The sequence below is a fragment of the Velocimicrobium porci genome (assembly GCF_009696045.1).
Lineage (GTDB): Bacteria > Bacillota > Clostridia > Lachnospirales > Lachnospiraceae > Velocimicrobium > Velocimicrobium porci.
The window spans coordinates 1-115343 of sequence record NZ_VUMT01000006.1 but is presented as its reverse complement, the minus strand read 5'-3'; the positions used below and the strand labels follow the sequence as shown (position 1 = coordinate 115343).

Annotated in this window: 97 protein-coding genes, 1 tRNA gene, 1 rRNA gene and 1 pseudogene (1 of these 100 running past the window's edge); 11 read left to right on the top strand and 89 right to left on the bottom strand. The window is 34.4% G+C overall.

Annotated features, from left to right (window positions below):
• The 25 genes and pseudogenes from FYJ58_RS05735 to rimO all read right to left on the bottom strand — a co-directional run.
• On the bottom strand, positions 1-464 hold the 5' portion of the coding sequence (locus tag FYJ58_RS05735; protein WP_154518582.1) for an MBL fold metallo-hydrolase. It extends 334 nt beyond the left edge of the window; the window shows 464 of its 798 coding nt (coding positions 1-464); its start codon is at positions 462-464; its stop codon lies beyond the left edge, outside the window.
• A 20-nt stretch (positions 465-484) separates the two neighbouring features.
• Positions 485-2518 carry a cell division FtsA domain-containing protein gene (locus FYJ58_RS05730; RefSeq protein ID WP_154518579.1) on the bottom strand — a complete coding sequence of 678 codons (2034 nt, stop codon included), beginning with the start codon at positions 2516-2518 and terminating at the stop codon, positions 485-487.
• Positions 2519-2580: 62 nt separating this feature from the next.
• Positions 2581-3183, bottom strand: coding sequence for a dephospho-CoA kinase (gene coaE / locus FYJ58_RS05725; protein ID WP_205839168.1), 603 nt, complete (start codon positions 3181-3183; stop codon positions 2581-2583).
• Positions 3170-5908, bottom strand: coding sequence for a DNA polymerase I (polA, locus tag FYJ58_RS05720; protein WP_154518574.1), 2739 nt, complete (start codon positions 5906-5908; stop codon positions 3170-3172). The genes coaE and polA overlap by 14 nt, the downstream gene beginning before the upstream one ends.
• A 42-nt stretch (positions 5909-5950) precedes the next feature.
• Positions 5951-6262: a hypothetical protein gene (locus tag FYJ58_RS05715; protein WP_154518571.1), complete on the bottom strand. Its 312-nt coding sequence runs from the start codon at positions 6260-6262 to the stop codon at positions 5951-5953.
• Between the two features lie 416 nt (positions 6263-6678).
• Positions 6679-8232: a ribonuclease Y gene (rny, locus tag FYJ58_RS05710; protein WP_328597806.1), complete on the bottom strand. Its 1554-nt coding sequence runs from the start codon at positions 8230-8232 to the stop codon at positions 6679-6681.
• Positions 8233-8351: 119 nt separating this feature from the next.
• Positions 8352-8951, bottom strand: coding sequence for a regulatory protein RecX (locus tag FYJ58_RS05705; RefSeq protein ID WP_154518568.1), 600 nt, complete (start codon positions 8949-8951; stop codon positions 8352-8354).
• A gap of 202 nt (positions 8952-9153) precedes the next feature.
• Positions 9154-9430, bottom strand: a pseudogene (locus FYJ58_RS15300) (zinc ribbon domain-containing protein); the annotation flags it as partial.
• A gap of 156 nt (positions 9431-9586) precedes the next feature.
• The gene (gene recA, locus FYJ58_RS05695) at positions 9587-10642 is read right to left on the bottom strand and encodes a recombinase RecA (protein ID WP_154518565.1); all 1056 of its coding nucleotides are present in this window, start codon (positions 10640-10642) and stop codon (positions 9587-9589) included.
• Between the two features lie 364 nt (positions 10643-11006).
• Positions 11007-12698, bottom strand: a complete 1692-nt coding sequence (locus tag FYJ58_RS05690; protein WP_154518562.1) for a methyl-accepting chemotaxis protein — start codon at positions 12696-12698, stop codon at positions 11007-11009.
• 195 nt (positions 12699-12893) lie between these two features.
• The gene (gene ilvA / locus FYJ58_RS05685; protein ID WP_154518559.1) at positions 12894-14105 is read right to left on the bottom strand and encodes a threonine ammonia-lyase; all 1212 of its coding nucleotides are present in this window, start codon (positions 14103-14105) and stop codon (positions 12894-12896) included.
• A gap of 5 nt (positions 14106-14110) precedes the next feature.
• Positions 14111-15040 (bottom strand): signal recognition particle-docking protein FtsY, encoded by a 930-nt coding sequence (gene ftsY, locus FYJ58_RS05680; protein ID WP_154518556.1) that lies wholly within the window; start codon positions 15038-15040, stop codon positions 14111-14113.
• An 11-nt stretch (positions 15041-15051) separates the two neighbouring features.
• Positions 15052-18612, bottom strand: coding sequence for a chromosome segregation protein SMC (smc, locus tag FYJ58_RS05675; protein WP_154518554.1), 3561 nt, complete (start codon positions 18610-18612; stop codon positions 15052-15054).
• Between the two features lie 40 nt (positions 18613-18652).
• On the bottom strand, positions 18653-19354 hold the full coding sequence (gene rnc / locus FYJ58_RS05670; protein ID WP_154518551.1) for a ribonuclease III: 702 nt from the start codon (positions 19352-19354) through the stop codon (positions 18653-18655).
• A 100-nt stretch (positions 19355-19454) separates the two neighbouring features.
• Complete coding sequence (acpP, locus tag FYJ58_RS05665; protein ID WP_154518548.1) at positions 19455-19685, bottom strand: acyl carrier protein; 231 nt, start codon at positions 19683-19685, stop codon at positions 19455-19457.
• Positions 19686-19700: 15 nt separating this feature from the next.
• Positions 19701-20711, bottom strand: coding sequence for a phosphate acyltransferase PlsX (gene plsX, locus FYJ58_RS05660; protein ID WP_154518545.1), 1011 nt, complete (start codon positions 20709-20711; stop codon positions 19701-19703).
• Between the two features lie 133 nt (positions 20712-20844).
• Complete coding sequence (locus tag FYJ58_RS05655) at positions 20845-21624, bottom strand: CheR family methyltransferase (protein WP_154518542.1); 780 nt, start codon at positions 21622-21624, stop codon at positions 20845-20847.
• A 30-nt stretch (positions 21625-21654) separates the two neighbouring features.
• Positions 21655-22737, bottom strand: coding sequence for a 30S ribosomal protein S1 (rpsA, locus tag FYJ58_RS05650; protein ID WP_154518539.1), 1083 nt, complete (start codon positions 22735-22737; stop codon positions 21655-21657).
• Entirely contained in the window at positions 22725-23567 is an 843-nt protein-coding gene (ispH, locus tag FYJ58_RS05645) for a 4-hydroxy-3-methylbut-2-enyl diphosphate reductase (RefSeq protein WP_154518536.1), read from the bottom strand. The genes rpsA and ispH overlap by 13 nt, the downstream gene beginning before the upstream one ends.
• Positions 23568-23614: 47 nt before the next feature.
• Entirely contained in the window at positions 23615-24283 is a 669-nt protein-coding gene (cmk, locus tag FYJ58_RS05640) for a (d)CMP kinase (RefSeq protein WP_154518534.1), read from the bottom strand.
• 40 nt (positions 24284-24323) lie between these two features.
• Positions 24324-25553: a BaiN/RdsA family NAD(P)/FAD-dependent oxidoreductase gene (locus FYJ58_RS05635; protein ID WP_154518531.1), complete on the bottom strand. Its 1230-nt coding sequence runs from the start codon at positions 25551-25553 to the stop codon at positions 24324-24326.
• 126 nt (positions 25554-25679) lie between these two features.
• Positions 25680-26276 (bottom strand): hypothetical protein, encoded by a 597-nt coding sequence (locus FYJ58_RS05630; protein ID WP_154518528.1) that lies wholly within the window; start codon positions 26274-26276, stop codon positions 25680-25682.
• 108 nt (positions 26277-26384) lie between these two features.
• Complete coding sequence (locus FYJ58_RS05625; RefSeq protein ID WP_154518525.1) at positions 26385-27626, bottom strand: competence/damage-inducible protein A; 1242 nt, start codon at positions 27624-27626, stop codon at positions 26385-26387.
• A gap of 109 nt (positions 27627-27735) precedes the next feature.
• The gene (gene pgsA, locus FYJ58_RS05620) at positions 27736-28281 is read right to left on the bottom strand and encodes a CDP-diacylglycerol--glycerol-3-phosphate 3-phosphatidyltransferase (protein WP_154518522.1); all 546 of its coding nucleotides are present in this window, start codon (positions 28279-28281) and stop codon (positions 27736-27738) included.
• A 12-nt stretch (positions 28282-28293) separates the two neighbouring features.
• Positions 28294-29622 (bottom strand): 30S ribosomal protein S12 methylthiotransferase RimO, encoded by a 1329-nt coding sequence (gene rimO, locus FYJ58_RS05615; RefSeq protein ID WP_154518519.1) that lies wholly within the window; start codon positions 29620-29622, stop codon positions 28294-28296.
• A 170-nt stretch (positions 29623-29792) separates the two neighbouring features.
• Here rimO and FYJ58_RS05610 point away from each other — a divergent pair, with 170 nt between their 5' ends.
• Positions 29793-31433, top strand: coding sequence for a CvpA family protein (locus FYJ58_RS05610; protein ID WP_154518516.1), 1641 nt, complete (start codon positions 29793-29795; stop codon positions 31431-31433).
• Between the two features lie 56 nt (positions 31434-31489).
• Here FYJ58_RS05610 and FYJ58_RS05605 read toward each other — a convergent pair whose 3' ends face one another.
• Both FYJ58_RS05605 and FYJ58_RS05600 read right to left on the bottom strand, forming a co-directional pair.
• The gene (locus tag FYJ58_RS05605; protein WP_154518513.1) at positions 31490-32050 is read right to left on the bottom strand and encodes a tRNA (mnm(5)s(2)U34)-methyltransferase; all 561 of its coding nucleotides are present in this window, start codon (positions 32048-32050) and stop codon (positions 31490-31492) included.
• A gap of 91 nt (positions 32051-32141) precedes the next feature.
• Positions 32142-32684, bottom strand: coding sequence for an N-acetylmuramoyl-L-alanine amidase family protein (locus FYJ58_RS05600; protein ID WP_154518510.1), 543 nt, complete (start codon positions 32682-32684; stop codon positions 32142-32144).
• Between the two features lie 157 nt (positions 32685-32841).
• Between FYJ58_RS05600 and FYJ58_RS05595 the strand changes: the two genes are divergently transcribed.
• Positions 32842-34170: an AI-2E family transporter gene (locus FYJ58_RS05595; protein ID WP_205839167.1), complete on the top strand. Its 1329-nt coding sequence runs from the start codon at positions 32842-32844 to the stop codon at positions 34168-34170.
• A gap of 70 nt (positions 34171-34240) precedes the next feature.
• Here the strand turns inward: FYJ58_RS05595 and FYJ58_RS05590 are convergent, their stop codons facing one another.
• Positions 34241-36514 carry a hydratase gene (locus FYJ58_RS05590; RefSeq protein WP_154518504.1) on the bottom strand — a complete coding sequence of 758 codons (2274 nt, stop codon included), beginning with the start codon at positions 36512-36514 and terminating at the stop codon, positions 34241-34243.
• A 229-nt stretch (positions 36515-36743) separates the two neighbouring features.
• Between FYJ58_RS05590 and FYJ58_RS05585 the strand changes: the two genes are divergently transcribed.
• Positions 36744-37604, top strand: coding sequence for a DUF6612 family protein (locus FYJ58_RS05585; RefSeq protein ID WP_154518501.1), 861 nt, complete (start codon positions 36744-36746; stop codon positions 37602-37604).
• 93 nt (positions 37605-37697) lie between these two features.
• Here the strand turns inward: FYJ58_RS05585 and FYJ58_RS05580 are convergent, their stop codons facing one another.
• The 7 genes from FYJ58_RS05580 to FYJ58_RS05550 form a co-directional block, all read right to left on the bottom strand.
• Positions 37698-41237: an ATP-binding protein gene (locus FYJ58_RS05580; RefSeq protein WP_154518498.1), complete on the bottom strand. Its 3540-nt coding sequence runs from the start codon at positions 41235-41237 to the stop codon at positions 37698-37700.
• Positions 41238-41260: 23 nt separating this feature from the next.
• Complete coding sequence (locus FYJ58_RS05575; RefSeq protein ID WP_154518495.1) at positions 41261-43660, bottom strand: DNA translocase FtsK; 2400 nt, start codon at positions 43658-43660, stop codon at positions 41261-41263.
• Positions 43661-43682: 22 nt separating this feature from the next.
• On the bottom strand, positions 43683-44576 hold the full coding sequence (locus FYJ58_RS05570; protein ID WP_154518492.1) for an undecaprenyl-diphosphate phosphatase: 894 nt from the start codon (positions 44574-44576) through the stop codon (positions 43683-43685).
• Between the two features lie 73 nt (positions 44577-44649).
• On the bottom strand, positions 44650-45096 hold the full coding sequence (locus FYJ58_RS05565) for a precorrin-2 dehydrogenase/sirohydrochlorin ferrochelatase family protein (RefSeq protein ID WP_154518489.1): 447 nt from the start codon (positions 45094-45096) through the stop codon (positions 44650-44652).
• A gap of 166 nt (positions 45097-45262) precedes the next feature.
• Positions 45263-45979, bottom strand: coding sequence for a ClpP family protease (locus tag FYJ58_RS05560; RefSeq protein WP_154518487.1), 717 nt, complete (start codon positions 45977-45979; stop codon positions 45263-45265).
• Between the two features lie 71 nt (positions 45980-46050).
• The gene (locus FYJ58_RS05555; RefSeq protein WP_154518484.1) at positions 46051-47418 is read right to left on the bottom strand and encodes a sodium-dependent transporter; all 1368 of its coding nucleotides are present in this window, start codon (positions 47416-47418) and stop codon (positions 46051-46053) included.
• Positions 47419-47518: 100 nt separating this feature from the next.
• Positions 47519-49615, bottom strand: coding sequence for a polyribonucleotide nucleotidyltransferase (locus FYJ58_RS05550; RefSeq protein WP_154518480.1), 2097 nt, complete (start codon positions 49613-49615; stop codon positions 47519-47521).
• 368 nt (positions 49616-49983) lie between these two features.
• Between FYJ58_RS05550 and rpsO the strand changes: the two genes are divergently transcribed.
• Positions 49984-50250 (top strand): 30S ribosomal protein S15, encoded by a 267-nt coding sequence (gene rpsO, locus FYJ58_RS05545; RefSeq protein WP_154518477.1) that lies wholly within the window; start codon positions 49984-49986, stop codon positions 50248-50250.
• A gap of 78 nt (positions 50251-50328) precedes the next feature.
• Here rpsO and FYJ58_RS05540 read toward each other — a convergent pair whose 3' ends face one another.
• A complete protein-coding gene (locus FYJ58_RS05540) occupies positions 50329-52026 on the bottom strand; it encodes a Na/Pi cotransporter family protein (RefSeq protein WP_154518474.1) in 1698 nt (565 codons plus the stop codon).
• A 261-nt stretch (positions 52027-52287) separates the two neighbouring features.
• On the opposite strand from FYJ58_RS05540, the gene pdxR reads away from it, so the two are divergent.
• The gene (gene pdxR, locus FYJ58_RS05535; protein ID WP_154518471.1) at positions 52288-53676 is read left to right on the top strand and encodes a MocR-like pyridoxine biosynthesis transcription factor PdxR; all 1389 of its coding nucleotides are present in this window, start codon (positions 52288-52290) and stop codon (positions 53674-53676) included.
• Positions 53677-53778: 102 nt separating this feature from the next.
• Here the strand turns inward: pdxR and FYJ58_RS05530 are convergent, their stop codons facing one another.
• The 14 genes from FYJ58_RS05530 to trxA all read right to left on the bottom strand — a co-directional run bounded on the left by FYJ58_RS05530 (position 53779) and on the right by trxA (position 64363).
• Positions 53779-54693 carry a bifunctional riboflavin kinase/FAD synthetase gene (locus FYJ58_RS05530; protein ID WP_154518468.1) on the bottom strand — a complete coding sequence of 305 codons (915 nt, stop codon included), beginning with the start codon at positions 54691-54693 and terminating at the stop codon, positions 53779-53781.
• A gap of 30 nt (positions 54694-54723) precedes the next feature.
• Entirely contained in the window at positions 54724-55656 is a 933-nt protein-coding gene (truB, locus tag FYJ58_RS05525) for a tRNA pseudouridine(55) synthase TruB (protein WP_154518465.1), read from the bottom strand.
• Entirely contained in the window at positions 55656-56636 is a 981-nt protein-coding gene (locus FYJ58_RS05520) for a DHH family phosphoesterase (protein ID WP_154518463.1), read from the bottom strand. The genes truB and FYJ58_RS05520 overlap by 1 nt, the downstream gene beginning before the upstream one ends.
• Positions 56629-57015, bottom strand: coding sequence for a 30S ribosome-binding factor RbfA (gene rbfA, locus FYJ58_RS05515; protein WP_154518460.1), 387 nt, complete (start codon positions 57013-57015; stop codon positions 56629-56631). The genes FYJ58_RS05520 and rbfA overlap by 8 nt, the downstream gene beginning before the upstream one ends.
• 30 nt (positions 57016-57045) lie before the next feature.
• Positions 57046-59643, bottom strand: coding sequence for a translation initiation factor IF-2 (infB, locus tag FYJ58_RS05510; RefSeq protein WP_154518457.1), 2598 nt, complete (start codon positions 59641-59643; stop codon positions 57046-57048).
• Positions 59644-59655: 12 nt separating this feature from the next.
• Complete coding sequence (locus FYJ58_RS05505; RefSeq protein ID WP_154518454.1) at positions 59656-59958, bottom strand: L7Ae/L30e/S12e/Gadd45 family ribosomal protein; 303 nt, start codon at positions 59956-59958, stop codon at positions 59656-59658.
• Positions 59948-60220, bottom strand: coding sequence for an RNase P modulator RnpM (gene rnpM, locus FYJ58_RS05500; RefSeq protein WP_154518451.1), 273 nt, complete (start codon positions 60218-60220; stop codon positions 59948-59950). Before rnpM ends, FYJ58_RS05505 begins: the two co-directional genes overlap by 11 nt.
• 68 nt (positions 60221-60288) lie before the next feature.
• Complete coding sequence (gene nusA / locus FYJ58_RS05495) at positions 60289-61422, bottom strand: transcription termination factor NusA (RefSeq protein ID WP_154518448.1); 1134 nt, start codon at positions 61420-61422, stop codon at positions 60289-60291.
• A gap of 140 nt (positions 61423-61562) precedes the next feature.
• Complete coding sequence (rimP, locus tag FYJ58_RS05490; protein ID WP_154518445.1) at positions 61563-62057, bottom strand: ribosome maturation factor RimP; 495 nt, start codon at positions 62055-62057, stop codon at positions 61563-61565.
• A 220-nt stretch (positions 62058-62277) separates the two neighbouring features.
• A tRNA-Glu gene (locus FYJ58_RS05485) sits at positions 62278-62349 on the bottom strand.
• 109 nt (positions 62350-62458) lie between these two features.
• Positions 62459-63151 carry a Crp/Fnr family transcriptional regulator gene (locus FYJ58_RS05480; RefSeq protein WP_154518442.1) on the bottom strand — a complete coding sequence of 231 codons (693 nt, stop codon included), beginning with the start codon at positions 63149-63151 and terminating at the stop codon, positions 62459-62461.
• 109 nt (positions 63152-63260) lie between these two features.
• Positions 63261-63848 (bottom strand): 4Fe-4S binding protein, encoded by a 588-nt coding sequence (locus tag FYJ58_RS05475; protein ID WP_154518439.1) that lies wholly within the window; start codon positions 63846-63848, stop codon positions 63261-63263.
• Positions 63845-64045, bottom strand: coding sequence for an ATP-binding protein (locus FYJ58_RS05470; RefSeq protein ID WP_154518436.1), 201 nt, complete (start codon positions 64043-64045; stop codon positions 63845-63847). Before FYJ58_RS05470 ends, FYJ58_RS05475 begins: the two co-directional genes overlap by 4 nt.
• A gap of 3 nt (positions 64046-64048) precedes the next feature.
• A complete protein-coding gene (gene trxA / locus FYJ58_RS05465) occupies positions 64049-64363 on the bottom strand; it encodes a thioredoxin (RefSeq protein ID WP_154518434.1) in 315 nt (104 codons plus the stop codon).
• Between the two features lie 194 nt (positions 64364-64557).
• On the opposite strand from trxA, the gene FYJ58_RS05460 reads away from it, so the two are divergent.
• Entirely contained in the window at positions 64558-65079 is a 522-nt protein-coding gene (locus tag FYJ58_RS05460; RefSeq protein WP_154518431.1) for a peptidylprolyl isomerase, read from the top strand.
• Between the two features lie 81 nt (positions 65080-65160).
• On the opposite strand, the gene FYJ58_RS05455 is transcribed toward FYJ58_RS05460, so the two are convergent.
• The 10 genes from FYJ58_RS05455 to FYJ58_RS05410 form a co-directional block, all read right to left on the bottom strand.
• Positions 65161-66558, bottom strand: a complete 1398-nt coding sequence (locus FYJ58_RS05455) for an NAD(P)/FAD-dependent oxidoreductase (protein ID WP_154518428.1) — start codon at positions 66556-66558, stop codon at positions 65161-65163.
• Between the two features lie 208 nt (positions 66559-66766).
• A complete protein-coding gene (locus FYJ58_RS05450) occupies positions 66767-67219 on the bottom strand; it encodes an NUDIX hydrolase (RefSeq protein ID WP_154518425.1) in 453 nt (150 codons plus the stop codon).
• A gap of 130 nt (positions 67220-67349) precedes the next feature.
• Complete coding sequence (locus FYJ58_RS05445; RefSeq protein ID WP_154518422.1) at positions 67350-68813, bottom strand: peptidoglycan D,D-transpeptidase FtsI family protein; 1464 nt, start codon at positions 68811-68813, stop codon at positions 67350-67352.
• Positions 68755-70143 (bottom strand): FtsW/RodA/SpoVE family cell cycle protein, encoded by a 1389-nt coding sequence (locus FYJ58_RS05440; RefSeq protein ID WP_154518419.1) that lies wholly within the window; start codon positions 70141-70143, stop codon positions 68755-68757. The genes FYJ58_RS05445 and FYJ58_RS05440 overlap by 59 nt, the downstream gene beginning before the upstream one ends.
• Before the next feature lie 8 nt (positions 70144-70151).
• Entirely contained in the window at positions 70152-72584 is a 2433-nt protein-coding gene (locus FYJ58_RS05435) for a U32 family peptidase (RefSeq protein ID WP_154518416.1), read from the bottom strand.
• Between the two features lie 81 nt (positions 72585-72665).
• A complete protein-coding gene (zapA, locus tag FYJ58_RS05430) occupies positions 72666-73079 on the bottom strand; it encodes a cell division protein ZapA (RefSeq protein ID WP_154518413.1) in 414 nt (137 codons plus the stop codon).
• 72 nt (positions 73080-73151) lie between these two features.
• A complete protein-coding gene (ruvB, locus tag FYJ58_RS05425) occupies positions 73152-74147 on the bottom strand; it encodes a Holliday junction branch migration DNA helicase RuvB (protein ID WP_154518410.1) in 996 nt (331 codons plus the stop codon).
• Positions 74148-74181: 34 nt separating this feature from the next.
• Positions 74182-74793 (bottom strand): Holliday junction branch migration protein RuvA, encoded by a 612-nt coding sequence (ruvA, locus tag FYJ58_RS05420; RefSeq protein ID WP_154518407.1) that lies wholly within the window; start codon positions 74791-74793, stop codon positions 74182-74184.
• Positions 74794-74804: 11 nt separating this feature from the next.
• The gene (locus tag FYJ58_RS05415; protein ID WP_154518404.1) at positions 74805-75074 is read right to left on the bottom strand and encodes a hypothetical protein; all 270 of its coding nucleotides are present in this window, start codon (positions 75072-75074) and stop codon (positions 74805-74807) included.
• 13 nt (positions 75075-75087) lie between these two features.
• A complete protein-coding gene (locus tag FYJ58_RS05410) occupies positions 75088-75993 on the bottom strand; it encodes a putative ABC transporter permease (protein WP_154518401.1) in 906 nt (301 codons plus the stop codon).
• 206 nt (positions 75994-76199) lie between these two features.
• Between FYJ58_RS05410 and FYJ58_RS05405 the strand changes: the two genes are divergently transcribed.
• The gene (locus tag FYJ58_RS05405; RefSeq protein ID WP_205839166.1) at positions 76200-77243 is read left to right on the top strand and encodes a ribonuclease H-like domain-containing protein; all 1044 of its coding nucleotides are present in this window, start codon (positions 76200-76202) and stop codon (positions 77241-77243) included.
• 72 nt (positions 77244-77315) lie between these two features.
• Here the strand turns inward: FYJ58_RS05405 and FYJ58_RS05400 are convergent, their stop codons facing one another.
• From FYJ58_RS05400 to FYJ58_RS05360, 9 genes are all read right to left on the bottom strand, one after another.
• The gene (locus tag FYJ58_RS05400) at positions 77316-79331 is read right to left on the bottom strand and encodes an ABC transporter permease (protein ID WP_154518688.1); all 2016 of its coding nucleotides are present in this window, start codon (positions 79329-79331) and stop codon (positions 77316-77318) included.
• Positions 79321-80088, bottom strand: a complete 768-nt coding sequence (locus FYJ58_RS05395) for an ABC transporter ATP-binding protein (protein ID WP_154518395.1) — start codon at positions 80086-80088, stop codon at positions 79321-79323. The genes FYJ58_RS05400 and FYJ58_RS05395 overlap by 11 nt, the downstream gene beginning before the upstream one ends.
• A 535-nt stretch (positions 80089-80623) precedes the next feature.
• Positions 80624-81637, bottom strand: a complete 1014-nt coding sequence (locus tag FYJ58_RS05390; RefSeq protein WP_154518392.1) for a sensor histidine kinase — start codon at positions 81635-81637, stop codon at positions 80624-80626.
• On the bottom strand, positions 81625-82299 hold the full coding sequence (locus FYJ58_RS05385) for a response regulator transcription factor (protein WP_154518389.1): 675 nt from the start codon (positions 82297-82299) through the stop codon (positions 81625-81627). The genes FYJ58_RS05390 and FYJ58_RS05385 overlap by 13 nt, the downstream gene beginning before the upstream one ends.
• A 172-nt stretch (positions 82300-82471) precedes the next feature.
• Positions 82472-82651 carry a 50S ribosomal protein L32 gene (gene rpmF / locus FYJ58_RS05380; protein ID WP_154518386.1) on the bottom strand — a complete coding sequence of 60 codons (180 nt, stop codon included), beginning with the start codon at positions 82649-82651 and terminating at the stop codon, positions 82472-82474.
• Between the two features lie 2 nt (positions 82652-82653).
• Positions 82654-83181, bottom strand: coding sequence for a YceD family protein (locus FYJ58_RS05375; protein ID WP_154518383.1), 528 nt, complete (start codon positions 83179-83181; stop codon positions 82654-82656).
• A gap of 83 nt (positions 83182-83264) precedes the next feature.
• Positions 83265-84458 carry an acetate/propionate family kinase gene (locus tag FYJ58_RS05370; RefSeq protein ID WP_154518380.1) on the bottom strand — a complete coding sequence of 398 codons (1194 nt, stop codon included), beginning with the start codon at positions 84456-84458 and terminating at the stop codon, positions 83265-83267.
• 20 nt (positions 84459-84478) lie between these two features.
• Positions 84479-85474 carry a phosphate acetyltransferase gene (gene pta / locus FYJ58_RS05365; protein ID WP_328597805.1) on the bottom strand — a complete coding sequence of 332 codons (996 nt, stop codon included), beginning with the start codon at positions 85472-85474 and terminating at the stop codon, positions 84479-84481.
• 89 nt (positions 85475-85563) lie between these two features.
• Positions 85564-86433 (bottom strand): DegV family protein, encoded by an 870-nt coding sequence (locus tag FYJ58_RS05360; RefSeq protein ID WP_328597804.1) that lies wholly within the window; start codon positions 86431-86433, stop codon positions 85564-85566.
• 189 nt (positions 86434-86622) lie between these two features.
• Between FYJ58_RS05360 and FYJ58_RS05355 the strand changes: the two genes are divergently transcribed.
• Positions 86623-87837, top strand: coding sequence for a nucleotidyltransferase (locus FYJ58_RS05355; RefSeq protein WP_154518374.1), 1215 nt, complete (start codon positions 86623-86625; stop codon positions 87835-87837).
• Between the two features lie 93 nt (positions 87838-87930).
• Complete coding sequence (locus FYJ58_RS05350) at positions 87931-88884, top strand: transporter (protein WP_154518371.1); 954 nt, start codon at positions 87931-87933, stop codon at positions 88882-88884.
• A 53-nt stretch (positions 88885-88937) separates the two neighbouring features.
• Here the strand turns inward: FYJ58_RS05350 and FYJ58_RS05345 are convergent, their stop codons facing one another.
• From FYJ58_RS05345 to FYJ58_RS14715, 16 genes are all read right to left on the bottom strand, one after another.
• The gene (locus FYJ58_RS05345) at positions 88938-89609 is read right to left on the bottom strand and encodes an ATPase (protein ID WP_154518368.1); all 672 of its coding nucleotides are present in this window, start codon (positions 89607-89609) and stop codon (positions 88938-88940) included.
• 12 nt (positions 89610-89621) lie between these two features.
• Positions 89622-90110: a pantetheine-phosphate adenylyltransferase gene (coaD, locus tag FYJ58_RS05340; RefSeq protein WP_154518365.1), complete on the bottom strand. Its 489-nt coding sequence runs from the start codon at positions 90108-90110 to the stop codon at positions 89622-89624.
• A gap of 13 nt (positions 90111-90123) precedes the next feature.
• A complete protein-coding gene (rsmD, locus tag FYJ58_RS05335) occupies positions 90124-90678 on the bottom strand; it encodes a 16S rRNA (guanine(966)-N(2))-methyltransferase RsmD (RefSeq protein WP_154518362.1) in 555 nt (184 codons plus the stop codon).
• A gap of 194 nt (positions 90679-90872) precedes the next feature.
• Complete coding sequence (locus FYJ58_RS05330; RefSeq protein ID WP_154518359.1) at positions 90873-91073, bottom strand: small, acid-soluble spore protein, alpha/beta type; 201 nt, start codon at positions 91071-91073, stop codon at positions 90873-90875.
• Positions 91074-91199: 126 nt separating this feature from the next.
• The gene (locus FYJ58_RS05325; RefSeq protein WP_235912568.1) at positions 91200-92810 is read right to left on the bottom strand and encodes an AAA family ATPase; all 1611 of its coding nucleotides are present in this window, start codon (positions 92808-92810) and stop codon (positions 91200-91202) included.
• Between the two features lie 97 nt (positions 92811-92907).
• Positions 92908-94959, bottom strand: coding sequence for an ATP-dependent DNA helicase RecG (recG, locus tag FYJ58_RS05320; protein WP_205839165.1), 2052 nt, complete (start codon positions 94957-94959; stop codon positions 92908-92910).
• 104 nt (positions 94960-95063) lie between these two features.
• Positions 95064-96719, bottom strand: coding sequence for a DAK2 domain-containing protein (locus tag FYJ58_RS05315; protein ID WP_328597803.1), 1656 nt, complete (start codon positions 96717-96719; stop codon positions 95064-95066).
• A gap of 41 nt (positions 96720-96760) precedes the next feature.
• Entirely contained in the window at positions 96761-97117 is a 357-nt protein-coding gene (locus FYJ58_RS05310) for an Asp23/Gls24 family envelope stress response protein (protein WP_154518350.1), read from the bottom strand.
• Between the two features lie 342 nt (positions 97118-97459).
• Positions 97460-97645: a 50S ribosomal protein L28 gene (rpmB, locus tag FYJ58_RS05305; protein WP_154518346.1), complete on the bottom strand. Its 186-nt coding sequence runs from the start codon at positions 97643-97645 to the stop codon at positions 97460-97462.
• Positions 97646-97746: 101 nt separating this feature from the next.
• Positions 97747-98163: a GerW family sporulation protein gene (locus FYJ58_RS05300; protein ID WP_154518343.1), complete on the bottom strand. Its 417-nt coding sequence runs from the start codon at positions 98161-98163 to the stop codon at positions 97747-97749.
• Entirely contained in the window at positions 98163-99158 is a 996-nt protein-coding gene (locus FYJ58_RS05295; RefSeq protein ID WP_154518340.1) for a DUF2953 domain-containing protein, read from the bottom strand. The genes FYJ58_RS05300 and FYJ58_RS05295 overlap by 1 nt, the downstream gene beginning before the upstream one ends.
• An 11-nt stretch (positions 99159-99169) precedes the next feature.
• Positions 99170-99499, bottom strand: coding sequence for a hypothetical protein (locus FYJ58_RS05290; protein ID WP_154518337.1), 330 nt, complete (start codon positions 99497-99499; stop codon positions 99170-99172).
• Between the two features lie 37 nt (positions 99500-99536).
• Positions 99537-100922 (bottom strand): hypothetical protein, encoded by a 1386-nt coding sequence (locus FYJ58_RS05285; protein WP_154518334.1) that lies wholly within the window; start codon positions 100920-100922, stop codon positions 99537-99539.
• Between the two features lie 75 nt (positions 100923-100997).
• Positions 100998-104012: a phospholipid carrier-dependent glycosyltransferase gene (locus FYJ58_RS05280; protein ID WP_154518331.1), complete on the bottom strand. Its 3015-nt coding sequence runs from the start codon at positions 104010-104012 to the stop codon at positions 100998-101000.
• 63 nt (positions 104013-104075) lie between these two features.
• Positions 104076-104930, bottom strand: coding sequence for a rhomboid family protein (locus tag FYJ58_RS05275; RefSeq protein ID WP_154518328.1), 855 nt, complete (start codon positions 104928-104930; stop codon positions 104076-104078).
• 99 nt (positions 104931-105029) lie between these two features.
• Complete coding sequence (locus FYJ58_RS14715) at positions 105030-105707, bottom strand: LysM peptidoglycan-binding domain-containing protein (RefSeq protein ID WP_205839164.1); 678 nt, start codon at positions 105705-105707, stop codon at positions 105030-105032.
• A 229-nt stretch (positions 105708-105936) separates the two neighbouring features.
• Here FYJ58_RS14715 and FYJ58_RS05265 point away from each other — a divergent pair, with 229 nt between their 5' ends.
• Both FYJ58_RS05265 and FYJ58_RS05260 read left to right on the top strand, forming a co-directional pair.
• Positions 105937-110166: a 2-hydroxyacyl-CoA dehydratase gene (locus FYJ58_RS05265; RefSeq protein WP_154518325.1), complete on the top strand. Its 4230-nt coding sequence runs from the start codon at positions 105937-105939 to the stop codon at positions 110164-110166.
• Positions 110167-110260: 94 nt separating this feature from the next.
• Positions 110261-111124: a hypothetical protein gene (locus tag FYJ58_RS05260; protein WP_154518322.1), complete on the top strand. Its 864-nt coding sequence runs from the start codon at positions 110261-110263 to the stop codon at positions 111122-111124.
• Between the two features lie 62 nt (positions 111125-111186).
• On the opposite strand, the gene FYJ58_RS05255 is transcribed toward FYJ58_RS05260, so the two are convergent.
• The 4 genes from FYJ58_RS05255 to FYJ58_RS15430 all read right to left on the bottom strand — a co-directional run.
• Positions 111187-111861, bottom strand: a complete 675-nt coding sequence (locus tag FYJ58_RS05255) for a uracil-DNA glycosylase (RefSeq protein WP_154518319.1) — start codon at positions 111859-111861, stop codon at positions 111187-111189.
• A gap of 168 nt (positions 111862-112029) precedes the next feature.
• Entirely contained in the window at positions 112030-114000 is a 1971-nt protein-coding gene (locus tag FYJ58_RS05250) for a hypothetical protein (RefSeq protein ID WP_154518316.1), read from the bottom strand.
• 52 nt (positions 114001-114052) lie between these two features.
• The gene (locus tag FYJ58_RS05245) at positions 114053-114967 is read right to left on the bottom strand and encodes a chemotaxis protein (protein WP_154518313.1); all 915 of its coding nucleotides are present in this window, start codon (positions 114965-114967) and stop codon (positions 114053-114055) included.
• A 268-nt stretch (positions 114968-115235) separates the two neighbouring features.
• A 23S ribosomal RNA gene (locus tag FYJ58_RS15430) occupies positions 115236-115343 on the bottom strand; the annotation flags it as partial.

The window sequence follows — 115343 nt, the reverse complement described above, 5'->3', positions numbered from 1 at the left end:
TTTATAATATAATCATCGTATTTTCCTAAATCCGTTGCCACGCCAATTTTATGACCTTCATAGCAAAAAGTATAGCAAACCGGATTATTCGCATCATGTGAAATAGAAAATGGATTGACTTCAATTTCGTCCATGTAAAATGGTTCATTTGGAGAAATTGGATGAAATAATTCTGTTTTAATTACTCCAACTGAACTGGATTGTAAAATACCATAAATCGTTTCTTTTGTAGCATAAATCGGTAGCTCATACTGTCTTGCCATTACACCAAGACCTTTAATATGATCGGAATGTTCATGCGTCACTACAATTCCTTTTAAATCTGCCGGATTCACATCTATTTTTTTTAATCCCTCAACAATTCGTTTCTTACTGATTCCTGCATCCACTAAAATACCAGTCTGTTCATTTCCGACATAAACGCAATTTCCACTGCTTCCACTGGCTATACTGCATAAATTCATTTACTCATCTTCCTTATCTATTAATCTGCCCAATATATTTCTATTTGATCACCCTCTTGAACCGGATTGGTAAATTCCGCTTTCTCTTTATTAATTTTAGTTATCAGCTTAGACCCCTTTGCTTCTTTTGTATTAAACGGATAAAAATCTAATACATCAACTAAAATATAATTATGCTTATTGGATAATACAACATTTCTTCCATTCACAACTACCGTGATATCAATTGGTGCATGCTCAATCTTTTCTTTTATTGTTTCAACTTCCTGTCTAGTATCTATCATATGCTCATTGCCCATAATCTCACTATTAATCGAAAAATTATCATAAATATGTTCTTCTAAAGAAGCTGGAACATGATTTACTAAGATTGTTCCCTCACAAGGTAAGTCCATAAAATCTAATACTTGCTGAAGTGTATAGTAATTAAGGATATTGATTTCATCCCCCTCTTTGATACTATAATACTCCGAAACCAATTCTCCATTCACAGTGGCAAATTTAGGACAAACAATTTTTTTATCATTAAAATAAAAACTGATTGTTCCATTAAATTCTGGAAGCTGACGAATCTCACAAGACGCATCTTCTCCCACCGTCGAAAATGTAATTTCAATTACATCATTCGATACAATCTCACTGTTAATACCAGCTGGCTTACCATTTAAAGTAACAACTGCTGCTTCTCCTACACTGCCACGGACAAAACGCTGTTTTCCATCTACGGTAAAATTTATTTCTTTGCCTCTTCTAGGGAACAAGTACTCATTTTGAATTCCCATCTGAATTGCAGCATCTACAATTGTCAGTCGATCATTATCATAAAGCTTAATTCGTTCTCCATTTACTGTGACAAAAATAAAGTTATTTTTTTGCTCATAATAATTTAAACATATTCCAATTGGCGTAACAATCAATGGGTCTTTCTTTATCTCTTCATCTACAAATTCGATATCATTTAATACTTCTTCGCCTCGGAGCGCAACACGCTCTTTTACAATACCGAGGTGTTTTGCCAAAGAATCTGTAAATCCCGGGATTTTTCCACCTCCGCCTACAACAAATACAGCACTGACTGACTTTCCACCATTTAATTCAATAATTTTATCTGCTATGCTTTTTGTAATCGTATCTATCGTAGGCATTGCCTTTTCTATAACTTCTTTTGTATCTATATGATAAGTAAGACCCATGATATCCTGGAATTCGACCGAATCCATTTCACTGCAGGCAGTCTTAATTTTTTCTGCCATTGCAAAATCTGTCAGATATTCTCGGGCAAGCAATTCTGTAAGTTCATCACCCGCCAAAGGAATCATTCCATAGGCAATAATACTTCCATCTTTTGTGATACAAATATCCGATGTACCAGCACCAACATCTACCAATGCAATGTTCAACAGCCTAAATTTTTCCGGAATCGCTACATTAATTGCAGCAATTGGCTCCAACGTAAGATTTGCCACATAAAGTCCTGCCCGTTCTACAGAACGATATAAACCATCAATTACTTCATTTGGTAAAAATGTCGCCAAAAGCTCTGTTTTAATCTTGCTTGCTTTATGCCCTTCTAAATTGATGATTAAATTATCATTCATAAAGTATCGTATTACTGTATAACCGACACAATAAAAATTTGTATCTTCTGCTGACTTTTTCGTCTGTTCACGGATAATTTCATAAGCCTTCTCCACTCCAAGCATATTTAAAGAATAAATATGCTCATCTGTCACTACAGTTTCTTCTTGAAACTCATATTCGGCAGTCACTTGAATGGTGCGTAAAACACGACCGGCTGCTGCGATACATACATCATTCAGCCGTTTTCCAATTTTTTGTTCAATTTCCCTTTTTACCCAGCCAATCGTTTCTGACACTTTAGAAATATCATGGATCTGACCATCTAGCATCGCTCTTGTTTCATGTTCTTTTACAACATGCGCAATTACTTTAAATTTTCTCGAGTGTTCTCTATAGCCAACTGTACCTACAATGCTCCTCGTACCTATATCAAGTCCGAAAACTAAATCATCAGGATATTTCATTCCTTCCATTTAACCGTTCCTCCGTCCATTGACAATATTCTAACTTAATTATTATAACATATCTTACTGTGTTACACTAGTAAATTTTCCAGCTGCTCTTTTATCTCCTCAATACTACCATTGTTGATTAGTATTTTATCTGCATAAGAACACAATTCTTTCTCTCCCATTTGCTTTGCCATAATTTCATCTATTTTTTCATCCGAATACCCTCTTGACTGTTTTAATCGTTTTCTCCGAATGAGTTCTTCTGTCTGTACAACCCAAATTTCATCACAAACCGATTGATATCCGGTTTCAATTAAAATAGCAGACTCTATAAAAAAATAGGAGTACTTTCCAGCTTTCCTGATCCGCTCGATTTCATTCTTTATAAATTGCTCGACAAAAGGATGGATAATTTGATTTAATTGCTGAAGCAGAACCGGATTGGAAAATACAAGATCCGATACTTTTTTGCGATCAACTGTTTTATCTTCATTTAAAACTTCTTGTCCAAATAAAACAACTATTTTTTCATACGTATCCGTACCCGGCTCCATTGCCAAATGTCCAATTTTATCTGCCATAATAACAAAAGCTGCGTATTCTTTTTCTAATAGAGTAGCAACAGTTGATTTTCCTGTACCAACACCGCCTGCCAAACCAATTACTTTCATTTTATTTTGCTTCATACCAATTCTTTCCCTCATTTATATCAATTTCCATAGGTACCTCTAAATGAACTGCGTGAAACATTTCTTTTTGTAAAATCTCTTTTACCTCATCTATTTCCTCTTTATGAGTTTCGATTAGCAACTCATCATGCACCTGTAATAACAGTGAAGACTTCATATTTCTTTGCTTTAATTCTCTGTTTACCCGAATCATAGCAATCTTTATAATGTCTGCTGCTGTACCCTGAATTGGAGAATTCATTGCAATCCGCTCTCCAAATGAACGCTGCATATAATTTGCTGATTTTAATTCCGGAATCGGACGTCTGCGGTGGAATAATGACTCAACATAACCATCTTTTTTCCCTTTTTCTACTAATTCATCTAAAAATTCTTTTACTCTTGGATAGGTTTCAAAATATTTTTTAATATATTCTTCTGCCTCTTTCCTTGTAATATTCAAATCCTGACCTAAGCCAAATGAACTAATTCCATAAACAATTCCAAAATTAACCGCCTTTGCATTACTTCTTTGAATACCTGTCACTTCATTTAATGGAGTATGGAATACCTGGGAAGCAGTAATCTTATGAATATCCTGTTCTTCTTTATATGCCTTAATTAACGTTTTATCCCCTGACATATGAGCCAAAACACGCAATTCAATTTGAGAATAATCAGCATCTAAAAATACATAATCTTCCTTTGGAATAAACACCTTACGGATTTGTCTTCCTAATTCCATACGAATTGGAATATTTTGAAGATTTGGTTCGGTACTACTTATCCTTCCTGTTGCTGTAATTGTCTGATTAAATTTTCCGTGGATTCTTTGGTCAGATTCGCTAATAAATGCAGCCAATCCATCTGCATAAGTTGATTTTAATTTTGTAAGCTGACGATACTCTAAAATCATAGACACAATTGGGTCTTCACATTTTAATTTTTCCAGTATATCCGCTGATGTAGAATATCCTGTTTTTGTTTTTTTCGCAAAAGGCAATTTTAGCTTTTCGAATAAAATTACACCTAACTGTTTCGGAGAGTTAATGTTAAACACCTCACCAGCCAAATCATAAATATTTTTTTCCAATTCATGAATTTTTACTTCCAGCTGTTCCCCGTATTCTTTTAACTCCTCTTTGTTTACCATAATTCCTCTGGCTTCCATATCATAAAGAGTAAACACAAGTGGCATTTCAATCTCTTCGTACAACTCTTTCATGTTCTCTTCTTCTAACTTTTCGAATAAAACATGCTTCGCCTTTAAAGCCACATAAGCTTCATAACAAAGATAATTAAATACTTCTTCTTTTTTCGATTCAAATGCTTCTTCTATCTTCCTCTTTCCAAATAGTTCCTGGTAAGATGGTACCGTCATCATAAGGTAATCTCTTGCAATATCATCGTATAAATAAGAATCTTTTAACGGATTTAATAAATAGGCGGCAACTGATAAATCATAAACTTTACTTTCTTCTGTAACGGGAAATATATTCAACTGCTCTTTTAACTGGAATGTACTATATGAAAAACCTGCTTTTGCCATTTTTTCTATTTGCTTCATTAAAAAATCTTCTTTTATTTCTTCATTCGCTAAGACTGAAAACACCTTTTCTCCAAATGCAAGTCCAATTCCTAATATGCTGCTTGCTTCGCTCTTATCTGCAAATAAACTATATTGCCCATCTTTACCAATCGAAAATTTACTATTATTATCTTTTTCCCTTTGTAAAATTTGGATACCAACTGCCATGTCTTTCCCGAACTCAGGAGCTTTTCCCATTTCTTCTAATTCCGAAAATAATCTTTCTGCTTCTTTCTTTGTTTTTATATAAGAAAATGCCTGTTCCAAATTATCATTATGGCTCATATCCTTGCCAAACTTTGAAAGAATACTTTTAAATTCCAAACGTTTTATTAACTCAAATGCTTCCTTTGTATAAAAATCTTCAATTTTTGCCTCTTCAAACGAAAACTCAATTGGTGCATTCGTATCAATCGTTGCCAATTTTTTACTCATCACTGCCATATCATAATGCTCTCTAAGCGATTCTCTTGCTTTTGGCGGTTTTACTTCTTCTATATGCATATATGCCTCTTCTACACTGCCAAAGCTTTCAATAATTGCAGTAGCCCTTTTTTCACCAATTCCCGGCACCCCTGGTATATTATCCGAGGTATCTCCCATTAAACCTTTTAAATCAATAATCTGTAACGGTGTCACATGGTATTTTTCAATTACATCATTTGTATTATAATCTTCGATTTCCGTTTTTCCCCGCTTTGTTTTCGGAATACGAATTTTTATTTTATCAGAAGCTAATTGAAGCAAATCACGGTCACCAGACACCAAAGAAACGGAAATTCCTTCTTGTTCTGCTTTTTTTGCAAGAGTCCCTAATAAATCATCTGCCTCATATCCTTCTTTTTCTACGGTCTTAATCCCCATTGCATTTAATAATTCTTTCATAATAGGAACTTGTTGATGAAGTTCCTCTGGCATCGGTTTTCTTGTACCTTTGTATTCCTTATACATTTTATGACGAAATGTAGGAGCTTTTAAATCAAACGCAACCGTAAGATAATCTGCCTGTTCTTCCTCTAATATTTTAAATAAAATATTCAAAAAACCATAAATCGCATTTGTATGCATTCCATCTGAATTTGTCAAATCCGGCACCCCGTAAAATGCCCGATTTAATATACTATGTCCATCTATTAAAACCAATTTTTTACCCATTTTTTGTTCCGTTCCTTTCCATTTTTTCTAATAATAGCAAGCCTATAAAAAGATTGCAATTAAAAGAATAAATACAATAAAAATTAATATTTTACGAAATTTCTTTAATCGGAAATTGCGAAGCGTTTCTTCCCCTTTTCGCAGTTTCCGTTTTAAGTCTACCCGATAATCAATTCCACTATCCTTATCTTTTTCCAAAATCTGCATGCCGGAATATAATGTAAAATACACTTCCAATTCGTCCATACATTCTTCACATTGTTCTACATGATATAAAAATTCTTTTAGTTTTTTCACATCTAATTTATCTTTTACAAATAACTCAATATTTGCCTGAGTTTCTTTACAATCCATCTTTCTTACTCTCCTAACAAACAACCTAAGTAAATTTGTTACCTATTATAGCATTTTTTCTAAAAAAACAGAACTATAATTGTTAAAAAGTAACGATTGAAATACATAAATTTATATGAAACTATTATATGATACCAGGGTCAAAAGGTCATGCTTTTCATGCCAGCATGAAAAAGCATGACTTTGAGACCCGAAAAAACATGAGAAAGTAGACCGAACAGGGCGGATTTCGAATGTTTTTAGGATGACGGGAGCACAAAGTGCGTAGTCATCCGTAGGTATCAGGGGTCAAAATATGTTTTGACCCCAACATCATTATATTACAGTAAAAAAATAAAACCGCCAAAAGTATTTATATCTGGCGGTTTTATAATGTTTATTTACTTTATTCAATCTAAGTACTAAACTAACCAAGCTTACCTCGCATAGTCAGTAACTCTGGATTCACGAATTACATTTACCTTAATTTGTCCTGGATACTCTAATTCGGATTCAATTTGTTTTGATAAGTCACGTGCAAGCAAAATCATATCGTCATCGCTAACCTGTTCTGGTACAACCATAACGCGAACCTCTCTACCTGCCTGAATTGCAAAGGACTTATCGACTCCTTTAAAGCCATTTGTAATATCTTCTAATTGTTTTAATCTGTTAGTATAAGTTTCAAGTGTTTCACGTCTCGCGCCAGGTCTTGCAGCTGATATCGTATCTGCAGCCTGTACAATACACGCAATTAATGTTTCCGGCTCAACATCACCATGGTGTGCTTCTACCGCATTCACTATGATTGGAGATTCTTTATATTTTCTACATAAATCTACTCCAATCTGGATATGAGAGCCTTCCATATCGTGATCCACTGATTTTCCAATGTCATGTAACAAACCTGCTCTTTTTGCTAAACGAACATCCACACCGATTTCGCCAGCAAGTAAGCCAGATAAATGAGCAACTTCAATAGAATGTTTTAATGCATTCTGTCCGTAACTAGTTCTAAACTTCATTCTTCCTAAAAGCTTAATTAATTCTGGATGAATATTATGAACACCAACTTCTAATGTTGCTGCCTCTCCTTCTTCCCGAATCATTACTTCTACTTCGCGTTGAGCTTTTTCTACCATTTCTTCAATCCTTGCAGGATGAATACGACCATCTACAATCAATTTCTCTAACGCAATTCTTGCAATTTCTCTTCTAATTGGATCAAAACCTGATAAAATTACTGCTTCCGGTGTATCGTCAATAATCAAATCAACACCAGTCAAAGTTTCTAAAGTACGAATATTACGTCCCTCACGACCAATAATTCTACCTTTCATCTCATCATTTGGAAGCTGTACAACAGAAATTGTAGTTTCAGCTACGTGATCCGCTGCACACCTTTGAATTGCAGTTACTACATAGTCTTTTGCTTTCTTATCTGCTACTTCTTTTGCCTTGTTTTCAAGTTCCTTTACTAACATTGCAGTTTCATGCTTTACTTCATCTTCAACAGTTTTTAAAAGATAATCTTTTGCTTGTTCGGAGGTAAGTCCAGAGATTCTTTCTAATTCTGTTACTCGTTGACCTTCTAATGTTTGAACGCGCTCTTTTATCCGTTCAACCTCAGCTTCTTTCACAGATAGCTTGGCCTCTTTCTTTTCAAGTGCTTCAGTTTTTCTATCTAAAGTTTCTTCTTTAGTTAGAACCCGCTTTTCATAACGCTGTAATTCACTTCTGCGTTCTCTAGTTTCCTTCTCTAGCTCATTCTTTGTCTTTAGTGACTCTTCTTTTGCTTCGAGAAGTGCTTCTCTTTTTTTCGTCTCCGCCGTCTTTAATGCCTCATCTATTATCTCTCTGGCTTTTTCTTCCGCACTTCCTATCTTTTGTTCAACAACTTTAATTCGATAAGAAATGGCAGATTTCCATGCAATGAAAGCAGCGATTGCGACTAAAACGAGAGTGATTACTGCCCATTTTACTAGTAGCACAGGAGCACCTCCTTATTTAATTTTCATTGTACAAAAATACAACACTTAAATTTTATACTTTTTTTACTCCCATGTCAAGTAAACTAAATTAAAAAACACGACAAATACCCAAATCTCTTTTAAAATTCTAAATATTTACGAATATCTTCTTCTTTAAATCCTTTTCGATATAAATATGCAAAAACTTTTCTTTTTTCCAGATAAGACATTGTATCCCAATTTTTTGCTTTTTTTCGAATTGCTTTCTTTAATGCCTCATCATCACTGATTGTTTCTTCTTCCAATGCAGAGCGAATGCTTTCTTTATCAATCCCTTTTTGTCTTAATTCCATCTCAATCATTCGAATACTTTTTGTTCCTTTTTTATATCGGATATAGTTTTCAGCATAGCGGAGATCGTCAATATAATGATATGATTTTACATACTCTATTGCCGTTTCTACTGCAGCAGACGGATATTCTGCCTGCCTTAGCTTTGTTCGAAGCTCCTGCTCTGTTCGATCCATTCGTTTTAAAAGATTCATTGCTTTTTGCTTTGCTCTTCGAAAAATTATTTCCTCCATAATTTTATTATATCGTTCCTGTTCAATGAACTGCCCCTCTTCTATACTGTACTTTTTAATCTCACTCTGATACAAAGGAAACGCAAATTCATCATTAATATAGACTCTTACTTTCTTTTTTTCTACATACTCTAAACTTGTTATAACCTGCTCCATAAATTATTATTCTAACCCTTTTGAATCTTGTTCCGTTACTGAAAACTTATAAAAAGTTATAAACTTTTATGTTTCATTCCTACTTCAATGTGTATGCTTTTGTACTGAATAAATCCAGATACTACTCACAAGTTCTTGTACACTCCATAGGCGTAAATTCCGAACTAACGTATCCGTACAGATCTGTAATAATTTGAACGTGTTATGCTACAGATTGTTTCAAACCATTTTCTCCATATCTTTTCAAATTGATAGCGGCTTGAGCATCTCGATCCATTACATTTCCACATTCACATTTGTAAATACGGTCTGATAACTTTAAATCTTTCTTGATATTTCCGCAACAACTACATAGTTTAGAACTTGGAAAGAATCTATCTGCAAGAATTATCGGAATATTCTTCCATACATATAAAACTTGGTTCTCGTTTTATGATTTCAGATGTTGTCTGATGCAAATAGTTTTGACGAAGATTGGTTTGGTAGCAACATGATTCGAATGGTTTTTATCATCTTTTTCACCACCGTCTTCACCCAATCGCAAAATCCTGGCTAAATTAAGTTTTATATTCATAACTTAATTTAAAAGTTATAAAAATTAACACCTGTTCACAACTTTTTATAAGTTTTGTTTATCAGTTTAATTCCTTCTGAGTCTTCTCTTTTGTTTTTTCATCATCTTTTCCCTCATTATCAAGTAAACCATATTTTTCTCTTACTTTTTGTTCTACTTCAGCAAAAACAGTCGGATTTTCTTTTAAGTATGTTTTCGCATTTTCTCTTCCCTGACCAATCTTTGCATCATTATACGCATACCATGAACCACTTTTTATTATAATTCCTTCATTCGCAGCTAAATCAAGAACATCCCCTTCTCTTGAAATACCCTGTCCGAACATAATATCAAACTCGGCTTCCTTAAATGGAGGAGCAATTTTATTCTTTACAACTTTAATTCTTGTCCGGTTACCAATAATTTCTCCTCCCTGCTTTAATGCTTCAATTCTACGTACATCTAAACGAATCGATGAATAAAACTTAAGTGCACGACCACCCGTCGTTGTTTCGGGATTTCCAAACATAACGCCCACTTTTTCACGAAGCTGGTTAATAAAAATTACAACACAATGGGATTTACTAATAACAGAAGTTAATTTTCTAAGTGCCTGAGACATTAAACGTGCCTGTAATCCAACATGGCTATCCCCCATGTCTCCATCAATTTCTGCTTTTGGTACTAAAGCTGCAACAGAGTCTACAATTATAATATCAATTGCACCGGAACGAACCATAGTTTCTGTAATCTCAAGTGCCTGCTCTCCACAATCCGGCTGGGAAATATATAAATTATCAATATCAACGCCAATATTCTTTGCGTAAACCGGATCAAGTGCATGTTCAGCATCAATAAATCCGGCAATTCCTCCTCTTTTCTGTACTTCAGCTATCATATGTAACGCCACTGTTGTCTTACCACTTGATTCCGGACCATACACCTCAATAATTCTTCCTTTTGGTATTCCTCCAAGTCCAAGCGCAATATCTAAACTAATTGAGCCTGTTGGAACCGTTTCTATATTCATATTGCTGCGGTTCTCTCCCAGCTTCATAACAGAACCTTTTCCATATTGTTTTTCAATTTGGGATAAGGCAGATTCAAGTGCCTTCAATTTATTTTCATCTTTTATCATATTACTTCTCCTCTTAATTATATACTGAACAAATGTTCTTTCATCATATTAATACATATTTTATATTTTGTCAACGGTCTTTTCAAAGATAATTCTTCAACACCTATTTTCGTTTTACATTCTACCTAACTAACTGCCTTTCTAGTATAACAGGATTTTTGTCTATGGTAAATTAGCACTTTGTTAAATTATCACTTTTATTTCTAGTAAAAATCACAAATTTTTTCATTTCTAATAAATAATAAAAAAGTATTATAGGCTAAAAAGTTCGGATTAAATTTTTCCTAATTCAAAAATATAGGAATCATCCAATACAATTTTAATATTCTACAATACTTTTTTATTTATTCTCATAAAACTCGTTCTATTTTCTTTCCTTTAACTGAAAACGTCTTAACATTTCATTTAGAGCTTCAACACTTGCTGACTGTTCCTGACTTGATGCAGCTGTTTCTTCAGCTACCGCAGAACCACTCTGAATTAAATCAGCAACCTGATTAATGCTTTCTGTAATCGTTTCAAAAGTACGAACTTGTTTGTCCATGGAAATAGAAACTTCTTCCATTAATTTTACGGTATTTCCTGCTTCCACCATAACTTGGTTAATCGCTTCCATCGTATCATCTGCTAATATCGTTCCATCCCTAACCGTCTGAATCGCTTCATCAATCAACTTATCTGTATCCTGAACCGCTTCCGAAGAATCGGATGCAAGATTTTTAACCTCATCCGCTACTACTGCAAATCCTTTTCCAGCCTCACCTGCTCTGGCAGCCTCGATCGCGGCATTTAAAGAAAGTAAATTGGTCTGAGCTGCAATATCATTTATTGTCTGGGTAATGGTTCCTATTTTCTCGGCTGATACTTGAATTTGATTAATTGCTTCTTTCAATTTTCCCATTTTTTCACTGCTTTGTTGAAGACTTGCACCTGCCTCGTTGGCAATCTTTGCGGATTTTTCTGCCTGTTCTGCATTCCTTTCTACTTGATCTCGAATTTCAAAAACAGCTTTTATAATTGTATCCATTTCATCCGATTGTCTTGTATTATCTTCTGCCAAATTCTGTGCCACCACCGCTAATTGATCCGAACCGGCTGCCACATTTTGAGCAGTTTTTAAAATTGTACTAAAAGCTTCATTCATATTATCTAAAATTGAATGCAGGGACTCCTGAATCGCTATAAACTCACCTACATACCCTTCTGATACTTTAAAATCTAAGTTACCTTTTGCCAATTCATCCAGACACTGGGATAAATCTGAAATCGCAAATTTTAAAAACTGTTTCATTTTATGAATAGAACCAATTAAGCTTCCTATTTCTGTTTCATCCTCCTCCAAAACAAAATCAGCGGACAAATTTCCAGATGCAATCTCTTTCATCTGCTCTTCAATTTTAAACATAGGAGAAAGCAACTCATGTGATACAAACTTTCGATATTTTAGTACGTTCCTTATTATCAGCACCAATGCTATAAACGCCAATGCCTCTGCTATCACACTTTCAACCACTTTAGTCTGTTCTTTTTTAGTCAGGCGTTTGTCTAAATTTGCAATAAAAGCATCCGTTTTATCAGAAATTTCACGAATTCCAGCATTATATTCTTCGCCATAAACATACTCAATTGCTTTTTCTAAATTACCTTCCTTGGCATATGCCATTGCTTCTTCCTCAAGAGGAACCAACTGATTTGACATTGTAAGAATTTCATTTATTTGTTCTTTTTCATCTGAACTAATTCCAATCGCTTCCATTCCTGCAATCGCCTTATCTCTATTTTTCTCGTTATTTATTTCATTATAATAATTATTATAGTGTTCTTCGTCGCCCGTTGAAGCAAAGCCCCTAACTTCAGATGTAAGATATTTTGAAGCATCCCGAAGCTGAATCGCATAATTAACAACATCATACTGGTTCTTAAGAACATTTTTTGTGCTTATATTAATTAAAAATGCTACAATAAGTTCCATAAATGTCAAGGTAAGAAGTATAATGCATGCTCTTCCTAATAATTTGTTTTTTTTCGATTGAGTAAGCTTCTTTTTACTTGCCATATTATATCCTCCATTCTGGACTTTTCATTTTATTTACTAAAATTGTACTACATTTCTTCACAATTTTCAATTGATATATTTTATTTTTGAACTTTTTTATATTTCTTTTCCTTTTTTCAAACATAATATATTTATTAATGTATATTTTTTCGTAAATTGCAAAAGAACAGGCAGATTTGAAATCTGCCTGTTCTTTTATAATACCGGCTGCTGAATTGTCGGATTATAACCTTTTTTTCGAAGAGCCGCAATAATCTCATTTTTATGTTCATGTCCAAATGCTTCCATCGTAATCGTTAATTTTACGGCAGCATTTCGGTTTATACTGACAAATTGGTTATGATCTAAGCGAATCACATTTCCCTTTGCCTTTGCGATGACATTAGCTACATTTACAAGCTCGCCTGGTCGGTCTGGTAACAACACTGACACAGTAAAAATTCTTCCTCTTGCAATTAATCCGTGCTGAACAACAGAAGAAATTGTAATTACATCCATGTTTCCACCACTTAAAACAGATACAACTTTTTTATTTTTGCAATCTAAATGTCTTAACGCTGCAACTGTAAGAAGTCCTGAATTTTCAACTATCATTTTATGATTTTCCATCATATCTAAAAAGGTTACGATTAATTCATCATCTGCAACCGTAATAATATCGTCGATGTTTTTCTGAATATATGGAAAAATATTCGTTCCGGGTGTCTTTACTGCAGTTCCATCTGCAATTGTTTCCACTGTATTAAGAGATACTACTTTTCCGGCTTTTAAAGACTCCTGCATACAATTAGCACTGGCAGGTTCCACACCGATTACTTTAATATTAGGATTTAAAAGTTTCGCCAGTGTAGATACACCAGAAGCAAGACCGCCTCCGCCAATCGGAACTAATATCATGTCTACTGTTGGAAGTTCTTTAAATATTTCCATTGCAATGGTTCCCTGACCAGTTGCAACATCTTCATCATCAAATGGATGGATAAACGTATAACCTTTTTCTTTTGCAAGTTCTAATGCATACTCACATGCTTCGTCATAGACATCACCATGCAATACAACTTCTGCTCCATAACTTTTTGTACGGTTTACTTTAATTAAAGGTGTCGTTGTTGGCATAACAATAACCGCCTTAACACCATAAATCTTAGCTGCATAAGCAACTCCCTGAGCATGATTTCCAGCTGAAGCTGTTATTAATCCTTTTTTTCTGTCTTCCTCGGACAATGTACTTATCTTATAGTAAGCACCCCTTACTTTATATGCACCTGTATACTGCATATTTTCCGGTTTAAAATATACTTTATTTCCACATACAGTAGAAAAATATTCACTATATACCAGACTTGTTTTCAATGTTACTTTTTTTACCTGTTCACAGGCCTCTTCAAATTTTTCTAATGTCATCATAGCATTTACTCCCCTTCATCAAAAAGTGCGTTTACAAAATCATCTGCATTGAATTTTTGTAAATCATCAATGCTCTCTCCTATTCCTATATATTTTACCGGAATTCCAAGCTCTGATTGAATCGCAATCGCAATACCGCCCTTAGCTGTACCGTCCAATTTTGTTAGGACGATACCGGTAATCTCTGCGACTTCATTAAACTGCTTTGCCTGAGCTAAAGCATTTTGACCTGTTGTTCCATCTAAGACAACCAATGTTTCTCTATATGCTTCTGGGTATTCTTTATCTATAATCCGATTAATTTTACGCAGTTCCTCCATCAAATTTTTCTTATTGTGAAGACGCCCTGCTGTATCACAAATTAAAATGTCAGTATTTCTTGATTTGGCTGCCATAACTGCATCATAGACAACAGCTGCCGGGTCAGAACCCTCTTGTTGTGCAATAATGTCTACACCGGCACGATGTGCCCACTCTGTAAGCTGTTCAATTGCGCCGGCACGAAATGTATCTGCAGCTGCAACCATTACTTTTTTTCCTTTATCTTTTAACTGACCTGCTAATTTTCCTACCGAAGTAGTTTTTCCTACACCATTGACACCAATCAATAATACAACCGATTTTTTATCCTCAAATTCATACTGACTTTCTTTTACTTCCATCTGCCCCTTAATGCTGGAAATTAATAAGTCTTTACATTCTTTTGGTTCTTTAATCTTTAATTCTTTTACTTTTTGTTTTAAATCTTCCAAAATTGCTGTTGTTGTATTGATTCCCAAATCTGCCATAATCAATAATTCTTCCAGCTCTTCATAAAAATCTTCATCAATATTAGAAGATCCGGTAAAAATGCTATCAATTCCTGATATAATATTGTCTCTTGTTTTAGACAATCCAGATACTAACTTACGAAAAAATCCTTTCTTTTCGCCCATATAATCGCCTCCTACTTTTCTAGTTCTTCTTCTAATAAACTGACAGATACCAAGGTTGATACGCCTTTCTCCTGCATCGTAATACCATATAAAATATCTGCCGCTGCCATTGTACCTCTTCTATGGGTAATAACAATGAACTGAGTATCTTTTGTAAGTTTATGTAAATACTGCGCATACCTTCCTACATTCGAATCATCAAGTGCTGCTTCAATCTCATCTAACAGACAAAATGGTGATGGCTTTAGATTCTGAATTGCAAATAAAAGTGAAATTGCAGTAAGTGCTTTTTCTCCACCTGATAACTGCATCATGTTCTGGAGTTTTTTCCCCGGTGGCTGAGCAATAATTCGAATTCCGGCTTCCAAAATGTCTTCTTCTTCCATTAACTCTAATGTTCCTTTTCCGCCACCAAACAATTCTTTAAATACCTTATCAAATTGTATTTGGATATCTTTAAATTTAGAAGAAAACTGCTTTCGCATTTCTTCATCTAACTCTTTTATAATCCCTAATAAAGCTTCTTCCGCCTCTATTAAATCATCTCTCTGCGTCCCAAGCAAAGTATAACGCTCAGATAAATTTCGGTAGTCTTCAATTGCATTTACATTTACATCGCCTAAACGTCGAATTTTAACTTTTAACTCACCAATTGACTTTTTAATCGAAGAAAGTGTTTCCTCTGTTTTTACATATAGCTCTCTTGCACTATTATAAGTAAGTTCATATTCCTCCCACATATAATTCATTTGATTCTCTATCTGTTCCGAAATCTTTTCTTTTTGGCTCGTCAAACGAAAACATTCTTTGTCCAAGTCATTCATATGCTCAGACAGTTCTTCTCTTTTCGCAAAAAATCCTTTATGATTTTTTTCAATAAGTTCTTTTTCCTGTCTGATTGAAAGAATTGCCTGTTCCATTTCTTCCAGTTCTTTTTCACATTCTAAAATCCTATTTTTAACAGAAACAATCGCATCCTCTTTCTCCTTAACCTGTTTTTCGCCTTCTGCCATACCAGTCTTTAGTTCTTCTAATTCCTGCTCTTTTTGCCTGATTTCTTCTTGAATACGAATCTGATTTTCCAATAAAAATTGATTTTGTTGTCCGGCTGAAGACTGAGATAAACGAATTTTTTCAACTTCATTTCTTTTATTTATTTCTTCCTGTTTTGCCTGTTCTAACTGATTTCCAAGCTTAGAAGCCTTTTCTTCTAATTCCTTGTCTTTTGATGATTTTTCCTCTAACTCTTTTGATAAAGAAAAAATATGACTTTTAAGTTCTGTTATTTGTTTCTCAATCTGTATAGAATCTGATTGTATTGTATGAAGAATAGATTCATTTTCCTCTTTTTGTTTCTTTGCCTGCTGGTATTTCATTTTAGCAGAATATTGTTCAAGGGAAATTGTTTGAATTGTTTCCTTTAGCTGCTCAATATCCTTTTCCAGTTTTTGTTTTCTTTCACTCTCGTTTTCAATGTTCTTTCGGATTTCTACTAAACTAGTTTCGTGAGAAAGGATTTGCTTTTCCATATCCTCCATTTCCCGCCGTCTTCCAAGCAAATTACTTGAATTTTTAAATGCTCCTCCTGACATTGCCCCTCCAGGGTTAATCTGTTCTCCCTCTAACGTGACAATTCGGATAGACTGCTTATATTTTTTAGCAATCGAAATGGCATGATCAATATGGTCAACAATCAAAACCCGCCCCAAAAGATATTCTAACAGACTTGCAAATCGTTGTTCTGCCTTTACAAGCTCACTTGCAACTCCAACAACACCAGTTTCCTTAAGTGCTTCTCTATGCAAGAATCCCCCACGACCGGAAATTGCCGTCAATGGAAGAAAAGTAGCACGCCCATACTTATTCTGTTTTAAAAATTGAATCAGGCTTTTTGCGGTATTCTCATCTTCTGTAACAATATTTTGAATACTTCCGCCTAAAGCAATTTCAATCGCAACCTCATACTCTTTTGGAACTTTAATAATATCTGCGACAACACCGACAATTCCTGGTTTATGGTCTTTTTGTTCCATTACTCTTCGGATACTCTGACCATAACCATCGTAACGCTCTGTCATATTTTTCAATGATTCCAAACGGGATTTCTCTCGCATATATTCCTGAGAAAACTGGCTTTCTTCTTTTCGTTTTGACAAAATCTGACTTTCCACTTTCGAGACATCTCGAAGTTTTTCTTTTTTTTCTTGTTCAAATAACTGAAGCTTTTCTGAAAGTTCTTCCAATTTCTTTCTTTCATTCAAAATTTCTTCATCAAATCCTGCTTCATCACTTTTATTTTTTAAAATTCTCTTTACAAGTTCTGCCTTTTTAATATTTACCTGTTCCAGCATAGTCTGATATTTTTGAAGATTTGTCTTTACATCAGTATCTTCATGCAAAGCCTGATACCTTGCTTTATTATAGCTTTCAAGTTCTTCTGTATACGCCTCCATCCGGCTTAAAATCTCTTGCAATTCTTTCTCTGCTTTTTTTTGCTCTTTTGTAATCCGATCAGACTCTTCTTGCAAATCAAATTTCTTTTTTTCTAATTCTTTCAGTTCATTTCTTTTGGCTGTCAAAAACTGTTCGGAAGAAGCAACACGCTCCTTATAATGAGTGCGGTTTTGCCTTGTTGCAATAATCTGCTCTCTTAATACTTTTATATCACCTTCTAGTTTTTCTTTTTGAAGACGTGATTCATTTTGCAAAGTTGTATGTTCTTCGAGTCGTACATTTTTTTCTTCTAAAGACTTTTCTAATTTTTCATACTCATCTTTTGTACTTTCGTACGTTGCTTTTTTTTCTCCTAATTGCTGTTCTGCAATTTTTAATTTCTCATTAACCGCTTTTAATTCATCATGATTTTTATCATATTCCATTAAAAACATTGAAACATCCAATGTTTTCAGTTCTTCTTTTAATGCCAAATATTCCTTTGCAACTTTTGATTGCTGTTCCAGCGGACCAACCTGTGTTTCGATTTCTGATAAAATATCATTAATACGACATAAATTCTGCCGCTCTGAATCCAAATTTTTTTCTGCTGTTGCTTTTCTTTTTTTAAATTTCACAATACCAGCAGCTTCATCAAACAATTCCCGGCGATCTTCTGGTTTTCCACTTAGAATTTTATCAATCTGTCCCTGTCCAATAATAGAATATCCCTCTTTACCAATACCTGTGTCTAAAAATAACTCTTGGACATCCTTTAGACGGCAATTGCTTCCATTCATTAAGTATTCACTTTCACCAGAACGGTACACTCGTCTTGCAACGGTTACTTCTTCATATGAAGTTGCTAACTTGTGATCTGAATTATCCAGTGTAATTGCAACATAGGCATAACTCTGTGGTTTTCGTGTTTCTGTTCCTGAAAAAATAACATCCTCCATTTTTGAACCACGAAGCTGTTTTGCACTCTGTTCACCAAGAACCCAGCGAACCGCATCTGCTACGTTACTTTTTCCACTTCCATTTGGTCCCACAATTGCCGTAATCCCATCATGAAATTCAAATGTCAGTTTATTTGCAAAGGACTTAAAGCCCTGTACTTCAATGCTTTTAAGATACATTCTAACTCCTATTCTTTCTCGTTACTTTTTAAAACACTTCTCAATCAGAACTCTGTCCTCTAAGAAAAAGAAGTGTCTTATAAGCTGCCTCTTGTTCCGCAGCTTTTTTTGTCCTTCCTACCCCGACAGAAAACTGTTTTTCTCCAATATAAGCAGCAACTGTAAATTTTTTATTATGGTCAGGACCTTCTTCCTGCAATAACTTATAAGATAACTCTCCTGTTCCCATACTTTGGACTGTTTCCTGCAAGATAGTCTTACTATCATAAAAGAGCTTTTTCTTATCAATGTCCCGCATGATATATTTTAGGACAAACTCTTTTGCACTAGTAAAACCACCATCTAAATAAATTGCACCAATTACGGACTCTAATGCATCAGACAGAATGGAGGCTCTTTCTCTTCCCCCTGTTCCGTCTTCTCCTTTTCCAAGTAAAATAAAATTTCCTAAAGAAAGTGCTTTCGCACATAATGCTAACGTCGGTTCACAAACAATACTTGCCCTTAACTTTGTCAGCTCACCTTCGTGCATATTTGGATAATTTGTATACAAAAATTCACTGGATACAAGTTCCAACACTGCATCTCCTAAAAATTCCAAGCGTTCGTTATTATAAAGCTTATTCATACGTTTTTCATTCGCATAAGAGCTATGGGTAAGTGCCTGACGAATGAAAGATTTATTATTAAATTCATAATTTATAATCTGCTCAAATTCAGCAACTGTTCCTCTTGTTGACATCTCAATTCTCCTAAAAATACAGTCAATTAACATGCTTTAGAAGGCTTGCTAATTGACTGATATTAATCCTTATTTTCTTATTCAAACAACATTCCTTTTCTTAATTTGTAGCGTTCTTAATCTGCTCTACTGCATCACCGACCGTTACAATACTCTCTGCTGCATCATTTGCAATTTCAATATCAAATTCTTCTTCAATTCCCATAATAATCTGGAATACATCCAAAGAATCTGCTCCTAAATCATCTACAAATGTAGTATCCATTGTAATTTCATCTTCTCCTACATTTAATACTTCACTTATGATTTTCTGTAATTTTTCGAATTCCATATTTCTCACCTTTCTTTAATCTTGATTCAATACATTTTCTTTTATTTTTTCGTTTATTTCTTGTTCTTTAAATGCAATACATTGAAGAATCGAATTTTTTACCTCAATACTTTTTGAACTTCCATGCGTCTTTACAACAAGACCATTCAATCCAAGCATTGGTGCTCCTCCATATTCCGATGCATCAAATGATTTCAGTGTCTTCTTTAATGCAGGTTTTACAAGCAAAGCTCCTATTTTACTCCTCAACGAGGACATCATGCCGCCTTTAATCTTAGAAATCAGTGCAGCGCCCAATCCTTCATACAATTTTAAAATTACATTTCCAACAAATGCCTCACAAACAATTACATCTGCCATGCCGGTTGGAATATCCCGTGCTTCAATACTTCCTATAAAGTTAATCTCATTACAATTTTTTAATAATGGATAGGTTTCTTTTACAAGCATATTTCCTTTTTCTTCTTCTGCTCCAATATTGACAATCGCAACTTTAGGATTTTTAACTCCCATTACATGTTCCATATATACCGAACCCATTTTGGCAAATTGTACCAAATGAGAAGAACGGGCATCTACATTCGCACCGCAGTCAACAAGTAAGGATACTCCTTTCAATGTTGGAATTAATGGTGCTAATGGTGGTCTTTCTATACCTTTTATTCTTCCGACAATCAATTGCCCTCCTACTAAAATTGCACCTGTGCTTCCTGCTGAAACAAAAGCATCGGCTTCTCTTTGCTTTACAAGATTCATTGCCACAACAATAGAGGATTCTTTCTTTCTTCGGATTGCCATTACAGGAGCTTCATCATTCGTAATTACATCATCTGCATTTACAACTTCAATTCTTTCCTTGTCAAAAGAATACTTTTCTAATTCTGAGCGGATAGCCGCTTCTTTCCCAACAAGAAATACTTTTATCTGTTTACTTTCGCAAACAGCTTCTACTGCACCTTTAACAATCTCTTCAGGTGCATTATCGCCGCCCATTGCATCAACTGCAACTTTAACTAAACCCTGCATGTTATCTCCCATCTTCTTTTCTATGATAAGTTATATCTACTTACATAATATACTAGATAGCTTTATAAAAATCAACTGAAAATTTTTATAATTTTGTAAGAAGTCAAAAAAGCAGACCCCCGAAGGGATCTGCTTATATTTTTTTATAGAAAAAGGACCGTTTTGACTCATAACCAAGGTTCTGTGGTTGAATAATCTGTTCTGTACTTCCAACAAATAAAATTCCATCTTTTTTGAGTGATGAATTAAACTTTCTGTATATATCATCTTTTGCCTCTTCTGTAAAATAGATTAATACATTACGGCAAATAATCATATCACAGTTTGTCGGATAAGAATCCTTCAACAAATTATGCTGCTTAAATTCAACACATGATTTTATTTTATCTGAAATCTGATATGATTTATCTCCAATCTTTGTAAAATATTCCTTTACAAATTCCTGTGGCAGTGCTTTTAAACTCTTGTCATTATATAAACCCATTCTCGCTTTATCTAATACTTGCTTGTCAATATCTGTTGCAATAACTTTAATATTGCTTAACGGCATAAATTTCGATAATAGCATAACCAATGAATAAGGCTCATCGCCGGTTGAGCAAGCGGCACTCCAGATTTTTAATCGTTTTCCAAATTTATCGAACAGGTATGGAAAAATCTCACGCTCCAATAATGTCCATTGTTCCGGATTTCGATAAAATTCAGAAACATTGATTGTAAGATAATTGACAAATTCCTCAAATGCCACCTTATCCGAGCGAAGAAGCTTTACATAATCATCATAGTTTTTTACACCACGCTTACTGATTAATGCATCAATTCTACGCTTCATCTGGCGTTCTTTGTAAGCATTCAAATCAATTTTTGTCAGTTGAAATACTTGTCCTTTGAAACCTTCATAATCAATTGCCATAGAAACACTCCTTTATTGAATCATTGATTCTTATTCTTCTTCTGTTGCTTCAGCTTCTGTTTCTACAGCCAATGCCTTTACACTAATACTGATTTTCTTTTCATCGTTGTTAAAATCAACAACTTTTGCAGTAATTTCCTGACCTACCTTCAATACATCTGCAGGTTTTTCAACATGTTCTTTGGAAATCTGGGAAACATGTAATAAAGCATCTACACCTGGCTCTAATTCTACAAATGCACCAAAATCTGTCATACGAGCAACTTTACCCGTTACTACAGTATCAACTGCATATTTTTCAGAAGCAGTTAACCAAGGGTTCTGATCTGCAAATTTTAAGCTAAGTGCAATTTTTTCTCCCTGGATATCTTTAATGAGAACTTTTAATTCATCACCAACTTTGAAAATTTTCTTTGGATTATCAACACGACCCCAAGACATTTCAGAAATGTGTAATAAACCATCTACACCGCCTAAATCAATAAACGCACCAAAGTCTGTAACATTTTTAACAGTACCTTCTACAGTATCGCCAACTTTGATTTTTGCAAATAATTCTTTCTGTAATTCTTGTTTTTTAGCAACTAATAATTGCTTACGGTCACCGATAATTCTTCTTCTCTTTGGATTGAATTCACTAATTACAAATTCGATTTCCTGATCTTTATATTTTGATAAATCTTTTTCATATGTGTCGGAAACTAAGCTGGCTGGTATAAATACTCTTGCTTCGTCAACTACAACACTTAAACCACCATCTAATACAGCAGCTACAGAAGCTTTTAATACTTCTTTATTATTAAATGCTTCTTCTAATCTCTTATTTCCTTTTTCAGCAGCTAATCTCTTATAAGTAAGAAGAACTTGTCCTTCTCCATCATTTACTTTAAGTACTTTAGCTTCCATTTCATCTCCAATTTGAACCATAGTTGTTAAATCCACATTAGGTGCATTGGTGTATTCATTTCTAGTAATGATACCATCGGCTTTGTAACCTATATTTAGGATGATTTCGTCTTCTTTAACACCGATTACCGTGCCCTTTACTACCTCTCCATTATGAATTGTTACTAATGATTCTTCCAATAACTGTTCAAAACTCATTTCTGACATGCTATTTGGACCTCCTTGATAATATTATTTGGGGTCGATGCCCCTGCGGTAATACCTACGCTACGAAACGATTTCAACTTTTCTAAATCTAGGTCAACGAGTGTCTGTATATAATAAGTATCGTCACATTCACTTTTACATATCTCTACAAGCTTCTGTGTATTCGAACTCTGTTTACCACCTATCACAATCATTGCATCCGAAACCTTAGCAAGTTCTCTTGCTTCTGTCTGACGCTCTTCTGTAGCGTTACAAATTGTATTTAAAGCAAGTATATCATAACCCTTTTTTGAAATAATTTCAACTAAATCTTTAAATTTCTTGTAATTAAATGTCGTTTGTGCAACAATACAAACTTTCTTGTTATTTGAAATACTATATTTTAAAGCTTCTTCCTCTGTTTCGATTACAGTGCAGTTACTATCGCTCCACCCTTTAATTCCTTGAACTTCCGGATGATTGGCATTACCAATTATGACAATTTCTTTTCCTTCTTTGCTCTCTTTTAAGACGCTATTATGAATTTTTTTAACAAAAGGACATGTTGCATCTACAATTTCAAATCCTTTTGCCAAAATTGTATCATATTCTTTTTTTGATACCCCGTGAGAGCGGATAATAATTGTCCCTTTTGGTATATCGTCTATTTCTTCTAAACTCTTGATAACTTTTACACCTTTTTTTTCTAAATCTTTTACGACTTCATCATTATGAATAATTGGACCATAAGTATAGACTGGTCTATTCTTCCTAATTTCTTTATAAACAGTATCCACTGCACGCTTTACTCCGAAACAAAAACCTGCACTTTTTGCCAAAGTCACTTCCATTCTCTATCGACTTCTCCTGTTCTTTTTCTTTTCCATTTTATTCTTCTTTATTTCATCTTCTTGCGAAAAATATCAATAATCCGTTCAACAACCTCATCAATCGTCATGTTGGAGGAATCTACAAGAATTGCATCTTCCGCTTTTTTTAACGGTGATACTTCTCTATTCATATCTTGCTCATCTCTTGCGATAATATCCTTTTCAATTTCATCTAAATCACAAGTAACACCTTTTTCTACCAGTTCTTTATAACGTCTTAATGCTCGTTCCTTTGAACTTGCCGTAAGATAGATTTTTACATCTGCCTCTGGAAGAACACAGGTTCCAATATCTCTTCCATCCATTATAACATCCGTTGTTTTTGCCATTTTTTGCTGTAAATCAACTAATTTTTTCCGGACATTCTTATTTTTTGCGACAAAAGAAGCCATTTTTCCCGCCTCTTCTGTCCGAAGAAGCTTTGTAACATTAGAGCCATTTAAAATTACTTGTTGTTCTCCATTTTCATATACAATTGTGATATCTGCCTCTTTACAGATTGTTCCAATCAATTCTTCAGCTTCTCTATCTACCTGCTTTTGAATCATAAAAAGTGCCATTGCACGATACATCGCACCCGTATCAACATAAATAAAATTCAATTTTTTTGCAATCTTTTTCGCAATCGTACTTTTTCCTGCTCCCGCAGGTCCATCAATAGCAATACTATAACTCATTCTCTTTTCTCCTTTTTCTTAAATCTGACCCAATCCATGCTTATACCGCATTCCCTGCCAAAAATGCAGTAGACCAGGCAATTTGCAAATTAAATCCTCCTGTCAATGCATCCAAATCTAAAACTTCTCCGACAAAATAAACACCAGAAGCTTTCTTGGATTCCATTGTACCAGGGTCAATTTCTTTTACTTTAATTCCACCTTTTGTGATAATGGCTTCTTTATAATCTCTAATTCCCTTCACATGGAATTCAAAATGTTTCATTTGCGAAACTAACTTCCTTCTTTCCTCTTTCGTAATGAAATTTACCTTTTTTTCAGGATCAATTTCACTAAGTGAAATGATAACAGGAATCATCTTTCTTGGCAATAATTGATCTAAAGAATTTTTATATTGTTTATTTTTCACCTGTTCAAAATCTCTTAAAATTCTTGCATCTAACTGTTCTTCTGTTAATGCTGGTTTCAAATCGACAGCAATTGTCAATTCTTTCTTCCCAATATACGGAACTACATACGGACTTGCACTTAATACAACAGGACCACTCACTCCATAATGAGTAAATAACATCTCACCAAATTCGTGATAAATCTCTTTCACACCGGCTTTTACTGTTAAATTTACATTTCTAAGAGATAACCCCTGAAGTTCCTTTACATAGGGCTCTTTGATTTCAAATGGAACTAAAGAAGGAGAAAGCTCTGTAATTGTATGTCCGATTGCCTCTGCAAAGCGATATCCGTCTCCGGTAGAACCCGTTGTTGGATAGGATAGACCACCTGTTGCAATGATGAGTTTATCACAACAAATTTTTTCTTTTTTTCCTTTTATATAAATTCCTTCTGCTTTTCCATTTTCTACAACAATCCGTTCCACTTGACAATTTAATTGAATAGCAACTCCAAGCCGATTCAATTCCCGCTTCATCGCCCCTATGACATCGGATGATTTATCCGACACCGGAAATACACGATTTCCCCGTTCCACTTTCGTCTTACATCCTAACTGTTCAAAAAATTCAATTACATCCTGGTTCGTAAAGCTATAAAATGCACTATACAAAAATTTTCTATTTGACATAACACTGTCAAATAGAATATCCATATCAGCTGCATTTGTAATATTGCATCGTCCCTTTCCTGTTATAAACAGTTTTTTCCCTAGTTTTTCATTTTTTTCATAAATTGATACATCATTTCCATTTCGAGCAGCAAAAATTGCAGCCATCATTCCTGCTGCCCCACCACCTACTACAATTACTTTACTCATCTTATATCCTCTCTGTTTCTATTCCTTTTTTTATCGCTCTTGTTAAAAATTTGTTTCAAATGATTCTCAGTAATAAAACTAAATTATCTCAAGGTAGCTCTACTTGTACCACCTTGAGATAGTCTGTTATTCTTTCACATATAATTCATCTTTTCCAAATGCAAAATGACCACTTTCATATGCCCCACCTTCTGCCCTGAAAATAACTCCTTTGCAATCCGGAAGATTATCAATTAAGCTGTCGGCAACACTATTTAATATCGTTTCTTCTACAGTTGAACCAACTTGGGATAATGGTGCTTTGCTATACAAAAAGCTTACTACAACATTAGCTCCTTCCTGCTCTACAGAATCAATTCCTATTTCTAGGGAATGTTCTTCAAACGCTTTTACTACAGCATCAACAATTACTTTTGCTGTAATTTCTCCCTTTATCTGAACTTTAGTCTGTTCACTTTCCAAAGACTCGTCATTGATGCTATAAATAGTAATGCTTTTTCCTTCCTCTTCCGGAGTTTTTGTAACCTCTGGCTTTTCTGTAGGATTGGCTTCTTTTTCATCTTCTTTTGTTTTATGATCAGACGAATTTTGAGATTCCTCTGTTTTGGCTGGCTCTATTTTTTCCGTTTCTACATTTGTTTCTTTATTATCACATGCTGTCAGCATAAAACAAAACACCAAAAGAAAAAATACAATGCCTATTTTCTTATTTTTTATTTTCACTTTATCACTCCTTTGCATTCTTTACGCCTACCATAGAACAAACTTATGTCAAATCTATGGTAAAAATTTTCTTTTTTTAACAATGCAAAGAAATTTTTTACCCTCTTTTTATAAAATACAACGTCTTACTAAATCTAATGCCATAATTACTGTATTATCCCTGATTTTTTGTCTGTTTCCTTTAAAATTATACTTTTCTACCGTCACATTTCCATCAACACAGCAGCCAATATATACAAGTCCAATTGGCTTTTCATCTGTTCCCCCATCTGGTCCGGCAAGACCAGTCACAGCAATTGAAACATCTGACTGTGTAACTTCCAATGCTCCTTTTGCCATTTCATAAGCAGTCTGTTCACTAACAGCACCATAAGTTTTGAGTGTTTCTTTCGACACATGAAGCTGTTTTTGTTTTGCACGGTTAGAATAGGTAATCAGTCCTTCATCAAATACGGCAGATGCACCCGGAACATTAACAAGTTTTCCTGCAAGTAATCCTCCAGTCAAAGACTCCGCAGTTGTAATTGTCATATTTCTTTCAAGCAACATACTTACAACCTTTTCCTCTAATGTTTCCTGTTCATTTGTTGTATAAATAGAATCTCCAAATCGTTCTCTTAGCTCTCTTACAACTGGTTTCACTAATTTTTTTGCTTCTTCTAAACTTGTGCCACTTGCTGTGATGCGAAAATGAACTTCTGAAGTTTTTGCATAAGGTGCAATGGTTGGATTACTCTGTTTTTCAATTAAATCCAATATCATCGTTTCTGCCCTGCTCTCGCCAATTCCACATACCTTCACCATCTCAGAATATAACACTTGGCTCGTTAAGTTCAAAAGATATGGAACGACATATTTATCAAACATTGGATTCATTTCATTTGGAGGTCCCGGCATTAATATAACATGTTTATCATCCTCTGTTTCAACAATAAATCCAGGCGCTGTTCCATTGTCATTATCTAAAATTCTGGCACCTTCTATTACATCTGCCTGCTTCCAATTATTTTCTGTTATAACCTGCCTGTCTTCTCTTCCATCAAAATACGAAACGATTCTTTCTTTTGTTCTGGCATCACAAATCAATTGTTTCTCCAAAGTAGAAGCCACAACCTCTTTCGTTAAATCATCTTTTGTAGGACCTAATCCGCCTGTTAAAATAACGATATCTGAACGTTCCAAGGCACATTCTAACGCTGTACGCAAACGCTTTTCATTATCGCCGACAACAGTCTGTGTATAAAGAGAAAGACCAAGTCCTGCACATTTTTGTGATAGATATGCCGCATTTGTATTTATAATATTCCCCATCAAAAGTTCCGTTCCAACACTAATTAATTCTACAATCATATCAACTTTCATGCATATCGTAGTAACTTACGATACTGCCCAAATCATATTATTATAAAGAAAGGGCAGATGCACGTATCTCCTTTCCCTGTATTCTCACAATTAACTGTTATTTCTGATTTTTTGTACTCAGTACCTGTTTATTTTTATATAAATAATCTACAAGTGAAATAACCGTTAATAATAAGGACAAATAAATAAATATTTGTTCTACTATCTGATAAACCGGATGTTCTATATGGATAATCAATAGAATAGACATAATCATCTGTGATACTGTTTTTAATTTTCCCCAATAGCCGGCTGCAATCACAACTCCGTTATCAGAGGCAATCAGACGAAAACCACTGATAATAAATTCTCTGCTGATAATTACGATTATAATCCATGCCGATATCAATTTTAAATCGACAAAACAAATCAGTGCAGAGCAGACTAACAGCTTATCTGCCAAAGGATCCATAAATTTTCCAAAATTAGTAACCAAATTGTAACGTCTGGCAATTTTTCCGTCTAGTAAATCAGTTAAAGAAGCAATAATAAAAATAATCACCGCAAACCATTTAGAGTATGGTACATAATCTGTCAGCATAAAAAACACAAAAATAGGTATCATACAGACTCTTATAAGTGTAAGTCGATTCGGCAAGTTCATATTATACCCTCCTTATTCTATCACTTCTCCAATTAAATCATAGTCTTTTGCTCCCGTTACATAGACATCTACCATATCACCTGATAAAAGTTCTAAACGCGATTCTACAAAAATATATCCGTCAACATTAGGGGCATCTTTATAAGTCCTTCCAATATACACATTATCTTCCGGCAATTTACCTTCAATCATTACCTTTAATTTTGTGCCTGGAACCTCCTTTGCTTTTTCAAAAGCAATCTTTTGCTGAAGTTCCATAATTTCACCTTGTCTTTTTACCTTTACCTCTTCATCAATCTGCTGTTCCATTTTCGCAGCCGGAGTTCCCTCTTCCGGTGAATAAGTGAATACACCCAGTCGATCAAATTTCATATTTTCCACAAACTCTTTCAGTTCCTCATGATCCTCTTCGGTTTCACCCGGGAATCCACTAATTAATGTAGTTCGAAGCGTAATATCAGGGATTTCTTTTCGAAGCATTGTAATCCGTTCTACTAGTTCTTGTTTATTCGTCTTTCTTCCCATTGTCTTTAACATATGATTCGAACAATGCTGGATTGGCATATCTAAGTAGTTACAGACTTTTTCCTCCTTTTTCATTACCTGAACAAGCTCATCTGTAATCTCCTCTGGATAACAATATAAAATTCGAATCCATTGAAGTCCTGAAATCTTACACAAATTTTTCAAAAGCTCAGGAAGTTTCTTTTCACCATATAAGTCAGTTCCGTAAAGTGTCGTCTCCTGCGCAACTAAAATTAACTCTTTCACCCCGCTTAAAGCAAGCATTGATGCCTCTTCTAGCAGTTCCTCCATTGGGACACTTCTGTATTTTCCACGAATATGCGGAATAATACAATACGTACAGAACTTGTCACAGCCTTCTGCTATTTTTAGATAAGAATAATAGCCTCCGGTTGTATTAACCCTCTCTGCATGTCCTTTTTTTGGGAGATAATCAATCTCTTCAAAACTTTCTGCCTTAACTCCCTTTAGCACTTCTTCTATTACTTCTGCTATTTTTTCATAACCGGTTGTACCAACAATTGCATCTACTTCCGGTATTTCTTTCTTTATTTCTTCCCGATAACGCTGTGCCAGGCATCCTGTTGCGATTAATGCTTTTAACTTACCTGTCTTCTTTAACTCTGCCATTTCTAAAATTGTATCAATGCTTTCTTCCTTTGCATCATTAATAAAACAGCAAGTATTCACAACTATAATATCTGCCTCTGTTTCGTCATTCGTTAATTCAAAATTATGCTCTCTTAACAATCCCAGCATTACTTCACTGTCCACTAAGTTTTTGTCACAGCCTAAGGATATAAATAATATTTTCATTTTGTTACCGACCTTTCTACAATTTCAATTTTATTTTATCAGTTTTTTGGAGAAAAAGAAACACCCAAATAAATAGTTCACAAAATTTATGAAATATTTACACAAATTTCTCTTTGATTTCCAAACTTTTTATGTTATGATTAGCAAAGATTCAAAGAGGAGGTAATTTTATGAAAAAAAAGGCAAAATGGATTCTTATTCCACTTATTTGTTTATTGATTATTGGTGCTGTCAGCTACTATATTTATCTGCCGGCAGTCAATATTCATTCGGTTGACTTCTGGTTCTTCATTTTTGCAATTTTAGTTGTCACAACGTTTTTGACATTCTTATTTGGTAATCGAAATCGAACAGAAAAAATAATCGGCTCCGCAAGAAAGGAAGAAATTCCTGCACAAATTCATTCCAACAAATTATTTCGAGCCAGTGCAATTATTACACTTATTTTTATCGTTGTTTTCATTGTTGGAAGCCTGCTTTCTTCGCCAATTATAAATGCAAAAAAATATCGTGAATTAATTCAACTAAAAGAACGCAACTTTTCAGAAGACATCGAGCAAATCTCGTATAATGAAATTCCTTTATTAGATAAAGATTCTGCCGCTCTTTTAGGCTCACGGAAAATGGGAAGCATGATGGAATATGTATCCCAATTTGAAGTTGCAGATAATTATGCACAGATTAATCTGAATGATAAACCAGCTCGAGTAACCCCGCTTAAATATGCAAACTTACTCAAATGGTTTACCAATCGTTCAAAAGGTTTACCAGCCTATATTAAAATTGATATGACAACCCAAAATGCCGAATGTGTAAAATTATCAGAAGGAATAAAATATTCTGAGTCGGAGCATTTTAGTCGTTATATTTACCGCTATCTTCGTTTTCATTTTCCAACTTATATTTTTGATACAATCAATTTTGAAATCGATGAAAACGGAACCCCTTACTGGATTTGTCCTGTAAAAGACTATACAATCGGTCTGTTTGGTGGTCAGACAATCAAAAATGTTGTCATTGTCAATGCAGTAAACGGAGAAATTGCAAATTACAAAATAGACGAGGTACCTTCGTGGGTTGACCGGGTATATTCTGCAGAGCTTTTAACATCCTATTACAATTATTATGGTACACTAAAACATGGATTTTTAAACTCTGTTTTAAGCCAGAAGGATTGTCTTCAGACAACAGAAGGTTACAATTATATTGCCTTAGAAGATGATGTCTGGGTATATACAGGTGTCACAAGCGTTGTTAGTGACGAATCTTTAGTTGGATTTGTTTTAATGAACCAAAGAACAGCTGAAACCAGATACTATTCTGTAGCAGGTGCAAAAGAATATTCGGCCATGGCTTCTGCAGAAGGTAAGGTTCAAAATCTTTCTTATACTGCAACCTTCCCGCTTTTGCTTAACATATCAAACGAACCGACCTATTTCATTGCATTAAAAGACAGTGCCGGACTTGTAAAGAAATATGCTATGGTAAATATCGAACAATATACTATTGTCGCAATTGGAGATACCATTACGGAATGTGAAAAAGACTACAAGAATCAGCTTCGCTCCAACCATGTTACCGTTCAGGGCGAATCAGGTAACGAAAAAAAAGCTTCTGGAACAATTGAAACAATCGCTCCATGTGTAATTGATGGTACAACCCATTATTATGTCATTTTAAAAGGTCAAAAACCAATCTATGATATTGACATATCAAATCATGTAGAAATTGTAAGATTTCATGAGGGAGATTTCATTTCATTTACTTATTCAGAAGGAACAGATACGAATTCTGTAATTGATTTAAAATAAGAACTAATTATTTTTTAAGGGAAAAGCAAAACTGCTTTTCCCTTCTTTTTTATTTCCTATTTTAACCGTATAATAAACGCCGGAATTGGTGGATGATTTACACGATTATAATATTCTGTAACCAATACAAGATATTTCTTACTGTCTATCTGTTTTAAATAATTTAAAATTGCTTCTTTTTCCTCAAATCCACTGTCTTTTCCACTATAAATACATAGCCCCATAATACCATCTTTTTTTAGACAGTCCAATCCTTCTTTTATTGCTTCTATACTTGTAGAAGCTTTTGTCGCGATTGCATGGTTTCCACCTGGCAAATAGCCAAAATTAAACAAAATACAATCTACACTTTTTTCTTCCAGATATTTTTTCATATTGACATGACTATCGAAAATAATCTCTGCATTTTGATATCCGCTTTCTTTCACTCTCTTTTTTGTATTTTCAATCGCAGCTTCCTGTATATCAAAAGCAAATACTTTTCCGTCCATTCCGGCATGTTCGCATAAAAATACCGTATCATTTCCATTTCCTGCCGTTGCATCAACACAAATACTCCCGTTTTGAATATGAGAAGTCACAAATTGATGAACATAATCTGTTATTAAATATGACATAGCCTTTTCTCCTTTTATCGTATAACCTTCCACAAACATTTAAAACTATAACACAGCCGAAAGCAATTGTAAATTCTATCTAATTTTCTCCCTATGTCTGTTGATTCATCACAGTTCTTATAATTCCTCTTGCAATTGCATTTGCCGTTTCATAAAATTTCTCATCAAATAATTTGTTATCTATATCAGAATCAATAAAACCAGCCTCAACTAAAACTGCTGGCATATTGGTTTGACGCAAAACAGCCAAATTTCTACGCTCTTCTACTCCGAGATTTTGATAGCCCACATTTTCTAATTCTTTATTAATATTATTCGCAAGTTCTTCTTTTATCCCACCTCTGTCATATATTAAAGTCTGTACCCCATGATATGCGTTCGGTTCATATGCAGCATTCCTGTGTATTGAAACAAACAAATCAGAATTATTCTCATTTCCAATCTCTGCTTTTCTTGAAGGACTTTGATAACGGTCGGTTGTTCTTGTATAGTTTACATCAATCCCATTCTCAGCTAAAATCTGTCCTACTAATAAAGCTAATCTCAATGTGTCATCTTTTTCTTTTCTGCCATTGTATGAAGCCCCATTGTCAAACCCTCCATGACCTGCATCCACTGTCACTTTATATGCCAAAATAATCTCTCCTCAATTTTTTCTTTACTGTTAACATATGCAAAAAATTGAATTCCTGTGTTTGTTGTAACATTTTAAAAAAATTGCTAGGAATTTATTGCATATCTGTTATAATAGTAGCTGTGAGAAATGCTATATTACAGAAAGGATGACAATTATGACTCTCAAACCCAACCAGCCTTCTTCTACAAAAGAGGGAATTAAACCCTATCTATATATGGGAATCGCTGCTTTTTTAGTAATTGCAGCCAGTGTTACATTTTTCTTTTTACTGTTCCGGATTGATGAAATTTCCAATCTGTTTGAGAAAATTACAAGTATATTGCAGCCAATCATATATGGTTTTGTAATTGCTTATCTCTTAAATCCAATTATGATGTTTTTTGAAGAAAAATTACTTCCGATTTTAAAGAAAAAAATGAAACATACAAAACGTGCTACGATTGTCACGAGATATATCTGTATCTTTGTTGCTTTAATTATTGGTATTCTTTGCCTTTATATTTTAGGAAGCTTTATTCTTCCGGAATTAATGGTGAGCATAACAGGAATTGTAAAAGCGCTTCCGGGTCAAATCGAACAATTTACAGAATGGACAACAAATCTAGTATCCTCTAATAAGGAATTGGGTCCTTATATTCAACAGGGCATTATGAAAGGTACTGAATACATGGAAAACTGGATTCAGACCGATTTAATTGAAAAACTAAATACATGGATTGGTTTTTTTGCAACCGGAGTAATTGGTGTTGTAAATGTATTAAAAAATCTAATTATTGGAATTATTGTTTCAATTTATGTATTAAGTGAAAAAGATAGATTTGCTGCTCAGGGAAAAATGATTATGTATGCCATTTTTAAAGAACGCACTGCAAATACAATTATTGATACGCTTAGACAAAGTAATCATATTTTTAGTGGCTTCATCAATGGAAAAATTATTGATTCTACTATTATAGGTATTTTATGCTTTTTTGGACTAACTATTTTTAAAATGCCTTATCCTTTACTTGTAAGTGTAATCGTAGGTGTAACAAACATCATTCCATTTTTTGGTCCTTATATTGGAGCAATCCCAAGTGCATTGCTTATTTTATTTGTAAGTCCAATCCACTGTGTCTATTTTGTTATTTTTATTTTAATTCTTCAACAAATTGATGGAAATATTATAGGACCTGCGATACTGGGTGATTCAACCGGACTTTCTGCTTTTTGGGTTATCTTTTCTATCTTACTAGGCGGTGGTCTGTTTGGAATTGTTGGTATGATTATCGGAGTTCCTACATTTGCTGTTATTTATTATATTATTAAAAAATTCATCAGTCACTGCCTGTCAAAACGAGAATTATTATATACATCGGAAGACTATAAAACAATCGAACGAATTATCCGAAAAGAAGACCAGGTCATCTATAAGAAACTAGACTCTCCTATTTTATGTACTGAGGAAAAAAACGAAACAAACGAAAAAGATAAAAGTAAGTAAACATAGAAAAAATGCTGTCACAAAATACGAATATAAAAATTCATTTTGTGGCAGCACTTTTTTATCCTTTTTATTTCCTATTATAATTAATCAGACATCCATCTATAATAATCTTTCGTTCATCATCTGTCAATTTGCCCAATTTCAATGAAAATTCTTCTAAATCATTTCTAATAACATAAGCTTTTATGGAATCGGATTTTTCCAAAATAGCTTTCTTTATATCTTTGATAAAGATATAATCACCATTTGTAAATGGTTCTTCTCCCTCCAGTAAAAATGGAAGCATACCCCAATTAATTAAATTAGAGCGATACCGCTTTGTTGCATATTCAGAGGCAATATTTGCCAATCCTCCTAATACTCTCTGACAACTTGCCGCCTGCTCCCTCGCAGAACCATCTCCAGGCTTTACAGCGTAAATTGTGCTTCCAATTTCCGTATCTTTTTCTACAACATCAGGAAATTCTTTTGTAATAATTTCAAAAATATGTTTTAATTCCTGATTCTCTTTTCCATTTCTTCGAGAGTCTTCCAACACACGTACTTCTTTTGCCTTTCCGACATAAGAAGGATCTTTTCTTGATAATGTAAACTCTGCAAGTCCCAATGGATTGGAACGATAAGAAGAAGTTTCCCCTGATGGTATTAGTTCATCTGTTGTCGTAACAGGATCATGGATAACTGAAACTACTTTTAATAAAATATCATCCGCTAATGGAATCATAGCCGGCCAGTCAACAATTCCCGGACCAAATTTTAATTCTTTTGTTTTATCCGGTTTTCCAACTCCATTATATACACGATTCTCATAAATTGTACTATCAAAATAATAATGTGGCTTTGTATATACTGTATCAAACTCCATTGCTGATGTCAGGTATCCCCTATTTGCCGCTGTCGCCGCAATCGAACGGGCATCCATCAAGGCAACCGAAGCAATTTGTCCATTCGTAATCTTTGACCCTTCTCGATTTGGGAAATTTCTCGTAGAATGACGTATGCTCAACCCCTTATTTGCAGGTACATCTCCTGCACCAAAACATGGTCCACAAAATGCTGTACGAATTGTAGCACCTGTTTCCAAAATATCTGCTGCCCTTCCATTTTTAATTAGTTCCATATAAATCGGCTGGCTTGCCGGATATACACTAAGGGAAAATTCATCCGCTCCAATATAATGACCTTTCAAAATATCGGCTGCATCACAAATATTTTCAAAACCACCTCCTGCACAACCGGCAATTACACCTTGCTCAACATATAATTTTCCATTTCTTACTTTATCTTTTAATGTATAAGAAACCGTATTATTATCTAAACTTACAAGTGCTTTCTTTTCTATCTCGTCCAAAATATCCATCAGATTAGCATTTAATTCATCAATTGTATAAACGTTACTTGGATGAAATGGCATTGCAATCATCGGTTTGATTTCGGATAAATCCACATAAACAAGCCCATCATAGTAAGCTATATTTTGAGGATTCAATTGCTTATAAGCTTCTGGTCTTTTATGTATCTCATAAAACTCTTTTACCTTATCATCTGTTATCCAGATTGAAGATAAGCAAGTTGTTTCTGTTGTCATAACATCAATTCCAATTCGATAATCAACACTCAAGTTTGCAATTCCATCACCGATAAATTCCATCACTTTATTATTAACATATCCGTTTTTAAAAACTGCCCCAATAATTGCAAGTGCAATGTCTTGTGGTCCCACTCCCTTCTGTGGTTTACCTGTCAGATATACACCTACTACCTCAGGCATAGAAATATCATAAGTTTTACTTAACAGCTGTTTTACAAGCTCTGGTCCCCCTTCACCGATTGCCATCGTCCCCAATGCTCCATAACGGGTGTGGCTATCTGAGCCTAAAATCATGCTTCCTCCACTTGCAAGCATTTCTCTGGCAAACTGATGAATTACGGCCTGATGAGGTGGAACATACATACCGCCATACCGTTTTGCACAAGACAGTCCAAACATATGATCATCTTCATTAATGGTTCCGCCAACTGCACATAAACTATTGTGACAATTTGTCAAAACATATGGAACTGGAAATTCCTCCAGACCAGAAGCTCTTGCCGTCTGAATAATTCCGACGAATGTAATGTCATGGGAAGTTAATTTGTCAAATTTTATTTTTAACTGTTCCATGCTGTCAGACATATTATGGGCACTTAATATACCATAAGCCATCGTTCCCTTTTTTACTTCATTTTTATCAATTGGCTCGATAAAATGATTTCTAAGCTTTGCAGGCGTTTCTTCATTTTCTTCAATCAATTCTGTTCCATTGATTAAATAAGCTCCTTTTTTGTATAATTGAATCATTTATACATCCTCCTCGAGTATAATATAAGTAAAATAAACGTATTTTATTTCGTTCATTCTATTTATTATAATGAATCTTTAAGTAGATTGCAAATTCTTTCGATTTCTTATTTTCTTCCGAACTCCTTTTTGAATTCTTATTTTTTTATTAAATTTTTTTTATAGTCTATTTATTTTTTCTAACAAGTGTTATAATATGGTCAAAAATAACATAAAAGGAGAGATTCAAATGAAACAAACAAAACGTATTATCTCAAGTTTAATGATTTTAGTTATGGCTCTTACTTTCGTATTCGTTCCAAATACAGCCTCTGCTAAAACATTAACTGCAAAACAAATCTTAACAAAATCAGCTGCTGCAACTCAAAAAGTAAAAAATTATGAAGGTACCATGAATTTAAACCTTAAAATGAAAGCAAGCAATCAGACTTTAAACATGGCAGCAAAATGTAGTATGGTAAACTTCGTTAATCCATTAAAATCTAAAATTAAAATGGATATTGACACAGGTCTTATGGGAAAAATAGGACTTACAACTTACATGGTTCAAGACGGTGAAAATATTACAACTTATATTTTACTTGGAGATACATGGTATAAACAAACTGTATCTGCTGAAGAAGCAGGCAGCAAGGCAGGCGTAGACGCTTCTGCGATTGCTTCTTTAACTAATAGCGCTTATAAAAACTTCAAAGTTACAAGCACAAAAGAAAAAGTTAACGATAAAAAAGTGTATACATTAAAAGGTTCTATCAGTGGTAAAATGATTAAAACTGTTATAGACCAGGCAAATCTGGAAGAAGTATTAAAAAGTATCGATCCTAGTATGGATTCATCCGTTTATGATACTGACAGTAAGGTAACAATTAAAGTGTGGATTGACCAAAAAACAATGCTACCATTAAAATATTCAATCGATATGGGTGAATATCTTGAAAGCGTTGCTAAAAATATGAAAGATTCCGGAATTTCCAGTGTATCAAAATATACTATATCTTTTACTTTTAAAAACTACAATAAAGCCAAAAGCTTTACAATTCCAGCAGCTGCAAAAAATGCACAGGATTTATCTGAGATTGAAAAACAATAATTTTGTTAATCATTAATAATGAAATAAATATTTTATAAAACAGCACTGGTGAAAAACTTGTCAAACACCAGTGCTGTTCTTAATATATGTGCTTTAAATCCATCTTTGAATTACACGTTCGAGTTCCTCTATATCAATTGGTTTTGCGACATGTTCATTCATACCACACTCCTTAGAGCATTTAATATCTTCCATAAAAGCATTTGCTGTCATTGCTATAATTGGAATATTTTTAGCGTCTTCTTTGCCAGATGCCCGAATTTGTTTCGTAGTTTCGTAACCATTCATAATCGGCATTTGAATATCCATAAAAATCATATTATAATAGCCGTCTGGATTTCTCATATATTTTTCAATTGCCTCTTTTCCATTTTCCGCTTTTTCAACTTCAATTCCAAGCATTCCAATTATCTCACTGGCAATTTCTGAGTTTAATTCATTATCCTCAACTAATAATATTCTAATTCCATAATACCCCTTTGCTTTCTTTTCGATTTTCGGTTTCCGTTCCATTTCAATCTCTTTTGCCTCAGGAAGTTTCAAAAATAATTCTACTATAAAGCAAGAACCTATATCCAGTTCACTTTTAACAGTGATTGTCCCGCCCATGGAATGAACAATATTTTTTGTAATTGTCATTCCCAAACCGGTCCCACTGATTTTACTTGTTCTGGAATCTTCTGCACGAGAAAATGGCTCAAAAATATGCTCTAAAAATTCTTCTGACATTCCAATTCCAGAATCTCGGATTGTAAACCGATATAACCCGAAATTTTTATTATTAACCTTAAGCTCTTCCACAGTGAACCATATTTTACCATTTTCCAATGTGTATTTTACCGCATTAGAAAGTAAATTCAGCAATACTTGCTGTAATCGGACTGCATCGCCGCACACTTGGCTATGAATAATGTCACTCGCCTGCAAAATTAATCGCTGTCCTTTTTCATCAATCGTCGGAAGCTGTATTGTAACTACATTTTCAATTAGCTCCGAAAGATAAAAGCTATCCTCAGAAAGTTCCAATTTCCCACTTTCAATCTTACTCATATCCAGTACTTCATTGATTAAACACAACAAGTGATTACTCGAAAGCGTAATTTTCGATAAATAGTCACTTACTCTCTCCTTATCGTCCAAATGTAACTTTGCCAAAGATGTCATTCCAATAATTGCATTCATCGGTGTTCTAATATCATGGCTCATTCTAGATAAAAATTCACTCTTTGCCATATTCGCCTTATTCGCTGCCTCAAATGCTTCTTCTAATACTTGCCGATTATTATTTTCTTTTATAACAACATCCTGAATATCCCGAACACTTATAAAAATACGGTTTTTTTCACCATTAAAAAAGCAAAAACTAATTTCTTTATGCCTATGACCATCTTCTTTTGGAGAACAAAAATAATAACGGACTTTTTCCTCTCCTTCTAATAAACGGGCTTTAATCTCTTCAATATTAGCTTTCTTGAATTCATTCTCTTCATTCGCTTCAACAAAAAGGTTTATAAAACAAACTAAACAGTTTTCAATTCTTCCATAAAGTGGCATCGTCTTTTTGTTAATTCCATCTGAAAAATGGCATTGATACATTCCTGTTTCAAAATTCATTAGACAAATACTATCATATTCTTGATTTACAGTAAAATCATAAAGAATCTGCAAATCCATATTTGCCATTTCCGCTTCTTTTTGTTTCGTAATGTTCTCAATGATTCCAACTACATTTAGTGGACGTTTTCGCTTGTCATAAGTAACGGTGGATATTGTAATTCTCAACCACTTTTGGTTTACTTTATCTTTTACAACTGCGGAGGCATATCGCTGTCCTTCATGGATTTTTTCAAACATCTCACAATAAACACTGATATCCTCTGGCACAAGAAATTCATTCGCAAAACTATATGGCATATTGTCAAAGCAGGAACTATAATGATAAGTTTCACAAGTCCGTTTTGGAACTAATGCCCTTCGCTCCTGTGGATAATAAGAAAAGTCACAAATTGAAGTAGTTTCTAATGCCATACGAATTAGTTCTCTTTTCATTGCATTTTGTTGTGAAAGTCTTTGATTTTCTAACTCAACAATTTTTTTATCATTAATATCCAAAAATGCACTTTGTGTTACAATCTCATCATCTACATCACGAATCAGTTCAAAGTTACCAATTACCCAGCAATGCCTTCCATTTTTACTCAAAATACGGCACTCCAGATATCTTTTATCTCCAACCTGTTTCATTGCATAAAAAATCTCTTTTAAAGCCTCTTTATCCTCTTCTACTATTATTTCATCGATCATCCAGTCTTGCTTTTTCCAAAACTCTTCCTGAGTATATCCATAAATTCGAATTGCTTCCGGATTTGCATTCTTGAAGTGAATTTTCCGGTCTTTCGTAACGGTATACTGAACAATTCCACATAGCATGGAATCAAATAAGAAATCGTACTTTCTCTTTCTGCGTTCAAGCTCTTTTATTCGCTCTTCCTTTTCCTTTTTTGCTGTAATATCTTTGTATACACCAATTGCTTTTTCTGCCAAAGCTGTACCATTTGGAACTGCAAAAAGAGTTAATTCATAAACTCTTACTTCTTTACTTTTGTCTTTCATTTTTATCGTTCCACTTGCACGTTTCGCACCATTTAACATTTGTTCATGAATCCGAATATATTCCTTTAATGAATCTTCTTCTACAATATCCATGTTAAAAATACAATACGGAACGTTTTCCTGCACCGTGCCAATTCCAAATCGTTCGGCAATTTCCTCCGTTATAAAAATGGATTTATTCTTTAAATCATACTCAAATACAATATTGTTTGACTCTAGTAAAGCAATCCGAAACTGCTCTTCTTTTATTTTAAGTTCCTCTTCTACCTTTTTTTCTTTTGTAATATCTCGAATAATGCCAACAGAGAGTTCTCTCCCTGTTTCCATCGTTATCTTTTTACCATAATTATTTACCCAGACATAACTTCCGTCTCTCTTTTTTATGCGAAATTGTATTTCATAATACTCTTTTTCTGATGCTGAACAAATTAAATTGTTTATGCGGACAATATCTTCTCTATGAACAATATTTAGAAGCTTTCCATCTGTTTCTCGCATAAATTCCTCATAACTATATTTAAGATGGTTCAACACATAATCATTTACAAAACATATTGGAAATCCTTCTTCAAGATATCCCATCATAATACCACTCACCAAATGATATCTTAATAAGTCAACCATTCTTGCAGCATCAATATTTACTTGTTCAAATAGCGTTTCATGAAGTGATAATATCTGTGAATTTTGATTTGTACATTTGCAATTCGCAGTAATATACAAAGATTTATGTAAGTTTTCATAATAAACCTTCATTCGTGCTGTCACAATAAAACACTCTTTTGTTATCTGACGCTTTTTTTCTATAACAATATCATAGCTATATTGTCCACTATGCTCTTCTAATATCCGGCTCATTAGTTTTTTCGCTGAAACTACTCCGCAAACAACTTCCGGTCTCGCATTCTGAATCCACTGAACTTGTGATTCCAAATAAGAAGAGGCCTTTTGCACATCCCTCTCAAGCAAAAAATAGCGATAAAATATTTGAATTAATTGCTCTCCTGTCAACTGACTCATAACCTGCTCCTTTTGTAACTAACCTACACACATTCTTCTATATAGTTTTCGAACTCTTCCATCGTCATAACAACTTTTCTTGGTTTGGTTCCTTCTTCTGGACCAACAACTCCCGCTTCATATAATTGATCCATAATTCTGGCTGCACGATTAAAACCAATTTTAAACACCCTTTGAAGCATTCCGATTGATGCTTTATCCTTTTCAATAATAAATCTGCCGGCTTCTACAAAATATTCATCTCTGTCATTTGGCTCTTGTGCCGACTGCTCTGTTGTTGTAGATGTTATTTTATTATTAATCTCTTCGTTATAAACAGGATTCTCATACTGAGAAGATAAAAATTCTACAACCGCACTAACTTCTTTATCTGAAACAAACGCCCCCTGCACACGAATTGGTTTTGGATAACCGGAAGGGAAAAATAACATATCTCCTTTTCCTAATAACTTTTCTGCACCAGAACCATCCAAAATCGTTCTCGAATCGATTGCCGAAGAAACAGAGAACGCAATTCTTGAAGGTACATTCGCTTTAATTAATCCTGTTATTACGTTAACAGAAGGTCTTTGGGTTGCAATAATTAAATGAATTCCTGCTGCTCTTGCCATCTGTGCAAGACGACAAATCGCATCTTCCACTTCTCCCGGTGCAACCATCATTAAATCTGCAAGCTCATCGACTATAATAACAATCTGTGGCATTTTCTGGTACTTTTCATCTTGATTGTTCTCAATCGAAGCCACTTTTGCATTATAGCCTTTCATATCACGAACGCCTAAATCAGCAAATTTTTTATATCGTTCTGTCATTTCCATAACTGCCCAGTTTAACGCTCCTGAAGCCTTTTTAGGATCAGTAACAACAGGAATCAGTAAATGAGGAATTCCATTATAAACACTAAGTTCAACCACTTTCGGGTCAACCATAATCAATTTTACATCATCTGGACTTGCTTTATACAAAATACTCATAATTAATGTGTTAATGCAGACGGATTTACCTGACCCGGTAGCACCAGCAATTAAAAGATGGGGCATCTTAGCAATATCAGTCACCACTGTTTTCCCACCAATATCCTTTCCTACTGCAAAAGCAATATCGGATGGATAGTTTTTAAATTCATCACTCTCCAGCAAGGTACGAAGCATAACCGCCGAATTTTCTTTATTTGGCACCTCAATCCCTACAGCTGATTTACCCGGAATCGGTGCCTCAATACGAATATCCGCTGCTGCAAGACTTAATTTAATATCATCAGCAAGACTTGTAATTTTGCTTACCTTTACCCCTTGTGCCGGCTGTAATTCATACCTTGTAACCGCCGGACCACAACTTACATTTTTCATTTCAACTTTAACTCCAAAGCTTTCAAGTGTAGCTTTAAGCTTGGAAGCAGTCTGTTTTAACTCAATATCCGGAATTCCCTTATTTCCTCCTTTTGGTCTTGCAAGCAAATTAAGTGGCGGGAATTCATATGGTTTTAAATTTTTCTCTGTCTGTAAGTCATTTTTTAAATTTAGATTTTTTTCTTCCCGACAGATTTCCGTTTTCACCTCTTCCCCACTATCTTCTTTTTTTTGTAACTCCTCACCCGTTGTTTCTTCTTTCTTATTAAACTTCTGTTCTAATTCCTCCTGATAAGCAGGAACTGTATTAGCCGGTTCGGCAGTTGATTCACGTACAATCTCCAAATTATCCAGATTTAAATCTTCTTTTAATGGGGCCTCCTTTTCCTTTTGGAACGTAAATACTCTTGCTTTTCTCTTATTTTTCATATCAGGAATCGTTTCTTCCTCTTTTTCATAAAGAATTTCTTTTTTCTCTCTGGCATTTCTTCTTTCTCTGACTTGTTTCCTTTTTTGATTTAATCCGGCAAATAACAGCCGTTCTGTTATAAACATAATTAAAATCAAACTAATTCCAATTAAGATAGCATAGGCACCAATCGAACCGAATAAATAGCAAAGTCCATTTCCAATCAGACCTCCAATCAGACCTCCTCCGTTTTTTCCAATCATCGATGATTTATAAAACTCAAAAACATGAATTCCTTTTGTATAACCATTTACTAGCAGATGAGAAATTCCCATCAATATTATGTAAAAGATAGTACAGCTAATCAGCTTAATCTGTGCAGTCCGATTCCCTTTATTGGACATGCCAAACGCAATACTCAAGAACAATAGATAAGGAAACAAGTACCCCATAAAGCCAAATAATCCAAATAATAAATTACCAATAATTTTTCCAAATACTCCGCCGAGCTGAAATGTACTTAACACAAGCAAGATGGAAACTACTAGTGTGACAACAAGGATAATCTCATCACGATATGGGCTCATGACCTGCTGTGCTGTATTCTTTTTTCTTTTTGTATTGGTTCTTCGTCTTTTCTTTGAACCATTTCTTGTAGTAGTCATTCTCTCACTCCTGTTCTATTTTTTAACCAACAAAATTCCAAATAATTGCAATTGCACCTACAATAAAGCAATAAAAAGCAAATCCTTTAAATTTCTTGCCACGTACAATAACAAGCATTGTTTTTATGCAAATGTATCCTACAACTGCAGAAACAATTGTACCAATTGTATAATTTACAATCGTAGCGGTTTCAAACGTAATTGATGCAAAGTCTTTTAATTTTAATACAACAGCTCCCAAAACGGCCGGTATTGACATAATAAATGAATATTTAACAGCAAAATTTTTGTCAAATCCAAGCTTTAAACAGGTTGTTATTGTTGTTCCCGATCTGGAAATTCCCGGCATTGTTGCAATTCCTTGTGCAATGCCAACGATTCCGGCCTCTGTATAAGAAATCTGATTTGGGCGTTTTTTTCCCAATTCGGCATGATCTGCAATTGTCAGTAAAATTGCTGTAATAATTAAACCTACTCCTGGAATTATTACACTTTCACTTGCTTTTTCTATGAAATTATCCAGCAAAACCCCAATAATACCTGTTGGAATTGTAGATACAATAACCATCATCACAAATTTACGATATGCCCCATCTATAACCTTTTTGTATTCTTTTGGCTCATTCTTTCCAGCCTGTCCAATCCTATTGGAAAAGAAACGACCTACGTTAATAAAAAAATCACCAATAATTGAAAACCCCTCTATGATTAGTTTCTTAATATCCTTCCAAAACACAACAAATATTGCAACTAAAGTTCCAAAATGAAGCATAACATCAAAAAGAAGCCCTCCTGCAGCTTCCAAATCAATTCCTAAAATATTTTTAAAAAGAGCAAGATGTCCTGAACTGCTAATTGGCAAAAACTCAGCCAATCCCTGGACAATCCCCATCACAATGGCTTCCCAAAGTTTCATTTACCATATCCTCCTATCGTTTTCATTTTACCAAATTATAATATTCTTTATGAATTATACCTTTTCTTTCCTTTCAATGCAAGTTTTCCCGAATCCATGCTGCCGTTTCCTTCACCGCTTTGTGATTCGTTCCACTTGCCGTGACCCCGATTACGATATCATCTCGAATAATAACTGCCGGAAAATAAAAATCACATTCCTCCTTGCAGTCAATAATATTTACAAGACATCCTTTCTTTTTTGCTTCCAAGTACACCAAATGGTTAACCTCTCGGTTATCGGTAGCACCTATCACTAAAAATTCAGATTCAATTTCTCCATATGAATATTCTCTTTTCTTCCATCTAATCTTACTTTGATCTGATAACTCTTTTAATTCAGCTGTTAATCCCAAAGAAATAACTGTTATATCACATTTAAATTCCAAAAGTGTCCGAATTCTCCTTGTTGCAATCGTTCCTCCCCCTATCACAAGTACTTTTTTCCCCGTCATATCAATAAACATTGGAAAATATCCCATAATCTTTCCTTCCTTTTTCTTTGTTTTCCTCTCCTCCTATCATACCACTTCTTTACGGATTCTTCTATGTAAAATATCATGAATACTATAACGCAAGAATGAAATCTCATTCCATGTTGTGTAGGATTTCACACTTGCGTTTTCCATTCCTTTAATACATCACTTCTTATTTTTTCTCATCAATCATCTGATATAGTTTGTTCATTGCTTCTTTGATGCCTCCAACCTCATCAATAATTCCCTCTTTTATTGTTTGCTCCCCTACAAGAATCGTTCCTAAATCCTTCGTCAACATTCCCGTATTTAACATTAACTCTTCTAAACGCTCTTTTGTCGCTTTACAGTGATTTGCAATAAAGCCAATAATTCTATCCTGCATCTGTCTAAAATAATCATAAGTCTGTGGTGCTCCTATTACCGTACCACTCATTCGAACCGGGTGAATTACCATTGTTCCTGTCGGTACAATGAAAGAATAGTCTGTCGAAGTTGCAATTGGTACTCCGATGGAATGGCTCCCACCAAGTACAAGAGATACCGTCGGTTTGCTCAAAGAGGCTATCATTTCAGCAATCGCAAGTCCGGCCTCTACATCACCGCCTACGGTATTGATAATAACAAGAATTCCTTCCATTTCCTTATCATATTCAATTGCCGCCAATTTCGGCAACACATGCTCATATTTCGTAGTCTTTGTCTTATCCGAAAGACACTCATGCCCTTCAATTTCTCCAATCACAGATAATAAATGTATTTTTTTTTCACCTGTCCCTCCTAAAATCGCTTCACCATATTCTGATACCTTTTCATCTTGAAGTTTTTCTTTTTCTAACACTTCTTTTTCTTGTTTTACATTAATTTTATTGATATTTTCTTCGTTCATAAAAACACATCCTTTCTTCTATGAAAAAAGGATGTGCGTTCTGGCTGATTTCTATTCTGTTTTTCAAAATTTTAGTGAAAAACTCCCAAAAGTCCCTGTATAAATAAAAATAAAATTATAAATGGCAAAATATAAGTAACATATCCTCTTATCCAATTTGGAACTGTGATTCCTTTTCCTTCATTCGCCTCTTTCTGATAGTTTGAAAATCCCCATCCAACTTTAGACACACAAAATAATAGATAGATAACAGAACCCATTGGAAGTAATAAATTACTTACAATAAAATCTTCTAAATCGAGCACTGCTGTATTTGCTCCAAGCGGTGTAAATCCACTCCACAAATTATATCCTAATATACATGGCATTGATGCAATCCCAACAAAAAACAAATTGATAACCGCCGCTTTTTTTCGGTTCATTGGCCAAATATCCATAAAGCAGGCTAAAATATTTTCAAAAACCGCAATAATTGTTGAAAACGCAGCAAATGACATAAATAAGAAAAATAAACTTCCCCAGATTTTTCCTCCGGCCATTGCATTAAACACATTTGGAAGTGTAATAAAGATTAAACTTGGTCCGCTATCCGGATTAACACCATAAGCGAAGCACGCTGGAAATATAATTAATCCGGATACAAAAGCAACAAATGTATCTAAACATGCAATATGAAATGATTCACCTAATAAGCTTCTGGACTTATCCAAATAGCTTCCAAATATCGCCATAGCTCCAATACCAAGACTAAGTGTAAAAAATGCCTGATTCATAGCAGCTACAATTGTTCTTCCAATCCCTACCTGTTTCATACGTTCAAAGTCAGGATACAGATAAAATTTAAGTCCTTCTAAGCCACCGTTTAAAGAAAAACTATGAACTGCCAATACAATCATAATACCTAATAGTGCAATCATCATTCCTTTTGTAACGCGTTCGACACCTTTTTGAAGTCCGAAAGAACATATAGTAAAACCGATAATAACTACAAGAAGCATCCAAAACGTCATAGTTTTTGGTTTTGATAACATATCATTAAATGCCCCTGTCACTTCGGTCGTTGAAAGTCCTTCCATCTTTCCAGTCATAAAACTATAAAAATAGTGAAGCATCCAGCCGGATACTGTTGTATAAAACATCATTAAAACATAGTTTCCTATCATTGCTATGTAACCATGAATATGCCATTTTTGACCCGGCTTTTCTAGGACATAATATGCTTTTACTGTACTTTTTTTACTTGCACGACCAATTGCGAATTCCATCGACAAAACCGGAACACCTACAATGATTAAGAAAAAAATATAAAACAGAACAAAAGCACCGCCACCATATTCTCCTACAACATAAGGGAATCTCCATACATTTCCAATTCCTATTGCACAACCTGCGGATAAAAGTAAAAAGCCCAGTCTTGATTTAAATGTTTCCCGTTCCATTTGACTCTCCTCTCTAGCACAACCTCTTATTAAAAAAGCTGAAAAATGACACAAAACAATTTATCATTTTTCAGCTTTCAATTACTCTTTACCAGATTCTCTATTTTGTCTGCTCTTTCACATCTTTCATAGAGAAACTGATTCTTCCCATTTTATCTTTTCCAAGGCATACGACCTTTACTTTATCTCCAAGTGTAAGTACATCTTCGACATGGTTAATCCGCTCATTTGAAATCTTAGAGATATGAACCATACCTTCTTTTCCAGGAGCAAATTCAACAAATGCACCAAATTCTTTTATGCTCACAACCTTACCTTCAAAAATCTGTCCTTCTTCAAAGTCTGTTGTGATAATCTTTATTAAACGAACAGCTTCGTCAATCATCTCACGTTCTGTTCCACATACCGATACAGATCCTTCTTCGGAAATATCAATTTTAACGCCCGTCTGCTCAATAATCGCATTGATTGTTTTACCTCTCTGACCAACAACATCTCCAATCTTTGAAGGGTCAATCTGGATTTGTGCAATCTTTGGAGCATAAACGCCTACTTCTTTTCTAGGCTCTGCAATTGCAGGAGTCATAATATCATTTAAAATATACTCTCTTGCTTCTTTTGTTCTTCTAATTGCCTCTTCCACGATTTCTCTTGTTAAACCATGAATTTTAATATCCATCTGAATTGCAGTAATTCCATCATGTGTACCTGCAACTTTAAAATCCATATCTCCAAAGAAATCTTCTAATCCCTGAATGTCGGTCAGTACGATATAATCATCATCACTATCTCCGGTTACCAAACCACAGGAAATACCTGCTACCTGCTTCTTAATTGGTACACCTGCTGCCATTAATGACATCGTAGATGCACAAATGGAAGCTTGAGAAGTAGAACCATTGGATTCGAATGTTTCAGATACCGTACGAATTGCATATGGAAATTCTTCTTCACTTGGAAGTACCGGTACCAACGCACGCTCTGCCAATGCTCCATGTCCAATTTCACGGCGTCCCGGTCCTCTGGAAGGCTTTGTTTCACCTACTGAGTAGGATGGGAAATTATAATGATGCATATAACGCTTTGATGTTTCATTTTCATCTAAACCATCTAATCTCTGTGCATCAGATAATGGAGCCAATGTTGTTACTGTACAAATCTGAGTCTGTCCTCTTGTAAACATAGCAGAGCCATGAACTCTAGGAATAATATCAATCTCTGCAGCTAATGGACGAATCTGTGTAATCGCACGACCATCCGGACGTTTATGATCTTTTAAAATCATCTTACGAACTGTTTTCTTTTGATATTGGTATACTGCTTCGTCAATTAATCCAATCCATTCTTCATTTTCTGCAAATTCTTCTTCTAATTTTTCTTTAATCTGACGAATATTTTCTTCTCTCTGCTGTTTTTCATCTGTAAATACTGCCGCCTCCATCTGATCTGGAGTTACAATTTCTTTCATTGCAGCTAATAATTCCTCAGGAACCGCACAACTTTCATAAGTATGTTTTTCTTTTCCTACTTCTGCAACGATTTTGTCAATAAAAGCGATAACTTCCTGATTTACTTCATGAGCTTTATAGATTGCTTCAACCATCTTGTCTTCTGGTACTTCATTTGCACCGGCTTCAATCATAATAACCTTTTCTCTTGTAGAAGCAACCGTCAACTTTAAATCAGATATCTGATTTTGTGCAGCATTCGGATTAATTACAAATTCTCCATTAATTAAACCAACTTGGGTAGTTGCACAAGGTCCATCAAATGGAATATCAGAAATTGCAGTCGCAATTGCAGAGCCAAGCATTGCAGTTAACTCAGGACTACATTCCGGATCTACACTCATTACCATATTATTTAAAGTTACATCATTTCTATAGTCTTTTGGAAATAATGGACGCATAGGACGGTCAATAACACGAGAAGTTAAAATTGCATTTTCAGATGCCTTTCCCTCTCTACGATTGAAACCACCCGGAATTTTTCCAACTGCATATAACTTTTCTTCATATTCTACACTTAATGGGAAAAAATCAATTCCCTCTCTTGGCTTGTCCGAAGCCGTTGCTGTGGATAATACTGTCGTATCACCATAGTGCATAAATGCCGCACCATTTGCCTGGGCCGCAACTCTTCCCACATCCACTGTAAGTGTTCTGCCTGCAAGTTCCATTGTAAAACTTTTATACATATGCTATTCTCCTTATAAATGTAATTTAAAATTATTTTATGGGAGAGATGCCGAAACAACTGAACAAATCATTTTATAAAAATGTCGTAAAAATGACCTCTTCAGAAGTCTCGGGTAACATCTCCACCGCATTAACTTCTTCATTATAACACTTTTATATTTACATTTCTACTATTTTTTATAGACATACGTGCGATAAATCTTTTGTTTCTAAAAAATCACAAAAAAATTGTAAAAAAATCATTTGCAAAAGTTTCAAAAATATGCTATGATATTTTAGTTAATAAAATTAGCCAATGCTCAGCAGTTGGACGACTCCGACCTTCCGCTTAGCATATGGTGTTTAAAAAAATAGGAGGATTTACCAAATGATTAGTAAAGAAAAGAAACAAGAAATTATTAAAGAATACGGTAGAACTGCAAACGATACAGGTTCACCAGAAGTTCAGGTAGCTCTTTTAACAGCTAGAATTAATGAATTAACAGAGCACTTAAAAGTAAACAAAAAAGACCACCACTCCAGAAGAGGTCTTCTTAAAATGGTTGGTCAAAGAAGAAATTTACTTGGTTATTTAAAGAAAACTGACCTTGAAGGTTACCGTAACTTAATCGAAAGATTAGGATTAAGAAAATAATAATTTCAACACAATTCCAAACATCAAACACACAAACAAAAAGCGTTGTTATATTTTATAACAACGCTTTCTTTTTATCTATTCCTTTGCAATCGTTTCAATAATATGCATTTCTTCCTCACTTTTTCTTTCTTCCTCCGGATCGGTTTCTAAAATTGAAAAAGCGATATTAGTACCATGATCTGCCACACGCTCTAAATTAGAACATAAATCGGAGAAAATCGTACCTGCATAAGGGTTACAGACTCCTTCTGTCATTCTTCGAACATGATGCCTTTGAAGCTTATGCTCTAATTCATCTACTTCTTCTTCTAAAGACAAAATTTCCTGCAAATACTCTTCATTTCGTTTTGAGAACATTTCCATAGAATCATCTAATAACCGGACTGTTACACGAAACATTCTTATAAATTCTTCTTTTGCATCTTCTGTAAAATGAAGTTTCTCTCCAATCATCGTTCTTGTATAATCTGCAATATTTTGTGCATGGTCACCAATTCGTTCTATATCACTGACAACATGAAATAAGCTTCCCATTAACTTTCGATCGGCTACCGGAAGCGACAGTTGATTTACTTTTAGCAAATAATTTACAATCTCTGTATTCATGTAATCAATCGTTCCCTCTGTTTCATAAACTTTTTCTAATATTTCTTCATTTTTCGTCAATAACGCTTCTACAGAATCTTTTAAATTTCCAATTGCAATTCTCCCCATACGCTGTAACTCACATATTGCCTGTGGAATCGCGGCTGTTGGCGAATACACAAGATGCTCTCCTATATATTCCAAATGACGGGTTGCCGGCTGCTCGTCATGACCGGGAACAAAGAAGTAAGTAAGCTTAATAATCCAATCAGAAAATGGTAAAAGCATAATTACCTGTGCAACTTTAAATAAAGTATGGGTATTTGCAACATCTCTTGCAATACGTGTGCCAGGATCAGCAATTCCAGCTGTAAGACTATGAATCAAATGGTAAACACCGTCTTTTGCAAATGCCAAAATAATTACAAAAAGAAACGTTCCGATAATATTAAATAACAAATGAATCAATGCCGCTCTCTTTGCCATCTTCTTTCCGCTAAGACTGGCAAGTCCGGCAGAAACACAGGCACCAATATTACATCCTAAAATCAAATAAAAGCAAATTGGTAATTCTAATAACCCCTGAGAAGCTAACAAAATAATAATTCCGACTGTTGCTGAGGAGCTTTGAAGCACTGCCGTCACAAGCATTCCAACTAAAAGAGCTAATACAGGGCTTGTCAATGAACTCATCGTACCAACAACAAATGCAGAGTTTTTAACCTCGGATAAAGAGGAAGACATTGTACTCATACCAACAAACAACATACCAAATCCTAAAATAACTTCTCCGAGTTTTTTAACAAATGGTTTTTTAACAAACATAACCATAATGACACCTGTCATTAAAAATAACGGCGCAATCGCTGTCAAATTGAATGCAATCAACTGACCAGTCATTGTCGTACCAATATTGGCTCCCATAATTACACCAGCTGCTTCTCCAAGGCGCATTAGGCCCGCATCGACGAAGCTGACAACTAATACAGTTGCTGCACTTGATGACTGAATAACAGCAGTAAAAAGAAGTCCTACCAACATACCGATAAAGCGATTTTTTGTTAAGGTCTCTAAAATAGTTCTAAGTTTTGCACCAGCAACCTTCTGAAGACCATCTCCCATCAATTTCATTCCGTACAAAAATAGCCCTAATCCGCTGACTAATCCTAGAATAACGTTCATTCCCATAACAATCTCCTAACTATTGACTCTGAAATAAAAGAGTCAACTTTGTGTAAAATAAAAGTAAAATTTTCGTTAAGAAAATTCACCATTTACTACTTTAATATATCTTATAAAAAGATACAAGCCTTTTTTTCTATAATTCGACTTTTTTTACACTTTTAGTAAAAGTTCCTTGCGTTTTTTTCAAATTTTTGATATTCTAAATCAAACTGGTCTTTTCGTATTCTTTATTTTGATACTTCAAAACCATACCAGGAGGTTATTATGTTTACAATACTATTAGATTCCAATTCACCTGTCTCATTATATGAACAAATATACCATTATTTAAAACAGGAAATTCAAACCGGTCGCCTTAGCTGTGGAACGAAACTTCCTTCTACAAGAAACTTAGCTTCTCATCTTTCTGTCAGTAGAAATACTGTCGATATGGCTTATGGTCAATTACTTTCCGAAGGATATATCGAATCTTTTCCAAAACGAGGATATTTTGTAAATGAAATTAAATGTTTAACACAAATTTGTTCTGCAAATAATCAAAAAAATGCAAAACCAATGTTGGATTCTTCCATGTATCAATATGACTTTTCTCCATTTGCAGTTGACCTTGCCCATTTTCCATACCACACATGGCGCCAGCTTTCAAAAAACTGTTTCAAAGAAGATACGGACTTATTTTTGTTAGGGGAAAATCAAGGCGACGACGCTCTTCGAGATGCAATCGCCTCATATTTACATCAGTCCCGTGCAGTACATTGCTCGAAAGAACAAATCATTGTAGGAGCCGGAGTTGATTATCTTCTTAAACTCCTCTCCTCTATTCTTGGTCCCAATCAAAATATCGCAATGGAAAATCCTACTTATAAACGAGCCTATCAGATTTTTCAAGAATCCGGCTATACGATTACGCCAATCCCATTGGATGAATCAGGTATGAAAGTAAGTGAATTAAATACAACTAATTGTAATATTTCTTATGTCACACCATCTCACCAATACCCACTTGGGATTATAATGCCAATCAAACGTCGGATGGAGTTATTAGAATGGGCATATTCCAATCAAGACCACTACATTATTGAAGATGATCATGATAGTGAATTTCGTTATAAAGGAAAGCCAATTCCTTCTTTACAGGGCATTGATTTAAAAGAAAAAGTAATCTATATTGGAACTTTTTCCAAGGCAATTGCACCTGCAATTCGTGTCGGGTATATTGTCCTTCCCCAAAAATTATTACAACGATATAGAGAAAAAGTCGGATTTTATTCTTGTACCGTTTCTCGCATTGACCAGGCGATTATCACTGAATTTATTACAAATGGTTACTTTGAACGCCATCTCAATCGTATGAGAAAAATTTATAAAATGAAACATGATTTGCTACTCTCTTATTTAAAGCCATATAAGTCAAAGTTGCGAATCTATGGAGAAAATGCAGGTTTGCATCTTGTTGTAGAACTTAACACAAAAGAATCAGAACAAGAAATTTTAAATAAAGCCAAACAAAATCAAATTAAACTCTACGGGCTTTCGGAACACTTTATTGTTATTCCTCCCGATTACAAACCTACTTTTTTAATAGGATATGCTAATTTACCAGAAACAGATATAAAAGATGGCATAAAAAAATTATTAGAAAATTTATTTTAATTCTATCTTACACAAATTTATACTTGTACATTTCTAAAGGCATATAAAAAAGATATTGTAACGTTACACAAATAACTGTTACAATATCTTTTTCATTTTATTTCATGAAGCAAAATACTGTTTTCCAAATATTGCATCATTTTCCATCTGCTGTTTCAGTTCTTCAATTGATACAAACTTTTTTTCCGGACGTTCAAAACAATACAAATCAACTTTCAATTCTTTCCCATATAAATTACCATGATAATCAAATAAAAATGTTTCCACCAGCCGCTTTTCTTCAGCACCTACAGTTGGTTTTACTCCTATATTCGTGATTCCAATAAATTCTTTGCCATCCACCTTTGTCTTAGACACATATACACCATAAGGAGGTAACAATTTTTCATCAGACGGAACAATATTAGCGGTCGGCATTCCCAAAGTTCTTCCTAGTTTTCTTCCATGTGTGACAGTACCGGTAACAAAATATGGTTGTCCAAGCATTTGCTGAACCAACTCCATATTTCCGTTGCGAAGTTCCTTCCGAATTCTGGAGCTGCTGACACAGGAACCTCCAAGTTTTACTTTTTCGAATACAATCAGCTTATAGCCATATTCTTCTGACATACGTTCTAATAAAGCAATATCCCCACACCGATTGTGTCCAAAATGAAAATCTGATCCAACCACCACTGCTTTCGCATCTAATTGTTTCACTAAAATTTCTTTAATAAATTGCTCAGGTTCCATTTTTAGCATCTCCCTAGTAAATGGATAGGAAATAATTGTGTCAATTCCGAATTCTTCAAACTGAGTCTTTTTCTCTTCTTCCGTAAAAATTAAATTCAGCTCTGTATTCGATAATAACACCGAAGGAGGGAATAAAAAACTAAATACTACAGTTTCCAATCCCTGCTCTTTAAACTGTTTGACACAGTTTAGCAGTCTTTGATGACCAATATGTATCCCATCAAATTTTCCTAATGTAACTGCTGTATTTTTCAATTGAAATTTCGTATCGTTTAAATACTGCATAATTCACCTCCTATCGTTTTAATAACTCCTCTACAAAAACATTTTATATGGTTTGTATTGATTTTTCTTTCTGTCAAACTGATATAAGCCGACAAATACATTTTTATAATCATATACACGAAACAATTGAGCTACTCCTTCTGTCTGATTTATAATCTCATTCTTTTGTTCCGAATTGTTCAAATCTATATTTTTCTTTAAAAAACAATTTCCATTATAAATAAAACGACAGCTTTCTTCTTTGATTACCAATTTGGGATATTGGGAAAACAAAGTGTCAACCGGTAAAAAATAAGATTCAACGGTTCCTTCTTTCATCTTTTCCTCTACTTCAGCTAACGTCAGGCTATCGCTTAACTGAAATCGTTCCACTCTTGTCCGTTTTAGTTCTTTCATACAAGCACCGCAGCCAAGTTTTTCACCAATATCATGACACAAGGTTCGGATATAAGTTCCTTTTGAGCAAGTAACTTCCATCGTTACCTCAAAAGCTTCCAAATCAATTTTTTTTATAATCAATTCATGAATTAGAACCTTTCTCGCTTTTCTCTCTACTTCTTTTCCTTCCCTTGCAAGCTCATACAATTTCTTTCCATTTACCTTCAATGCTGAATACATAGGTGGAATTTGGCTATATTCACCACAAAAGGAAAGAGAAGCTTCTTTTATCTCCTGTTCTGACAAAAGCACGTTTCTCTCTTCCAATATAGTCCCTGTCATATCCTGCGTATCTGTCTTTATTCCTAACTTCATAACCGTTTCATAAGTTTTATCTTTATCGGTCAGCAAATCACAAAGTTTCGTTGCCTTCCCCACGCAGACCGGAAGAACTCCTTCTGCTTCCGGATCCAAAGTGCCTGTATGACCAATTTTTCTCATTTTTAATATGCCTCGAAGTTTGGCAACTACATCATGAGAAGTAAATCCTTTTTCTTTATAGATTACAATAATTCCATCCATCATTATTCTCTTTCACTTTTACTATTCTCCAGTTGATTTGCAATGTGACCAACCAGATTATTGATAACATCGTGATAACGGCCTTTCATTTTGCATCCTGCTGCTTTCACGTGCCCGCCGCCACCAAAATAAGTTGCAATCTTACTCACATTTACAATTCCATTCGAACGCATGCTTACTTTATATTCCTGTAATGCAGTTTCATGTGCAAAAATCGCAACTTCAACCTTTTCGGTCACTCTAAGCTGATCAACGATTCCGTCTAAATCGCTGCTTCCTGCTCCATAAAATTTCATTGTTTCTTCATCAATGCAAGAAGCAATTACTTTCCCATCAAGAATTCTTATACTTTCCATCAGGCATCTTCCAAGAAGCTGGTTTTGTACATATGTTTTTTCATAAAAAGTTTTATCAATTATTTTAGAAAACGGAATTCCTTTTTCAATTAAAAAACCTGCAATTTCCATTGTTTTTCTTGAAGTACAAGAGTGCCTGAATACTCCTGTATCATGTACAATGCCAAGATATAACGCTTCTGCAATCTCTCTTGTAATTAAGTCTTCTTCCATCAAAGAAAATAATATTTCACAGGTAGAACTGGAATCACCAATTACATGATTTTCATTTCCAAACTTTGTATTGCTGACATGATGGTCAATATTTACTACCTTTTTTGCACAGTCAAGAACCGGTTCCGCAAAACCTAACCGGTCTTTCGAGCCACAATCTAATGAAATAAATAAATCATACTCTGGAACTTCCTTTTCCATTTCTACGCTTGTTTTTATCTTGTCACTATCCTTTAAAAAAGCAAAGACTGGTACAACTTCTTCCAGATAAACATCAATCTGTCTATCCGGTAAAGTTTGACTTAAATATTGGTACATTGCCAGACAGGAACCAAAACAGTCCCCGTCTGGTCTTACATGTCCGGCAATTGCAATGGATTTTTCATCTTTTATAATTTCCAATATCTTATTCATCCAAATCACTGCTTTCTCGATCTACGATATTTTTATTAACCTCATCAATCAAATGTGACATATTTACACCATATTCGATTGATTGATCCATAATAAATGTAAGCTCAGGCGTATTGCGGAGATTAATTGTCTTTGCTAACTGACTTCTCATAAAAGACGAAGCACTTTTTAGTCCTTTATAAGTTTCTTCTCTTTCTTCTTCATTGCCTAATACACTGATATACACCTTTGCATGTTTTAAATCCGGTGCAACCTCTACTGCTACAACGGATGTCATAGGATGAATCCGTGGATCTTTAATCTCAGTTGCAATTAACTTACTTAATTCTTTTTGAACCTCACCATTTATTCTTGTATTTTTGATACTATTTTTACGCATTGCTTCACTTCCTGTCTGTTTTTTCGTGTACTATCTTGGTACCTCTTCCATTACATAAAGCTCTACTTTATCTTCTTCTTTGATATCATTGAATTTTTCAAATACAAGTCCGCACTCATAACCAGAAGCTACTTCTTTTACATCATCTTTAAAACGCTTCAATGATGCTAAATCACCATCAAAAATAACTTCACCGTCACGAGTAACTCTTGCTTTACAACCGCGAACAATTTTTCCATCTAATACATAGGAACCTGCAATCATACCAACACCAGAAGCTTTGAATGTCTGACGTACCTCTGCATGACCAATAATTTTTTCTTCAAATACTGGATCCAGCATGCCTTTCATGGCTGCCTCAATATCTTCAATTGCGTTATAAATAACTTTATATAGACGCAAATCTACTTTTTCTCTTTCTGCAATATCTTTTGCAGTTGGGTCCGGGCGAACATTAAATCCGATAATAATTGCGTTAGAAGCACTCGCTAACGTTACATCCGATTCATTAATTGCACCAACACCGCCATGAATAATACGGATTGCTACTTCTTCATTGCTTAATTTTAATAAACTTTGTTTTACTGCTTCTACTGAACCCTGTACATCGGCTTTTACAATCAGATTAAGTTCTTTGATATTTCCGGCCTGAATTTGTGAGAATAGTCCATCTAAAGATAATTTAGATTTTGTTTCTGCCAATAATTTTTCTCTTCCCTGCTTAATATATGCCTCTGCAATCGAACGGGCTTCTTTATCGTTTTCTGTTGCCATAAAGATTTCACCTGCATCCGGAACTTCATTCAAACCTAGAATTTCTACAGGTGTAGAAGGTGTTGCTTCCTTTACTCTTCTTCCTTTATCATCTACCATCGCACGAACTTTACCATGTGCAGAACCAATTACAATCGAGTCACCAACATGAAGAGTACCTTTTTGTACTAAAATTGTAGCAACCGGTCCTCTTCCTTTATCAAGCTGTGCTTCGATTACAATACCTCTTGCTTTACGATTTGGATTTGCTTTTAATTCAGAAACTTCTGCTGTTAATAAAATCATTTCAAGAAGCTGGTCCAAACCTTCTTTTGTTTTTGCAGATACTGGTACAAATACAGTACTTCCGCCCCAATCCTCTGCAATTAATTCATATTCTGATAATTCTTGTTTTACACGTTCGATATTGGCACCCGGTTTATCAATTTTATTGATTGCTACAATAATTTCAACTTCTGCTGCCTTAGCATGACTGATTGCCTCTACAGTCTGAGGCATAACACCATCGTCTGCAGCAACAACTAAAATCGCAATATCCGTTGATTTCGCACCACGCATACGCATAGAAGTAAATGCCTCATGTCCCGGAGTATCTAAAAATGTGATTTTTTCTCCATTTACATTTACTGTATAAGCACCGATATGCTGTGTGATACCACCTGCTTCTTTCTCTGTTACACTTGTCTGGCGAATTGCATCAAGCAAAGAGGTTTTACCATGGTCAACGTGTCCCATAACACATACAACCGGAGGACGTTTTTCAAGTGTGCTTTCATCTTCTTCATCCTCTTTTAAAATTTCCTCAATTACATCCACTTGTTCTTCTAATTCTGCTATACAGTTAAACTCAAGTGCAATCTCTTCCGCTTCTTCAAAGCTGATTTCCTGATTGATAGAAACCATTTTTCCCTGTAAAAATAATTTCTTTACAACACTCGCAGCCGGCTGTTTCATCTTGTCTGCTAAATCACGAATTGTCATTGTTTCTGGTAATGTAATCGTTTTAATTGTATCTTCTGTTTCTGGTTCTTTCACTACTGGTTTTGGCATAATAAACGCACCTTTTCTATTTGGATCTTTTTCTTTCTTGGATGGCATATCATTGTCATTTCTGTACTTCTTATTATTTCTGTTTTTATCATTTCTGCTATTTTTATTATTGTAATCATTCTTTCTTGAATTTCCTTTATCAAAGGAAGGTGTATCAAAGGAAATAGCATGCTCAAAATTATTTCCTCCAAACCGGTTATTATTTTGAGTTCTATTATTATTTCTGTCATTGCCCTGTTGTCTCCGATCCGAATTCGGGGATTTTCGTTCATTGTTATTGAAGCGATTATTATTTCGGTTATTATTACGTTCTGTGTTGTTTCGATTATTCCGATTGTTGTTTCGCTCATTATTGTTTTGGCTGTTATTTTTATTTCGATTACTATTCCGGTCGTTATTGTTTCGGTTATTATTACGTTCTGTACTATTTCGATTATTGTTACGTCCAGCCTCTTTTACTTTTTCCTCTGGTTTTTTTTCATTTTCATTTTTTTGTTTTGACTCATTTGTCAATTCTGCTGTTTTTACTTCTATCTTTGATTCTTCTACTTTCTTTTCTGTCACTTTAACCTCTCTAACCTCTTCTGTTACTTTACTCTCTACTTTTTCTATTTCGTTTTGTTTCAAAGCTTTTGTATCTTCTTTTTTTGGTGCAAAATGTTTTAATACAAATGCAATGGCATCGTCTTCAATATTACTATTATGACTCTTTACTTCAAATCCATTCTCATTTAATGCCTTGACAAGATCACTGCTCTTTGTATTCAAACTCTTTGCGATTTCATATATCTTCATTTTTGCCATACTTTCTACCTCCTATTTCAGTTGTTTTTCTACTGCATCCGAAAGTCCCTGGTCAAGAATAGCCAAAGAAGCTCTTGTTTCTTTTCCCATTGCATGACCCAAACCAATTTTGTCACTATAAAAGTATAGCGGCACATGATAATACTCGCACATATTCATAAACATCTTCTTCGTATTATTGGAAGCATCTTCTGCTACAATAACCAGACAAGCGCTTCCTTCTTTTACCGATTTTTCCGTCATGAATTCTCCACTTGCAATATTTCCTGACTTTGTTGCAAGTCCCAGATACGATAATACTTTATCAGGTTTCAAACTCTGTCAACTCCCTTTCTAAAGTTTCATATACTTCTTTTGGTATCGCTACTTTTAAAGAACGTTCTAATGCCTTTGTTTTCACTGCATTTGATAAACAATCTAAAGAATTACATATATATGCCCCTCTGCCATTTTTCTTGCTTGTTTTATCAATCACAATTTCATCTTCCGGCGTTTTAATTACACGAATCAATTCTTTCTTCGGTTTCATTTCGCCACACCCAATACATTTTCTTAAAGGGACTTTTTTTCCTGTCATATGTCATCTCCCTTTCTAATTATATTTTAACTTTCTACTGAATATAAAAGCTCTCATTTTTTAACAAATTATTCTGTCATATCCTCTTGTGTTTCTGTTGTCTGTTCCATTTCATTAGCTTCTTTGGATTCTTCTAAATTCTCTTGTTTTGTTTCAGAAACAGAACAAGCCTGTGACTCACTTTTAATGTCAATTTTATAGCCTGTTAATCTTGCTGCTAATCTTGCATTCTGTCCTTCTTTTCCAATTGCAAGTGATAACTGATAATCAGGTACAATCACTCTTGCTGATTTTTCTTCCGGATCTACCTCTACAGATACTACTTTCGCCGGACTTAATGCATTTTCAATTAATACAGCAGGGTCTTCGCTCCAATTAATAATATCAATTTTTTCACCTCGAAGCTCATTTACAATCGCATTCACTCTTGCACCATTTAAGCCGACACATGCACCCACCGGGTCAACGTCCGGATTGGAGGTGTATACAGCCATTTTTGTTCTTGAACCTGCTTCTCTTGCAATGCTCTTAATCTCAACGGTGCCATCTTTTACTTCTGCTACTTCTGACTCAAACAAACGTTTTACCAACTCCGGATGTGTTCTGGATACCGTAATGCGTGGTCCTTTTGTCGTATCTTTTACTTCAATTACATATAATTTTATACGGTCAGTAGGTTTAAAGCGCTCTGTTTTTACCTGTTCATTTTCCGTTAATACGGCATCTACTTTACCAAGATTAATACTAATGTTATTTCCCTGATAACGTTGAACAATACCTGTTACAATATCCTTTTCTTTTCCATAATACTGGTTATAAAGAACTTTTCTTTCCTCTTCACGAATTTTCTGTACAACAACTTGTTTTGCCTTTTGAGCTGCAATACGTCCAAAATTCTTAGGTGTTACCTCCACTTGTACAATTTCACCTAATCCATAAGTTGGATATTTTAACTTTGCTTCTGTTAAACTGATTTGAGTTGCCTCATCTTCTACTTCTTCTACAATTTCACGATCTGCATATACATTAACAGCACCCGTTTCTTTATTAATATTGACATGAATATTGTCTGCTTTTCCAAAATGATTTTTACATGCAGCAACTAAAGAATTCTCCATTGCTTCTAATAAAACATCCTTACTGATGTCTTTTTCTTTTTCAATCTGATTTAATGCTAAGATTAGTTCCTTATTTTCGTTCATCTCTAATACCATGCATATTATAATTATCTTATAACACTGCCCAATAAAATGGATTGAAAAAAGGGCAGACGCACATAATCCTTTCTTTTCATAATTCTTTCAACCCGTATGCTCTTATATTTCCTTTATTATTCTTTTTATTAAAAATCAAATGCTAATTTTACAATTGCAATATCATTTCTCTTAATTACTTCTTGTGTTTCGTCTTCAAATTCTAATGTAATACTTTCTTCATCGTATGCAGTCAAAATTCCACATAATTCTTTCGTAGAGGCTTTTTTCCCTTTTTCATCTATATACTGAAATGCCTTATATAATTTAACCTCTACCTTTTCGCCAATGCTCCGCTTAAAATCTTTCTCTTTTTTCAACTGCCGTCCCAAACCGGGAGAACTTACTTCTAAAATATAGCTTTCCGAAATGTAGTCTTCTTTATCAAGTAAATCACTGAGTTCTCTGCTTACTAATTCACAATCATCAATTGTAATGCCGCCTTCTTTATCGACATAAGCACGTAAGAACCAATTACCGCCTTCTTTTACATATTCCACATCAACTAATTCAAAATGGTTTGCCTCCATAATTGGCTCTAAGAGTTTCTCTGTTCTTTCTTCATAATCTTTGCTTTTACTCATTTCATACCTCATTTCTTCCTATCCATTTGCTCACAAACATAAAGAGTGGACTTACGTCCACTCTTTCTAGTCTACGAGTATCATCTTTCTGTTCTAGTGTAACACTACTTTCTTGCAATTGCAAGCCTTTCTTCCTATTTTTACAAAATTTATAGCAAAATAGATTTTACTGTAAAGAAAAAACTCAGAATCTATCCAAATAAATTCTGAGTAGTAAAAACAGCCTGTAGGGGAATCGAACCCCTGTTTCCGCCGTGAGAGGGCGGCGTCTTGACCGCTTGACCAACAGGCCATATCTTATTGTTTCGCAACGACAAGATATATAATACAACACTTTTTAACATTTTGCAAGTGTTTTTTTCAAAAAAATTTATTTTTTTTTAGTCATTCCATTTCTTCTATTATTTATTGCTCTCATTTGCTAATTCGATCAATTTTTTCTGATCTAATATAGTAATCTTTCCTCTTGCCACCTTAACATAACCCTCTTCTGAAAAATATTTGAGCATTCTTGATACAACTTCCCTTGCAGAACCAAGATGCTTTGCTATCGTATCCTGTGTCATGTAAAAAGTATCATTTTCCTCAATTGCTGCCTGTTCAAGTAAGAAAATTGCAAGCCGTTTGTCAAAACTCATAAAAAGCACCTGCTCCATTACCCACATAACATCAGAAAATCTTGATGCAAGTAATTGATTGGTAAATTCAGAAACTTCAACCGAATCTTTTAATAGTTGATTATAAGCTCCTATTGGTATTAAATAAGCTTCGGTTTCTTTTTCCGCTTCTACAAATATATCAAAGTTTATGTTTTTCATCATACAAGAAGCAGAGAAAATACATACATCCCGATCAAATAACCGATACAATGTAATTTCCTTTCCCGTTTCCGAAATAATATAAGCTCTTACCTGCCCTGTTTTAATTAGAAACAGCCCTGCACAATTCGTTTGACCAGCATAAATGCTTTCACCTGTTAAAAAAGAATTTATTCTGCTTTCATTCAAAAGCTTACTTTTTTCCTCTTTATTTAAATGTTTCCAAAACGATAAGGTTTCTTCAAAATATTTTTCCATCTCATTTTTATTATTCATATCTTGTTTCCATATCTGTCCTTTTTCTCCTATTATAATGCTTTAAACAAAAAAATTCTAGAATCTATTTTAATATCAGTTTCCCAAATGTCAATAGCCGTGAAACCAATTATTCCTTGATTTCACGGCTATTTTTTACTTTGCATATACATTGCGTCATTGTCCCCATCGGGCAATAGACACACCATGAGCGTGGCTTAAACAAAAACATAGTGATGCTCCCTAATAAAGTTGATGTTAACATCAAACTGTAAAAACCAAATGCAAATTGTGCTGCCCATAGCGGTGTACTTCCATGATAGGCAAAATTCCAAGGTAATTGAAATGTCCAAAACAATTTTACAACCTGTCTTAACCCTCTTGTCTCTGAAAACACAAGATAAGTTGTATATAACATAGTTCCAAACATCGTAAGAAAGAAAAGAAGAAATCCATAACGAAACCATTTACTTTTCATCCATCTTGGAGTGTTTCTCTGTTTTGAAAGTTTAAATCGTTTTCCTAAAAGATATAATAATTGTCCTCTTCCACAATACCGATTACAATATGCCTTACTGCCACCAAATATTGCAATCAGTAAAGGAATAAAAAAACATAAAAGTCCAATCCATGCAAACATAATATTAAAAAAGCCCAACACTAAATAGAGTGCACTCACAATCCAAAGATAATCGCTCCATTTCTTTTTTTGTTTCATTCAATTACCTCCATTTCAATTGCTCCTGCAGGGCAGTTTTTTTCACACATTCCGCAACCCACACAGAGGGAAGTATCAACTATCGCATAACAGCCTTTAAAAATTTGAATTGCTTGTCTTTTACATTCCAGTGCACATACTCCACACGCAACACATTCTGATTTATTGCTAACTGCCTGTCTCTTTATTTTTTTCATATGCTACTTTCCTTTTACCATACAAAGAATTTCTTCTTTTCCTTTTACACCGATTGATTTTTCAATCACGGTTCCATTTTTAAAAACAATCAGTGTTGGAATGCTCATAATCTTAAACTGACCGGCTAATTCCGGTTGTTCATCCACATTTACTTTTCCAACTTTATACTCCCCACCTGCTTCTTTTGCAATTTCATCAATAACAGGTGAAAGCATTCTGCATGGATTGCACCAAGATGCCCAAAAATCTACTAAAACAGGTTTTTCTGATTCCATGACCTCTTTCTTCCAGTTTTCCATTGTTAATTGAATTGCCATAATTTTTTCCTCCTTTAAAATTCATTGCTATTTTGTTTTTATTTTTAAAAGTGAAATAAGTATATAAAATTTTATTTTCTAATTCTGTAACTAAGTCACATAACAAGTCAATTTAAAATGCCCATCTTTACTTTTTCCATCAAATCGTTTATGATGTTATCTATGTAAATGTATCATGAAAGGAAGATAAAAGTATGGAAAAAAATCCTATTGTCACAATTGAAATGGAAAACTCCAATAAAATTGAAATCGAATTATACCCTGAAATTGCCCCTAATACAGTAAATAACTTTATTTCACTCGTAAAAAAGGGCTTTTATAACGGTCTTATTTTTCACCGTGTTATCAATGGTTTTATGATTCAGGGCGGATGTCCTGATGGAACTGGCATGGGTGGTCCCGGCTATTCAATTAAAGGTGAATTTGCAATGAACGGTTTTGAAAACAATTTAAACCATACGGAAGGTGTTATTTCTATGGCACGTTCTCAAATGCCAAACTCTGCCGGTTCTCAATTTTTTATCATGCACAAAAATGCACCTCATTTAGACGGTGCTTATGCCGCTTTTGGAAAAGTAATCAGCGGAATGGATATCGTAAATGCTATTGCAGAAACAGATACCGATTACTCCGACAGACCACTTACAAAGCAGGTTATGAAAAATGTATCCGTTGAAACATTTGGTACTGATTACGAAGAACCAATTACTTACTAAAAAAACACATATGAAAAAAGGAACGACTATGAAAAATTTTAATTTCATAGCCGTTCTTTTTTATATCTTATAAATTTCTACCTATGCCAAACGTTTTCCCATAATTACTCCCATTACAGAAGCCATCATAAGACCTCTTGTCCATCCACTGGAGTCGCCAAGACAGAATAAATTTTCGATATTCGTTGTCAATTTTTCATCCATTTTTACACGATTACTGTAAAATTTTAATTCTGGCGAATATAATAGCGTTTCAATCCCTGCAAATCCGGGAACTACATGATCGACCGCCTGGATAAAGTTAATAATATTAGTCATCGCACGATAAGGCATCGCAGATGTAATATCACCAGCAATTGCATCAACTAAAGTTGGCTTTACATTCGATTGACTTAATTCTTTCTGCCACGTTCTCTTACCGTCAAGAATATCGCCATAACGCTGAACCATAATGCTTCCTGCACCAAGCATATTGGTAAGCTCTCCAACTTTTTGAGCATACTCAATCGGCTGATTAAATGGTTCTGTGAAATTATGTGAACACAAAATAGCAAGATTTGTATTATTTGATTTCAAGTCTTTATAAGAATGACCATTTACAACTGCAAGATCATTATCATAATTTTCCTGACTTACAAATCCACCAGGGTTCTGACAAAATGTCCGAACTTTATTCTTAAACGGACTTGGATATCCGATTAGTTTTGACTCGTATAATACATTATTTACTTCCTCCATAATTTCATTGCGTACTTCAACACGAACACCAATATCAACGGTTCCCGGTCTATGAGCAATATTGTGTTTTGCACACATTCGCTCCAGCCAATCAGCACCCCTTCTTCCAGTCGCAATAACAATATCATCCGCAAATATCTCTTCTGTTTTTCTTGTATCAGAACAACATTCAATTATAATACCTTTACAAGCATCTTCTTCTAAAATAATATCATGACACTGGTAGCCAAAAATCATCTCAACTCCATGGTCAATTAAATAATGTTCAATTGCCATGTAAATTTCTTGTGCCTTTTCTGTTCCTAAATGACGAATTGGGCAGTCTACCAACTTAAGTCCCGCCTGAATTGCACGTTTACGAATTTCTTTTACTTTATCATCATTACTGATTCCTTCTACTTTTGTATCAGCACCAAACTCTAAATATATTTTATCTGTATAATCAATTAATTCTTGAGCATAATCTGCACCAATTAATTCTGGAAGCTCTCCTCCTACTTCATAGCTTAAAGACAATTTACCATCAGAAAAAGCTCCTGCTCCAGAAAATCCAGTTGTAATATGACACGATGGTTTACAATTCACACATTTCTTTGTCACATTCTTTGGACATCGTCTGTCTTCAATGGCTCTTCCTTTTTCCACCATTACAATCTTTTTTTTACTATCATTCCGAATCATTTCTAACGCAGTAAATATTCCAGCAGGACCTGCACCTACAATTACAACATCACATTTCATATGAATTACCTCCTTAAAAAAACTGCCATACCAAAGCTTTTTTATTTCTCCTTCCGGGGAACGATTCGCTAAGTGATAGGCAGTCGGTAGAAACTTTCAACCATTTTTAATGTTTGTCCCGTGCTACATTCTATAATAGATGATTCTTAGTTGTCAAGTAAAATATAAAAAAAGAGCTGCTATACAAATCCATATAGCAACTCTTTTTTTAAAAATATTTTCGATTCCCCCAAAGATTACTCTTCTTCAAATCCACATATTCATTATAAGCTTTCTCTAAAATCTGTTTTTCGTTGGAAAACTTAAGTAAATGATATGCCTCATGAAACTTATAATAACCTGAATCCATAAAATATTCTTCACGTTGTGGTTTACTATAATAGCTGTCTGACATCATCAAATACCAGTGAACGTCTTTTATTACTGTATCTGTAGGAGTATTAAATGTGTATTGACTCTTTCCCACATATTTTATGATGGACGCACTGACACTTGTTTCTTCTTTTACCTCTCGCAGTGCCGTTTCTTTAAATTCTTCCCCTTCTTCCACAGTTCCTTTTGGAAGAACCCATCCTTCATATTTATTTTTATAATTTTTATACAGTAGCAAGACTTTTCCTCTGAATATAACCACACCGCCACAGCTCGTTGCTTCTATCATCGCAATGCCTCCTGTTTCTCCCATCTATTTTATTCAAACAAATGGTCTGGTGTGTTTTCTAAACCTGTAAACAGTATACACGTTTTTGTATAACATTGCAATAGTGGAATCTAATCATTCCTTTTCTATTTTAACCTAAATATGACTGAAATAATCGCTTAGCAATTGGAACCGCAGATTCACTTCCAGTTCCTCCATCTTCTACAATAACACTTACAACAATTTTCGGATTATCATAAGGTGCATATCCTACGAACCATCCATGAGAAGATTTATTCGAATCATATTCAGCTGAACCCGTTTTTCCCGCACAGGCATAGGATAATCCACTTAAACTTGTTGCCGTTCCTTCCGTTACAACTGCATGCATTAATTCCTGTACTTCCTTTGCTTGTGTTTCTGAAATAATTTTTCCATATTCCTCTGGCTCATATTGTTTCACGATATCTTTATTATAAGTTTCCAAACGATCGACAAGATAAGGTTTCATCATTACCCCGTTATTTGCAATTGTCGCAGTAATAAGTGCATTATGAAGTGGTGTAATTTGCGTATTTCCCTGTCCAATCGCAGTCTGTGGTACTTCTGATTTGTCAGAAGATTTCTTTAACGTAAAGCTACTATTATTTGTAATAAAATCGGTCGGAAGTTTTTGGTTAAATAAAAATGTTTCACACAAGTTTCGGTATGATTTAAGATTTAAATTCATTCCAATATTGGCAAAAGACCCGTTACAGGATTTTGCAAACGATTTTCTTAAATCTTCTGTACCATGATTTTTATTTCCATAACAATTAATTACAACATTTCCAAATGTATCTTTTCCATTACAAGCATATTGATAATCCTGATAATTTTTATTTTCTATCATATACTCCAGTGCTGTTAATATTTTAAACGTTGAACCGGGCGGATAAAGTCCCTGTGTGGCACGATTTACAAGTGCAGAATTTTTATCAGAATCTTCAATCAGAGAATCCCAGTTTGCACTGGCAGTGTTAGGATTATAATCCGGTTTTGACACCATTGCCAAAACTTTTCCTGTCGACGGCTCCAGTGCTACAACAGCACCTCTCCGATTACCAAGTGCTTCATAGGCAGTTTTTTGCAAAGCAACATCAAAGGTCGTTACAGCATTATCTCCTTTGTTCTTCTCTCCGCGTAATTCTTTTACAATTGCAACAAGCGGATTTTCTCCGGAAGTCAAAAGATTAATATTTTCTAGCTGTTCAATTCCTGTCTTTCCATTTGTAAAACGCCCTACTGCATGACAAAAAATATTGTTATACGGATAGTTCCTCGTTTCTGTCCCATTAGCATCGGTTACTGTTTCTGCCAGAATTTCACCCTTGCTTCCTAAAATTTTTCCTCGGACAACCCTCTCTGCCAGTAAATCCTGGCGTTTATTATAAGTACTGTTAATAATATTAGGGCTTTCCGCCACAATAAAATATACAAATTTTCCAATTAAAAACACAAAAATCCCGACAAATAAGTATGTCATAACAAGAATTTCCCGATTTGTACTTTTTTTCTTAGGCTTCTTTTGAATGTCTGCGTCCTTTTCGCTTTTTCTGTTTATCAATCTCTTCATTCTTACCCTTTTCAACCTTTCTGCCCTCATCTTGATTCAATACATACATTCCCTGAATAATGCTAAATAATAAAATTGTACTCAGAATAGAGCTTCCACCATAGCTGACTAACGGCAATGTGACACCTGTCGATGGAATAAATTTTGTAACACCGCCAATGTTTAGAAATACCTGAAAAATAAATATAACACTAAGTCCCATTGCTGTCAGTTTATAAAATTTCTTTTTCATCTTCATCGCTATATTAATAAACATAATAAAACAACTGATATAAATTAGTATCATACATATCGCAAAAATACCACCCATTTCTTCTGAAATAGCTGCAAAAATAAAATCGCTTTCTTTTACGGGAATACTTGTCGGTAAGCCTTTTCCAAGTCCCATACCAAACCACCCGCCTGTTCCGATTGCAAACAAAGAACTTGCAAGCTGATAACCACCACCATTGATATCGCTAAACGGATCACGCCAGGCATGAACCCTTACTCTGACATGTGCAAATAATTTATAAGCCACGACAGAAGCTACTGAACCACTGAGCAACCCGCTAATTAAATAAAATGGCTGGGCCGTTGACACGTAAAGTACTGCTAAATAAGTGATGAAAAAGATTAAGGCACCACCTAAATCTTTCTCTGCAACTAATATTAGTACATAAATGGCTGCCACAATCGTTATTTTTACAATATCCTTAAACTCATCTGTATATGCAAGCAATGCTGCAATAAAAAATACAAATATAATTTTTACAAATTCCGACGGCTGTAGTGAAATTGGTCCGATTGAAATCCAGTTGACAGCACCATACTTTTCTGCGCCTACTCCCGGAACAAATACAGATAAAAGGCACACAATTCCAATTCCTGCATAAACCCATCCAAGCTTGTCCAAATATTTAAATTTATCAATAATAAATGGAACAATCAGACAAAGTCCCATTCCTGCACATACCATAAGAAATTGTCGTTTTGCAAAATCATAATCCAGTCTTGCAAGCATGACAAAACTAACTGCCATAAGCATCATCATATTATTAAACACATGCTTTGACATGTTGCGGTATACAAGATTATATATTTTCCATGCAGCTACAAAGAAAATCAATTCAATGAGGTAAAGCCCAACTAATTTTGTATCTTTTGTGTTTAAAAACAATAAAAAATGACAAATAAAATGGATAAAATACATCAGCTTCCTCTGTTTTTTAAAGATACGCTTTTGTCTTTCTTTATTGGTACTGCGAAACACGGTAAAACAATATAACGTATAAATTGTAAATAAAATAATTATAACATATTTTGATAATTGTATTACGAGATTTTCCAATTTTTCACCTACTCAATTCCCTGATAGAAATGTCCTTTTGTTGTCTTCTCTAATTTCTCGGTCTTTTTATTATAACGAAATGCTTCAACGAAATACTTCAAAATTAATTCCGTTTCTTCTTTCCCTTCTATTGTAAAATCTAAGCGCAAAAAAGATAGCTCCCATTTTTTTATCATTTCACTTTCTTCCAATAAAGAAAGTGGCGTTCCATCATAAATGACATTATAGCAATGCTTGCAATGATTTAACACAAAATATTGTTTTCCTACCCGGTCTGTCAACGTATGAAATGCTTTCTGTTTCAAATTTTTTTCACAAATTCCCTGATTTTTTAACAGACACTGGGCTGTTACCATAAGTGGAATATGACCATACACAAGGACTGCTGAATTTTCTGTTCCGGTTTCTTTTATTTCTTTATAATTTAATTCTACACTTGTAGTATATTCATCAATTTCCAGTTCATGATAAAACTTTTTTGCCTCACGATTCATTGTATAAAGATTAAAGTCAAGCATCATAATTTTGTCTGTCTTCCGACTCTTTAAAAATCCTATCTGCTCCATACTTCGAACCAGATATCCGTCTGTATTTTCATTTTCATAAGACACAAAATCATCACTTTTTCCTTTTCGATAAATCCGTGGAAGTGCAAGAAAACATTCTTTTCCTGCTTCTTTTATCTCCTTTGCCATATTCTCTGCCTCTTTTTGAGATAACAGATCCACTTCTAAACCAACTCGTTTAATCTCCGCCTGTTTTAATACAGGTTCTAGCTGATCCTTTCTAGAAATTACAACAAAAAATGTATTTTTCTCTTTTCGCTCTTCCTTCGTCTTATCTGTAATTTGCACTTTCGTATCTCTTGTTCTTGCTTTAGGTTCATTCCGTCTATAGTATTCCAATATCTTTTGTTCTAATTGTTCAAGAGCCTGCCGGCGAAGCATTTTCACTTTTCCTACGGGAATAAAAATATCCTCTTCCATCTCTACTTCCAAATGCGTAAATTTATATTTTGTATCCGAAATTTGATTGACAAGTGCAGATAGTTTCTCTTTCGTTACCGGCTGGCGTACAGCGGTATCTACAATATCTCCTTTTAAATCAACCACAATTTTATTTTCCCCTTGACCATAGGCTAGAATTAATTGAAATGGGTTTGCCACTCTCGCAACAACAATGCCACGAATCGGAACTTTTCTGTCAGTTGTTATCCATTTTTCCTCTATCGAATGAAGTAATTTTTGATTTTTTGTACGATATACCAAATTACCTTTTTCGATTTTACATCCTGCCTTAAATGGAGCCGTAACAACAGAACCGGAAACGATATCATTTTTTACTGTATAATCATACAATGATACTCCATCTTTATTCCTAAACTCTAACACATCTTGTCCAGAAATATCCTCATTTAAGGTAAAGGTTGCTTTTGTTCCTTTCACATTTTTTACCGTTCCAACTAAGACCCCATTGTGGTTTGGACGACTCATAGACATCATGTTTTCTCCGTGATATTGGGTATAATATCCGGTTGTAAAACTGCCACGGTTATAGAGATCCATAAGATTTTTTCTTTCTTTTTCCTGTTCTTTTTTATGGGCTTTCTTATATTCCTCATACCCCAAAGCACCAAGGCTTAAGTATAAATCCGTATATTTTCGATAAAGATAGGATGTATATGCTGTATATTCCGGTCGCTTCATTCTCCCTTCAATTTTAAAAGAATCAATCCCGGCTTCTATTAACTCAGGAATAATGTCTAATGTACAAATATCTTTTGGACTTAACTTATAAGGGTTCTTTTTCTTTTCACCATCCAAACCATAGACCATCCGGCAAGGCTGTGCACATCTTCCTCTGTTCCCACTTCTTCCCCCTATCATGCTACTAAGCAGACATTGTCCTGAATAACAATAGCATAACGCTCCATGGACAAAAGTTTCAATCTCCATGGTTGTATTTGCCCTCAAATCCTTAATTTCTTCTAAAGAGAGTTCTCTTGCAGGAACAAGTCTTGTAACTCCCATTCCTTCTAACAAATGAATCCCATAAGAACCAGTTAACGTCATCTGCGTACTTGCATGAATTGGAAGATCAGGAAAATGTTCATGAATAAAATGCAGTACACCTAAATCTTGTACAATGACTGCATCCAATCCCGCTTTATAAAATGGAAGCAGATAATCATATAACTCCTCCTCAAGCTCCTTTTCTTTCAGCAACGTATTAACCGTCATATAAATCTTTTTATTATGAACATGAATATAATCAATTGCCTCTAGCATAGTTTCTTCATCTAAATTGTTTGCAAATGCTCTTGCTCCAAAACGGCTTCCTCCAATATAAACCGCGTCACATCCTGCGTTTACAGCTGCCTTTAAGCTCTCATAAGAGCCTGCTGGCGCAAGTATTTCCACATTTTGGTTCTTATTTTCCATATATAACTCCTGTCATACTTTTTTAAACGAAAAAATGGTTCGCTCCAATACTCTTACCACCAAAAATACGGAGCGAAACTACTATTTTTTATGTTCTCTTTCTTTCAACTCAGTTTCCAGCTTTACAATCTGTTTCTGAGCTTCAATCGAATCTTCTTTTTCTTTATCCAGTTCTTTTTTTAATTCATCTAATTTGGTCTGTAAAGAAATTACTTCATGCTTTATGTCAAACAGTTCATTATTTTTCGCTTCTAATTCGTCCTCTAACGTTCGAACTTTTTCCTTTTCTTTAAAATAATCATCCGCAATATTAATCTGCATCAATGTATTCTTTATATCAGTTTCCAATCTGGCATAAGAATCTTGTTGTTTAAATAAGTCATACTTATCATTAATATAAGAGGCTACCATCTGCAAATAGGCATCACTTTCATATCCACACAAGGTATACCGCTTATTATTAATAATTACTTCCACATCATTTAATTCTTTCATCTTGTGCTGCCTCCCAACTTTTTTCTTGTAACATTATAACTGAAATTACAATTTTTGTACAGAACCTAACAATTAATCGACCGGAAGTCCAAGATGCTTGTATGCAAGTGGTGTTACCATTCTTCCTCTCGGTGTTCTTTGCAATAGCCCATTTTGAATCAAGTATGGTTCGTAAACATCTTCAATCGTTCCGGAATCTTCTCCTACTGCTGCTGCCAGCGTATCAAGACCAACCGGACCTCCTGTAAATTTTTCAATCATCGTAGTCAGGATTTCTCTGTCAATATTATCCAAACCAAGTCTATCAACCTCTAATAAATCTAATGCAAAAACTGCCACTTCTTTTGTAATTCGTCCATCATATTTTACCTGTGCAAAATCTCTTACTCGCTTTAACAGGCGATTTGCAAGTCGAGGTGTTCCTCTTGATCTTCTAGCCAGCTCTTTTGCCCCTTCTTCATCAATTTCCACCCCAAACACCATCGCCGAACGTTCAATAATTTGTTTTAACTCCTCTGTTGTATAAAATTCCAAACGATGAACGACTCCAAATCGATCTCTTAGAGGTGCTGTCAACATTCCTGCCCTTGTCGTTGCACCAACTAAGGTAAACTTTGGAAGATCCAGACGAATCGACCTTGCAGAAGCCCCTTTTCCAATTACAATATCAATTGCAAAATCTTCCATTGCAGGATACAATACTTCTTCTACCTGTCTGTTAAGCCGATGTATTTCGTCTACAAACAACAAATCCCCATCTTGCAGATTATTAAGAATTGCCGCCATTTCCCCCGGCTTTTCGATTGCCGGTCCTGAAGTTATTTTAAGATTTACATCCATTTCATTTGCAATAATTCCGGCAAGTGTCGTTTTTCCAAGCCCCGGAGGTCCATAAAGCAATACATGGTCAAGCGCTTCTTTTCTCTGTTTTGCGGCTTCTATATATATTTTAAGATTATCTTTTGCTTTCTGCTGTCCAATATAATCACACAACAGCTTTGGTCTAAGACTATTTTCTATCTTATAATCCTCTTCCATCAATTCGGTTGTAATAATTCGGTTTCCCATATCTGACTCCTTCTTTCCTGCTAATCGATATCACCTAAAAGCTGGAAATAAATTTTAGACTTAATTTTAGTACATCTTCCACAGTCATGTCATCGGTAATAGAAACCTGCCGAACCGCTTTCATTGCATCTGTGTTCGAATACCCCAATGAAGTCAATGCCATAACAGCTTCTCCTCTTACATCAGAAGAAACATCCAAAGCTTTTATTTCTGTCTTTTCCAAACGATTCTCAAATGCGTCTTCCAGCTTTAATTTATCTTTCAATTCTAAAATTAATTTTCCAGCTGTTTTTGCACCAATACCCGGTGCTTTGGAAATCGCTTTTACATCATCTGAAAGGATGGCAAATCTTAAATCATCCGGTGTAATCGTAGAAAGAATTCCAAGTGCTCCTTTTGGCCCGATTCCATTGACCGTGATTAACAGCTTAAATATATTCAAATCATCTTTTGTCAAAAATCCGTACAATTTCATTGCATCTTCTCTCACATATAGGTATGTATAGATTTTTACCTCATTTCCCGGGTTGGGAAGTTCATTCATAACTGATAAAGGAACATTAATTTCATAACCAATCTGGTTATTTTCTACAACAATTCCATCATCCATAAGAGAAGCCAATTCTCCTTTTATATAAGAAATCATTTCTTTTCTCCTCATTCATCTGTTTCATACCAGTCAGGAAGCTTGCTAAACGACCCTCTTGACTTTAGCAATCTTCCTTCTTCCATAAATTTCAAAATAACATATGCCTCAATTCCTAATGCCTCCGATATCTGAAGTGCATTGCTGTTGGGATAAAGTTTTAAATAGGCTTCTATATCATCAAAATTATTTTCGTCTAATGTCCTGCATTGTTTACAGCACATAGTACGAATCGGCGCTCGAAATACATTTTTACAATGTTTACATACGCAGGTAAACATATTTTCCCTCCTGTTATTTTCCTTTTTTATGTTTTTTTAAATTTTTAATGTCCTTTAAAAACGACTCATTCTTTGTAAGTTTCATTGTTGGGAATGCTTTGATAAAACGGTTTTCAACAAAGCTTCCAAGCTCAGCACGCCTTCTATATTTCTTTAAAATAGATTGAATTCGAGATTCCATTTCTTCTCTTCTTTTTCCAGATTCTTCTTTGTTTTCATCACTTCTTCTCATATATTCATCCAAATGCTCCTTCAGACCTTCTGCATACGCAACCAAAGAAAAATTCTCAAAACGTGTTTTAATTTCTTCTTTCGTTTCATACAACTTCGTACCTTCCAAATACTCGGTCAATTCGTCGCAAATCCGTTCCATCTCTGCCAGCTTCTTGTCCCATTGTACCGTATAAATCACAGTGATAACAAAATCGACAAGAAAAACCAATGTAAGAAATACACCTAAAATTTCTCCCGTATGTCTTGGAATTTTATCAATCAGCTGATTCATTTTCGGTTGTAAAACATCTGTCATTAAAATAGACAAAAATCCCCAGAACAAAGAGGCTAACAGGCAGACTCTTCCCTTAATATTATATTTCATATTACTATAATCCCACCATTTTGCATGAAATAATTTTTCCATGACATAAGATGTTATGTACTCTAATGCCGTAGCAATTAACATTCCTCCTACAAATACATAAGCAGCTCTATCTTGTATCGGTGCCAAAAACATATAGACAATTGTAGCTCCAGCTCCATAGATTGGTATAACCGGACCATTTAAAAATCCTCTGTTTACAAATGTTCGATTCTTAACAGAAACAAAGGTACTTTCATAAATCCAGCCAAAAAAACTATATAGCATAAAATTATAAAATAAAAAATACAATTCGAAATTGCATATTTTTAATTCCCACATTCTTTCTTCACCTCTCTCTTTTTAATATCTCTAAGTGTACCACACTTTGAAAAAAAAAAACAGATGATATCAGATTTCATTCACCAGTCTGTTACGAATAAATGGGAAACTAGTTGACTTTAATAAAAAAACAGGGCTATAATACGAAGACAGAAAACTTTTACAATTTCACACAGGTTATAAGAAAGGATCTTGCAAAAATAATTATGATTGAAATAAATGAATGTTTAACTTGTAAATGTAATTATAATTTTTCTTCTACTTCTCCAAATACAGAAAATAGTTTTCAAAATATTCCGTTTGAGAAATTTCTTTTTTTCGACATTGAAACAACCGGGCTTTCTGCTGATATCTCCAGCTTATATTTGATAGGATGTGTTTATTACGAGTCTGGCTCCTTTCATCTCAAGCAATGGTTTGCCGATGATTATCATGAAGAAAAAAATTTACTTTACTCATTTTTTGAATTCTGTAAAACATATGATGTACTAATCCACTATAACGGCTCCGGCTTTGATATTCCTTATTTAAAGAAAAAATGCGGGCAACTTGACATTTCTTATCCGATAAGCCATATGCAGTCATTGGATTTATACCGAAAACTTTCTCCATTTAAGAAGCTGTTGCCAATTGCAAATATAAAGCAAAAAACGGTAGAAGAACTATGTGGTCTTTACAGAAATGACCAATATACCGGAAAAGAGTTAATTCAATTATACGTCCAGTATCTCCATGGAAAAATAAAAAAAGAAGAAAAGTATAATACCTTTCTCTCACCCTTACTGCTCCACAATAAAGAAGATCTGACGGGGCTTTTACAGATTACCTCCATTTTAACGCTGACTGATGATTTATTTCTGTGTAAGCCTGTAATTCAAGCCTGCCAAATTAAAGATTCTATGTTAGAAGCAAGTATGACATTTCCAGTTAAATTGCCGTTTCCGATATTAATGAAGCAAAAAGACTTCTACTTTTTCGCAGATGCAAGAAATGGAGAAATGAAAATTCCTGTTTTTCATAATCGGGTTAAATTATATTTTGAAGACTATAAAAATTATTACTATTTACCGAAAGAAGATACTGCTATTCACAAAAGTCTTGCTTCATTCGTAGACAAATCCCATCGAAAAAAAGCAACACCGGCCACTTGCTATAACTGGATTGAATTAACCGATTCATTTATGAATAATTCTCAGATGCAAGCTGATTACTTTCAAAAAATGATTTCTTACTCGCTGAAGCAAAAATAAGATAACTGTGTTTTCCAAAAAGGCTATTGCAAAACTTTTATATCACAATAGCCTTTTTTCATTTCTTACTTTTTAGTTTTGTATAATCTTTTTACTTTCTATATAGGTTGCTATAAAATACCCACCATACACAACAACAATAACAGCGGCTGTAATCAAAATGGAATGTAGTAAAGAAGCTTCTCCAAATGTAACCATCATTTTATTTGCAAATATAATTCCAAAAATTGAATGAACTGCCGCTAGCAAAAGGGGAATCAAGAAAAAGATTCCTATTTGAGAAAACAATGCCCTGTTGATCATTTTCTGATCGGTTCCTATTTTTCTTAAAATCTCATACCGTTCTTTATTATCAGCACTTTCTGATAATTCTTTCAATGCAAGAAGTGCTGCACTGGAAATCAGAAATATAATTCCCAGATAAATAGCAATAAATGTCACAATGGCAGATAAGCCTCTGCTTGATTCATATAAAGAAAGTTTCGTATCGATCAGACATTGTTTTATTTTTTTCTGCTCAAAAAAGTTTGTAACTTTTTTCTCTATCTCAGCTTTTTCTTTATCTGTTGTACCATTATAATCTGCTGCAAAACAATTCGATGCTTTAAAAAGTGTTTTATCATTCTTAATTACTTCATCCGGCACTACAATAATTCCCATATTAGTATTACTTTGTGACATGTTTAAATATCCGTCTTTACATTCTTTATATTTTGCCTGATAAGTTTTTCCATTAAGTCGAAGTTCCATACCATTTTGCAAACTCTTATCTCTAATTTCCTTCATAGATTTAAAGGTACAAAGAACCATATATTCATTTTCTTTCAAATCATATGTTTTTATTCCATAAAATCTGGCTATTTTATTATAATCACTAATGCCGACAATAAATTCTTTTGAATCCCAACGAATCATTGGAAACTGCTTTGTTAAATCTTCCTTTACATTGCTAAGTGTCTGTTTCCATGTAATTTCTTCTGTTTCATATGCAGTTGCATCTACATAGTCCGGCAAAAATAATGACATATCAAAATCATTTTCCTCTAAAATTTCCTTTACTGTTTTGTCATTTTGTTTTTCTCCATCTATCATATTTTCAATACAAATATCTTTTGGTGTTGATTTTTTTAAATTTTCAGTAAAAGATTCATTTAACGAAACTCCTGTAGAAAGTACACCAATTGTAACAAATAACATTAAGCAGATTACAGTCATAGAAAATACCGTTGTGTTAATTTTACTGTTCACCTGTCGCATAACAAACATATTCAAGTTTTTCAAATAAAATCGTTTATTCCCTTGTAGCATTTTCAATAAAAATCCCGACAAAGACCAAAAGAATAAAAAGGTTGACACACATCCGATCACAATCATTATCATTAGTTTAGTTTCATTTAAATCTAAATATTTTACTGTTACATTATAATAAGCATATCCCAATGCACAAACAGAAATAAGAAAGGTTATAACTGCAATCATAGGATTTTTTATTTTAATTTTCTCATTTTGCTTAACCGCAGTAATTAAATCAATTAATTTATATCTGGAAATTGTTATTGTATTAAACAACAATACGGAAAGATACATAATTCCAAAGTAGACGATTGTTTTTACTGCTGCTTTGCTTGAAAATGCAAATGTATAAGCTGTCATATCTGCTTCGAACATTTTGGCAACAAAGATAGACATAAATTGAGAAGCAAATACTCCTAAGAGCAGCCCGACTCCCAAAGAAATAACACCGATAATCAACGTTTCCGTTACTAATATTTTAGAGATACTTCCCTTTCCCATACCAAGAGTCATATAAATTCCAAATTCACGTTTTCTCCTCTTAATTAAAAAGTTATTGGCATAAATAATTAAAAACCCTAAAATAAATGATACAAATACAGATACGCCTCCAAGCAACGTCATCAATAGATCAACAATAGCCTTTGTAGATTCAGAAAGCTCCAATATAGCTTTTTGTGAATCTAAGGAATTAAACACATAAAAAATCCCAACACCAAGCACTAAAGTCAAAAAATAAATCGCATAATCTTGTATGCTCTTTTTCATATTTTTAATCGAAAGCTTAAATAACATCACTAAGTTCACCTCCAAGAAGTGTTACAACATCAATAATTTTATTAAAAAATTCTTTTCGATCATCTTCGTTTCTTCGAATCTCATTAAATATTTTTCCATCTTTAATAAACAAAATACGCTTCGCATAACTTGCTGTAAATGCGTCATGGGTAACCATTAAAATTGTGGCATTCATATCCCCGTTCAAATAATTAAAACTTTCCAGCAACATTCTGGACGACCGGGAATCCAAAGCTCCGGTTGGTTCATCTGCAAGTATAAGCTTTGGCTCTGTAATAATCGCTCTGGCACAAGCCACTCTCTGCTTTTGTCCTCCCGACATTTGATAAGGATACTTATTTAAAATCTGCTCAATTCCCAATCTGTTACTAATAGACTTAACCTTTTTATCAATTTCCTTGCTATTGACCTTTTGGATTGATAATGCCAATGCGATATTTTCATAAGCAGTCAACGTATCTAATAAATTAAAGTCTTGAAAAATAAATCCCAGCTCTTCTCTTCGAAATTGATTTAATTTATTTCCTTTTAATGTCGTGATATCCATATTATTTACCTTAATTGCTCCACTTGATACTTTATCAATGGTAGAAATACAATTTAAAAGTGTTGTTTTTCCACTTCCACTTGCTCCCATAATTCCTACAAATTCTCCCTGTTCTACCCGAAAACTAATCTGGTCAATCGCTTTCGTAAGATTCCCCTTATTTCCATAATATTTTTCTATATTTTTAACTTCTAAAACTGCATCCATGCTCTAAGCTCCTTTCATATATGCGAACCATCATTCCTTTGTTCTGAACTAATCATATCGCATTAAGCACTCATTTACCATAGAATTGTCTTACGGCAGTCTTACGATTTTGTAAGATTGATTTTTTAGTTACTCTGAAACACTTGAAAACAGTGCATTTTTATAAACTACTTTTCCCCACTAACCCTATTGACTCCAAATATATGTTCTGTTATTGGGATATAAAAATATCAACTGTATCTTCCAATTTCAAAAAAACGGAAGCATTATATTTAAATTAAAAAGGAAAAACCCTTAGGACAAAATAAGTCCCTAGGGTTTCAATAAGTAACTTACAAATATTTCAATCCACGAAGCCTACATAAGACTTCGACAGCAAAAACCAACAAAAAGAGTTCCCTATAATATTGATTTTATATCAACATTATACAATTTTAATTTTAAAAAAGCAATTAATAATTTGATTATTCTTAAAATTTATACATATTGCACTATCATTTTCTGGTGCGAATCTCCTAGGAATTTTATGTTCACTTCACATTCGCACCAAAAAGCTCCCCTTTGGAAACGTAATCGTAACACAAGTTCCTTTTTTTTCTTCAGAATCAATTGATAAACCATGGGATAATTTTGTACATAATTTTTTGCAAAGATAAAGTCCCAAACCTGTTGATTTCTTATAGACCCTGCCATGTTGCCCGGTAAATCCTTTTTCGAATACTCTGGACAACTCATTTTTATTAATTCCGATTCCATTGTCCCTAATTGTCAATTGAATCACTTCTTTTTTTTCTTCGGCCTTTATTTCTAACTCCAGTGGTATTGTTTCCGAATACTTAATACTATTAACTATAATTTGGTTTAAAATAAATATGAGCCATTTACTGTCGCTGTACACTTCTTGTTCCAGCCCCTGTAAACTTACTTTTGTTTTTTTAGAAATCAACGCACTCTTATTGTGAATTAAAACCTGATTTACTATCTCTTCTAACCGAATTGACTTAATCATATAATCTTTTTCTACCGTATTACTTCTCGCGTAATAAAGAGCCTGTTCTACATAACCATCAATGCGTTCAATCTCAGATAAAATACTTTTCATTTCTTCACTCTTATGATTCTCCCCTATCATTTTCGCAGCAGCAATTGGTATCTTTACTTCATGAATCCACATTTCAATATACTCTTTATATTCACGGTTTTCAAATTGAAACTGATTTACATGGTCAGCCATCGACTTACTCATTGTTTTCATTATGTTCATAATAAAAAGATATTCCCTCTTATCTGGAAAATGCAATATTTCCGGAAGAAGATACTTTTTTTCCAATTGGGTAATCATCTCATCTGCTTCATCTAGAAATTTTTTCATTCTATGGTACTCAAACCAATTTAATAGCAAATATCCTCCAATTAATATAAATGCAACATACCATTTTATAAATGCACTGTTTGGAACTGTCAGTAAAAAAGCTTCTATTGTAAATACAATTCCCAAAACAAACAATAGTTGATAAAATCGTTCTTTTAAATAATCTAAATATCGCATCGCAGTAAATATCCCATTCCTCTCTTTGTTTCTATCACACCACGAATTCCAATCTGCTCTAATTTTCCACGCAACCGGTTTATATTTACAGTCAATGTATTATCATCTACAAACATTTCATTATCCCATAAAAAAGAAATAATCTCATCTCTGGATACAATTTCATTCTTCTGCTCTGCAAGGCAAATCAAAATACGCAGCTCGTTCTTCGTAAGTTCTGCACTTCCCTGCTTTGAACGTATTACTCCCTTTGTCCGCTCTAACACAAAGCCTTCCAGTTGCATAGAATCTTTCTTTACCTCATCCTTATACACCCGCTTTAGAATTGCTTCCAGACGAGCTAATAAAATCTGTGTATGAAATGGCTTTGCTACAAAATCATCAGCGCCCTGACTCATACTCATAAGCTCTGTTATTTCCGTATCCTTACTTGTAATCATAATAATTGGAACATCAGAATCCTTTCGAATTTCACGGCACAAATACAATCCATCCGTCGTTGGCAATGAAATATCCAATAATATCATCTCTGGCTTTTCCGCCAAAATTGCTTCAACTGTATAAGTAAATAAACTTTTCGCCTGGTATCCATTATTCGATAAAAATTCCGCCAGTTCCTCACTTAACGTTTTATCGTCCTCCACAATTACAACCTTTCTCATTTCACATTTTCCCTTCTGTTATTTTAGTCTTGTCAGTCTTATCTATCACTAGTATAACAAATTTAATTTAAAAAACAAAAGATTTCTTTCGGTTCTAATTAAAAATAAATATAAAAAAAGCCATAAAACACTATTATTTCAAATGTTTTATGGCTTTTCCTGTTTCATTTCATTAGTCTACAGAGATAATCTCTTTTTTGTTATAGCTTCCGCAAGCTTTACAAACTCTATGTGGCATCATTAATTCTCCACATTTGCTGCACTTAACTAAGTTTGGAGCAGTCATTTTCCAGTTTGCTCTACGTTTATCTCTTCTAGATTTTGAAGATTTATTCTTTGGACAGATTGACATGGTCACACCTCCTTAAAATTCTTGAAGATATCTTGGATTGCTGACATTCTAGGGTCGCCTACTGACTGGTCACAGCTACAGGACTCTTTATTGAGATTTGTACCACATACTTTACAAATTCCCTTACAGTCTTCACTGCATAGAACCTGCAATGGAAAATGGACTAAAATCTCATCAAATATAAGTAAGTCTACATCCAAATTATATCCATCAATATAATTTAGTTCATCTAATTCCTTGATTCTGTCAGCATCAGTATTATTAAAATCCAAGTCCTTCGATATTTCTATATCAAAAGGAATCTCAACATCATCAAGGCACCTGCCACATGGAATTAATAGGGATAACGAGGTCTTTCCTTCCACCAGCATCCTCTTCTCACCTGTTACAGTAAAACAAAATGCTACTGGATTTTTTTTCACAAATTCGTATTCCATTCCATCCAGCTTAAATTGATTAAGCTCTATTGGAGCCTCTATGTGTTTCATCTTGTCTTTTCCAGACATAATATCTGATAATTGAATTATCATTCTTCCAAACCATCCTTTCTATGAAGGACACAAACACACTCTTAATATTATAGTAACTAAAATTATGTTTGTCAACTGTTTTTTTAGATTAATGCAACTGTTTCTCTTGCAATTGCTAATTCTTCGTTGGTTGGAATAATGCAGATCTTAACTTTTGAATTTGGAGTAGAAATAATTGTTTCTTCTCCACGAACTTTATTCTTTTCTTCATCAATCTCTGCACCTAAATATCCAAGATAAGATACAACATCTCTTCTTGTCACTGCATCATTTTCGCCAAGACCAGCTGTAAATACGATTGCATCTACACCATTCATGGCAGCTGTATAAGCACCGATATATTTTGCAACACGATATACAAATGCTTCTAAAGTCTGTTTTGCTAACTCATTTCCCTCATCCGCTGCTTTCGCTAAATCTCTAAAGTCACTGGAAATTCCGCCGGACATACCAAGTACACCAGATTTTTTATTTAAAATAGTAAGCATTTCACTTACTGTAAGATTTTCCTTATTTGCAATAAATTCAACAATCGCTGGGTCTAAATCACCGCTTCTTGTTCCCATAATAAGTCCTTCTAATGGAGTAAGTCCCATACTTGTATCAACACATTTTCCATTTACTACAGCGGAAAGACTTGCACCATTTCCTAAGTGGCATACAATTACTTTTGAATTTTCTGGATCTAAACCAGCCACTTCAATTGCACGTTTGGATACAAAACTGTGACTTGTACCATGGAAACCATATCTTCTTACTGCATATTTCTCATAGTATTCATGTGGAATTGCATAAAGATAAGCTTTTTCCGGCATTGTCTGATGAAAAGCGGTATCAAATACTGCTACCTGTGGAGTTCCAGGCATTGCAGCTTCACATGCATTAATTCCAATTAAGTTCGCCGGATTGTGAAGTGGTCCTAAATCAAAGCAATCTTTAATTACTTTCTTTACGTCTTCGTTTACTACGATAGAATCACTATAATATTTACCTCCGTGAAGTACACGGTGACCTACTGCTGAAATCTCATTGATATCTTTAATCACACCAACTTTTTCATCTACTAAGGCATCTAAAACCATCTTTACTGCTACGCTGTGATCTGGCATTGGACTTTCAACAACATATTTTTCTTTTCCTGCTGGAGAATGAGTTAACTTAGAACCATCAATTCCAATTCTTTCACATAATCCCTTTGCCAATACGCTTTCATCTTCCATATCAATTAATTGATATTTTAAAGAAGAACTTCCACAGTTAATTACTAATACTTTCATGATATACCTCTCTTTTTTCATTATTGTAAACTTGCTTGTACAGCGGTGATTGCGACAACACCTACGATGTCTTCTGCAGAACATCCTCTTGATAAATCATTGACTGGTTTTGCAATTCCTTGTGTAATTGGACCATAAGCTTCTGCCTTTGCAAGGCGTTGTACTAACTTATATCCAATATTGCCTGCGTCTAAGTCAGGGAATACTAAGACGTTTGCCTTTCCTGCAACTTCGCTTCCTGGAGCTTTCGAAGCTGCCACACTAGGAACAATTGCAGCATCCAATTGACATTCACCGTCAATTTTAAATTCAGGATATTCTTCTTTTGCAATTCTAGTTGCCTCTGCAACCTTATCAACATCTGCGTGTTTTGCACTTCCCTTAGTGGAGTGGGAAAGCATCGCCACAAGTGGCTCTTCTCCTACTAATGCTTCAAAGCTTTTTGCGGAAGAACCTGCAATTGCTGCTAACTCTTCTGCAGTAGGATTCTGATTTAGTCCACAATCAGAGAAAACAAACGTTCCGTTTGCACCAAATTCGCAGTCTGGAACAACCATAATAAAGAATGCGGATACAAGCTTTGTACCAGGTGCCGTCTTTAAAATCTGTAAAGAAGGTCTTAATGTATCAGCTGTAGAATGACATGCTCCGGATACCATACCGTCTGCATCACCAGCTTTAACCATAACAACCCCGTAATATGTATAATTTGTTGATAAAATTTTACGTGCTTCTTCCGGTGTCATACCTTTCTTTTTTCTGCACTCAACTAAAATATCTACATATTCATCAAACTTGCTATCTGTTGCAGGATCTACAATTTTTGCCCTGGATATATCCAAATCACCAGCTAATTTCTTAACATCATCTTCTTTTCCAATTAAGATTAAGTCTGCAATATCTTCTGCTTGAATCTTAGCTGCTGCCTGCAATGTTCTTATATCTTCTGCCTCTGGCAGTACAATAGTTTTTCTGTTTTGTTTTGCTCTTTCTTTGATTGTGTCAATAAATCCCACGTTTAACACTCCTTCATCTGTAATTTTTAGTTTTAATTCCTTAACATTACTATTATAGCTCAAATTTTTCCATCATACAAGGAATAATTTTATCTTTTCTCTCCCATAAAAAATAATGCAACAGTGCCAGGTCCCGAATGGGCACCGATGACCGGATCTAATATACGGATAAGAGAATTTTTTACATCAAACTTTTCTTTCACTTTTCGCATAACATATTCTGCATCTTCTTTACAGTCACCATGGCTAATGTATACTTCTTGCAAAAGCGAATTCTTACTCTTTTCTTCTAGTTGCCTTACTAAAGCGTCCAAGGCTCTTTTTCTGCCTCTTTCTTTTCCTGCCATAACCAGATGTCCCTCCTCATCAACATGGAGAACCGGTTTAATATTTAATGCTGTACCAAGGGTGGCTGTAGCTGTAGATATACGACCTCCTCTTTTTAAAAAAAACAAATCATCGACGGTAAACCAATGACAAACATTCAACCTGTTATCCAAAATCCACTGGTAAACATCATCTATTTTCACTCCGTCTTTTCTTAAATCAGCCGCTCTTTTTACCAAAAGTCCCTCTCCCAAAGCTGCCGCCAATGTATCCACGCAGTAAATCTTACGTTCAGGATAGGAGTCTCTCAATCCGTCCAATGCTACTTTTACCGATTGAAAGCTGCCGCTAAGTCCCGAAGAAAACCCAATATACAAAATATCCATTCCATTTCTAAGTAAATCTTCACACAAAGAAAAGGCTTTCGCTGTATTAACCAAAGAAGTACGGATTTCTTTTTTTTCTCTCATCATTTTATAAAATTTTGAAAGGTCTGTTTTTTTACCTTTTTCATAACCATAATACTCTTCTCCATCCACATAAAAACAAAGGGAAAGAACCTGTATATTATATGTTTCTATCCATTCTTCCGGTAAATTTGCAGAAGAATCTGTTACTATTTCAAAATTCACGTTTCTCCTCCTGTTTCCTAACACTCATTTTTCTTACATTTTATTCCTATCATCCCCTTATTATAAAGGAATTACGGCTATATCGCAAACACATTTTTATTTTTTTCTTGTTTCCATTAAAATTAGCAGATATAATACAAAAACAGGGTATTATATTGTTATAAATATTATAGTCAAAAGGAGCTTACTATGAAAACGGTTGGACTTATTACAGAATACAATCCATTTCACAATGGTCACAAATATCATATCGAACAGGCAAAAAAATTAACAAAAGCAGATTATGTAGTTGTCGTTATGAGTGGAAATTTTACGCAAAGAGGAATTCCTTCCATAATCGATAAATATACCCGGACCGAAATTGCATTGCAATGTGGTGCCGATTTAGTATTTGAACTTCCTTCTTATTTTGCCACCTCGAGTGCAGAAAATTTTGCATATGGAAGTATAAATATCCTAGAACAACTTGGGTTTATCGATACAATCTGTTTTGGTGGAGAATATGACGATTTGAATGTCTTTCAGACAGTTGCCAGAATTCTAAATGAAGAGCCAAAAGAATACAAAGAACTTTTAACCAAAGCTTTAAAAAACGGAGATTCCTTTCCTACTGCAAGGCAAAAAGCATTGTATTCCCTTCTTTCTGATGAAGAAATACTTCCTTTGCTTTCTTCTCCAAATTCAATTCTTGGAATTGAATACCTAAAAGCTTTAAAACGGTTAAATAGCCCGATAAAACCCTATATTCTGAAACGTAAAGGAGCCGGTTATTCGGATTCAACTTTATCAGACACTTCTTTTTCCTCTGCTACAGCAATACGTGCCCATTTAGAAGAGAAAAAAGACTTTTGCAGATTATCCTCCGTCATGCCAAACGAAGCATTTTCTATTCTAAAGCAAAAGATTGGTCAAGGCTTTCCTATTCTTCCAAATGATTTTTCCATCCTTCTTTATTATAAGCTGAGGACTTCTTCCAAAGAGGAAATCTTGCAATTTCTTGATGTATCAGAAGAGCTGGCAGACCGTATTTATAAACAACTGGACAAATTTGAATCGTTTGAACAATTTGCCATACAACTAAAAACAAAACAATACACGTTAACAAGAATCAACCGTTGCCTGCTTCATATTTTATTAAACATCAAAAAACCAATTCCGGAAAGCTCCTATGTCCGCTTATTAGGGTTTCGAAAAGGAGCAAGCTTTTTATTAAAACAGGCAAACAAAGAAAAACTTCCAATTATTACAAAAACTGCAGATGCAAAATATCAGTTATCCCCTGATTCCTATCACTCTTTTTGCCAGGATATTGCCTGTAACGATTTGTACAATCATATCGTATATGATAAATATAAGGTAAAATTGCAAAACGAATACAAACATCCTCTTGTTATTCTTCCTTAGTTCTTTTGCATTTTTTAGATATTTTTCAGAGAAGTATATTCCATTCTTTTTTTTCATAAAATAAACTAATTTCCATCTTATCAGGAGTTTTAAATGAAAAAAAGAATCCCTCTTTCTGTAATAGGCACGATTTTATTTTTACTTCTTTTGTTCTTATTTCCAAAAGAATCTTTTAATGGTGCAAAAAATGGACTACTTCTCTGGTTTCAAATTGTGCTTCCAACACTGCTTCCTTTTCTTATTGTGTCAAACCTAATGGTCGCACTCTCAATTACCGATTCTTTCTCTTATGTTTTGTATCCTGTCTTAAAACATATTATGCCCGTCAGCAAAAACGGATGTTATCCAATTGCGATTGGATTGTTATCGGGATATCCAATTGGAGCAAAAGCTTGTTCTGATATGGTTTCGCTTGGACAGATTTCTGCTCAGGAGGGACAATTTCTTTTCACCTTTTGTAATAATGCAAGTCCTATGTTTTTATTAAATTATGTATTGCTCCAATCTCTTCAGATCAAAGAAAACCTTTGGCTTTTAATGGGCATCTTATATCTGTCTGCTTTTTTAAGCGGATACCTTTTTCTTTTTTTTCATCGTTCCAAGAGAAGTCTCCCAGATATAGGAAGCCGAACCGATTTTACGACTGTTAAAAAAAAAGAATCCAAAACCTTTTTTCAATTATTAGACTCAGCAATCTTCCAAAGCTTTGAAATAATAACAAAAATTGGAGGATATATTATACTGTTTTCTTTACTTGCAAATCTCCTTGTCTGTTTATTTCCATTTCATGAAATAATAAAGGCAGCAATCATCGGTATATTAGAAATAACAACTGGAATTCAATATGTTACAAAAGCCTCCCTTCCGTCTTACATAAAACTTTTAATTACAATGCCAATCTGTGCGTTTGGTGGATTATCAAGCATTGCCCAAACAAATAGCGTAATATTAAAAAGTCCGCTTAGCATCACTTTATACATAATCTATAAGCTAATTAACGCACTAATTTGTTTCCTTTTAACAGCCTTTTATTTATTTCTATTGTGACATAATAAAAAGAGCTGATAACAACCGTTAAATCATTGTTACAGCTCTTTTTATTATGGTATATTATTTATAAATGTATCTTCATCAAAATTATAATCTTCATTATTCTGCTTTTTTTGCTCCATCTGATTAACCAATGCATCAACCTGCTCCTCCGATGAGGCATTCTGATTTGCATTCATACTATCAACACCAAGTTCCGCCCTATTTGCCACAACAACATCTAAGTTTTGTTTTAAACAACTGTTTAATTCTTGGAACTTCTTGCTTGACATCTGATAAGCATCCCTTAAAGAGGCTTCTGCAACCTTAAGCAAATCATTTGTGTATTCTAAAGCGTTCAGACGTACCTGGTCTGCTTCTTGATTTGCCTCTGACAAAATACGATTTGCTTCCTCTGTTGCCTTCGATACAACATCGTTTGCCTGTTCATAAGCTTTTTGCATAATTTCAGAATTATTAATTAAACTATCGGTCTGCTTTTTCGCATCTTCTATCATCTGCTGTACTTTTTTCTCTGCATCTGCAAGAATTGCCTCTCTGTTTGCAATCACTTTTTTATAGCGTTTAATTTCATCCGGTGTTCTCATTCTAAGCTCATCCAGCAAGTCATATAGCTCGTCCTTTGGTACTACAACTTTTGTAGACGAAAGTGGCTGCATTTTGCAATTTTCAATAAATTCATAAATATCTTCAATAGATTGTTCAATTCTGCTCATACCCATATGTCAACTCTCCTATCTAACTTTTCTTTTAATTTTTTCATATATCGTGTCTATAATAGCCTCTGGTACAAATTGAGAAATATCCCCATTATACATTGCTATCTCTCTGACAACACTCGAACTCAAGTACGCATATTTGGTACTTGTTGTAAGAAAAACGGTCTCTACCCCTGGATTCAATCTATGGTTCGTCTGAGCTAACTGAATTTCATATTCAAAATCAGTTACTGCACGAAGACCTCTTACAATGGCATCAGCATGAATCATATTGGCATACTCTACCAACAATCCGTTAAATGCTTCTATCTTTACGTTTGGTATTCCTTCTGTTACAGTACGAATCATTTCAACTCTTTCTTCTGCCGAAAAAAGAGCCATTTTACTGCTATTATTTAAAACTCCAATATAAAGCTGGTCAAAAAGTCTGGAAGAACGCATTATAATATCCAAATGTCCGTATGTAATTGGGTCAAAACTTCCTGGATAAACTCCTATTTTCATGTCTGCTCCCATCTCATGTCTTTCGTAAAAATACATGCTTATTTGTTTTATATTCTTTTATGCGTTCCACCGTATATCCCATAGATTCAATGTAACCAATCTCTGTATCCAAAGCAGCCTCAAAAATAATCAGGCTGTCTTTGTCTAAAAGTTCGGAACCAATCAGATATTCTAAAACCCTCTTTTCATATCCATTCTGATAAGGAGGATCCATAAATATAATATCAAAGACCTCTCCTCTTCCCTCTAAAGAACGTAAAGCAGACTGATAATCGCTGTTTAGTATCGTAGCTTTATCTGAAAAATGGGTTCTTTCTAAATTCTCTTTAATACAAGATACTGCCTCTTTGTTATTCTCAATAAACCAAGCAGCATCTGCCCCCCTGCTTAATGCCTCAATTCCAATTGCACCACTCCCGCCAAAAATATCTAAAAATTTACAACCATATAATTCAGACTGTAATATGTTAAATAAAGTTTCTTTGATTCGGTCCGTAGTAGGTCTTGTATCCATACCTGCGGGCGTTTTTAATTGTATCCTTCTGGCACTTCCTGCTATTACTCTCATATTTCACCTTTTTCTCATCATTACAAAAATCAAATTATAAAATATATTTCTTATAATCTCATTTTACAACAAATGTTTTGTAAATATCAAGAGTAGTTTATCGCAAAATTTCGTTTATTTCAATAGTTAAATCTAAAAAAAACCTAAAATAAAGACTGCCATTTCTAATAATGACAGCCTTTATTTTACGAATCTTATTTACCAGCCATACGTTCTTCTTGGGCTTTAATCATTTTTTTAACCATCATTCCACCAACACTTCCGTTCTGGTAAGATGTTAAATCTCCATTATAACCTTTTTTTAATGGTACCCCTATCTCAGATGCAACTTCCATTTTGAATCGTTCCATTGCCTCTTTTGCCTCTGGAACTTCTACTCTGTTTCTGCTACTCATAATAAACTCCTCCATTCAGTTTTTGGCAGGTTTTCCGCCAAAAAAATTGTGTTGTTGTTTGTTACAAGGATAGTATATGTCGTTTTTTCTCTAATACCCTAGAAAATACAGTAAGCTCTACCATTATTATGCTCTTATTGTATGTTCAACATCAACAATTTGAATTTCCTGAAGCTGTTCAATCGAAGGATTCATATATGTAACAATCCGATTTGCCTGATTTACCATAATTTTTTCAAAAACATTCCGAACACCACGTGCATTTCCAAACCGTTCCATTTCTTCTTTCGATAACATCAACAATTCTTTTTGTATATACTGTTCTGCTTCCGGTGTCAATAAAACGCCTGACTGAGCCGCCATTTTGTTTAGAATATCCATAAGCTCCTGATTCGAATAATCAGGGAATTCAATAAATTTGTTAAAACGGCTTAAAAGACCTGTATTAGAGTCTAAAAATTGTTTCATTTCTTCTTTATAACCGGCAACAATAATAACTAAATCATCCCTATGGTCTTCCATCATTTTTACAATCGTATCCACTGCCTCCTGACCAAAATCATTCGATACGTTCCCATTGGTCAGAGAATAAGCTTCATCGATAAATAATACACCGCCTATCGCTTTTTCTACAACCTCTTTCACCTTCATTGCAGTCTGACCTACATATCCGGCAACTAAACCGGAACGATCAGTTTCAATCAGGTTACCATTGGATAAAATTCCAAGCTCTTTATAAATCTTTGCAACCAACCGGGCAACTGTCGTCTTACCGGTTCCCGGATTTCCGGTAAACACCATATGATAAGTCATATCCATAGTAGGCATATGATAACTTTCTCGAAGTTTTCTTACTTTAATCAGATTAATCAAAGAATTTATTTCTTCTTTTACTTCATTTAAACCTACAAGATTATTAAGTTCTTCCAAATATTGCTCTAGTCCGCTTTTTCCCTTTAATTTTGTCTGTTCAACCACTTCTGTAAATTCTTTTTCTTTTACCTCATCAATCTGATTCTCAATTTTTTCGATATTTTCTTCCAGACATTCCTCAAAATCAGGCTCATATTCATCCGACTCATATTCATCTATCTGAAATTGTATGCTTTCTTCCGGCGCCTTTCGCTCCACGACTGTTCTCTCTGCAAAATTCTCAAAATCTTCATAAAAACTATCGCTGCTTAATTTTTTAAACATATATCTTTGCCCAATTTTTCCAGCCTGTCCGCCATGATGAATAAAAATTGATATTTTTTCGTAATAATTTTGTATAAATCCTTTCGCAAATGTGTCTTTTGCGTGATTCATATAAGACATGCTAAGTAAAATATTTAAAAAAGAATCAAAAAAATGTTCGGTCATATCAGTATCTTTTTCCACATCCCTTACTCCACAAAGCTGAAGCAAGATAGGTGGTGTTTTCATAATATTTTTTGCCTGTAGCATAATCGCTTCTTCCATTTCCCCCTCTAATGTACAGCCTAAAATATTTTCTTTAGGAAGCTCCATAATAAAACGTTTCTCCTCTTCATGAAACCTTCCACAATATACAGCCAAGTGAATTAAAACAGCCTGTACATAACCGTCAAGCATATCCTGAATTGAATATTGTAAAATACGCTCAGGTTGTTCCCAATACCCTTCCGATGCTAATATTTTGCAATATTCAACTAATTTATCATAATTTTTCTTAGCCAGATTTAAAAGCTTTTTATTTGACAAATCGGGCAGTCCCAATTTAATTCCTCCTTTTCCCCTCGAATTCCATTGCATTATTATTCATTATTATAACCAAACAGCAAAAAAAAGCAACCGATTATGTTTATTTCTTTCTCTACAAGTAAATATCCTCTGCATACAGATGAAGCTTTTCTTTCAAAGCCACATATTTTTTCAACATCAGCCTTACATCTTTTTTGGCAATTTCTTTTGCGGCCTCGCTTGCATCTTTTAAAATTTCTGCATCATTGAATACATCTGCCATTTTAAACTCTAACATTCCACTTTGACGAATCCCAAACAAATCACCTGGTCCACGAAGCTTTAAATCTTCAGACGCAATATAAAATCCATCATTTGAATGATTTAATATATCAAGCCTTTCTTTTGTTTCCTTTTTTTCCGCATTGCTAAATAAAATACAATATGACTGGTACTCTCCCCTTCCGACACGTCCGCGAAGCTGATGAAGCTGTGCCAGACCAAAGCGCTCAGCATTTTCAATCATCATAATTGTCGCATTTGGAACATTGACACCGACCTCCACTACCGTTGTAGAAACCAGTACATGGATTTCTCCTCTGACAAAACGTTCCATAATTTCATTTTTTTCTTTTGCCTTCATTTTACCATGTAAATATTCTACAACAATAAATGGTGGAAGATTTTGTTTTAACTTTTCTGTATAATCAATCACATTTTCTGCTTCCATCGTTTCACTCTCTTCTACCATCGGACAAATTACATAAGCCTGTCTTCCTTTTTTGATTTCCTTTTCAATAAAACGATAAGCATTTGGTCGATAGGACTCATTTACAACACAATTTTTTATTGGAAGTCGTGTTGCCGGCAATTCATCAATGACCGATAAATCTAAATCACCATACAAAATAATCGCTAATGTTCTTGGAATCGGTGTCGCACTCATTACAAGAACATGGGGATTTTCGCCTTTTGATAAAAATGTTTCACGCTGTTTTACTCCAAATCGATGTTGTTCATCGGTAACTACCAGTGCTAATTTATCATATACTACTTTTTCTTGAATCAAAGCATGGGTTCCGACAATAATATCTGCTTCATGGGTTTGAATTTTTTTATAAGCTTCTCTTTTTTCCTTCGCAGTCATAGATCCTACAAGCAAAATACAATGAACTCCAAAAACAGATAATTCTTTTGTTAAGCTTTCATAGTGCTGTTTTGCCAGAACCTCTGTTGGAACCATAATTGCTCCCTGATAACCATTTTTTACGGTCATAAGTAACGCTAAAGCCGCAATAATTGTCTTTCCAGATCCAACATCTCCCTGAATCAAACGGTTTGCAATCATTCCACCTGTCAAATCCGCCTTAATTTCTTGCCAAACCTTTTTTTGCGCATTGGTTAAATCATACGGAAGATTCTCAATCAATTGATCACAGTCTTCTGATAAATCCATCTGATATCGACTCTTTTTGTTGTTTTTTGTTTTTTTTATCTGCATCATCGCAAGTGAAAACAAAAAGAATTCATCAAAAACAATTCGTTTTCTTGCCTCTAACATAGTATGCTTATCCGTTGGAAAATGAATTCGTTTTATTGCACTTTTATAATCTACTAATTTATATTTTTTTCGAATTTCAGAAGGCAGATAATCACCTGTTAAATCAAGCTCTTTCACTGCCGTCTGAATCGCCTTTGTGACCATATGATTGCTAAGCCCTTTTGTCAGTGAATATACCGGCTGTAAAGTATGAAGACAGTTAACATATTCTTCTTTTGATAAAAGTTTTGGCTGCTCCATGACAAGACTCTGATTTTTTCTTGTAACTGCTCCCCTCACAATCAACCGTGTTCCAATCCGTATTGTATTTTTTAAAAATGGCATATTAAACCATGTAAGCATAACATCACCGGAATAATCTCTGCCTCTGCAAGTAAAGATAGTAAGTCCTCTCACTTTCTTCAATTGAGGATTTGCAACAATACTTACTTCAATCGTCGCAATAGTTCCCGATACTAACTGACCAACCGGAATAATCTCTTCGTATTCATCATAACCTCTTGGATAATGCTCAATTAAATCTTCCACCGTAAAAATATCTAATTTGGCAAATAACTTTTGTGTCTTTTCTCCTATTCCTTTAATTACACTGATACTGTCTTTTCGCTCCATAGTCTGTTCCATGCCCTCTGATTTTAAATCTGTTTTCATAGTGAAAAAAAGGGTCAGATATTCTATCCAACCCTTTTTGTAACTAACTTATTCTTTTGCCTGTCTGAACTGTCTTTCTATTCGACGGATAAAATATAATAATAAATTGGCTGACCACCGAAATGAACTTCAACATCGACATCACTATAACATTCCATAATTTGTTCTGCAAGTTCATTAGCAGTTTCTTCAGTCACATCACTTCCATAATAAATACTGATTAATTCCGAATCTTCATCCACTAAACATTCTATTAATTCTTTCGTAGTCTGATTTAATTCTTGTCCGACTGACAAAATACCAGAATCTCCGATTCCCATAATATCATTTTCTTTAATCGTCTTTCCATCAATGCTTGTATCCCTCACTGCATAAGTGACAGAACCGGATTTTACATGTTTCATCTCTTCTGTCATCTTCTCTGCATTTTCTTCAGGACTCTTTTCGCCAATAAAATTAATAACAGCTGTAATTCCCTGTGGAATTGTAGTTGATGGAATTACTATAATCTCTTTATCTTCTGTCAGGCTTTTTGCCTGTTCTGCTGCCAAAATAATATTCTTATTATTTGGCAGAATGAAAATCGTATCCGCATTCACTTTATCAATTGCCTTAAGCATGTCTTCTGTACTAGGATTCATCGTCTGACCACCTTCGATTAAATAGTCAACACCTAATCCTTTAAATATTTCATTTACACCTTCACCAACAGAAACACTGATAAAGCCATATTCTTTTCTTGGCTCTTCTTTCTTTTGCTCTTGTGATTTTTTCTCTGCCTCTTTGATTACTTTTTCATTGTGTTCTTCCCGCATATTATCAATTTTCATGCTCGTTAAAGAACCGTATGTCAATGCCCTTTGTATTGCAAGCCCCGGATCATTTGTGTGAACATGAACTTTTACAATATCATCATCAGATACAACAACAAGAGAATCACCAATTGAAGTCAAATACTCTTTAAATTCTTCCTCTGTCTTCTTTGTATACTCTTTTTCAAGCATAATAATAAATTCTGTACAATATCCAAATTTAATATCTGCTGTAGACACATCGCCACTGCTTACGTTCGTCTGTACCTTTGGTTTTGCCTCGACATGAGCATTTAAATCAATTTCTTTTCCAAGAAGTGCATCATAAGCACCTCTTAATACAGTAAGTAAGCCTTCGCCACCAGAATCTACTACACCTGCCTCTTTTAATACCGGAAGCATCTCTGGAGTCTTTTGAAGTACTTCTTCCATATGCTTTAATACTTCGTCACAAAAATACACCAAATCATCTGTTGTATTCGCAAGCTCAGCTGCACGGATTGCTCCACCCTTTGCAACAGTAAGAATTGTACCTTCTTTTGGCTTCATAACTGCTTTATATGCCGTTTCCACCGCACGTTCAAAAGCTTCTGCCATAATATCGACTGTAATTTCTTCTTGCTCTTTGATTACTTTTGTAAAGCCACGAAATAACTGGGACAAAATAACACCTGAGTTACCTCTTGCTCCTCTTAGAGAACCACTTGAAATTGCCTTTGCCAAATTTGCAATTGTAGGTTCTACTGAACTAACTTCCCTGGCAGCAGACATAATGGTCAATGTCATATTTGTTCCTGTATCGCCGTCTGGAACCGGGAATACATTTAACTCATTGATATATTCTTTTTTTGCTTCGATGTTCTGTGCTCCTGCAATAAACATTTTCTGAAGCATCTTTCCATCTATTGTATTAATAACCACTGGTTTGTTCCTCCTTAAAGTAAATCACTCTGCATGGTGAATTAATCTACAACTCTTACACCCTCTACTAAAACATTGATTTTTTCAATCTCCATTCCAGTAAATTCTTCTACTTTATATTTTACATTACTGATTAAATTCTCTGCAACAGCAGATATACTCACTCCATACGCAACGATAATATGAAGGTCAATGTGAATTTTATTATTTTCAATTACGACATTTACGCCATGGCTGATACTGTCCTTACGTAACAATTTCACCAATCCATCTTTCATATTCACAGAAGCCATACCGACCACACCAAAACATTCAACAGCTGCTGAACCTGCATATTGGGCTAACACTTCGTTCTCGATTAAGATTTCACCAACACTTGTACTGATATGTCCTTTCATAATAACCCTCCTATCTATTTAAAAACTTATCATTCTCTTTCCTAAATTATACCCGTTTTAATAAAAAAAAGAAATAGAGAAATCAAATTCTTAATTTTTACATATATTAATATAAACAAGAAGAACAGGAAACAAACTGCCATGAAACGAATGATTGGTTTTATTTTATTTTGGATTGCCATTGGCATGACCATCATGCTGTTTATCACTAACGGTATATTGGCAATTTTCCTTATTCTCCTCTTTTTTATTCTCAGTTATAAATTTTTTTGTTGTTAAAAAGGGTGTCACAAACATCGATTGAAATCTCTGCTGGACACCCTCACTGTCTAATTCATTATCTTAAGCACGTTCTACTAATCCTGATCTTAAGCAAGAAGTACAAACATTCATCTTCTTAGCTCCACCATTAACTTTAACTTTAACAGATTTTACATTAGACTTCCACATCTTATTATTTCTTCTATGTGAGTGGCTTACTTTGATACCAAAGTGAGCACCTTTTTCACAAATTGCACATTTAGCCATGAAAAGCACCTCCTTATCCATATATTGTATGGATTCCATACATCAAACAAAGTTATTCTACCAAAAACCTCATTATATTGCAAGTAGTTTTTTATATTTTTCTACTTTTTTTCTTGATCATTTGTTTCATTTGCAAAGCTGTCTACCACATCATCCACTTTTTGGTTTTCTTCTTCTCCTCCTTTTGTAAAACGATTTACAAAATCCGGAACCATATCAAGAATCTTTGTCACCGTATCCTGATTCTTCACATTAACTAAGCGGGTTGTTCCATCCTTGATTACAAGAACTGCACTTGGAGTCATCTTACCTCCCATTCCTCCACCACCATTATTTTTCTTTTTATCATCCTGGGAAAATGCACCGGCACCTACACCAAAACTTACATCTACTAATGGAAGAATAATTGTTCCGTCTTCAACTTGTACTGCATCTCCAACTACTGTTTTTGTTGTTAAAAAAGCATCCATACCTTTAAACAAGGATTCTACTGTTGAACTAAATGTATTATCTGCCATTATAACGCCTCCTTTAATTTTCCAAAATTCATTCTTAAATTTTTAAAACCTTCGTCTTTTAATAACTTTATTCCTATTATCAACAAAGAAATTACTTGGAATCTCCCTTTGATAAAAAGCTCACCTTCTAAAATTTCATGCTCAAAATCAGGCTCAATCTCTACCTGTCTTCCAAACCACCCATAGCAGACGCCAAGGACACCTAATGCCTGTCCTGTACTACATGGATCACCGGTTCCAAAGTGAACCTTTCCCTTAACAACAACCGGTCCAATTTTTTTTAATATTTGTATCAATGACCCAAACACGGAAGAAAATCCTTTCTTATTCTCTTCTTGTTGTATAAATTCCTTTATGCAAATCCACTTTTGCCAAATTTTCCAACAAGTTTCCCGAAAATTCTTAATTGTCTTTTTCATCTGTCTAAATAATTCAAAAAATTTAAGTATATATCTCTTTATGATAAGAACAATTTGTTTTATCTTCTGCCACAATGAAACTTCCTGTTCCCGGTCAGGCATTTCCTGCTTTATAGTCTTTTCGATTTTATCCTCTTCTATACCTTGAAAACTATTTTGAGGTGTTTCATCATTAACTTTCTCCTTGACCAGGTCATCCTGCTTTTCCGGTTTTAACTCCATAACCTGAATAATCTCTTCCTGTGCCGGTTTCTGTTCTTTTTTCTCTTTTTTTCTCTTTATTTTTTGACGCTTTTCTTTTTTCTCTTTCTTTTCCTTTGTACTATCAAAAATCGGAATTCCAGATATTCTCAATTTCATAACAGGAACTTTCCCATCATAATGGACGGATAGATGAAAGAAATGAAGAAGCCAGCTTCCAACAAAATGTACGGAAAGCTCCTCAGTTTTCTTTGCTTTTGCCCGATACCGAATTGGAACAAATAAAATCAGTCCGCCGAGCAAAAGTGCTACGCCCAGTAAGGATGCAATAATAATTCCGATTATTTTTAAAACAATTAAAATAATATGCAGCAATCTTTCACACCCTAACCTTCCACTGATTCTTCAAATTTAAAATAGGCTCTTACATTAACGCCTCCTGTTTCCCTATAAACATCCTCTATTATATTCTGTACAAGAAGAATTGCACTTTCTCTGCTACCTGCAAGTCCAACAACACAAATATCTCTTTTCTTATAATATCGGAACAAAAGCTCATTGCAATCAATAATATCCAGCAGATTTTTATGGTTCGACGCAAGTGCAATACAATATAACTCATATGACAATTTTTCTTGCTCCAGCCGCTTTCTCCATTTTTGTGGTTTCTTTTTTATCTTATCATCCATATATAACTTATCACACCATTTTACCATAAAATCCCTCAAATTCCTATTAAAATATCATAAATATTTACTCAGACATAATTGTTTCTAAAATCTCCATTGCCGCCTGCTTTTCTTCCATATCCCGACAAGAATCCAATGAATTTTTAATATACTCCATTACTTCTTCCGAAGATTCAAAAAAGACTGGCATTTTATTCAGCACTGCCGCCATAATTGCACGATTAACAGCCATTGAATTATGTTCAAACAGTTCTTTTAATTCACCAATTAACGTTTCTGCTTCTTTTTCTAAAAACGCTTCTGTCACTGCCTCATTTGAATCTTCCTCACTTAATTCAATAAATAAACTGCTTGACAATAACTTCTCCATTTGAATTAAAACGTTCTGCTTGTCTTTCATTCCACAACCAGCTACTTCTTGGCTCCAATCATTCTGTGTTTGAAATAATACAGCTTCAAGTGTAATAATTTCTTCTCCTAAAACTTCCTGAACACCTTCCAGTGCAATCAATGAGTCTTCAAATACTTCCGATTCACTCTCCTCATCGGATTCAAAGGCTTCCTTTAAATGGATTAATAGCTTCTTTGCTTCTTCTGTTTCGTAAGAATTCTCCTGCTCCTCACATAAAGCAATAACATAAAAGCAATTTAAAACAGACTGAACCAATACAAACAAATCCGTTACCTCAAAAAGCTTGTCTGCTGCCTGTTCTATTTTTTCTGTAAATTTTAAAAACTCTTCTTTTGTTAATTCTTTATAATCTGCCTGTCGCAATTCTTCAACAAGTACCGAAAACTCTTTAAAGTATTGTTCCATCCCTGTCGGATGATATAAAGAAGATGCCGTGCGAAGCATATAAAGGTAAGTTTCTACAGAAGCCCGGTCAGAACCATTATATAAGGTCAGACTGTTTTTAAGCAATTGAAAAAATTTGCCCTTTGTCATTCTTACCGGCAACTGTCCAATTACCTCTTTGATATTTTCATTAATTACCGTATTATCTTTCATTTGAAAGATGTATTGAATCACCTTATTTGAAAAAATCTCTTCATCAGCCGGTCTATATTCTTTAAAACGATATTCTACCCGATTTAAAACATACTCATAAATCTGGATTACATCTGTATATGCAGTCAAAACATCCATCTTTTGCATAATAGTATTGCGATTTTCTTCTAATTTTTTTAAAAGCTCTTCGCGATTTCCTTTCCCAAGAAATAAAACTTTAACTGCATCCTGCAAAACTTCTAAAACATCTCTGATCTCTTCCAGATAATTATTTTCCTCTTCTTTTACAATCTCATATAATGTATAGTATTCCAATGCACTGTGAATACATGCGTTTTGGTAATATTTGTTTTCTAATGTCTGAAAATAAACAGGCAAGCAGTTATTTAAATCTTTCCCGTGATTTATATTTTTAACTAACTTTTTTATACTTTCTGCCATATTCCTTGTCCAATCCTTTCTTTTCCGCTCTTTGTTTATTATAACAGTCATAAGAAAATACTTCAATAATTATCGTTATATAAAAATCCAGCTTGGAAACCACTCTAAAAACCGTTTTACATAAGAAACAGAAATCGGGTATCCTGACAAAATCGGATAAAATAAAACAAAAAGTAAAAAAACACACGTTAAATAGGCAAAAACTTCTTTCCTTGAAATTTGTTTTTCTTCCAATAAAATCCAGATTGTATAACCTGTCATCAATATAACAAATGGAATACTTGGAAAATAGTGATAAATAAATGTAATTCGAGTCACAAAAAACCATGGAAGATACTGTGCCAAATAAGCAAGAACTAAAAATGTGGCTTTTTTATCTCTTTTTTTAATAATGCGGTATACCATGTAAAAAAATACAGGAATTCCTACCCACCAAATAAAAGGATTTCCAAATGCACTGATTCCTTCCTTTACCGTATCCGAAACAGTTCCCGAATAATACCAAATCGGCCGATGCATTACTGGCCACTGGTACCACCACGAAGAAAAGGGATGGGTTGCATCAATTCCAGAATGGTATTGAAACATGGACTGCTGATTCGCAAGCATTTTGCCAATTAAGTCCCGACCACTCTCATCTTCAAATGGCAGATAAGATAACGTATAAATTACAATCGGAATAAAAATAAAAAATCCAACACAGCTTAAAATAATCTTTTTCGTATACAATGGAAATCGTTCTAAAACGAACTGCTTTGCTGTCTGATTCATTTCATCTGATTCTAGCCCTTTTTTAACAAATGTGTACTCTCTATACCGTTTATAAAGATTACAAAAGAACAAAACTCCTAATCCGGCTCCTGCATAAACACCAGTCCACTTGCAGGCAATACCAAGCCCCATACTAATTCCGCATAAGCCTAGTAAAATTAGTAATTGACGTAATGAACTGTCATAATAACTTCTTTTACAGTATTCATACATGAAATAATACATTGCTATAATAAAAAAGGTTACAAACACATCAATAGTTGCAATTCTCGTCTGAGCAAAATGCATAAAATCAAAAGAAAACAGCAAACATACAACCGCTCCTGTAAAACGGCTTTTTGTCAGGCTTCTACCAAATAAATAAATAAGTGGCAACATTAAAATACCAAATATAGTTCCGACAACCCGAAATCCAAATGGATTCATACCAAAGAAACGAATTCCAAATGAAATCAAAATTTTTCCAAGTGGAGGATGGGTATTTTCATAGCTGTATAATCCATGGATATATTCATAAGCAGTTCTAGCATGGTAAACTTCATCAAAATAAGTACCATTCAAATTTGTTCTTCGTTTTGGACATAGTTCTTGTTCATCAAAAAGTGCCTCGCCATTTCCATAAATCATTTTTGGCAAAATCTTAGTTCCGTCTTCCGAATAAAATACAAGCTCCCCAATGGAGTTCTTTGTATCATTCGAAATAATTTTTACAAAACGTCCTGTTTGATGAACTTCCTTTTCATCCCAGCAAAACACCGATTCCATAATAACATCTGCGATTGGTTCAAATTGTCCATCCATCGAATCGGAAGCTTCAAAAGACACCTCACGGTTCTCATAATTACCAAGATAATAAAAAATTGACTTTATTTTTGTTTCCTTTCCCAGGTCAACCAAAACAACTGCATTTTCTACATTAGTAGTATAAAAATGTTCTGGAGCCTTTTTATCTCCTAAACGGTAAAACGCTACGAAACTATATATAATTATGATAAAAGCTAAAAAAACAAATTCTTTTTTCTTCCAAGGTACCTTTTCTTCCGTAGTCGAAATCATAACTCGTCTGTCCGCTTCTATTCTCTGCTTTATTTTTCCTTTAACATAATTACGATAACCAAAAAAGAGCATTATAAAATAAGTTAAAACTGTAAGAAAAGAAAGCATCCTAATTTTACCACTGTTAGTAATTTGTTCTGCTCCATATTGCCAAAGTACAAAATAAACATTTAAAAAATGTAAAATCGAAGCTACACCATATAATTGCAACCAACGAATTTCATGCTTATAAATATAAAATAAAAGCAGACAGATTAATACTGGATACCAATAACGCTCATGCATTCGAACCGAAAAACAAAACATTCCACTTACGATGCAGGCAGCTAAGAAAAATGGAAGTGCTTTGTCATGTTTTCCCTTCCATGCAAAATATGCAACGATTCCGACTGTCATAATAATCGATAACGTTCCCAGCTTATAATACGGCAACACAAATAAATAATCCGTTTGTGGTGCCCAGTTTAGTCCAAGCATAGCCCAAAAGTTGTACCCATTTACTGTTGCATAAGGATAAGATGCTAACGTTTCAATATATTGATTAATAACCGTATTGAGTCCGAATGGAATAGTCAGAATTATCATAAATAAGACTGCACCCAATGCGCCAATTGCCTGTTTGGAAAATTTTTTCAAATCAAATGTTCCAGTTGAAAAAACCTCTTTGTACACACCATATAATACAACCGGTGTAAAAATCAAACTCTGTGGTTTTATTAAAATTGCAAATGCAAAAATAAAATAAGACACCCAAAGCTTCTGTTTTATAATAAAATAGCAGACAAGCACAATACAAAATGTAAATACCGAATCAACCTGTCCCCAGACACTACTATTTATAATAATTGCCGGATTAAATAAATAGAAGGAAGAAAGAATCATACTTCCAAATTTAGTTTGCTCCTCTCTGGCAATTTGAAACACTAAGACACCCGTAGCCAAGTCACACAAAATTGCAGGCAGCTTTATCAATATTTGCCCTATCATGCTACTAAAATCAATAGCAAACAGCTCTTTGACTGCTCCAATGACATACAAAATATAAATATAGCCGGGCGGATAATCCGAAAACACATCATTCGAATAAAATGCTCCAAATCCAACCTCATAAACCCTATTTGCCCAGCTTGTAAAACAGTTGATATCTGACTCATATCCCTTTGTAACTGCCGCTAAAGTAATTCGTACAATAAAAGCCAATAAAAATACCGCAAAACATTTCAATAAATATTCAATTCGTTCCTTTTTATACGATGATACCATCTCTTAGTCCTCCATTCGAAAAAAAGTGCCGCAAACACATTGGTTACGGCACCCTTCTTTCGTTTAATGCTTATGAACATGCTGATGAGTAAATAAATGCTCCATACAATATTCATAATTCCCATCACATTTTGAACAAAAACGAAATTCTAGATTTTCATCATCCAATTCTGTTCTCCCACATATTGCACATTTATGTCTTGTAATACCACCAGCTGCCTTATTCACTTCACGTTTATAAGTTGCTCTACGCTTCATCTGACTTGGTGATACTCTCTGATAATTCCTTGTACCAAAGAAAAACAGCAAAAAGTTAAGCATAGCTACTACAATTGCAAATGCATAAATAAAATTACCTGCAACTAAGTTGCTAAATACTTCATACGCTAAAATACAGCCATAGAAAATGCCCAGCCACTTTACTTTAATCGGTATCACAAAGAATAACAACAGCTGAATATTAGGATATAAAGCCGCAAATGCTAAAAACAACGACTGGTTGATAAAATCAAGCCCGATTGGAAAACTAATTCCAAAGGCAATATAAATAAGCACAGAAGCAATAATATTTAATATATATCCGGAAATATAATATAAATTAAACCGAAACGCTCCCCAGGCATTCTCTAAAGAATTACCAATCCAATAATACAAATAAGTTCCCAAAGCAAACCATAAAATATTCAGTGGATTCATCAAATCATATCGGGTAATTCCCGGAGCGAAAATATAAGTAAACAGTCTCCAGATCTGTCCTTTCATAATCAACCCGACATCTAAAACAAGATATTGATAATAAAAATTCGGTGCAAGAATTCCAATTGCTGCTCCTGCTAAATTAATAATAACAATATATCTCATTAATCCAGAGATTGCATGCCTTCCGTATTTTCTTTCTAATTTATTCAGAAATTTCATCTGCTAACAAACTCTCCTTGTTCCATATATTTACGTTTATCCGTATTGCTTAAATTATATGCTTTTTTCTATCCCTTTGTCAAATACTATTCTTCCGTATTAATTTTTTTGATTTTCCTTTCGAATTGGCACCTTTACAACACTTCCAGGTAATAACATAATTTCATCTAAATCATTAAAATTTAATAAATCTTCTAAATTAACATCAAAATTATCCAAAATATCTTCTAAACTATCTTCCTCTTCTACAACATAAGAAAATAAATTCGGATAATTAGGAAGTGTTATAGGACGGTTGCTCATGGAATCATTCCTATTTTCTTCCTTATTTCCCATTCTTCCTGAACGCATTTCCTCTCCACTGTTTTCCGGTCTGTTTTGGTGCATTCCCATTCCATCATTTCCCGGTCTGCTTGGTTGCATTCCCATTCCATCACTTTCCGGTCTGCTTGGTTGCATTCCCATTCCATCACTTCCCGGTCTGCTTGGTTGCATTCCCATTCCATCGCTTCCCGGTCTGCTTGGTTGCATTCCCATTCCATCGCTTTCCGGTCTGCTTGGTTGCATTCCTATGCCACCGTTTTCTGGTCTGACCGGTTGCATTTCAATTTGAACAGGAATACAGATTTCATCTCCGACCTGCATATTATAAACATCAGTAAATGGATTTGCACGCAAAATAAGTGCCAATGGTACATTATATTTCCTGCTCAGCTTATAAAGTGTGTCTCCTTTCTCAACAATATGCACTTTTCCTTCACAATACTCTGATCTCATAATCATTCATCCTACTATTTTTGATATTAGTATATTCGAATATTACCAAATAGTTGCGTCTAGTTTCTAAATTTTTTATAATTTCTTATATTGCACTCTTTTATTATCTAGCGTATAATTGCTATGAGTTGCTTTTCAAACATATATATAAATAAGTAGAGATTTTGGAACAAATACCAAACAATTGTATTTGTTCTGCTAAGGGAGGTTACAGCGTCAGCTGAAAATTATGCAAAATAATACATATACACTAGGTATTGATATTGGTTCTACAACCGTTAAAATAGCAATACTTGATAAAGAAAATCAAATACTTTTTTCTGACTATCAACGCCATTATGCTAATATTCAGGAAACTTTAGCTTCCATACTTACTGAAGCAAATGAGAAACTAGGAGACCTAACCTTATATCCTGTCATAACAGGTTCCGGTGGTCTTTCTTTATCTACCCATTTGGAGATTCCTTTTGTACAGGAAGTTGTTGCTGTTGCAACTTCATTGGAAGATTATGCGCCTCAGACCGATGTCGCAATTGAATTGGGTGGAGAAGATGCAAAAATTATTTATTTTACAGGTGGATTAGAACAACGAATGAATGGTATCTGTGCCGGAGGTACAGGTTCTTTTATTGACCAAATGGCGTCCCTTCTAAAAACAGATGCCTCCGGATTAAATGAGTACGCAAAAAACTACAAGGCAATCTATCCCATTGCAGCTCGCTGTGGTGTTTTTGCCAAATCAGACATTCAGCCACTTATCAACGAGGGTGCTACAAAAGAAGATCTATCTGCTTCTATTTTTCAAGCCGTTGTCAACCAGACAATCAGTGGTCTTGCCTGTGGAAAACCAATTCGTGGAAATGTAGCCTTTTTAGGTGGTCCCCTTCACTTTTTAACAGAATTAAAGCACGCATTCATAAGAACTCTTCATTTGGCCGAAGAACAAATCATTGCTCCGGCCCATTCCCATCTGTTCGCAGCAATTGGAGCGGCAATGAACTCGAAGTCTGAAACAGCTTATACAATAGGCACGTTAATCAATAAACTTTCTCAGGGAATTCAAATGGATTTTGAAGTATCTCGGATGGAGCCTTTATTTCATTCTGAAGAAGAATATCACGCGTTTCTTAAAGACCACTCCATACATTCTGTTCGAAAAGATGATTTGGCAACCTATGAGGGAGATTGCTTTTTAGGAATTGATGCAGGTTCCACAACAACAAAAGTCGCTCTGGTAGGAGAAGACGGTTCTTTATTATACTCCTTTTATAGCAACAACAACGGAAGTCCACTAAAAACTGCAATCCGATCAGTAAAAGAAGTATATTCTTTACTTCCTGACAGTGCAAAAATTGTCCGCTCTTGTTCGACCGGTTATGGTGAAGCTTTGATTAAATCTGCTCTGATGTTAGATGAGGGCGAAGTAGAAACCGTATCCCATTATTATGCCGCCTCTTTTTTTGAACCAGACGTAGACTGTATTTTAGACATTGGCGGTCAAGACATGAAATGTATAAAAATAAAAAATAATTCTGTTGACAGTGTTCAATTAAATGAAGCCTGTTCTTCTGGTTGCGGCTCATTTATTGAAACATTTGCCAAATCATTAAATTATGATGTCGCCGATTTTGCAAAAATTGCACTGTTTGCAACCAATCCAATTGATCTTGGTTCTCGATGCACCGTTTTTATGAATTCCAAAGTAAAACAGGCACAAAAAGAAGGAGCCAGCGTTGCAGATATCTCTGCCGGCCTTGCTTATTCAGTCATAAAAAATGCTTTATTGAAAGTGATAAAACTTACTGACCCAAAAGACTTAGGGAAAAAAATTGTAGTACAAGGTGGAACTTTCTATAATGATGCTGTTCTTCGTAGTTTTGAACGGATTTCCGGCTGTACTGCTGTAAGACCGGATATTGCAGGAATCATGGGAGCTTTTGGTGCTGCATTGATAGCTCGTTCTCATTACAAAGGAGCCCCTACTACTATGCTGTCATTAGAAGACATTAATGCACTTCGTTTTGAAACAACCATGACACGCTGCAAGGGATGTACCAATCACTGTCTTCTCACTATTAACCGCTTTACCGGCGGACGTCAGTTTGTGTCAGGAAACCGTTGTGAAAGAGGATTAGGCAAAGAAAAAAATAAAGAAAATATACCAAATCTTTTTGAATATAAAAACAAGCGTTTATTTAATTACATTCCATTAGATAAAGACAAAGCTACACGAGGAGAAGTAGGAATCCCCCGTGTCTTAAACCAATATGAAAACTATCCATTTTGGTTTACATTTTTCACCAGACTTGGTTATCGTGTCATATTATCACCTGAATCCAAACGGAATATTTACGAATTAGGAATTGAATCTATTCCAAGTGAATCCGAGTGTTATCCTGCAAAACTGGCACATGGACATGTAACATGGCTTATCAAAAAGGGACTTACCTATATTTTCTATCCATGTATACCTTATGAACGTCTGGAAGTTCCAGAGGCAAATAATCACTATAATTGCCCAATTGTAACTTCTTATGGAGAAAATATAAAAAATAATATCGAAGAACTAAAAGACTCTTCTATTATTTATCAAAACCCATTTCTCTCATTTGAGTCAGAAGATATAGCAACAAAACGGCTTGTAGAATACTTTACAAAAGAAAATCATATTCCGGCAGATGAAATTCGCTCTGCTGCCCATGCCGGATGGATTGAAATGGAAACAGTAAAGGCTGATATAAGAAAAAAAGGGGAAGAAACGCTTTCCTATTTGAAACAAACAGGAAAAAAAGGGATTGTTCTTGCCGGACGTCCATACCATATTGACCCAGAAATTAATCATGGAATTCCTGAACTTATTAATTCCTATGGAGTTGCCGTTTTAACAGAAGACAGCATCAGTCATTTGGGGAAGGTTGACCGTCCAACAATTGTTATGGACCAGTGGATGTACCATTCCCGCTTATATAAGGCAGCTTCATTTGTGCGTACACAAAAAAATTTGGAATTAATTCAATTGAATTCATTTGGCTGTGGATTAGACGCGGTCACAACGGATCAGGTAAATGATATTTTGACAAAATCCGGAAAGATTTATACTGTACTAAAAATAGACGAAGTAAATAACCTTGGTGCAGCCAGAATTCGAATCCGTTCACTTCTTTCAGCTGTAAAAGATAGAGAAGAAAAGCATGTTATTCCGACGAAAACCGATACTGCTCACCATCGTGTTATATTCACAAAAGAAATGCGTAAAAGCTATACCATTTTATGTCCACAAATGTCACCAATTCATTTTGATTTATTAGTACCGGCTCTAAACTCCTGTGGCTATAATATGGAAGTATTACCCAGCGAAAAATCTTGTGTTGATTACGGACTAAAATATGTAAATAATGATGCCTGCTACCCTTCTCTCATCGTAGTTGGGCAAATTATGGAGGCATTGCTATCTGGCAAATATGATTTAAATAAAACAGCAGTTATGATTACCCAGACAGGCGGTGGCTGTCGTGCTACAAATTATATAGGATTCATCCGACGTGCTTTAGAAAAAGCCGGAATGAGCGATATCCCTGTTATTTCTCTAAGTGCAGGTATCGAAAAAAATCCAGGATTTAAAACGACTCCACAAATGTTCCATCGGGCAATCCAAGCTTTGATCTACGGTGATGTATTTATGAAGGTCCTCTACCGGACCAGACCTTACGAACGCACAAAAGGTTCTGCAAATGCACTCCATGAAAAGTGGGTAAAAAAATGTAAACATGACTTAAAGACAGGACATTTAAAGACATTTAAGCAAAATATTCGAGGAATTATTCACGACTTTGATTTACTTCCATTGAATCAGGTAGCAAAACCAAGAGTAGGAATCGTTGGAGAGATTTTGGTAAAATTCTCATCAACTGCGAATAACCAACTGGTAGACTTGTTAGAAGCAGAAGGTGCTGAAGCCGTCTGCCCTGATTTAATTGATTTCTTTCTATATTGTTGCTATAATACCAATTTCAAAACAAAATATTTAGGAAAAAGTCCTAATATCAATCGAATCTGTAATATGGCAATACAGGCAATTGAATGGTATCGAAAGCCTGCTACCGAAGCATTTCAAAAGAGCAAACGATTTGAACCACCTGTACCAATTCAAACATTGGCAGAATATGCTTCACCATTTGTCAGTTGTGGAAATCAAACAGGCGAAGGTTGGTTCTTAACAGGTGAAATGATAGAATTAATTCATTCGGATGTATCAAATATTGTATGTGTTCAGCCATTTGGATGCCTTCCAAACCACGTAGTTGGAAAAGGAGTTATTAAACGGTTACGTCAAGAATTCCCAGATGCAAATATCGTCGCTGTTGACTATGACCCTGGTGCTAGTGAAGTCAATCAATTAAACCGTATAAAATTAATGCTTTCAACTGCAACAAAAAATATGATGAAACGTAAAAAATAACGTATATTTATACAGAAGCCACAGATTGTCCATTGCAAGGTCCTCTTTCTATTTGTTATAATATAAATAACAAAAATGAAAGGGGGCATCTAATATGATGACAATAAATAGTATGAATCAAAATCTTTCCAATGTTGCATATGCAACAACTTTAAAGGGTGATACAAGTAGAGTAAAAGAAGCAACATCTGCCTCCTCATCCACAGATTCTCTTGAATTAACTGATAAGTCTAATTCAAAAGAAAACACATTAGCCGGTATTTATAACAGTGCTGGAGAAATTGTTAATACAATTAATAATGTTGGAACTACTGTGGTTAACATTTCTGAAACAGTTTTAGACACGACACAAAAGATAACAGATATTGTAAGCTCTACCTACGATTCCTTGTATAACACTGCAAAAGATACTGTAGATGTTATCAATACTACTTTAAAGAATTCAGCCGAATCGTATAATAATTTAAAAGGGAATTTGACAATCGTAAAAGATTCCGCTAAAAACATTGCTGGCACTATTACTTTTACTGCAGGCAAAATTGCTTCTAATTTAGGTAAAATAGCAACTACCGCTGCAAGTACATATGTATCCTTAAAATCACTTATGAATGAGCCTACCAGCTTTATTACAAAAGGCATGAAATCAGCTTATACACTTTACAATGGTGCTTCTTCCATTTGGGGCTCCGTAAAAGATATTCATTCTTCTCTAAGTGATGGATACAAAAATGTATCCGCAGATTATTCTACCCTTGTAGATGCAACAAAAAAATCCGTTACCAATGCAATTGAATTAAAAAATACATTGCAGACAGGTGCAACAATGGTTTACAACAATGGTGCCGATATGGTAGATACTGTTAAATCAAGTGCAAATGATATCTACAATGCTATTTCAAATGGTTATATAAGCATCAGCAATAGTTTAGGTTCTACAAAACCTTTGGAAATTTGTTAAATCCTATTTCAGAATCAAAAAAGCTTGCTACAACAACAGTTTGTAGCAAGCTTTTTTTATCATCATACATCCTCAATTTGCCAATCAATTGGCTCTAATCCATGCTGTTCCAAAAATGTATTTGTCTGGCTAAATGGTTTACTACCAAAAAAACCTCGGTAAGCCGATAATGGACTTGGATGAGGTGCCTCCAAAATTAAATGATTCGGATTCGTCAGCATCTTTTTCTTCATCTGAGCTGGTTTCCCCCACAAAATAAAAACAATCGGTCTATTTTGTGCATTTACAGCTTCAATCACTGCATCGGTAAACTGTTCCCAACCTTTTCCCTGGTGTGAACCAGCTTGATGTGCACGGACAGTTAATACCGTATTAAGCATCAAAATGCCCTGTCTTGCCCATTTTTCTAAATATCCATTATTAGGGATTCTGCACCCTAAATCATCGTGTAATTCTTGGTAAATATTTACTAAAGATGGTGGAATCTCTACTTCTGGTTTTACCGAAAAACAAAGTCCATGTGCCTGTCCCACATTATGATAAGGATCTTGTCCCAAAATAACCACTTTTACATCTTTCAATGGTGTAAAATGAAATGCATTAAAAATATCATCTGCATTTGGATAAATTACATAATTTGTATATTCCTCTTTTACGAAACGATACAAAGCTGCATAATACGGCTTCTTAAATTCACTTCCTATTGCTTCTAACCAATCGTTATTAATCGCGCCCATTTCTATTCCTCCACTTGTACCTATGTATTTTAATATACTCCCTGCCATTCCATTTTGATTTATATTCTAACTGCCTTGTCAGCTCATACCATGATACATCGGTTATGGATTTTGCCAAATAATGATTTTTTACCACGTTCTTTATCTATAAGTTTTCTGAAACTACCTTTATTTATCATTCATATTCTTTTCAGCAGTTTCTATCACTTTTCGACTATATGTTTCTTGGTCATCACTATTGATAATCTTATAAGCTTCTTTTTCGCTCAATTGAAAAATATGTTCGATTTCTTTCAAAATCTGTTTTTTCACATAGTCAAAATCACTTGTAACTCCCAATTGTTTTGCCGTATCAATATACTCATCATATTTTTTTAACCCTTTTAAAAGTGAATCTAACGCTTGTGGATACATCTGCATTGCATAATAATTATTATAAGAATTTAACTGTTTATTCACGTACATAACCGTCATAATCTTATCATATGTTTCAGAATCTTTATCCTTAATCGTGATTCCCTTTACCTCATCATAAGCTTCATTATACTCTCTGCTGGCAAAATACTCATTTGCTTTTACCACACTTTGAGTATAAGAAAAGTTTTTAGAACCGAAAATAACAAAAACGGTAGCTGCTCCAACAAGAACAAATACTATAGAAGCTCCAACCGGATTAATTCTTCCAGGATCTTCTTTCGCCTCTGCCTCTTCTTCGGCAAGCCGTTGCTTTTTCTTTTCTTCTTTTTCCTTCTTCTTAGCTTCTTTTGCTGCCTTTGCAGCAGCTTTTTTTTCTTCCTTCTCTTTTTTTTGTGCTTCTTTTTCTGCTTTCACCGCAGGATCATTTTTTGCGGCTTTCTTTTCAGCTTTTTTCTTTTTCTTTTCTTCCTTTTTTTGAAGAGCTTTTTCTTCACTCTCTTCCATTTTTTTATGTGCTTTTTTTGATTTTGCATCATAGATATTTCCAAATAACTTTTGGAAAATACCTTTCTTTTTCTTTAACTCTTCTTTACTAGGAAGTTCACCCAAAATATCGTTCTCTAAATTCTCTTCTAAATCGTCTAACTCATGAAAAATCTCTGATTTATCTGGAGTTTCCTCAATAGTTTCTATTGATTGTGCGGAATCAGAAAGCAAATCTTCAATATTCTCCACACCATCCAAAGAAAAAACTTCATCAGATACGCTGACATCTTCCATATTTATATCATTTAAACTGTCCTGAACTGATTCCGTACTATTTTCTTCTTGAGTCACCTCATCTGCCAACATTCCCAGTAAATCCTCGACATCTCCCATTGGATCAGAAGCATCTGAAGTTACAACCGCTTCTTTTTCTAAATCAGTTATCTCTTCCAATGAATCTGGCTCACTCAATGTCTCTTCTTTTGAAAGTGATGCTTCATCCGTATTATCTAAATCATTTAATAAATTTCCAACCATATCATCCAATGTGTCATCCGCATCATGATTTTCCTTTTCCATTTCAACAATTTCAGAATCAGATAACAAATCGTTTTGCAATTCTTCCGTCTTCATCTTATTTAAACTCTCATTTTCTAAGTTAATTGATTCTAAGCTATCTAAATCCATGTCTTCTAAACCTGCCGGCTCTAAAGAATCTAAATCGTTTGCATTCTGTAATAAATTTTCAATTTCAGAGCTTTGTTCTCCGCTAGATTCAAATAAATTTAATTCTGCCACATCCTCGTCTCCTAAGTCGGTCATCGTTTCCACAGACTCTAACTCTTTTTCCATGGCAGGAATCTCTTCTTCAGACTTTGACTTCTCTTCCATGGCAGGAACCACTTCTTCAGATTCTGGCTCTTCTTCTAGACTAAAAGTCATTTTTTCAGACTCTGCCTCTTCTTCCAAGCCAAAACTCTCCTCTGATTGCACGTTGCCATTCTCTTCTAAGTTCAAATTATTTAATGTCAAATCAATATTTTCATTTGGCAAATTAGATTCAAAGTTACCTTCATTTTCGTCAGATTTAGTCAATTGGGGATCTATAACACTTTGTAACAAACTATCTAAATATGATTCATCAAATGTAGGTGAATTTGATTGGCTTTTCGCACACTTTTCACACAAATCTTGTCCATCTTGGACATCAACACCACATTTCTTACAGATTGCCATCAAACGCACCTCCCTTTTAATCCTACTTTATAATTTAATATAATCATTATTCTCATTGTTCATTTTTCTTAATAATTAATTTATCAATTGCTTCAACTAACTGACCAATTTCCGGCTTCGATAATTGTGCATTTGCCCCTAAAGATTCTCCTTTTTTTCTCATTTCTTCATTTACTAAGGAAGAGAAAATAACAACCGGAATATGTTGCAAGTCCGGATCATCTTTTACTAATTTTGTCAAACGATGTCCATCCATTTGTGGCATTTCAATATCTGTAATAATACAAGAAACTTCTTTATCAATGATTCCTGCATCTCTATATCCACACAATTTTTCCCAAGCTTCTGCACCATTACTGGTTGTTATCAAGTTGTTATAACCTGCTTTAAATAGACAGTCTGAAATTAATTTGCTTAAAAGTGCAGAATCTTCTGCAATTAATATAGGAGAATTATTTCTTTCCCTTGTTCCCATCTTTTCAATATCTGAAGTTTTAAGTCCTGTTTCAGGGCTTATATCGGAAACTATTTTTTCAAAATCTAAAATAACAATTAGCTTATCCTGCAAACGTATAATTCCAGTTGCCACTCCTGCATCTTCAGCATTAATCGTTGCATCCGGCTTTGCAATATCTGCCCACGATACTCTTTGAATTCCAGTAACACCATGAACATGAAATGCCGTATTCAACTTATTAAAGTTTGTTACAATATACATATCTGATGCTGTATCTCCTGTACTATTGAGATTTAAACATTTTTCCAAGTTAATAATAGAAATAATTTCATCTCTTGGCATGAAGATACCTTCGATACATGGATGGGAATTTGGAATTGGAGTTGGCACTTGATATGGTAAGATTTCTTTAATCTTAGCTACATTGATTCCATAATGGTTATTGCCTACTTTAAATTCCAAGATTTCTAATTCATTCGTTCCACTTTCTAATAAGATTCCTGTCTCCATATTCATTCCTCCGTTACTGTATAATCTAATTACTATATAAACCATTATAGTATATTTAATTTAAAAATACAAATGCTATTCTCAAAAAATGGCACATTTTTTACAAAAAAAGTTCAAATTCAGCAAAATTACCTATAATTCACTAAATTTGAACTCTAATTTCATTCCAATATAAACTATTCAAACAACTTCTCATTCTCTCACTAATACCTTCAAAACTACACACTGAATTCCATCCTTCTTTTACCCGGTCTTGCAACCTCTTTCCTTGGTCAAGCCCTCGACCGATTAGTAACAGTCAGCTCCACATGTTACCATGCTTCCACCTCTGCCCTATCAACCTGATCGTCTCTCAGGGGTCTTACTAGCTTACGCT

Coding starts and splice junctions, on each gene's coding strand:
- FYJ58_RS05730 (WP_154518579.1), bottom strand. CDS start 2,518: ATGGAAGGAATGAAATATCCTGATGATTTAGTTTTCGGACTTGATATA.
- coaE (WP_205839168.1), bottom strand. CDS start 3,183: ATGAAGCAAAATAAAATGAAAGTAATTGGTTTGGCAGGCGGTGTTGGT.
- polA (WP_154518574.1), bottom strand. CDS start 5,908: ATGGGTAAAAAATTGGTTTTAATAGATGGACATAGTATATTAAATCGG.
- FYJ58_RS05715 (WP_154518571.1), bottom strand. CDS start 6,262: ATGGATTGTAAAGAAACTCAGGCAAATATTGAGTTATTTGTAAAAGAT.
- FYJ58_RS05705 (WP_154518568.1), bottom strand. CDS start 8,951: ATGGAGCAGGTTATAACAAGTTTAGAGTATGTAGAAAAAAAGAAAGTA.
- recA (WP_154518565.1), bottom strand. CDS start 10,642: ATGATAAAAGATGAAAATAAATTGAAGGCACTTGAATCTGCCTTATCC.
- FYJ58_RS05690 (WP_154518562.1), bottom strand. CDS start 12,698: ATGGCAAGTAAAAAGAAGCTTACTCAATCGAAAAAAAACAAATTATTA.
- ilvA (WP_154518559.1), bottom strand. CDS start 14,105: ATGATGACATTAGAAAAATTTGAAGAGGCCTGTGAACAGGTAAAAAAA.
- ftsY (WP_154518556.1), bottom strand. CDS start 15,040: ATGGGCGAAAAGAAAGGATTTTTTCGTAAGTTAGTATCTGGATTGTCT.
- smc (WP_154518554.1), bottom strand. CDS start 18,612: ATGTATCTTAAAAGCATTGAAGTACAGGGCTTTAAGTCCTTTGCAAAT.
- rnc (WP_154518551.1), bottom strand. CDS start 19,354: ATGTCAACAAGAGGAACAGTTGCTGAATTTGAGCAGATTATAAATTAT.
- acpP (WP_154518548.1), bottom strand. CDS start 19,685: ATGGAATTCGAAAAATTACAGAAAATCATAAGTGAAGTATTAAATGTA.
- plsX (WP_154518545.1), bottom strand. CDS start 20,711: ATGCAGGGTTTAGTTAAAGTTGCAGTTGATGCAATGGGCGGCGATAAT.
- FYJ58_RS05655 (WP_154518542.1), bottom strand. CDS start 21,624: ATGGCAATTGATTATGAAGGTTTCAAAGGACAAGTATTTCAACTGACA.
- rpsA (WP_154518539.1), bottom strand. CDS start 22,737: ATGTCAGAAATGAGTTTTGAACAGTTATTGGAAGAATCATTAGTAACA.
- ispH (WP_154518536.1), bottom strand. CDS start 23,567: ATGGAAGTGACTTTGGCAAAAAGTGCAGGTTTTTGTTTCGGAGTAAAG.
- cmk (WP_154518534.1), bottom strand. CDS start 24,283: ATGAGTTATAGTATTGCTATTGATGGACCTGCGGGAGCAGGAAAAAGT.
- FYJ58_RS05635 (WP_154518531.1), bottom strand. CDS start 25,553: ATGAGTAAAGTAATTGTAGTAGGTGGTGGGGCAGCAGGAATGATGGCT.
- FYJ58_RS05625 (WP_154518525.1), bottom strand. CDS start 27,626: ATGATTGTAGAATTAATTAGTGTTGGAACGGAACTTTTGATGGGGAAT.
- pgsA (WP_154518522.1), bottom strand. CDS start 28,281: ATGAACTTGCCGAATCGACTTACACTTATAAGAGTCTGTATGATACCT.
- rimO (WP_154518519.1), bottom strand. CDS start 29,622: ATGAAAATATTATTTATATCCTTAGGCTGTGACAAAAACTTAGTGGAC.
- FYJ58_RS05610 (WP_154518516.1), top strand. CDS start 29,793: ATGAAAAAAAAGGCAAAATGGATTCTTATTCCACTTATTTGTTTATTG.
- FYJ58_RS05605 (WP_154518513.1), bottom strand. CDS start 32,050: ATGTCATATTTAATAACAGATTATGTTCATCAATTTGTGACTTCTCAT.
- FYJ58_RS05595 (WP_205839167.1), top strand. CDS start 32,842: ATGACTCTCAAACCCAACCAGCCTTCTTCTACAAAAGAGGGAATTAAA.
- FYJ58_RS05590 (WP_154518504.1), bottom strand. CDS start 36,514: ATGATTCAATTATACAAAAAAGGAGCTTATTTAATCAATGGAACAGAA.
- FYJ58_RS05585 (WP_154518501.1), top strand. CDS start 36,744: ATGAAACAAACAAAACGTATTATCTCAAGTTTAATGATTTTAGTTATG.
- FYJ58_RS05580 (WP_154518498.1), bottom strand. CDS start 41,237: ATGAGTCAGTTGACAGGAGAGCAATTAATTCAAATATTTTATCGCTAT.
- FYJ58_RS05575 (WP_154518495.1), bottom strand. CDS start 43,660: ATGACTACTACAAGAAATGGTTCAAAGAAAAGACGAAGAACCAATACA.
- FYJ58_RS05570 (WP_154518492.1), bottom strand. CDS start 44,576: ATGAAACTTTGGGAAGCCATTGTGATGGGGATTGTCCAGGGATTGGCT.
- FYJ58_RS05565 (WP_154518489.1), bottom strand. CDS start 45,096: ATGGGATATTTTCCAATGTTTATTGATATGACGGGGAAAAAAGTACTT.
- FYJ58_RS05560 (WP_154518487.1), bottom strand. CDS start 45,979: ATGAACGAAGAAAATATCAATAAAATTAATGTAAAACAAGAAAAAGAA.
- FYJ58_RS05555 (WP_154518484.1), bottom strand. CDS start 47,418: ATGGAACGGGAAACATTTAAATCAAGACTGGGCTTTTTACTTTTATCC.
- FYJ58_RS05550 (WP_154518480.1), bottom strand. CDS start 49,615: ATGTATAAAAGTTTTACAATGGAACTTGCAGGCAGAACACTTACAGTG.
- rpsO (WP_154518477.1), top strand. CDS start 49,984: ATGATTAGTAAAGAAAAGAAACAAGAAATTATTAAAGAATACGGTAGA.
- FYJ58_RS05540 (WP_154518474.1), bottom strand. CDS start 52,026: ATGGGAATGAACGTTATTCTAGGATTAGTCAGCGGATTAGGGCTATTT.
- pdxR (WP_154518471.1), top strand. CDS start 52,288: ATGTTTACAATACTATTAGATTCCAATTCACCTGTCTCATTATATGAA.
- FYJ58_RS05530 (WP_154518468.1), bottom strand. CDS start 54,693: ATGCAGTATTTAAACGATACGAAATTTCAATTGAAAAATACAGCAGTT.
- truB (WP_154518465.1), bottom strand. CDS start 55,656: ATGATGGATGGAATTATTGTAATCTATAAAGAAAAAGGATTTACTTCT.
- FYJ58_RS05520 (WP_154518463.1), bottom strand. CDS start 56,636: ATGAATAAGATATTGGAAATTATAAAAGATGAAAAATCCATTGCAATT.
- rbfA (WP_154518460.1), bottom strand. CDS start 57,015: ATGCGTAAAAATAGTATCAAAAATACAAGAATAAATGGTGAGGTTCAA.
- infB (WP_154518457.1), bottom strand. CDS start 59,643: ATGGCAAAAATGAAGATATATGAAATCGCAAAGAGTTTGAATACAAAG.
- rnpM (WP_154518451.1), bottom strand. CDS start 60,220: ATGACAGGAAAAAAAGTCCCTTTAAGAAAATGTATTGGGTGTGGCGAA.
- nusA (WP_154518448.1), bottom strand. CDS start 61,422: ATGAACGAAAATAAGGAACTAATCTTAGCATTAAATCAGATTGAAAAA.
- rimP (WP_154518445.1), bottom strand. CDS start 62,057: ATGAGTAAAAGCAAAGATTATGAAGAAAGAACAGAGAAACTCTTAGAG.
- FYJ58_RS05480 (WP_154518442.1), bottom strand. CDS start 63,151: ATGAATAATAAAAATGAGATGGAAAAATATTTTGAAGAAACCTTATCG.
- FYJ58_RS05475 (WP_154518439.1), bottom strand. CDS start 63,848: ATGAAACAAAAAAAGAAATGGAGCGATTATCTTTGGATTGTGAGTGCA.
- FYJ58_RS05470 (WP_154518436.1), bottom strand. CDS start 64,045: ATGAAAAAAATAAAGAGACAGGCAGTTAGCAATAAATCAGAATGTGTT.
- trxA (WP_154518434.1), bottom strand. CDS start 64,363: ATGGCAATTCAATTAACAATGGAAAACTGGAAGAAAGAGGTCATGGAA.
- FYJ58_RS05460 (WP_154518431.1), top strand. CDS start 64,558: ATGGAAAAAAATCCTATTGTCACAATTGAAATGGAAAACTCCAATAAA.
- FYJ58_RS05455 (WP_154518428.1), bottom strand. CDS start 66,558: ATGAAATGTGATGTTGTAATTGTAGGTGCAGGTCCTGCTGGAATATTT.
- FYJ58_RS05450 (WP_154518425.1), bottom strand. CDS start 67,219: ATGATAGAAGCAACGAGCTGTGGCGGTGTGGTTATATTCAGAGGAAAA.
- FYJ58_RS05445 (WP_154518422.1), bottom strand. CDS start 68,813: ATGAAGAGATTGATAAACAGAAAAAGCGAAAAGGACGCAGACATTCAA.
- FYJ58_RS05435 (WP_154518416.1), bottom strand. CDS start 72,584: ATGGAAAATAAGAACCAAAATGTGGAAATACTTGCGCCAGCAGGCTCT.
- zapA (WP_154518413.1), bottom strand. CDS start 73,079: ATGAAAGAATTAAATGATGTGGAAGTAATTATTAATAATAAGCGGTAT.
- ruvB (WP_154518410.1), bottom strand. CDS start 74,147: ATGGGAAACCGAATTATTACAACCGAATTGATGGAAGAGGATTATAAG.
- ruvA (WP_154518407.1), bottom strand. CDS start 74,793: ATGATTTCTTATATAAAAGGAGAATTGGCTTCTCTTATGGATGATGGA.
- FYJ58_RS05415 (WP_154518404.1), bottom strand. CDS start 75,074: ATGTTTACCTGCGTATGTAAACATTGTAAAAATGTATTTCGAGCGCCG.
- FYJ58_RS05410 (WP_154518401.1), bottom strand. CDS start 75,993: ATGTGGGAATTAAAAATATGCAATTTCGAATTGTATTTTTTATTTTAT.
- FYJ58_RS05405 (WP_205839166.1), top strand. CDS start 76,200: ATGATTGAAATAAATGAATGTTTAACTTGTAAATGTAATTATAATTTT.
- FYJ58_RS05400 (WP_154518688.1), bottom strand. CDS start 79,331: ATGTTATTTAAGCTTTCGATTAAAAATATGAAAAAGAGCATACAAGAT.
- FYJ58_RS05395 (WP_154518395.1), bottom strand. CDS start 80,088: ATGGATGCAGTTTTAGAAGTTAAAAATATAGAAAAATATTATGGAAAT.
- FYJ58_RS05390 (WP_154518392.1), bottom strand. CDS start 81,637: ATGCGATATTTAGATTATTTAAAAGAACGATTTTATCAACTATTGTTT.
- FYJ58_RS05385 (WP_154518389.1), bottom strand. CDS start 82,299: ATGAGAAAGGTTGTAATTGTGGAGGACGATAAAACGTTAAGTGAGGAA.
- rpmF (WP_154518386.1), bottom strand. CDS start 82,651: ATGTCAATCTGTCCAAAGAATAAATCTTCAAAATCTAGAAGAGATAAA.
- FYJ58_RS05375 (WP_154518383.1), bottom strand. CDS start 83,181: ATGATAATTCAATTATCAGATATTATGTCTGGAAAAGACAAGATGAAA.
- FYJ58_RS05370 (WP_154518380.1), bottom strand. CDS start 84,458: ATGAAAGTATTAGTAATTAACTGTGGAAGTTCTTCTTTAAAATATCAA.
- FYJ58_RS05355 (WP_154518374.1), top strand. CDS start 86,623: ATGAAAACGGTTGGACTTATTACAGAATACAATCCATTTCACAATGGT.
- FYJ58_RS05350 (WP_154518371.1), top strand. CDS start 87,931: ATGAAAAAAAGAATCCCTCTTTCTGTAATAGGCACGATTTTATTTTTA.
- FYJ58_RS05345 (WP_154518368.1), bottom strand. CDS start 89,609: ATGGGTATGAGCAGAATTGAACAATCTATTGAAGATATTTATGAATTT.
- coaD (WP_154518365.1), bottom strand. CDS start 90,110: ATGAAAATAGGAGTTTATCCAGGAAGTTTTGACCCAATTACATACGGA.
- rsmD (WP_154518362.1), bottom strand. CDS start 90,678: ATGAGAGTAATAGCAGGAAGTGCCAGAAGGATACAATTAAAAACGCCC.
- FYJ58_RS05330 (WP_154518359.1), bottom strand. CDS start 91,073: ATGAGTAGCAGAAACAGAGTAGAAGTTCCAGAGGCAAAAGAGGCAATG.
- recG (WP_205839165.1), bottom strand. CDS start 94,959: ATGGAACAGACTATGGAGCGAAAAGACAGTATCAGTGTAATTAAAGGA.
- FYJ58_RS05310 (WP_154518350.1), bottom strand. CDS start 97,117: ATGAAAGGACATATCAGTACAAGTGTTGGTGAAATCTTAATCGAGAAC.
- rpmB (WP_154518346.1), bottom strand. CDS start 97,645: ATGGCTAAATGTGCAATTTGTGAAAAAGGTGCTCACTTTGGTATCAAA.
- FYJ58_RS05300 (WP_154518343.1), bottom strand. CDS start 98,163: ATGGCAGATAATACATTTAGTTCAACAGTAGAATCCTTGTTTAAAGGT.
- FYJ58_RS05290 (WP_154518337.1), bottom strand. CDS start 99,499: ATGGTAAAATGGTGTGATAAGTTATATATGGATGATAAGATAAAAAAG.
- FYJ58_RS05285 (WP_154518334.1), bottom strand. CDS start 100,922: ATGGCAGAAAGTATAAAAAAGTTAGTTAAAAATATAAATCACGGGAAA.
- FYJ58_RS05280 (WP_154518331.1), bottom strand. CDS start 104,012: ATGGTATCATCGTATAAAAAGGAACGAATTGAATATTTATTGAAATGT.
- FYJ58_RS05275 (WP_154518328.1), bottom strand. CDS start 104,930: ATGAAATTTCTGAATAAATTAGAAAGAAAATACGGAAGGCATGCAATC.
- FYJ58_RS14715 (WP_205839164.1), bottom strand. CDS start 105,707: ATGAGATCAGAGTATTGTGAAGGAAAAGTGCATATTGTTGAGAAAGGA.
- FYJ58_RS05265 (WP_154518325.1), top strand. CDS start 105,937: ATGCAAAATAATACATATACACTAGGTATTGATATTGGTTCTACAACC.
- FYJ58_RS05260 (WP_154518322.1), top strand. CDS start 110,261: ATGATGACAATAAATAGTATGAATCAAAATCTTTCCAATGTTGCATAT.
- FYJ58_RS05255 (WP_154518319.1), bottom strand. CDS start 111,861: ATGGGCGCGATTAATAACGATTGGTTAGAAGCAATAGGAAGTGAATTT.
- FYJ58_RS05250 (WP_154518316.1), bottom strand. CDS start 114,000: ATGGCAATCTGTAAGAAATGTGGTGTTGATGTCCAAGATGGACAAGAT.
- FYJ58_RS05245 (WP_154518313.1), bottom strand. CDS start 114,967: ATGGAGACAGGAATCTTATTAGAAAGTGGAACGAATGAATTAGAAATC.